The organism is Parapedobacter pyrenivorans (assembly GCF_014636865.1).
In the GTDB taxonomy this organism is placed as follows: Bacteria; Bacteroidota; Bacteroidia; order Sphingobacteriales; family Sphingobacteriaceae; genus Parapedobacter; species Parapedobacter pyrenivorans.
In genome coordinates this window covers 171,062-286,404 of record NZ_BMER01000006.1, presented here as the reverse complement: position 1 = coordinate 286,404, position 115,343 = coordinate 171,062, and the positions used below count along the sequence as shown (strand labels likewise).

The window sequence follows — 115,343 nt, the reverse complement described above, 5'->3', positions numbered from 1 at the left end:
ACCGAACAGGGCGGAGCAGTGAGCAGGCTCAATCCGGAAACGGGAAAAATCACATGCCTATTGAACCTGGAGGGCGTGCTGCGCGACCGGACATCCGGCTTGTTGGGAATGGCTGTGCATCCGGATCTGTCAAACCAACCTTATGTTTTTCTGAATTACAGCGGCGAAAGGGCGGATAAGTCGCGTTTTTCACGGGTGGTTCGCTATACCTATCAGGCGGATACGTTGGTCGATTCATTGGTTATCTTGGAATACCCCGGCTGGAACGGGCATTTTGGGGCCCGTGTAATTATTGCGCCAGATGGAAAATTAATGGTCGCAACAGGCGATGGTGCACAGTTCGAAAATGCGCAAAGTGTCATTTCGCTTAATGGGAAAGTATTGCGATATAACATCGATGGGAGCATCCCGGATGATAACCCGTTTCCAGGTAGTGCGGTGTGGGCATGGGGATTGCGTAACCCCCAAGGTTTGGTGTATGTGGATGGAAAGCTCTATAATTCAGACCACGGAGATGCGGTGGAAGATGAAGTCAACCTCATCCACAAAGGCGGAAACTATGGCTGGCCACACGTAGCGGGTTTTGTGAATACGGAAATGGAAGAACAGTTTGTGCACGATTCGGCAGTGGTCTCGCCGTTGCGTTCGTGGACACCCACGATTGCACCAGCTGGATTAACTTATTATTCGTCTGATAAACTACCTGAGTTGAAAGGGAAATTGTTATTAACCACATTGAAAGGTAATAGTATCCATGCGCTTGAATTGAATGCTTCGGGGGATAGCATTATTAAAGACGTAAATTATTTTCAGCAGGTATTCGGGCGCCTGCGTTCGATTTGTGTGTCGCCTGATGGCGATGTCTATGTCGCTACCAGTAACCGCGACTGGAATCCCAACGGCTTTGCAGATGAAAAAGACGATCGGATTTTGAGAATATATGCGCTGGATAGAAAATATGTGGATAAGCAGGCTAAAAATGCTGTCGTGAAACGTGCTGTTGGGGATGTAGTAAGCCGGGGCGAAGAATTGTATGTCAATTATTGTGCTTCCTGCCATAAGACCAACGGTAGGGGAGTGGCGGGAACATTTCCTGCATTGAACAGGTCGCCCTTGGTAAGCGGCAATCCGGATTCCTTGATTCGTCTTATTTTAAGCGGGAAAAACGAAATGCCACAATTTTCGTTTATCGGAGACCGGGATCTGGCCGTGATATTGACCTATATTCGCAAACGGTTTGGCCCCCAATCCAGCCCTGTAACAATCGCGGCAATACAGGCGCAACGAACAGAGCTGTAAAAAAGGGCTGAAAAAATTTGCGGTTAAAATACTTTTATCTATCTTCGTGTACGTACACGAAATGTAATAGGTGTATTTTCTTAAACGAGGTTTACAACTTATTTAACTAAATTATGGAAAGTAAGATGAATTCGAGAAGGGATTTTATCAAGAAAACCACAATAGGTGCGGCAGCGTTATCATTTGGCGGGATTTTACCCGGCCTCAGCGCTCGCGGTTATGCTAATATTGTAGGGGCTAATGAACGTATCCGTGTGGCGATGATGGGCGTCAATGCACGGGGCCTTGCACTTGCCAACAACTTTGCATCGCAGCCGAACTGCGAAATTGTGTATATCTGTGATGTGGATAGTCGCGCTGCTGAGAAATGTATGGGGCAAGTGGCTGGCAAACAAAATAGTCGACCTAAGGCCGAGCCTGATATCCGCAGGCTGCTCGAGAAGCAGGACTTTGATGCATTGGTAGTCGCAACCCCGGATCATTGGCACGCACCAGCAGCGATTATGGCGTCTCAAGCTGGAAAGCACGTTTATCTGGAGAAGCCAGCGAGCCATAATCCGCACGAAGGGGAATTGCTGATTGCTGCCCAAAAGAAGCACGGAAACGTGATTCAGATGGGTAACCAGCGGCGGTCCTGGCCAAACGTAGCGCAAGCTATCGGTGAGCTTCACGGGGGAGTCATCGGTAAGCCTTATTTCGCAAAGACCTGGTATACCAATAATCGAGCATCAATCGGGGTGGGCAAGGAAATGACGGTGCCTGAATGGCTGGATTATGAACTGTGGCAGGGACCTGCCCCACGCCGTGCCCTTAAAGATAATCTCATTCATTATAACTGGCATTGGTTTTGGCATTGGGGTACTGGTGAAGCGTTAAATAATGGTACCCATATGGTCGACCTAGCCCGTTGGGGTCTACAGGTGGATTATCCCACTAAGGTCACTTCTGCAGGTGGGCGCTACCGTTACCAAGACGACTGGCAAACACCCGATACCCAAACAATAAATTTGGAGTTTGCGGATAAAAGTATGATTACCTGGGAGGGTAGAAGCTGTAACGGCACGCCAATAGAAGGATCTACTGTCGGGGTTATCTTTTATGGAGAAGAAGGCGCATTGCAAATCGATGGCGGCAATGCGTACAATGTGTATGACCTCAAAGGTAAATTGGTGAAAGAAGTCAAGAATGACCTGACCATCGATGCCCGAAACCTCACCAATCCGTCTCAAGCATTGGACGCTATCCACATTCAGAATTTTTTCGATGGGATTAAAAGTGGTCAAAAGCTCGCTTCCGATATCGAAAGCGGCCATATCAGCACGCTGCTTGTCCAATTGGGTAATATCGCTCAGCGCACTGGTGGATTCCTGGAGACCGATCCATCCAATGGGCATATCCTGAATAACCGCGAAGCGCGGAAGTTGTGGAGCCGAGAATACGAAAAGGGTTGGGAGCCCAAAGTTTAACCGGAAAGGATAGATCATATGGCTACTCCTAATACAGCGGTAAGCGTTTCCTCGCTTTCCCGCCGGGATACTACGGTTTCCATCGTCATCATCGCCGGAATGTTTTTCATCTTCGGCTTCCTTTCTTGGATCAATGCAATCCTGATTCCCTATTTTAAGATTGCGTGCGAACTCACCCACTTCCAATCTTACCTGGTGGCTTTCGCGTTTTACATTGCATATTTTGTCATGTCGGTGCCCTCGTCTTATTTGTTGAAAGCGGTTGGGTTCAAAAAAGGAATGATGTTGGGCTTTTTCGCGCTGAGCCTCGGAGCGTTTATCTTCGTGCCGGCAGCAATGACCCGAACCTACGGCGTATTTCTGCTTGGCCTGTTTACGATAGGTGTTGGACTGGCAATCCTACAAACTGCCGCCAATCCTTACATTACGATCTTAGGACCGAAGGAACGCGCCGCACAGCGCATCAGCATCATGGGGATATGCAACAAGTTTGCAGGAATTTTGGCCCCGCTGCTTTTCGCTGCGGCGGTATTACGACCTACGGACCAGGCGCTGTTCGATAGCCTGGCATCCATGTCGGATAGTGCACGTTCTGCTGCGCTAGACGAATTGATTGCACGGGTCATTATACCTTATTCGATTGTCGGTGCAGCGTTGTTGTTGATTGGCATCGGGGTACGTTACTCGCCATTACCCGAAATCAATACGGAAGAAGAGTCAGCAGAAGTCTCCGCCTCAAACCTTGGTAAAACCACTATTTTTCAGTTTCCGCATCTGATTTTGGGCGCGGTAGCGATTTTCATTCACGTAGGCGCACAAGTCATTTCGATCGATACCATCATCAATTATGCGGGTTCAATGGGCGTGTCATTGATCGAGGCGAAGGTATTCCCATCATATACGCTGGGGACGGCCATTGTGGGATATTTCCTGGGTATCTCAGTTATCCCACGTTGGATAAGCCAGAAGAATATGCTGCGACTTGTAACCCTTATGGGAGCCGTACTTTCCTTGCTGATTGTTTTTGCACGCGGGGAAGTTAACTTGTTTGGCCATCAAACCGATATATCCATTTGGTTTGTCGTATTATTGGGTATACCCAACTCACTTACATGGGCCGGCATTTGGCCATTGGCAATTGACGGACTCGGCCGCTTTACAAAGGTAGGAGCCTCGCTGTTGATCATGGGATTATGCGGCAATGCGATATTGCCGGTAGTATATGGTTATTTTGCGGACAGTGTGGGGCTGCGTGAGGCCTATTGGGTGCTATTACCATGTTACCTGTATTTAATTTACTACGCCATGTGGGGACATAAACTCCGAACATGGTAAATATGAGACTGTCAACCAACTATTTTAAGAACTATCCATGTCAAAAAGTGCTATAAGGATTGTAAACGGTAACATCATCACCCCCTACCGTATGATTAAAAATGGGGAGCTGTTGATACAGCATGGAAAAATAGAAGCTGTATGTGAAGGAAAGATTGATGTAGAAGCCGCAACGGTTATCGATGCAAAAGGGCAATATATAGCACCCGGTTTTATTGAAATGCACGTACATGGTGGTGGTGGCGCAGATTTCATGGATGGTACGGTTGACGCGTTTTTGACCGTAGCCGAAACACACGCTCGCTATGGAACGACGGCACTCCAACCCACCATACTGACCAGCACCAAGGAACAGATCATCCAATCGCTGGCATTGTACGACCAAGCGGCCTCCAGTTCGATCCGTGGCTCGCGGTTTTTGGGTGTGCATATCGAGGGGCCTTATTTTTCGATGAGACAGCGAGGTGCGCAGGATCCGCGCTATATCCGCGACCCAGACCCGGCAGAATACATGGAAATTCTAGCGAGCTCGCAGTCCATCAAACGTTGGAGCATTGCACCTGAGCGGGCTGGCGCAATAGCCTTTGGCCGCTTGTTGAGCGATCGCGGTATCCTGCCTTCCATTGCGCATACCGACGCATTGCATGCCGATGTGATGGAAGCATTCGACAATGGTTACACATTGGTTACCCACCTCTACTCGGCCATGTCTGGTGTGACCCGGCGTAACGCCTACCGTCACGGTGGAGTAATAGAGGCTGCTTTCCTGCTCGACGGGTTAGACGTAGAGATTATCGCAGACGGGAAGCATCTGCCGGCAGAGTTGCTCCAATTGATCTACAAAATAAAGGGAGCGGATCGCACGGCGCTGATTACGGACGCGATGCGTGCAGCAGCGATGCCAGAGGGGCCAAGTATATTGGGCAATATCGCTGATGGTATGGAAGTCTTGGTAGAGGATGGAGTGGCCAAACTGCCGGACCGCAAGGCATTCGCTGGCAGCACGGCTACTGCGGATCGATTGGTCCGCACCATGGTGAAAGAAGCGGGCATATCGCTTATCGATGCGGTAAGAATGATGACCGCAACGCCGGCACGTATACTCGGTGTCGACGCTTCCATGGGCACATTAGTGGCGGGAAACGATGCAGATGTCGTTATTTTTGATGATAATATTACGATAGAGATGACGATGGTTAAAGGGGAAATCGTCTATCACAGCAGCGGTAGCGCCTTATCGGATGTGAGCAACTAACAGATCACGATTTAACAAAATGATAAGTAAACATATAGATTCACTGTCGGTAAATCAGTTTGCCGATCGGGCCTCCATGGGAGAAGCGGCAGCACAGGCTGTACTTGAAATGATAAAAAGGCTTCTAGCACAACGAGAAAGCGTAAATATGGTTTTCGCTGCAGCCCCTTCCCAAAATGAGTTTTTAGCAGCGCTGGTCCGTAGCGAAGAGGTGGATTGGGGGCATGTCAATGCTTTCCACATGGATGAATATGTCGGATTGCCGGCAGACGCTCCCCAGCGATTTGGTAATTTTCTCAAGCAACGGTTGTTCGACAAACTGCCGTTTCGGACCGTTAATTACCTGAATGGGAATGCGCCTTCCCTTCACGAGGAATGTCAGCGCTATACAGATCTCCTACTACAAAACCCGATAGACATGGTATGTATGGGAATCGGTGAGAATTGCCATATCGCTTTTAATGATCCGCATGTAGCGGACTTTGCGGATGAGGCGTTTGTGAAAATCGTGGATCTGGATGCGGCATGCCGCCAGCAGCAGGTGAATGACAGGTGTTTCGATTTATTAGCCGAAGTGCCTACGCACGCGTTGACCTTAACGATTCCTGCATTGATGGCAGCAGACTACGTATTTTGCATAGTGCCGGGATTCAATAAGGCTAATGCCGTGGCGCATACATTAGGCGACGATATTTCGCCGTTATATCCATCCACGGTACTGAGAAAGCACCGTAACGCTACCTTGTTCATTGACAGTGACAGCGCCTCAAAATTAAAATCGTTTTTTTAAGATTTCACTGTTAAGATTTCAATAATTGTAATTAATTTAGAACCATCATATCCCATTTTTAAAAAATGGGATTTTTTTTGACCAATTTTCAAAATCTAACATGCAAGAAACTATCCCTGTTGACGAAACTACCCGCAAAAAGACCTTATGGAAAGTCATTGGTGCTTCATCCCTGGGCACCCTGATCGAATGGTACGATTTTTACATCTTCGGCAGCTTAGCCATCATCATCTCAACAAAGTTTTTTCCACCGGATAACCCCACGGCGGCTTTCCTGTCCACGTTAGCCACATTTGCTGCGGGATTTGTGGTGAGACCTTTCGGTGCATTGTTTTTTGGCCGTCTTGGAGATATCATTGGTCGCAAGTATACCTTTATGGTCACGTTGCTGGTGATGGGGCTGGCTACCTGTGCGATCGGGCTGGTACCGGGCTACGAGACCATCGGTTTTGCAGCGCCGATTATCGTGCTGGTGCTGCGGCTTTTGCAGGGTTTGGCGCTTGGAGGTGAGTACGGGGGGGCAGCTACGTATGTGGCTGAATATTCTGAACCTGGAAAACGGGGCTATCGCACGTCATGGATCCAAACCACTGCAACATTCGGGTTGTTTATATCCCTGGCAGTGATCATGCTGACAAAAAACAGCATGTCTGCTGAAGCGTTCGACGAATGGGGATGGCGGTTACCGTTTCTGATTTCTTCCGTCATGGTGGTGGTATCCTATTTCATCCGCCGCAACATGGACGAATCACCATTGTTCAAAAAGGCGAAGAGCGAGGGGAATACTTCCGCCAATCCACTGCGGGAGTCATTCGGCAAAAAGTATAATTTTAAGTTCGTCCTGCTTGCCCTTTTTGGTGCTACAATGGGGCAGGGGGTGATCTGGTATACCGGCCAGTTTTATGCCCTGTCGTTCCTTCAGAATGTATGCAAAGTGGATTTCGATCAAACGAACTACATCATCGGTGCAGCACTGTTAGCCGGTACGGGCTTCTTCGTGTTCTTCGGCTGGTTGTCTGATAAAGTGGGCCGTAAGCCGATTATGCTGGCTGGCATGTTGTTGGCGATCCTGACTTACCGCCCAATTTTCGACCGCATCTATCAATTAACGGATACCGGAAATAAAACGGAACTGGTTGATCAGTATACCAGTCGCCAACATGTGGAAATGGATGGAGACACGGGAGATTCATTGCGGGTAACGACCATGGAACGTTTCTATGCAGATGGGTCTGTACATACCGCCGTAGAAACGGAAACTAAGGCCGTAGGCCAATCGCAATTCTCAGCACCTATCGCTACCGGACATATCCACGTGGGCTCGGGTGCTTTCGCATCACTCGTGTTGCTCGTATTTGTATTGGTACTCTATGTCACCATGGTATATGGGCCCATTGCCGCGTTTCTGGTGGAAATGTTTCCTGTGCGGATTCGATATACTTCCATGTCGTTGCCCTATCATATCGGCAATGGTATTTTTGGGGGACTACTTCCGGCGGTGGCCACCTATTTGGTTGCCAAAGCCCAATTTACCAATTCCCTCGAAAAACCTTACCTTGAGGGGCTCTGGTACCCCATTATCATTGCGGGTGTTAGTTTTGTCATTGGACTGCTCTATCTTAGAAACAAGAATCAAAACGTACAATAATCATGAATACGATAAAGCGAATTTTAGGTGTTGTTTGGATCGCCCTTGGCGTGGCTGCCGGTTATTATTTGATTGTAAGCCAAGCCATTCCGCAGTTTTCCAGCGGCAGGTCAGAAGATTTGGTTCCGGCTATTATTTATACGTTCATTTTGATGCCCATCATTACCGGAGGGCTGTGCATATTTGGATGGTATGCGTTGCAGGGAGAATACGACGAGGTTGCTTAATTTGATTTGCAACCCTCCGTATGATTCCGTATGTTTAACGTGAGGAAGCTGTATTTAGATATCCATTAATTCAACACGTATGAACATCGACGTCAGAAAGCTGTCATTGAAAGATTATAATGATTTGATCGATTCCATGACTCAGGCATACGGAGGCGTAGGTGGTCTTTGGACGCGCACCAATATCAAGGATTTGATCGGTATATTTCCCGATGGACAACTTTGTGTCTCGGTAGACGGCCGGGTGGTCGCTTGTGCGCTCGCAATTATTATCGACACACAAAAGACGGATATTTCCTATCCTTATCGAGAGATTATTGCAGAAGGCACCTTTTCCACCCATGATCCGGAGGGGAATGTTTTGTATGGGATTGAAATTTTCGTACACCCAGAATATCGGGATTTGCGATTGGGCAGGAGGTTATACGATTCGCGTAAAGAACTGTGTGAACACTGGAACCTGAAGGGTATACTACTTGGGGGGAGGCTTCCCAGGTACCACGAGCATGCCGATGAATTGTCACCTAGGCAATATATCGATAAGGTTCGGCAGAAAGAGATTTATGATCCGGCACTGACGTTTCAATTAGCCAATGATTTCCATGTCAAAAAAGTACTGAAGAATTATCTGCCCGGTGATGCCGAATCTATGGAGTACGCGACATTGTTGGAGTGGAATAATATCTACTATGAACCGAAGACTAGATCAGCGTCACCGACAAAGCAGACCATCCGGTTGGGGTTGGTCCAGTGGCAGATGCGTTCATTTCGAGATATCGAAGCATTTTACGAACAGGTTGAATTTTTTGTCGATGTTGTTAGCGGTTACGGAGCGGACTTCGCCTTGTTTCCGGAGTTTTTTAATACGCCGTTGATGGGACCATACAACGATATGCCCACCACAGAAGCCATGCGGCAGTTGGCTACGCTTACTGAGCAGACCAAGCTTAAGATCCAATCGCTAGCATTGTCTTATAATGTAAACATCATTGCAGGCTCGATGCCGGTCGTTGACGGGGATAATAAGTTGTACAATGTCGCATACCTATGCCACCGCAACGGGAAGACCGATGAATACCGAAAAGTACACATCACGCCGAACGAAACGAAATACTATGGCATGTATGGCGGAGACGAAGTTCGGGTGTTTGACACCGATTGTGGAAAGATTGGCATCCTGATTTGCTATGACGTGGAGTTTCCGGAGTTGGGAAGGATACTCGCCGATCAGGGAATGCAGATTTTATTCGTACCGTTTCTCACCGATACCCAAAATGGATATATCCGTGTCCGGAACTGTGCCCAAGCGCGGGCAATCGAAAACGAATGTTACGTCGCGATTGCCGGTTCAGTAGGCAATTTACCCAAGGTTAACAATATGGATATCCAATATGCCCAATCGGCCGTATTCACGCCATCCGACTTTGCCTTTCCGAACAATGCCATCAAGGCAGAAGCGACCCCCAATACAGAAATGGTGCTGATGGCGGATGTAGATCTGAATCTATTAAAAGAACTCAACCAATACGGTACGGTAAAGAACTTGCTCGATCGCCGAAGAGACTTGTATCAAATCTCGCTGAATAAATAGTCAGTAGTCCCTCAATTTTTAGTTTAGATACAGGACACCGCAGGATAGTTTTTTGTGTCATTTTAGATAGCATTGTGTGGCAGATGAATGTATGGAATATTTCCTGTACGCTGCCTAACCGTAGGAAGCAAACCAGCATCGCGGTTTATCCAGCTTGTTAGAAAGCTGCATGAATATCAGTAATGCAGCTGTAAAATGGGGCTTTGATATAAACTTAATTTTGAGAAAATGTTATCCAACAAACGGGGATTATCGCCATATGCCTTTAATGAAATATTTGAACGGTACTATCGATCCATTTGTTACTTTGTGTTTCAGCTGACTAAAAATGAGGAGCAAGCTGAGGATATCGCCTCTGAATGTTTCCAAAAAGTGTGGGCCAACCGAACAAACTTTGATGAACTACCCGCTGTGAAGGCTTTTCTGTATAAAGCAGCCAAAAATGCAGCCCTTAACTATTTGAAATCGCTAAAAGTGCGGTCAACAGCACACGATGAAATCCTATATTTATCCGAACATACCGAAGATTTTATCTTGGCCAAAATCATGAAGACCCAACTTCTTAATTATATCTACGACAAAGTGGAGAAGATGCCGCAAAAGACGAAGGTTATCTTCAACTTGATTTATCACGAGGGGCTTTCCACGAAGGAAATTTCGGAGAAGCTAAATACATCCGAACAAAATGTTCGTAACGTCAAAACCCGGGCACTCAATTTAATCAAGAAATCCTTGACACACAGAAGTTTGGTGTAGTCAGCTAAAACGTTTTTTTTATTTCTTTGAAAAAAAGTTCAATTCGGTGAGTTGAAATTTCCTGTCAGTTGTTATAGAATATGATACAGGCCAAATATGAACCCCGAATCAGAACGAATAGAAGAATTATTCCGGTTGTTTATCGACGGTAGTTTAACCGAGTTACAACGCATCGAATTGCAAGGATATTTAACGAAATATCCGGAGTTGAATACGTTGTATACCGAGCTTGCCGACGACGACTCTTTTTTACTTCGCGAGTGGACTGATTTCGCTGGGTTCAAAGACACAAAACCTACAGCAATTTCAGTCCGAAAGCCTTATTTTTCTTTTTCGTCAACACGGTTGGTTGCAGGTTTGGCGCTGTTCTTTGCTGTGTTTGCTGCCGTTTGGCTTTACAGAAATCAGACGGGTAAAATAGAGTCGCTGGCCCGAAATGAGCGATACAAAAACGACATCGATGCAGGCTCAAATAAGGCGATAGCCACTTTTGCGGACGGGAATTTATTGGTTCTCGGTGACACATCCGAGGGACTCCAATCAACCGGAACCTCGGGGGTTGAATTTTCGGAAGGTCAAATCACCTATTTACCGGTGAAAAGCGAAAAAAGCGGAGGCTTTAACACCGTGAGGACGCCGGAGGGTGGGCAGTATCGCGTTATTTTACCCGACGGTAGTTCGGCGAAGCTCAATGCCGCATCGAGCATCCGCTTTCCTGCATTTTTTGGTCAAACTCAGCGAGTAGTAGAAATACAGGGTGAGGTCTATTTTGACATTGTTTCAGACAAAGCGCGGCCCTTTATCGTGAACTTACCTAATCGCGCGCAAATCGAAGTGCTGGGGACCTCCTTTAACGTGAAGGCATATCCCGATGACACCGTCATAAAAACAACACTGGAGAAAGGCAGGGTGAAGTTTAAGGCGGGTGAAGATAAGCTACTAATGAAAACAGGAGAACAAATACAACTGACTACACAGACATCGAATCCCGTTTTATTGAAACAAAAAGTAGCCTTAGACGCGGAAACCTCTTGGAAAGACGGTTACTTCAACTTTGAGAATGCGGAGTTAAAGACGATCATGAAAGAAGTCGCCCGGTGGTACGATGTAGATGTCGAATACAAAACACAGATTACAGAGCAATTCAGCATACTGATGCTCCCCCGGAGCTTCTCTATTTCCAGGCTGCTGGAGTTGCTGGAATTGACTGGTCACGTCAAATTTATAATCGATGGGAGGAGGATTACCGTTATGACATAAGGCATACTATCAATTTATATACCTGGAGAAGCCACACCGGAGGCAACCGGTGTGGCTGATTCGTCCAGTTCAGTAACACCTATAAAGCTTTGCGATCACTTTTAGGTTATGTGTTATATAGCTAAACGAAATCAAAATTATGCAATTTTTTTCTTTTATGGGGAGAAATATATACGTATCCCCTATCACTAGCTTTTTATTGTATTTGAAAATCACCGCGTTTTTTATCGTATTCGCTTCCCTTCAAATCCATGCAAAGGGGGTGGCGCAAACTGTTCGCCTGGATATGGCCAATGGTAGTGTAACGGCATTGATTAAAGATATACAGCGGCAAACCGGATATGCATTTCTGTATAATCTCAACGATATCAAAGCGCTCGATGCAATCAGTATTTCCATCGAATCCGACAATATCAGCGAGGTGCTTGCCAAAAGCTTGAAGGACCTCCCGCTCGACTTTCTGGTAAAGGAAGAGGAGAAGGTGGTTATTCTAAAAAGAAGCGCAAAAAAAATAAACCGAGAGCGGCTTCTTGCAAACTTGCGGAAACAATCCACCGTTCAGGGAATTGTGGTTGACACGTCCGGAACCCCGCTCCCCGGGGTAACCGTGTCAGTAAAAGACCAGACAACCCGGGTAACAAGTACCGACCTCAATGGGCGGTATGTGTTGGAGGTGCCAGAAAAGGCCGTTCTGGTCTATACAATGGTGGGCTATCATACCCAAGAAGTGGAGGTAGGCAGCCAACGGGAAATCGATATCGTACTTGAAATATCGGCCTCGATGCTTGATGACGTGGTCGTGGTGGGCTTCGGTACACAGAAGAAGAGGGAAGTGGTCGGCTCGGTCACGTCCGTCAGCCCTGGCGACTTGAGGGTACCGTCCAGTAACCTAACCACCGCACTGGCGGGGCAGGCGGCGGGTGTTATCGCGTATCAGCGAAGCGGCGAACCCGGGCAAGACAACGCCGACTTCTTTGTCCGGGGAATAACGACTTTTGGAACAAACACCAATCCCCTGATACTGATCGACGGGATACAACTCACGCCAAACGATCTTGCCCGCCTTCGGCCGGACGATATTCAGAGTTTCTCCATATTGAAGGACGCGACCGCAACCGCTTTATACGGTTCCCGGGGAGCAAACGGGGTGATTCTGGTCACTACGAAACAAGGTAAAGAAGGTCCGGCAAAATTTTCGTTCCGCTTCGAAAATTCGATATCGGCGCCAACGCAGACGGTTGACGTTGCCGACCCCGTAACGTACATGAAAATGCATAACGAGGCAATCCTTACCCGAGATCCCCTGGGCACCATTCTGTATTCGCAGGAAAAGATTGAAATGACGGAGCAAGGGAGGTATCCGCTTATCTATCCTGCAAACGACTGGGAGAAGATGTTGTTTAAGGAGTTCACGATGAATCAACGCAGCAATGTGAATGTCAGCGGCGGTGGCGGTGTTGCACGTTACTACGTTGCCGGTTCATTCAATCGCGACAATGGCATCCTCAACGTAGACAAGCGCAATAATTTCAACAATAACATTACCATCAATAACTACGATTTGCGTTCGAATGTCAATATTGATTTGACCAATACTACCGAATTGATCGTGCGTCTGAGTGCCAATTTCGAAGAATACAGGGGGCCATTGCGTGGAGGGGCCGACATGTACAATTTGATGGTACATTCCAATCCGGTGCTGTTCCCGGCTTATTACCCGGCCGATGAAGATTTCCAATATGCGCAGCATATTCTGTTCGGCAACTTCAACAACAGTAAAATCAATCCCTACGCGGAGATGGTTCGCGGTTACAAAGAAAAGTCGCGCTCGCAGATATTGGCCCAGGTCGAATTGAAGCAGGATCTGAATTTCCTTACAGCAGGATTGTCCGGCAGAGGGATGCTAAATATCAGCCGCTTATCACAATTTGCGGTCAACAGGTCTTATAATCCGTTTTATCATGAAATAGGCAGGTATAATCGGTTGACAGGAGATTACAAGTTAATAGAAACCGATATTGGTACCGAGTATTTAGGCTACGGCGAATTGCCCGGGGAAAGGGAACAGTATTCTTCGTTTTATTTTGAGGGCGCCTTAAACTATGTCCGTGATTTCGGGAAAAACAACCTCAGCAGTATGTTGGTGTTTCAGGCACGGGAAACGCTGACGGCAAATGCAGGGTCGTTGCAATTGTCACTCCCTTCCCGGAATGTCGGTTTGTCGGGGCGGGCAACGTATTCGTATGACTCCCGGTATTTTGCCGAGTTTAACTTTGGTTACAACGGAAGCGAACGTTTTGATATCAACAACCGCTTCGGATTTTTCCCATCGGCCGGCGCGGCATGGCTGATCTCCAACGAACCATTTTGGGAAGATATAAAACCTGTGGTCAGCAACCTGAAACTGCGTTACACCTATGGTTTAATCGGGAATGACCAGATTGGTGGAGCCGAAGACCGATTTTTTTACCTTTCCGAAGTGAATATGAATAATGAAGGAAGACGAGCCATTTTCGGATCGGAATATAATACCGTTTATAACGGAATCACCATCAGTAGGTACGCCAACCCCTACATCTCCTGGGAAAAGGCCTATAAGCAGAATTTTGCGCTTGAATTAGGTTTGTGGAATGAGCTGAATATCGTTACGGAATACTTTACCGAAAAAAGAGACAATATCCTGATGACGCGGGCAAGTATCCCCAATACCATGGGATTGACGGCAACACCGCGCGCCAATGTCGGCGAAGCGTCGGGTAAAGGTGTGGATATGATGCTGGAATACCAGAAAAGCTGGAATCCAGATTTTTGGTCTTCGGCGCGTGCAAATTTCACGTATGCAACCAGCCAATTCGACGTGTATGAAGAGCCGGAATATAACGAGCCCTGGCGCTCGAGAGTGGGCATGTCGTTAAATCAGGCAACCGGGTATATTGCCGAGCGGCTTTTTGTAGACGATGCAGAAGCAGCCAGTTCGCCTCCGCAAAATGTAGGTACTTCGGAATATGGCGGCGGAGATATCAAGTACTTGGATGTAAACCGGGATGGTCAGATTACCGAAGCAGATAGGGTTCCCTTAGGTTATCCTACAGTTCCTGAAATCGTTTATGGATTTGGGGTTTCAATGGGATACAAAGGATTTGATTTTTCGGTGTTTCTACAGGGTGCTGCCCGGCAGTCGTTTTGGATCAACGCACACAGTACGGCTCCCTTTCTTGGTGACGCCCAGATTCTTCAAGCCTATGCCGACAGTTACTGGTCTGAAGAAAATCAAAATTTATATGCTACCTGGCCCCGATTGGATATCGCGGTCAACACCAACAATGTTCCGGGAGCCTATGTTGATGGAAATGGCTTACAGTGGCCTTCAGACCAACGCAACACCTGGTTTATGCGCAATGGTAATTTCCTGCGCGTTAAGCAGGCGGAGTTGGGCTATACCGTACCCAATCGATTAACCGAACGGATCAAAATGAATAATCTGCGGATTTATCTCAGTGGCACCAACCTGCTGGTCTTCAGTAAATTTAAAATGTGGGATGTGGAAATGGCCGGTAATGGCTTAGGGTATCCCAATCAGCGGGTATTTAATGTGGGGATAAATTTTGCTTTCAACTAGTTAAGTATGAGCGACATGAAAAAATTAAAATTTATAATGGTTGCCGCGATAATGAGCTTAACCGCCTGCGGCGATTGGCTGGACGTGGTACCCGATGGTATCGCAACCTTAGATATGGCCTTCAATTCGAGAACACAGGCCCGTAAATATCTGGCGACCTGTTATTCCTATATGCCAAAAAATGGCGGGTCGGGTGATCCTACTACATTGGGAGGCGACGACATCTGGACCAGGAGAACCACCCATTTTTCCAACCGGTTTTCACTCGCCGGTTTGAATATCAGCGAAGGATTGCAAAATGCAACCAGTCCGGTGCTTCCGAGATGGCAGGGTATGTATGAGGCGTTACGGGTGTGCAACACCTTTCTGGAAAATGTCGATTTGGTACCTGACTTACCCGCTTGGGAGCGGGAACAATGGGCCGCTGAGGCAAAAGTGTTAAAGGCTTACTATCATTTCAGTCTGGTGCAGATGTACGGGCCGGTACCCCTGATCCGGGAAAATATGCCGGTGGATGCGGATGTGTATGCCGTAAAGGTGGAACGGGCTCCGGTAGACGAATGTTTCAATTACATCGTGCAGTTGCTGGACGAAGCAAGCGAAGGCGACATGCTGCCGACGATTATATTGGACCCGGCGAGCGATTATGGGCGCATTACCAAGCCCATCGCACTTGCGCTTAAGGCGAAGGTGCTCGTTACGGCAGCAAGTCCGCTATTCAACGGCAACAACGATCAGGCAACGCTACAAAACCACGACGGTACGCTCCTGTTCGATGCAACCTTCAGACCCGAAAAATGGGAGTCTGCGGTGGCTGCCTGTAAAGAAGCGATTGATATTTGCCATGAAGCGGGTATGCTGTTATATACGTTTGACGATGCGGCTAACCGGTATACCGATACAACCCGTTTAAATATAACCCTCCGGAATGCGTTTAATTTACGTTCAAACAGTGAAATTATCTGGGCAAACACGCAGATGATTTCAATTCCCGGAAGCGGCGGGATGATTCATGCGTCTATGCCCAAGCTAAATCCAGATTACGTAAACAGCAACGATATTAGTCAATGGCTGGGTATGCCGATCAAGATCGCCGAAATGTTTTATACCGAAAACGGTGTGCCGCTTAGTGAGGACAAAACAAGAAACGTCGGCGATCTGTACAACCTGCGAACTGCGCAGGCAGCGGATAAACTGTATATCCGGCAGGGAAGAACCACGATTGATATGCATTTCGACCGTGAACCCCGTTTTTATGCCTGGGTGGGCTTCGATGGCGGCGTATGGTTCGGAGCAGGGCAATATAATGATAAAGATGCATTGTCGCTAAGGTACCTTGGCTTTAAAGTCGGCGAAACAGATGGCTCGCAAGGGCAGGGCAACTGGACCGGCTATCTCCCTAAAAAGTTTATTCCTTATGAGGCCCAGCTTAATGCCATCAACAGCATATCTTCACCCAGTTATGCCTGGCCCGTTATGCGGTTGAGCGATCTTTATCTGTTGTATGCAGAAGCGATAAACGAGGCGGATGGACCTAACGGATCCAATAGCGCCGAACTGTTTCAGTACATCGATCAGGTTCGTGCCCGTGCCGGTCTGAAGGGCGTGAAGGAATCCTGGGATACCTATACCAATAATCAGAAATACAACACCCAAACTGGTTTGCGTGCAATTATCCAGAAGGAGCGCTTGATCGAACTTTCGTTCGAAGGGCAACGCTTTTGGGATATACGGCGATGGAAAACAGCACCGACTGAATACCATACCCCACTGCAAGGGTGGAACATGATGGTGTCTACAATTGATGGTACGGAAGAAGAAGTTAACCGGTTGATGTATCAGCCACAGCTTTTGTTAGAACAAAAATTTGGCATTCGCGACTATTTCTGGCCGATCAGAACCAGTGATATTGAAGTGAACCCAAACTTGGTACAAAATATTGGCTGGTAACGATTAAAACATCACATCATGAAACCATCATGATTTTTCAGACCACACAGTGGAATGAATAAATCTGATAAGCTTCATCACCGTTAAAAAACAAATTATACACGATGAAAAATAGAATTATAGCGATCACAAGCTTACTCATGTCGATGCTATGGATCAGTTGCAAGGAGGAGGGACGTATTGATTTTATCGACGATACCGCTGCGGCCCCAAGCCAGGTGACAAATGTAATGGTAGAGAACAAGCCGGGCGGAGCGGTATTAAAGTATAAACTGCCAGTGGATAGGAACTTGAATTACATCCGTGCCGAATATGAAATCAAACCCGGGGTGATACGCGAAACCAAATCGTCGTATTTCAAAGACTCCCTGGTGCTTGAAGGGTTCGGTACCCCAACCACCTACGATGTTAAACTGTATTCCGTAGGGAAGAATGAAAAGGAATCGGAACCCTATATCGTACAAATCAATCCAACAACGGCCCCCGTACAACTGGCAATCAAAAAGTTCAGGGATACGTTTGGAGGGGTGGCAATCGATTTCGAGAACCCCGAGGAAGCAAATTTGGCCATCGTATTAATGGCGGATACGGCGAATTTAGGGTACATGAGCGAGGTAATCACGTATTATACCGCTACGCCAAAAGGATCGTTTACGTATCGCGGAGTTGACGGTTTAGATCCAGAAGAGCAGGAATTTGCGATGTATATCCGCGATCGGTGGGGCAATTTTTCCGATACCCTGACCGCTACGGTGACACCGTGGTTTGAAGAGTTTATTCCCAAATCCACGTGGAACGATTATACGTTGCCCGGTGATATCCCGCCGGTTAACGCAAGCTACCCAATAACCAGAATCTGGGATGAGAATTACGATCAGGATGGATTTCATGGCCTGGAAACCCAAATGCTTCCCCACAACCTCACCTGGGATTTGGGAAGGACCGTCAAGCTAAGTCGCTTAAAATACTGGCCCCGCAAGCATGCCGATGACAGGTGGGCTAGGGGGCATGCAAAAGTATTTGAAATATGGGGCTCGGTCTCGCCCAACCCTACCGGGGAGCTCGACGACAGTTGGATACCGCTCGGACGATTTGAGAGTTTAAAGCCATCCGGTCCAGGAGCACAAATTACCCAGGAAGATATTGCTTTTGCCGATGAAGGCATCGACTTTGAATTTGCCGTGAGTGATTTCGCCCCGGATCCGTTCACCCCAATCCGGTACGTTCGGTTCAGGACCGTATCCACGTATGCCAATGCATCGTTTTCAAATGTCCATGTTTTGGAATTGAGTTTTTGGGGCGAATTAATCAATTAAAGTTAAACCATTAACAATTATTTGTGATGAAGAATGCAATAGTTGTCATCTGTATGGGGATCGTATTGGGATGCGCTTCATGCGATAGCGAGACGGAGATTTACGAGGGGTACGTGGTTCCAAACGGATTGATCTATCCGGGGCCGGCGCAACAGCCCGCTGCCCATCCCGGAAATAACCGCATCAAACTATCGTGGCTGCGTGGTACCGATCCGAGGGTGCAGAAAGCAAGGATATTCTGGAACAATTCCACCGATTCGGTGGAATTGCCCGTAACCGCAGATATGGATACGGTCAGTTATATTATCGACCCGATTAGCGAGAATACCTATTCCTTTATGATCCATACCTATGACGATGAAGGGAATGAGTCTATTCCTATTGAAATACTGGGTACGGTATATGGCGACGGCTACCAGGGCCTGCTGACCAATCGTTTGTTGAAAAGCACGTTTTACGACGGGCGAGACGTTACACTGAATTGGGGCACCGTCGAAGGAACAGAAGTAGGCATCCGGTTAAACTGGACCGACATAAACGGAAACAGCCAGACCACGGGTGTCGATACCACGGAAACCGAAACGCTGCTTCCCGGCTTTGACATCGATAGGCCTTTATCCTACAGTACGACACATAAGCCCGACTCGCTGGCAATCGATTTATTCCAGGCGCCAACGGTCGAAACGATGATCGATCCGGTGGTGCTGATTCCAAAGACCACCTGGATTGAAAACCTTATGCCCGGCGATGTAGAAATCAATGGCGGTTATCCCTTAGGAAATTTTTGGGACGGCAACACCACCAATTTCATGCACTCTGCAGATCCAGCCGCCATACCCAGTACATTTACGTGGGATTTAGGGGTCAAAGCGAAACTGGATAGGATGAAGCTATGGCCGCGTAACAGCGACGACGATCGTTGGAACAGGGGCCACCCACGGGTATTTGAAGTATATGGGTCATTAGCCCCCAATCCGGATGGCAGTCTGGACGATAGCTGGACGCTTTTGGGTCGATTTGAATGTGTTCAACCGTCAGGCAATGGAATGGCCGATCCCTGGCAGGCTCCTACAAGTGAAGATATTGCACTTTCCGACAATGGGTTAGATTTTGAATTTGTACCGGGTGCTTCGGTCGATCCCGATGCCACGGTAAGGTACATCAGGTTCAGAAGCTTGGAACATTTCAATCCTACTCAGCCCCCGCGTATTTTACTTGCTGAAATCAGTTTTTGGGGAACATTAGTAAAATAAACCGGAGTGGAAAGTCCAAAAGGAACCTCGTGGCGTGAACGAAGTGAGCGTGACAATTCCTTTTGGACTTTCTAATCTACCTATTATTGCAGCATCAACCTCAAATTAAACCCAAAATTCGTATAAGCCGTAGCGAATGTCTGCGAAGTGTACGGCCGTACGGAATTGCTGTCGAAGAAAAGGCGGATATTGAACCGTTGATTGATGACGTAATCTACCGAAGGGCGATAGGAAATACTCTTATTCCCTGCTGATACTTCCGACTCGTTGATGTCTGAACGATAGACAAGCGTTTTCAGGTCATTTAGTGAGATATCCAAGCGGAAGTTGAGGTCATTATTCATCCTGAAATTGCTGAACCAGCCGAATGGCATTTGGAAACCTGTAGCGCGATAGCCCGCACCGAATACGAACGACTGATCACTGAGCATGGCCAACTGGCTGTTTTGCAGACTGAGGTTCAGCGTACGTGCACGGCGGTATTCCGCATTGGCGGTGAGGTTATTTTTAAACCGCGCATCAAACCCCAATAGTGGGGTGAATTGTTCAAAAATGGAAACCTGCTGGAACTGGAATTCGGGCAGGAAATTTTCGTTGATATCCCGTTCGGAAGGAAAACCGCCAGTTTCGTTATATCGGATAAGCGAATTGTACCCATTGATGGAATAGCGGGTGTTATAGCCATGGCGAAGCGTAAGTGACGTCAGGAATTCGCTGAACAGCGGGATTTTGCTCAGTCCACTGTACGTTACATTCCAATTGGGAATCGGGATTTCGGGGAAACTTCCGAGGTTGAGTCGCCCAGGGTCTTTCCCCCGGTAGGCTGCTAGGAAGGCATTTACGACCACATCTTGTGCGGTGCGGTCATAACCGTCCGAGTAGCCGTCGGTTTGCCCGGATGAGTTGGGGTTCAATTGACCGAGCCGTTGGGAGATGGCTTGGCGGTTTTGCTCAAACTTCCGGAAGAGCGATTCATGATTCTCGAATGCCGTCCCGATTGCCAGATAGGAAATGCTGTAATTACCCGTCGTAACGGGAGTGAGGCTTTGGAAATCGCTTTCAGCCGCTGAATACTGAAACGAAGTCGTATAATTCCGGTTGTTCAATTTCACGGCGGTAAGCTCGATATTCAAATCACGTATGGGCTCGAGGATGGCACGTATGGAAAGGTCTTCCGTTAGGGAAGTCATATACAGTTGCGTCTGCAGGGTATCGGTTGTGATCCATCCATTTTCAGCAGCTCGTTTGCGGATATCACGCTGGCTGCCGAAAAGAAATCCCCAGCCCGGCGCATTTTGGTCAAAGTCATAACCCAACACATTCGTCTGAGGCGTATACCCGGGCAGGAACGTGTTTTGTACGCGCGTATAAGCGGCATTGACATTTTTGATGCTGGTCAGCAGGCCGGTAAAAAAGGCGGTTGCACCACTGGCATCCAAGCCCGTGTTGTTACGGATGAATCCGAACTTGTTGTAAAGCCCCGCCATATTGAGCGTCGGGTTTAGTTGGATGGTGCGTGAATTCTGGATGCTGTTGCCCATATTGATTTCCTGGCTGAGCATCGATAGCAGGGGCTCGGTCTGCCAGCTGAACTGTGTACCGTAGCGTGCATCTACGTTTACCCAATCGAGGCCGGGTAATTTATGGATGGGCAGGGTATAGGTAATGTTCATCATGTGGTTATAGTCCGTGGTACGGCCTAATCGCCAAAAATTATCCCAAAGGGTGTCGCGCTTAAGCCCGTTCAGACGCCCGTCCGGTTCGTCTACGATGGCGTAGTTGGTGGCATTGAAATCGAGTTTCAGCGATTTGGAAAGATTCCAGCTGATACCGTAGAGACGGTTCATGGAAAAGTTCTTGTTATATAGGGTACCCATAGCGGGCAGGAAATTATCCGCCGAATTGTTTATCCGCAGGGTATTTTCGTTATATACCCGGTTAACGTCAATACGGAAATTCAACAGCGAGGGCATCAGGTTGAAGTTGAAGTCGCTAAGGATGCCCAAGTGCTTATTCTTGATGAACTTCTTAAGCGGTTCGAATGTCAAGTCATCGCTGCTGGCAAAGGTATAGTCCAATGCTGCTCGGTAGTTCTTCTGTAAGGCGATCTCGGTGAGGTAATCGCGGTGATAATGCTGGGAATAGGCATAAGTGGCGCTCAAATTTTCAATGTCCCACGGCCGTACGGGCTTATCAATGTTCGTGCGTATTTTGCGTACGTTGGTGAAGTTGAGGCTTCTGCGGGTGGTAAAATCCTGTGTCGCGCGCAGGAGCGAGTCCCGCTCGTTGCGTGACAGATTTGCCAATGCGCTGTTGAGCTCGATATCCGGCATCAGGGGGTTGTATTCAGGGGTGCCCACCTGCCGGGTATAGCTGAAGAATAGCGGTATGCGCAAGCCGTAATCGGCGGGGAAAAACTTGCCCAACTCCGCGTTCGTAACCAGGTCGAAGTACATGTCATCGCTGCGGCTGCGTTCGCCGATACGCTGCTCGATGGAGCCAAAGCCGATGGTGCTTTTACTTCCTGAAACGGTGACATTGGCAAAGTCCGCCAATTGGGCATTCATCCGGGCGGTCACTGCCCATCCACCTTTATCGTCAAAATCGGTGAGTCGAAGCTCGTTGAACCAAAACAACCCTGATCTGTCCAACCCGTCATCACCGGGCGGGGCGACCTCGCTGCCGCGCAATGGGTTCATTACGCCAAGCATATAAAAACGTACTTTGCTGATATCGGGTTGCCCTAAGATGGTTACCCGGTTCTCGCCATCAAAAAAGGTAAACGGCATATTAATGGGCCACGGTTGCCCGTTGAGCATGGCTTTGTTGCGGGCTTCTTTGGCTTCCTGGAAAATGGCGATCCGGATGTTCATCCGGTTTTCCTGTGGCCAGATCAGCTCTGCATCGCGTGTGCCGGCCTGCGTGATTTTCAGTGGGATATCGTATTGGTAATAGTTAAATTGGTCATCCGTACCTACCCGCACGAAGGCCCTGAAATCGCCATCTTGCAGGTATTGCCCTTCCGCATGGATAAATAGCTCCAGGCGGCCGTACGCCCGGAAGTCATTCGTTGCGGTGCGGTAGGCCGCACGGCCATATCCATCCCTTAGGTCTTTCACATCGAGGGAGAGCGACTGTTCGTTGAGCTGTACATTATTGTTGAGGTTCCCCCAGTCCAGTTGGCGTTCAACGCCGGGAGGAACCACATAGGGGATGGGTTGGCGGTTGCCATTCTGCTCGATGTTTACGGCAGCCACCTCGATGGTCGAGTTGTCAAGCGGTACATTGCCCATGCTGGGGTCGGCAATGACTTTGGCGTTGTTGTTTTCCGAGTTATACCTCCGCCATTCACCCCGTACGAGCTGCACTTGTGCCAGCCTCACCACCGCGGTATCGGCAAAGTCGGTCATAAACATCCGTACAAAACGGATGGATTTGAAATCGCGGATATCGCCCACGCGTTCCTGGTACTGTGATAAGGGGATTCGGAATTGATACCATTTCACCTGCTCTTTCCGACCGTTGCGCAGTTCCACTTCGGCAGTATGCATGTCCGAAATGTAATTCTGTCCGACCTGCATATCCTGTGGCCTCAGTGAGATTCGGTATTGGTAGTACTCCTCCGCCTCGTTCATATTGTTGTCGCGGTTGATATCTTCGCCATCGGGGAGGAGGGTGGAAGCCGATGTTTCCACACCGACCGATTGCTCCGGGGTTTTGGAATTGCCTTCCGGACCGTTGAATCGTTCGTACCGCTTCAGAATGCCCGCATTTTGGTTGTCCAGCTCCGGCCCGCGGAAATACTGGAAATTGTCGCCCGACGGGTCGCTGGTTAATTCCTGGGCCGCTTCCGACATAAGCAATCCCTGCATCTGACCAAGGAAATCGCCGTGGAAGCCACGTTCGTCGACATCACTGAGCCCATCCAAGCCGATATCCTGACGGGCCCGCGCCACGGGATCATTGTCGAACGCCTGGATAACCGGCTGGTTGCGGGGTACCCGGCCCCAATTCGTCTCATCGATTTGGGAAAGATCGCCCGACGGCGACATCCCGTTTTCCATAGCTTTTCGTCCGTCCTTCAGGATGTCCTCCGAAATATTGCCGAGGTTGAAATATAAATCACCACCTTGGGACGACGGATTGGTCAAGAACGGATCCATCATCCACACTTCAATGAACTCAATGTTCTGGGCTTCGAAATCGGGTGCGTCGATTTTGCGGAACATACCACCCCACCGGCTGCGGGGGTTGGCCAGTGTACCGTCTGGATTGACGCTATTAGCCGTGTAGTTGTAGGGTCCGCGTATCGTGGGATAAAAGGCCAAATCCAACGTGGATAGGAACATCGGTAGCCCGGTGGTTGATTCGCGGTAGGGGAATACTTCCTGTTCAAGTACTTCGCGTACGCGATGTTTGGACAATTCAGTACTGCCGATGTTGCTGGGTGTGAGGTTGATACTGCGGTAGAATATCGGATCGATATTATAGAAGGCAAACCGTGCCCGGTTGAATCCATACTGGAGATCATCCATCAATTGCGATTCCGGAAAGAGTTGCGGGGTTCCCGAAAGTTGCCAGTTGAACGCACCCTTGATATCGATGAATGAACGGCTGTTTTCAAAGTCATCGACGTACGTGATACCGCTCCGGGTACCGGCGAAATTGAGTGCCCGTGGATGCCCGGGTATCAATTGCGCAAATTCGCCGTAAAACGATATGGACGACGGCTCTTTCGTATCCAGGAAGGGTATTTTGTCGACCATCCGGGTAAGCCAGCGCGACGGTGAGTTGTAGGAGAGGTCCAGCCCCCACATCGTGTTAGAGATGGGTTCTTCCCCGATATTTACCTTCTGGGTCAGCGGACGTTCGGTCAGGTTCATGATCGTACCACCCAATTGAAGCTTTTCGTTTACCATGTAGTCGAGCCGTCCGCCGAGCATTGTGCGCTGTTGCAGTCCGAATAATTGGTTGTTTTCCATCTTGATGCGGATGGGTTGACCAGATTGCAACAAAGCTTGGTTGAGGATACGCACACGGCCGATATCATAATCGACCATGAAATCCACGCCTTCCTGGAGGGGGGCCGGACCGGCAAACACCTGCACCGATCCCCGCGGTACATTGATTGCGCCCAACTGGAATTCGGTACCCACTTCAGATTCGTACGATCCTTTAATGAGGTATCGGTTTTGATTGGGGAAATATTGCTGGGCGATGACTTTGGTGGAGTCATACAACGCCTGATAGGTGTACTTATCAATCAATGCTTGTTCCGCACCGGGCAAGAATTGGCCAGCAAGGTCGCTACCGAAGGGTTCAACCAGTGGGAACATGATTCGACCCCTTTCCGGATCGATGGTGATATCCGGAAGGAAATCGAAAAAGCCATCCGGTTGTTGGGCATTTTGCGGATTGAGCCGATCTAGCCCGGTCAGCTGTATCCAGAGTTTGTTTTGCGTATTCTGCCCTTCATACATGGCTGGGCGCTCTACACCACTTTCATCCTCGATACGGAAGATGTTGAACCGGAAATTGTTTTGCCCAACACCGTAGGCACCGATGGAATAGATGTTTTTCATCATCAAATCCCATATCGGCAGATTGGTCTTGAGGATCTCATTTTTCAATAGCTTGGCCACCAACATCTGTGGTTGGGAGGGCGTGACCGGCACATCCGTTGAAAACTCGCCCACCTGGTATTCGCGCCCTCCCGCTGTATAGCGGTAGGCCACCGCCAAAATCTGGTCGTTGTTGAGCGGCATATTGAGGGAGATAAAACCCAATCGCCGGTCTACCGTATATTCCGTGCCTTCGCGGAGCTTCCGCGCATAGGTAAGTTTAGCATAGTTATCATTGGCACCAAAACCTTGAAAAAATGCCTGAGCACCGTTGGATTGGGTAAGCCGAGCATCGTCCGGCAGGATTTCCAGTAGCCTGTTGGAATACAGTTGTACAGGTTCACCGGGGATGCCGGTTGATGGGTATCGGGTATTCCCGCCAGCGGGTATACGTGCCGTGTTATAGGGGTTGTACTCCCCCAAATCCATCAGCGCCAGAACATCCCTGGAATCATCCACGGAATTGCTTCGGTTGCTGACCCAGACTTCGATTTGGGTAATGTTTACGTCGGTGGTGAGAATAGGGGCCAGGGCCATGGCCCGATTGAAATTCTCTCTGAAATACTGGGCTAGGAAGTAGTGTTGGTTGTCTTCGTACTCATCGGCTTTCAATGCAAATTCACTTTCCTGCGCGCCGTTCTTAATCGTGATCTCTCGCTGTTGCGAGCGTTGCTGAGAAAAGATACCGGTCACATTTAGCTTGCCAAATTGCAACTGTGTTTTAAGACCGAATAATGCTTGGGTACCGCTGATGAGTGTGGTATTGAGTGGCATGCTGACATTGCCCAACTCGATTCGCTTGATGATGTCGTCGTCCTTTCCGGTATAATCCAGCCGGATTTGATTTTCGAAATCAAACTGTGCTTCCGTGTTGTAATTGGTGGTCAGCTTCAGGCGATCGCCGATTTGCCCGGTTAGATTCATCTGGATGCGCTGGTCGAAGTCAAATCCCCATTGCCGGCGCTGCCGTTCGTTGAACATGGGATTCGCATTCTTATTGTGCTGTGCCATGATGCTGATATCAGCACTTCCACGCGGAATGATATCAATGGTATTCCCACCAAAAATTTTCTCGAACGCCTCGCTTTGCACGTAGATAGTAGGGATCAGGCGATCCTGTCGATAGTCGGTCAGCTGTTGGTCCGAAAGCTCCCGCCAATAGTTGCGCTTCAACAAATTTCCCTCATATTCCTGATACTCGTCTATCGTCAGGTATTGGGGTGGTCTGTATAGGCGGCTTCCTAATTTTTCGCGGACAATGTATTGCCGGGTCAGTGGGTCAAATATAACCTCACGGCTGATGTTGGATGGCAGACCAATATCAAGTGCATTTTTTTTTTGGTATAGGTTGAGAAAGGGAAGGTCCTTGAGTGGATACTTAAGCTTTAGGCTATCATTGCCAGTTGAATCTACGGAGGTCTGCGCCACGGCAATGCCTGTGATGGCGAGTAGAAACGGTAGAAATAGCGAAAAACAGCGAAATAGTATCGTTCTTTCCAAGTAGATGTTTTTTTAAATAGCTGATATAGCGGTCTTTTTCGTTGCGAATTTATATAAAAATCCTTAAAGTTTTTTCAATGCTTCTTTGATAAGCGCCTCTACGGTCAGCTGAGGGTTCCCTAACCGGATACTCGTTAGTACTTTTTCGGCTTGCGTACGTACAAATCCGAGCATTACCAATGCGCTAAGCGCCTCTTCCGGTATGCTTTGCTGGCGATGTACAGCTATCAAAGCGTCCGGCCCCTGCTTTTTGAGTTTATCCTGCAATTCGAGCACCATGCGCTGAGCGGTTTTTGGGCCGATCCCTTTAATACGTTGGATGAGCGGTACGTTTCCATTGATGATAGCCGATTGAATTTCCTCCGGTGTGATGGACGATAGGATCATCCGGCCTGTATTGGGGCCGATGCCCGATACGGATATCAGGTGCTCAAACAGACGGCGCTCGCCTTCTTCCGCGAATCCAAATAGCGTATGTGCATCTTCTCGCACCTGAAAACTGATGTACAGCTTGCATTGCTCATTGTCTTTTATCTGCGAAAAGGTATGCAGGGAAATATGAATATGGTAACCCACTCCTCCTACGTCGAGTACCACGTGTGTCGGTGCTTTATAGGCTAATTTGCCGTTCAGGTATTCATACATGACGTTTGCCTTACTTCTTTTTAGGTGTAATGGACTCTCTTGATTGCACGTCGACGACCGCGATGGTAACCATGTTGACAATTTCGCGCACCGAACTATCGAGCTGTAAAATATGCATGGGTTTGTTCATGCCGAGCAGGATTGGCCCCACGGCTTCGGCGCCGCCAATTTCCTGAAGCAGTTTGTAGGCGATATTGCCCGATTCCAAATTCGGAAATACCAAGGTATTGGCCGGGCTTCCATTGAGTGAACTGAATGGGAAATTGGATGCGAGCAGGTCGCTATTCATCGCGAAGTTAGCCTGCATTTCACCATCAACCAGTATCTCGGGGTATTTTTCATGGAGCAGCTGCACAGCCTTACGTACTTTATTGGGTACATCGCCGTCATTTGAGCCGAAGTTTGAAAAGGATAAGAGGGCGATACGAGGCGATATATTCATCTTTTTGACCGCATCGTGAAGCAGGAGGGTGATGTCAACCAACTCTTCAGCGGTGGGATTGGCATTGACGGTTGTATCACCGAAAAACACTGGCCCCTTAGCTGTAAGCATCATGTACATGCCTGCTAACTTACTGCCGGGCTGTGTGCCTATGACCCGCAAAGCCGGCCTAATGGCCGTCGCATAATTTTTGGTAAGCCCGGAAATGAGCGTATCTGCTTCACCGAACTGTACCATGCTCGCGCCGAAATAGTTCCTGTCGAGCATGAGTTTCTGGGCATCTAAATAGGATATCCCCCGCCGCTGCCGCTTGGCATAGAGGAAATCGACGTATTTCTGAAAGCGCGGTTCGCCCTTTTCCTCCAAGGAGTCGATAATCGGTACATCTCGAAGTTCCAACAGGTTTTCATCGATAAGCTGGTGGATTTTCTTTTTATTGCCTAATAAAATGGGCAGGGCAATACCCTCTTCTTTTACAATCTGTGCCGCACGGAGTGTTTTGTAGTTATCTGCTTCTGCAAAAACTACCCGTTTGGGGTTAAGTTTTGCTGCCTCGCTTAGGTTGCGCATGATCCGATCATCCTGGCCCAACCGCTGCCGTAGCTCTTCTGCATATTTATCCCAATCGGTTATCGCTTTACGCGATACGCCGGAATCCATGGCGGCTTTGGCTACGGCGGGTGCGACTTCGATAATGAGCCGGGGATCGGTCGGCTTTGGAATGATATATTCAGGTCCAAACTTGAGATTTTGAGTATTGTAAGCTTGGTTTACAGCCTCGGGCACAGACTGCTTGGCCAATTCGGCAATCGCTTTTACCGCCGCAATTTTCATTTCCTCGTTGATGGCGGTGGCTCGTACGTCCAAAGCGCCACGGAATATATAGGGAAAGCCAAGCACATTGTTTACCTGATTAGGGTAGTCAGAACGGCCGGTGGCCATGATCACGTCCTTGCGGGTTTTCACCGCCAATGGGTACGCAATCTCCGGGTCGGGATTGGCCATGGCAAACACGATTGGGTTCTTGGCCATGGATTTGAGCATGTCGGCGGTTACAACGTCTCCTTTGGAAAGTCCGATAAACACATCAGCGCCCTTTAGTGCTTCGGCCAGCGAGTCGATCGTCTGGGTGGTTGCAAATTCGGCTTTTGTCGCCTCCAAGTTGGGGCGGTCCTGGCGGATACATCCTTTGCTATCGAGCATCACGATGTTTTCCCTGCGGGCACCCAGCGAGATATACATGCGTGTGCATGAGATCGCAGCCGCACCGGCACCGTTCACCACGATCTTTACTTTTTCTAGTTTTTTCTTCTGTAACGTACAAGCGTTGATTAATGCTGCTCCAGAGATGATGGCCGTGCCGTGTTGATCATCGTGCATGACCGGAATTTTTAACTCCGCTTTAAGCCTGCGTTCGATTTCAAAACACTCGGGTGCTTTGATATCCTCTAGGTTTACACCGCCAAATGTAGGTTCCAGGCATTTGACGATGCGGACAAATTCATCGACATCTTTGGTATCTAATTCAATATCGAATACATCGATATCGGCAAATATTTTAAACAACAACCCTTTGCCCTCCATAACCGGTTTGCCAGCTTCGGGGCCGATGTCGCCAAGGCCGAGGACAGCCGTTCCGTTGCTGATAACAGCGACCAGGTTGCCCTTGGCTGTATATTTATAAACATCTTCGTTGTTCTCGGCAATCCGCAAGCAGGGTTCCGCAACGCCGGGAGAGTAAGCTAATGAAAGATCTCGTTGTGAATGGGTGGGTTTCGTTGGTACAACAGCAATTTTGCCGGGCCTCCCTTTGGAATGGTAGTCCAAAGCATCTTGCTTACGATTAGTCTTATTCATGTTTTTTATTGGTTTTTGCAGCAGCAATCCGATGCAAATGTAGGATTATTTGATTTGAAAACAGGACAATTTGAAAATTTGAAAGTACGCCCCTATTCAGCATCGCTCCAAAATGTCAATCGCCAAATCATTTAAGCACATCCAACAACCGGAACATCCGCTGCCGCATCGGTGAGGCCGGTCCCTGGTAATTATTCACCAACAAAGCGAATACCAGCGGCGTACCATCCTTGGCAGTTTGGTATCCCGTGTATCCCAACACGCCACCGATTGTGCCGCTTTTCATTTTCATTCCATTATATACGGGTAGGCTTTCAAAGAAACTGGCAAACCAGGGCTCTTTCTTCACCGACATCAAGATACGCGCAAGCGCATTGGTCGTTACCCGGTTTTCCGGAGAAAGCCCGCTACCATCCATGATTTTCAGCTCACCTTCAGGGATGTCTAGCTTACTCGCCCAAAATTCTTGCAGTATTTCCGCAGCATCGCGCGTATCGGTTTTGTTCTCCTGCCGGTTGGCCATGGCAATCAATAGGGCCTCTCCATATAAGTTGATGCTTTTTTGGTTGAACCAATAAACGAGTTCACCAAGGGCGGGAGAACGGTGTGCATGAAGCTTCGTACCACCATTGGGTAAGCTACTGCCCGCCAGCGATAGCAGATGGGAAGTGGTGGGCATATTCGACTGTTCAATGCCGGCTTTATCCAATGAACGGTGTAATTGGTAAGCGGCATCGTAAGCCCCATCAGGAAGGGATAAGTAAATTGTTTTTTTGAGGTCTATGCCGTAGGTGCCGCGCAGGTATGTGCGAGAAGAATAGGGTGCGGAGAAAGCATATACGCGGTCACCCGTACCGCGGTTTCCCGTCATGGTTTCATTAACCAGCTGAAGGTAGCTGATATCGTTGGTCGTATTGGCGATTCGGGTCGACGCCCCAGGTGTGGTACCTGGAATAAAATTAACGCCCACGGCGTTCTCCCGCCAATTGAGCGCTGATACACCAGCCCCATAGTAGTTGCCCATATCCTGCCATGTCCAACCCCGCGGAGCGGTTTGTCCATGGTATAGCCGGTCATCGGCAACGATGCCGCCTTCGATTTTGCGTATACCGGCAGCTTTTATGGCTTGAATCCAAGTGGAGAGCAATAGCGTATCCGTCGCCCGTGGGAAACGGTCACTACCCAATGATGGATCTCCGGAGCCCAAGATAACAATATCCCCCTTCAAGGTGCCCGAAGCATCGACTTGCCCGGTATAGGATAAGGTCGTCTCAAAGGTATACCCCGCACCCAGCACATGATATGCCGCAGCTGAGGTAACGGTCTTGAGGGTAGACGCCGGGGCCATGCCCAATTTTTCATGCTTAGCAAATACCACGCTGCCTGTTTTGGCATTGATAACCGTGAGTGAGGCTACTCCATTGGCCAGGCTTTCGTGCAATTCAAATGTTCGGAAAGCTGTTTCAATTTTCTGAGACAGGGTTTGGCTAAGCGCCTGAGTTAACAGGAAAAATGTTAATCCTGTACATATAATTCGTTGCATCGTTAGACTGTTTTTCGAAGGCTAAGTTAGCTAATACCCGGGTGACTTTCCTCAGGCAGTTCGACTTCTGCCCCGTGAGCCTTTTCTTCAGCGGGAAACGCTGTTTCTCTTTCGTACTCAGCTTCACGTTCCAGATCGGCCATCAGTTTTTCGATGTAACTGGGAGAGGGGTATAGCGCCTGGATTTTATCTTTATAAGCCTGCGGCAGTTCTGCATGGTCCAGGACAAACGATTTCTTTGCCGTCAGGTAAGCACCCATTCCATTGTTTACGGCGAACGAATCCGCTATGCGTTCGGCCTTTCGTACATAATTTTTGGACAACCAATAGGAAATGCCCATCCCCATGATTTTCCAGGTGCTTTTACGTTCATAGTCCATAATGTGGCCCAGCTCATGCCCAATCCAGCCAATCATGACACTATCCGGAATCTGCCGGATTGACTCGATCTGGTAATCCAGCTTGAAAGCCGGGTTGATCAGCACGTTATACGTTCGGTTTTGTGGTCTTTTAAATAAGGAGCCTGCGGTCGGCCTCGCGACCATAATGGATTTTTTTAGCTTATCGGTGAATAGGAAGCGGATGTTTGTCTCTTTCAGGTCTGGATAATGGGACAAGGCTGTCAATACCTGATTTTCAATAATAGCAGGAATCTCCTTGTTACGCTTATTCGTAACCGTTTCTTGGGCGATTGCCACATAAATGGTTGCCAATAGTGTTAAACCTAAACCAGTTAATCGTAGTCGATACATGATTGAGCTGTTGGTGATGGGCCAAGTTAACCAAAAGTTGGGGAAAGTCCAACTCCTTGCATTGCTACCGTAGGCGGTTTCCAAAAAGCGCCCAAGAGTGCGCTGACCTCTTTCCAAAAAAAAGCCAGGTTAAAAGCAATATAAAACTTATACTTTATTTAGTTTTCATCGTCTATTTATCGTCTTTTAATAGTCTTTTCATCGTCTTTTTGACGATGAAAAGACTATGAATTGTATATGTATTATATTTATTTTATAATAAATACCTAAAATTTGAATAAAATTTAAATCAATTTTATCTCCAGTACTTTTCTGAACATGATCAGCTCGCTTTTGGAAACGAAGGGTTTCTTCCCAGTCGTGGTAGCCAAGCTTATGCCCTAAAGACGATTTGCGATTATAAAGATTTCGTAACTTGCGAACCGTTAAGAACAAGCAAAAGCACGCAATGACCCATGCAGAAAAACTGGCCGCTATCCGGGGCCTGATGAAACAGCAAGATATCGACGCTTATATTATTCCTTCGTCCGATCCCCATATCAGTGAATACCTGCCCGATCACTACAAGTGCATCGCTTGGGCATCGGGTTTCACGGGCTCTGCAGGCACGTTGGCCATTACCCAATCGTTTGCGGGTCTGTGGACAGACTCCCGTTATTTCGTGCAAGCACGCGAACAATTGGCAGGTACTGGGTATGAGCTGGTGAAACTGACCGTGCAAACTGCTCCTGAATATGCCAACTGGCTGGCGGAGAACTTGCCGAGTGAGGCCGTAGTGGCTTTCGACGATCGATTGGTGTCCGAGTCGTTGGCAAAGGCAATAAGAAACCCATTGCTGTCCGCAGGTATGGATGTATGGGAAGGTATCGACTTTTTGACATCGATATGGTTCGACCGCCCTGCATTGCCGAAGAGGCCCGTCTATTTTCTTGAAGAGACATTGACAGGTGAAGCCACGGAATCCAAGCTTAATCGCTTGCGTGCGGAAATGGTGAAAAGCCGGGCGATGGCTCATCTCATCTCTTCGTTGGATGACGTGGCCTGGCTATTGAATATGCGAGGAAGCGACGTGTTGTGCAATCCGGTAGCTTTGGCATTCGTCCTTGTTACAGCCGATCGTGCGGTATTGTTCATTGATCGAGAAAAACTGTCCAGCCAAGATCGTACTTCACTGGAGGCCTCGGGTGTTCAGGTATCGGATTATGGTCGGGTCGAAGACACCCTAAATCAGTTGCCCGCCACCAGTTTTCTGTTGGATTCCCGTCGCACGTGCAGCCGGTTATATAAGTTGATGGCCGGCAAAGAAATCGTTGAAAAAACCAATCCCACTACACACTTCAAGGCGGTGAAAAATGAGGTGGAAATCGCTCATACACGTAATACCATGTTGAAGGACGGTGTGGCACTTACCAAGTTTTTTAAATGGTTAACGGAAACAGTCGGCAAAGAAACCATTAGCGAAGTATCGCTTGCAGAGCGATTGCGCCAATTTCGGGCTGAGCAGGATGGCTTTGTAGGCGAGAGTTTTGATACTATTGCAGGGTACAGGGCTCATGGTGCCCTGCCGCATTACAAGGCTACGACAGCCAGTAATGATACATTGCAACCCAACGGGTTGCTCTTAGTCGATTCGGGTGGCCAATACCGCACGGGCACCACAGACATTACCCGCGTGGTGTCGTTGGGGAATGCCACGGATGCGGAACGGATAGACTATACACTGGTACTCCGGGGGATGATTGAGGGCTGCGCGGCAGTTTTTCCAAAAGGTACGCGTGGCTACCAAATCGATGCCATCACTCGCAAGCCGCTGTGGGATGAACTGCGTAATTATGGTCATGGTACGGGGCACGGGGTCGGCTTTTTCCTCAATGTACATGAGGGCCCCCATACGTTCAATGCCGCCGCTGTGGACGTACCTATCGAACCGGGAATGATCACCTCCATCGAGCCGGGACTTTACCGGGAGGGCAAATACGGCATCCGCATCGAAAATCTCGTATTGAGCATGCTTCACACAGACACCTTGTTTGGTCAATTTATCGCGTTTGAGACATTGACCCTCTGCTATATCGATACGCTATTGATTGATAAATCGTTGCTCGATTCCAAACACATTGATTGGCTGAACGCTTACCATGCAACGGTTTATGTTAAGCTGGCACCCTATTTGGATGAGGGAGAAAAACACTGGTTGGCAAAAAAAACAGCAGCAGTTTAATGTTGATTGAAAACGGAAGAGCCGATTACCGGGCGGCAATCGGCGTCTTCCTACCTATTAAAACAAACCAAAATCATTGTCAGTCTATGCGACCCTACAGCGACATGATGTGCTGATTTTCAATTGTATGTTGTTCGTAATCAATACTGTCGGTGGTGTCTGTTCTTCCCGGTTTTGATGAGGATTTATCAGATCCTGAGGGAAAATCGCCTCTCAGCGGTTGATTACTGTTGCAAACATAAAATTAAAAACTAATTATTCATAGTTAAAAAGTGTTAAAATTTATGCTATATTTTATATCTTTAGCCTGTTAGCCGGTTAGAGTACTGATGAAAGCGACCTCTTTTTTTACCCCACTTACGCTGAATTATTCATAATATTTTGATAATGAACCTGTTTTTGCATGCTGCTTCGTTGCATTTACCTAAGCCTACCTTTTTGGCCAGTACTCATGCGACAACGGAATGAACCTGGCCGATAGGTCGGGGTCTTCCATATCCTTGTCGAGCGGGAACATCGGCCGTTGAATACGTTTATAAGGTAGTGTTGATAGGTTGGGGTCTACGCCGCCAACCGTCAACGCCATCACCCAATCTCCCCGGATGTCGTACAGTTCAGGTACGAGGTAGCCGATTTTCACCATCAGGATATCCGCTTCCCGCGGGCTGAGTTTGAGGTCAGTAAAATCCTTTTCGTTATGGTAAGGTTTACGCTTTTTTGTGACGATGATGTAGTTGTTGTTGGTTTTTACAACCACTTCGACTTCTGCGTCCCGGTCGCCTTCCCTGATGGCGTGCACGGTGCCACTAAGCTTAAGGGGAGGGGCGAACCGGCTATCCACCAATGCACCGGCGAAGCCTTCCACCGGGTTTCCTATCCCTGCCTTCAACGCTTTTTCCACCAGATCGGGGCCTGGCAAAGAAGCGTAGATGAACATGGGGCCATTCGGGGAAGCGAAAGCTGGCTTGGCAAGCACGTCCGTAAGCGTCTTGGTTACGTCGCCGGCACCTCCAGCGGTGGGATTGTCGCCCATATCGCTAATGATAAACGGTTTTTTCGCACTGATCAATGCCTTGGCCAACGCGCTATCCAATGTGGTTGTCGGCGCCACGAAGTCAAATTCACGGCGGACGTCCCAAAATTTCCTGGCCAACGCCTCGGCGGCCGCTTTTACCGCTGCCTTGTCGTCGCCTACCACCATCACATTCGCATGGTTGCGAGGTTCATCGGCCCATGGGTATCCCATCCAGATGCCGGCATCCACAATCCCCTTCTGGGCGGCCGTTGGCTCAACAGCGGCGTAGAGACTTTTGCCCGGCTCTATCCGTGTGCTCGTCTGTTCACCAGCCAAAAGGATGGGTACCGGGATCAACGCCTTATACGCGGGCTTGCCCGTTCCAGCTACCAGCCTATCCACCAAATTGCGTACGGCACGTTCTTTGGATTCCATCGCATCTTCGTGAGGAGCTAGCCGGTAGCAGGTGATGAGGTCTGAGTAGCCGGCAAGCGGTTCGGTAACACAGCCGTGCAGGTCCATGCTAGTGGAAATGACCGTTTTGTTACCAACCACCTCACGGACACGTGTAATCAGGTCGCCCTCGGCATCGTCCAATCCTACGACGCTCATCGCTCCGTGGATGTCAAAAAATAGACCATCATATGGGAGGTTGTTTGCCAATGAATCCAGCAACTCTCCCACAAGTGCTTCATAAGCTTCTCGTGTAACTGCGCCGCCGGGGATGGATTTGCCGGTCAACGTAGGTACCCACTCCGCGGCCTCTCGCAGCTCCGATCCCTGAGCAAAGAAGGGGTAATTGGTAAAGATTTCTTCACCTCTTTTTGGATGGAAAGCAGCGGTATCTGTGGTGGCTGGAGAAAATGTGCTCGATTCGATGGCTAGGCCAGCAATAGCAATGCGAGGTTTCGATCCCTGTTTCGTGGTTGTCTGATTGCATGCTTGTAAAACAAGTAGGGCTGCGAGGATAGGGAGGTAGCTGATCTTTTTCATTTCGTAACACATTAGTTAATGTCGTAATCGGATATAGTACTGGCAAGTTTTGTTGCCGGTGATGAAGCGGTGCTGATGGTTTGCCAATCGCCTAATTGTTGGGATTGATTGTATCCAGCAAACCGTCCCGTTCCTTGTCCAGCGTAAGCTCCCAGAACATGATGCCGCCAAGCCCGTTGTCATGCGCATACCGGGTTTTGGCTTGTACCGAACGGCTATCGTCACCAGTAGCATATAACTTTTCCCTGGCGTTATACCAGTAAGGCGCCTGCGCTTTTTCGTCGTAATGGTATTGCCAGCCTTTTTCTGGCGTTAGCTGGGTCTCAAACTGCTTGAATGGATACCCCCGGGTATGTTCACCCGCCTGATACCGTCCGTCGTCTTTTGCCGCTACATTTTTCCAGATACGGGTGTAAAATGCCGCGCCGATGACCAGCTTTTTTGCCGGTACCCCCAAGTTTAGCAGGTATTGTACAGCCCGGTCTGTCGATTCTTCACCCGGTCGCACACTGTATAGCGGCGTGTGGTGGCCCGTCACGGTGGCATAGCCGTTAACCAAGTCATAACTCATGATATTAACCCGGTCCAGCAGTGGCATGATTTTCTGCCAGTCTACCGATTCGTCCAGAAAATGCTGGAATCCGCCAGCGGCGAAACTCAACTCCTGTTGATCGCCCAGCACGCGGCGTAGCTCTACGACCAGTGCCGTGAAATTCGGCCGATCTTCAGGTTTATAGGGATGGCCGGGGTGACCTTCAATAGCCGGGTACTCCCAGTCTAAATCGAGACCATCGGTGCCGAAATAGTCATTCGCGGCTTTGAAGGATTGGGCAAACTGCGCACGCCCTTCGACCGTTGAAAAAACATCCGAGCAGAGCTCACAACCGCCCCATCCGCCCAGCGAGAGCATGATTTTGAGCCGGGGATGCTGTTTTTTTAGTGAAACAAGGTGTTTGATAGTAGCCGTATCCCGTGCATTATCGATGTGGAAGCGGCCTTCTTTTAAGTGACCAAAGCTGAAAATGATATGCGTGAGTTTGCTGACCTCATAGCGGTCAATGGTTTCGCTGTCGCCCGTATAGTAGGCAATGACTGAAAAGTCGGAGCGGGTCTGGGCTAATCCGATAAGGGAGACTAGGACAAGCAAAGTCGTAAGTAACAGGAGTTTTTTTTGCATTAATTCCCACCTCCAAACGTTGGGGCATTTTTATCATACCATACCCGTTCCTCACTCAGTGTCTGCGCATCAACTGCACGCAATGTAAAGCCTTGCTCCTGATAAGCACTTTCCCAATTTGCACGATTAACCTCACCGGGATCGTTGATCCCGAAGCGTCGGGGAATTGGTTCGGTGAAGGATTCCATGGGATAATATGCCGATCCTGCAATGGGATAGCCTGTTCTTCTGCACAGTACGTAGGCTTCATTGGGCAGGCGGAAAAACGCAAGGTACTGCTGGATATAAATGCGCTCCAAGTCATTGGAAGATCCCAATGCGACTTGTGGATGTTGTTGGTAGGCTTGGATTTCTGCCGTCCCGTCGCCCGTGAATGCCATCGTTGAGCCGGCTTCCCGCGCAACTTCGTTCATTGTACGGATCGAGGAGGCAATGCCTTTGTTGTACCAGTCGGATACGGAACCTTTGGTATCGATACCTGCGCCATAGCCTTTTTGGATACCTTCTGCGATATAAAAGCAGGTTTCCGCGTAGGATACCAGTACATGTAAAGCATTACCGGTAGCCCCGTTTAGTTTGGGGGATAAAAAAAGTCTGTTGACCGGTGAAATCAGGAAATAGCGGCTGTATTGGCTTACCTGAAAAGGATTACTCATCCATTGGGTGATACTTTGGTCGGTCGTCCAATCTGCAGGCCCGCCCTGATACATAACGAATGGGTCATCCGGATCGATAAATGACGGCAGTTGAACATTATATTTGGCAAGTGTATCTCGGAACGAACCTGTCAAATCATTTTGATCGAAGTATATCCGGATACGCGGATCATCGGATTTTTTCATGAAACGGACCATTTGCCTGCTCGCATAGCGGCGGCTTCGATAATCCACATCTGCACCCAGAAAAGCGTCCGTGGGATTCAGGTATTGCAGCTGCATCTCGTCTCCGTCAATGGGGCCGGTGGCGTCCTGCATCACTTGTTGGAAGATCCGGCGCGTTGCTTCGCTATCTTGGTTTTCAAGACGTGCGGCAATCCGCAGCTTGAGCGTATTGGCCAACTTTATCCATTTTACCCAATCGCTTTGGTAAAAGATATCGGCATCACCATAACTCTCTTGATTGAGCAAGCTAGCGTCGGATAGCACTTGAATGGCGTTATCCAATTCGCCCAGCCACTGCGTAAACAGGGTTTGTTGGGTATCGAATAGCGGATCGAATTTATCTTCGTACCGGGCCAAAATGGCCTCCGAATAGGGGATGGATCCATTCATGTCGGTTACCCGAATTCCATAATATACACCTAATATATACGTAACTGCCCCCATTTTCTGATACCGGTCTTTATCTTGCTCTTGGTCGATTTGGTGCCGAATCTCTACCAGGTTGGGAAGAATGTCGGCATAATAGGTACGATAGCGTGTATTTATACTGCCCGATAGTTCATAAGGACTTGCGCTCACCTGCTGGGTATAACGCATTAGTTGCTCCAGGCTTTCCCAAATCCATTCCGTACCCGAGGGACGCAGTTTATCTGCAGTAAAGGTAAATAGGAATTTCATGTTGGGTTTCGTTACCAAGTTGGGATCGGTATTCATATCACCGAAGTTCTTCGTACAGGCATTTAGCAAGAGTACGGTGGAGACCAGACAGATACCGAATTTATAAGAATTGATGAATGTCTTCATAATTGTAAACTGTTTAGAATCCTACCTTTAATGTAAATGCCCACGATCGCGTCATTGGTAAAAAGCCCTCTTCACCATAAAAAGCCGTATTGTTCGAGTTGTTCGAAGCAGGGTTGTAATTGTAGGGGAGGCTGTTGTAAAGATACAGCAGATCGCGTCCGATTACGGCAAGACTCAATGCATTAAGTTTTAGCTTTCGGCAAAAAGCCTGTGGAAATGTATAACTTAGTGCCACTTGGCGAAGGGAGACCCAGGAATTTTCGAATATCCAATAGTCGGACACACCGGTAGAAGAAGACCCATAACGGTAATAGTAGTGTGGCGCATGCGTAGGCTCCACGAGTCCTTGCTCATAGGCTTCCTGGTAGGTCATACCACCCACATTGGCTTGTCCGCCACCGGGCTGTGGTGCCTGGAAGCCTTGCGGGAATACGCCATCTGGGATGATGCCATCGTCGTATTCTTGATCATCCCATGCGCTGACCCACGTGATGCCGCCGTATTCCGGATCCCGGCCAACCAGCGTGTTGGGTAACACGCCGGTATGCGTGCCGTAGCGGTAGGTGGCCATTACGAAGTCTCCCCCGATTTTGGCATCCACCAGTACATTCAGACTGAGGTTTTTATAACGAAAGGTGTTATCCCAGCCGCCACGAAATTTCGCGTTGATGTCGCCAATATCCTGGATTGTATTGCTGCGCGCCGGGAATGCGGCGCGTGCATCCGTACGGTATTCCAGCACGTTCTTACCATTGTTCGGATGATCTATCGGGTTCCCCGATGCATCGGTGGCTTGAAATTTACGGGCCTGTATGGTACTCCGGAGGGTTCCGTATGATTTTCCGACGATGGCCCAACTGCTTATCTCCGCAATGTTTGCCCCTAAATTGAATTCCTTTCTGCCTTCGTATAATTCAACAATTAAATTGCGATTCCGTGAATAGTTGATAGCAGTAGACCACGAGAAGTTATCGCTGCGCAACGGTACAGCATCGATAGCTAGCTCAATACCTTTGTTTTGAATGTTTCCGGCGTTAATTAGAATGGCATCTACGCCCGATTCAAACGGTGTTGTAATATCTACAATTTGATTATATGTGTTGTCTTGGTACCAACTGAAGTCAACCCCCAGGCGGCTGTTGAGAAAGCGCGCTTCAAGTCCGATTTCTTTGGCAATTTTCCGTTCGGGTTTCAGGTTTTCTGCGCGGACTTTTCGGTCACCAAAAGTCGATATCGGCAGCGTCAGTCCATTACCGGTGCGGGTATAGTCACTGATTTCAAAACCTGGATTAATGACAAAAACATCCGCATCACTACCCAGTGCAGCTAGATTGGTGCGCAGTTTGCCATAAGATAACCATTCAGGCAGCTGGAAGGTTTCCGTAAATAGCCAGGATAAGCTTGCAGCGGGGTAACTGTAGAAATTATTGCCTGTACCATTCGAATAAGTCAATGCCGACGCCCAGTCGCCCCGCCATGTTCCCTGTAGAAAGAGTTGATTTTTGTATGCGAAGTCGGCGCTGGCATACAGCGAATTGAACCCCCTGCGAAACGTGACTCCACCTTCCGTTTTGGGCTGATTGACTGAATTTTCCAGAAAATAGTTGCCGGGATAACTCAACCCTCCATCCGTAAAACCTTTTGTAAATGAATTTTCGGCGCGTTGGATTTCACCGCCGATGTAACCGCTCAGCTCCAGATCGGGTGCGAGGGTGCGATCTACGGTCAACATTCCTTTCAGAAAATAGCTTTCTTTGACTTCATTGCTTAGCGAGTAAAGTCCGCCGGTAAAATCTTGTCCCTGACCAAGTTCTTTTTCTTCTGTTTTTGTATAGATGTTGTTGAAATTCCCTTCCAGGATTAATTTCGACCAGTCAGTTAGGGAAGCGGTTACCGCTAGGCGCCCCCGGATCATTTGCTCGCGTTGCAGGTATTGATTTTCAAAAAGATTGAACCAGAAGCGGCTTTCGGGTGCTTGATTGATCTCGTCGGGATTGCCCCGGTCTGGTGCGCCACCGAGGGTACTGGTGTAGTGTTCGCGTTGCATCCAATACCGTGTGTCATAATTGCGGGGCAACATCCAGGAGAATAGCTTTCCGTAGTTGTAGGAAGCATACGAATCGAGTCCACCCAATCGTGGCGGGTTGAGCCCGCGGAAACTGGTATAATCGGCACTGCCATCGAGGCTGATGCGATTGTTCAGCTTATGCGTTGCCCGTAAGCTGAATGCATGTTTTTCGAGGTTGTTATTATAAACGATGCCCTTACTTTCATTGCGATTGTAGGAGAACCGTAAGGTAGAACGATCCGATCCGCCACTCACAGCGACGTTAGTATTATATCCGACACCCTTGCGGAATGCATCGAGAAAATTAGTGGGTTGGGGTAGGTAGCGCGTAGGTGTGCCGTCATAATTCAACACTTCCTGCCCCTCCATCCGCGGTCCCCAATTTTCCAATTCGCGGTTTCGGCCTGCATCGATATAGGGCTTACCCGTTGCCGGATCTGTGGGAAATACCTTGGTATAGTACGCCTTATCGGGATCGTAATTAGGGTCGCGGAAGTCTGTGAAAAACGGACCGTTGGTGCCTCCCCCAAACACATTTTGGAAATCCGGTCCGGCATATGGGTCGAAAATATTGACCGTCTGGTTGAATTCCACACCCAATCCGGATCGTGCCTGCCCTTTCTTTGTCGTGATCAACACTACGCCGTTGATCGCCCGTGAGCCATATAATGCCGCAGCTGATGAACCTTTTAAAATAGACACACTTTCAAAGTCCTCCATATTGAGGTTTTTCAGGTCATTGCCGAAATCGCGGCCATTCCCACCAAAAACGTCATTGTCCATAATGACGCCGTCGATTACAAAAATAGGCTGGTTGTTGTTGCTTAGGGTAGAGTTTCCGCGGATTAAAATCTTGGAGTTGCCGAACAATCCTCCGGCTCCCTGGTCGATTTGCACACCAGCTACCCGACCCTGCAGGGCGTTGATGGGATTTACTTCGTTGGTGACGGACAGATCGCCACCTTTAATATCTGTTACGGAATAGCCCAGGCTTTTCTTTTCTTTCGTGATTCCCAATGCCGTAACAACGACCTCACCTAGCTGCGCTTGATCAGCCTGTAACCGGATGGTCAATAGCTTTTGCCCGTCTACAGGTATTTCCTGAGAAAGGTAGCCCAAAAAAGAAAACGCTAATACCGCATCGCCGGCTGCCGTGATGGCAAAACTTCCTGAAGCATCGGTGTTTGTGCCGGTATTGGTGCCTTTAACCAAGACTGACACGCCGGTCAGTGGGCTATTGTCGGCCGCATCGAATACCCGACCACTGATTTGGATGTTTTGGGCGAAAAGATCGATACCCAAACTTAATCCTAAGATCAGTAATAGGATTTTTTTGGTGAATGCCGGAGGCTTCTGTAGTAGGTACTTTTTCATTTATAACTAGTTATGGACTGACGACCAGTCGGCGGTTTTTAGTGATAAACTATTGATTAGCATATTGCTAATACAAACTTAATAAAATGAGAACTATATATGAAACAACTTTTTAAAATATGCCTATAAGATATTGTAAATATTTGATTTATAGTGATAAAAAAATATGTTTTTAAGGTTAGGGTTCGCCAGGTGTTACTTGCGTTATTTTACCCTTGTCATAGCGAAGTTGGCCAATGGCTACTCTCCCTTCATCCAATAGTTTGGCTGTTTCGTTAGTCAACTGCTGATCGCGCCTGATCTTCCCTTTAAAAAGCTGCTTTCCTTCAAAAAGTACCTTGATGGGTTTGTTTAAATTAATCAGCCCGTCATTTAAGTAAATGTAAAACGTGTCGTAGTCGTTGTGCTCGATTGTGATGGTCTGTTTGTTGACCAAAGCGACCAGTTTTTTTCCGGTGGCGGCCTGGTCCACTGGTACGCCCAGCCAATAGAACCGGTCGTGCAATCGGTCATCCTGTACCCAGATCACTTTATCCGGATTGGGTTTGCGATTGTAGCCTGCCATCCAGTCGATGGCAATGGTGTCTTTGCGTTGCATCCAGTGACCGTCTTCGGGGTAAATCTTAACCAGATGGAGGTAGCCCCCCGGATCGTTTTGTTGCAGGCTATCCAATTTCTTTTCCCATTCGGCGGCCAATCCGTTGCGGTTATAGGCGGCATCCTGTCCGCCCATGAATATGGCAAACGGCAGGTTACGTAAGTTGAGGATAGGGGCATCGCCAGGGTGCCCGGCCATCATCGAAGCCGCGGCCCAGCGATCGGCCATCCGTGGCGCGAGCTGAAAGGTGCCGTCACCCCCGGCAGAGTATCCCAACAGGTACACTTTGTTGGGGTTGACATCCTCCATGACAATGGCTGTTTTGATCAGCTCATCAAACAGGTTGTCGATGTGATTTTCGTGCCACAGCATCCATGTATTGGTGGGAGCACGTGGTGCTACGTATACGCCTTCTTTGGGTGCGTACAGCGACTGTTGGTTGCTCCATTGTTTATCGTTGACTTCGGGTCGCGTATTACCACCGCCATGCATGCTGATATAGAGGCTACGCCCATCGGCCGGCTTCTCGCCGAAGATTTTATATTCGAAGCGGAGAATGGCAGAGTCTTCGGGATAGATGATTTGTTTATGAGCCCATTGTTGTTCGGCTACTGGCCGATATACTGCCTTGGCTTGACGGAGTGCCTCCTGTGGGGTCTGGGCAGTTGCGCCGGTTATCAAACTCAGGCACGCTGCGGCATAAATAGTTAACGGGTAGTGATTCATGACCGTTGTTAGTTCTTGCTGATTTGCCAATTGTTGTCATAAAAGCCAGCACCTAAAATGCCTTCAGGACCTTTGGTGAGCATATCGATGCTGAAAAATAAATAATCCGGAAATCCACTAGCGCCGGCAAAATATTGGTTGGCTGTGGCAGCCTGCATACCTTTTAAACCGGTTCCGGTGATGACGCCGACGGTACGCGTATTACTTCCCGGTATTTTCCAGGTAAAATAGCCCCCCAGGTCGGTTCCGGAGACGTGCTGTTTACCAATTATCAAGTTGCCGGAACTCACTTGAATGGGGCAATCGGCTAGCAATGTGTTCCAAACGCTATTGGTATTAGCATTGCCGATAAGAATAATGTTCCGGTCGGCATAGTCTTCCGGTTTAAACGCGTGATCCGGTATGATATCAAAAGCGCCGTTGCCCCGGTAATACCAGGATTCGGCATCGTAACGTACCTTTTCCAGCGCCCATTGGTTCTCCAGGGCGTTTCCTTTGGTGCCGTAGACGTAAACCATGCGGTGGTTGAAGGCCTCCTTGAACGTCCCGTTACGGTGCGGCCCCTTTTCGTCAAGACCGGGCTGATCGATGCGTTGCCAGCTATTGTCCGATTTTTTCAGGAATAGGGATGTTTCGCCCGACGACCGAACAATCTCGACCGGGGGGAGGCTGTCCAGCCGGATGGTGAGCGACTGGCCTGCAGCAAATGCGCTGACGTCAAGCTGGAGCAAATCGGCGTTTTCCGTGGTTCCTGTTATCTCGCCCGTCTGCAGGTTGCGATCCAAAATAATCCGTGCGTATTCGAGTGGGGTCTGCTGTTGGTAGATTGTTGCCCAGTAGTATGAAGCGGAAATACCGGGGTTGGACGTAATGAAGTCGATGTGATGCACCGCCGTATCGACCTTACGTTTGTGCCAGCTGAAGTAGTCAAATAGGGGTTTCCAGTCGACGCTTTCGTTGCTGTACCAATGCGAGCCGCCGGGATATTCGTAGTAGCTGAAGTTAGGGTGAAACCTGCCAAGCGTGTCGCGCATTTGGCGCGCATAGGAGACCGGTACGGTGCGATCGGCATCCCCATGCAACACATACACACCAAGCGGTCTGTAGTTGGTCGCATAAGCAGGGACATTGCTTTGGTTACTGGAACGGAGCAATAGGTTTTCCAGGGTGTTGTGCCCTTGTTCGGGTATTAGCCCGTCGGCAGAGCCGTAGCCCATCAGGGTTGGATAACCAGCACAAGGGGCAATGGCAGCCCATTTGTCCGGGTAGGTTGCTCCCAAAAACCAGGTGCCGTGACCACCCATGGAGTGTCCGGTCAGGTAAATGCGCTGGGTATCCGGTTTGAGGGCTTCTTTGGCCAGCGCCAGCACTTCGAGCGCATCGAGACGCCCCCAATCCTCCCAATTGAATCCACGAGGTCGGCGGTTGGTGGGTGCCACCAATGTACCCCAATCTTTGGATTGGTAGGCTTGCGCCTGACCGATCGCCTCCACGCCCGCGCCATGAACCGAAAGGAACAGCGCATCGCCGGGTTTTTCGCCCCCTGTTGCAGGGTTTACCGCATAATATTGAATGGTGCCATCGATTTCGCTGACGAAAGTAACCCGGTAAGGTACGGTCGGTTCCACACTGCGTAAGGACAATTCCCGTTGGTCAAGGGCCTTTCCTTTTTGGCTGAGTGTGATCTGGCTTTGTACATCGCCGGTTTCCGTCACCATAGATGCGTTGATCGGCACGGCGATCTTGCGTGTGCTGTAAGGGGGGATAGCCGGTACGTCTGCTCCGGCCTTCTGCCCTTGTGTAGTGCTGCCGATGGTCAAACCAACCAAGTTTTTTGATGAAGCGTTGATGATCACCACGCCCGCTAGCAAACTGCTTTTATCTTTTCCCTGTACAATGTCGGGCAGGGTAAGATCGTCGGTATCCAGGTAGGTCGGTTTGGCAGGGAAATCGAGCGTTGCGGCAACAAACAAACCGCGCACATAAAACTCGTTCAATCCCTTTTTCAACTGCAGGGGTATGTGCATCCATCCCATGCGGTAGGGATCGCCCGCGTGTAGTTCGCCGTTGATCAGAACCGCACTGTTTCCACGGATGTTGAGTACCGCGGATTGTGCTTTGGCCGACTGATAGGTGAGATACAGGTAAGCCGGGCCCCATCTTCGCCGTTGCGGGGCAGGTTGTCGCGCAGAAGTTGTCTGGCGGTCTATCCGTCCGGGGCCTGCGGGGTTATTGGGACTATTGAGATTTCCTCCTACGCCGGCTTGGGGTCGGAAGAACCCCGATGTGTCGGCGGCCACTGGTGTCCATACTAAAGGTTCCTCGGTGTCGGATTCACCGATAGATTGTCCCGGTTTAGGTGTGCTGATGTCACCCTGGTAATAATGCCATAGCAGTACGTCGGTATAAACTGCCTCGCGGCCATAGTTGGCCGGTGCCTGTACGGAGAGGCCCTCCGTAAACCGGTGGGTCGTCTGCGCGTATAGTGCAGCGAAAGCTAGGGATACTGTGATAACTGAGCAACCGATTCGCAATAAAAGGGGACGAATTGACATGATTGGATGTTTGATGTGTTCAATGACTTAATTTGATGACCGCGGCATAGTGCAAATCCGCATGGGTACGAACACTATCGGGAACGGTGATTTCCAATGTATTCTCCTTAATTTTAAATTTTACCTTACCCAATCCGAGAATTTCTACCCGTTTGACCGGGGTGCCGTTCGGCAGAGCCAGTTGGATGGTGGATGGGAGTTGGATTGCATCACTGTCGCTTCCGGATAGTAAAAAGGCGTAGCTGGTTTGGCCATTTTTGTGTTGGGTATAATAGATGTTGTCTTGGGCATAAGGCTCTATTGTCCGCGTACTGTAAATTCCCTCGCCGTTGATGGCCATCCATTCGCCCACGGCTTTCAGCCGGTCATACGCATCCGGATCCCAATCGCCTTCGGGGCTCGGACCAATATTCAATAGGTAGTTTCCGCCTCTGGAGACGATCTTGACGAGGGTATGTATAATTTGGCGGGCGGGCTTATAGGTATCATTGGGTACATAGCTCCACGAGTTGCCCATAGTGAGGCAACTTTCCCAGGGGATGTCGAGTGGTTCGGAGGGTACTTGCTGCTCGGGTGTCACGTAGTTTTCAAATTCGCCGGGCACGGTGCGATCTACCACGAGCAAGCCCGGCTGATGGCCACGCGCCATCTTTGCGATGCGCGCCATGTCGATATCTTGTTCGACTTTGATGGTGCGCTGCCATTCCACGGTCGTATCGATGGTCGCAAAGGGGCGCACCCAACCACCGTCTAGCCAAAGGATATCCATTTTGCCGTAACTGGTCATCAGCTCTTCGATCTGATTGTAAGTAAAATTCTTAAAGTTTTCCCAACGTTCCGGATAGTTAACCGGATCATAGTTGACATTGCGGTCTTTGGGCGGAAAATAAGGCCACCAGTAGTCGTCAGCGTGCCAGTCGGGTTTCGAAAAGTAAGCACCGATCTTAAAGCCATCGGTGCGAAAAGCACTGAAAACCTCTTTGGCCACATTGGCTTTTGGATGCTTAGAAAAAGGCGTTTTCGGGTCGGTGATTTTATAGTCGCTGTACTTGGTGTCAAACATCGCAAAGCCATCGTGGTGTTTGGTGGTGAAAACCACGTATTTCATACCCGCCTGTTTGGCTGCTTCGGCCCATTTTTCAGGATTGAATAGGACGGGATTGAACGTTGTCTGCAGGTTTTCATAGGCCTTGACGTAATCAAAGTAGTTTTCGGCATGAGGCCCACGCCTCACGGTCCATCCTTCGTCTTCCGGGCAAAGACTCCAGCTTTCCACGATGCCCCATTGGCTGTACGTGCCCCAATGCATGAAGAGTCCGAATTTAAGGTCCTGCCACTCGGCGAGATTTTGCTGCACCAAGGGGTCGGAAGGGGGGACGTAACCTGCCGAGACGTTGTGGTGCTGGGCTGTCGACAACAGAGGAAGACAGCAGAGCATTAGAAAGCCTATGGCGGAGGAGCAATAGCATTTGGTTATTCGCATGATTAATGAGGATTATCGGTAGTTAAAAATTCATCGTTCTCTCGGTAGGGAATATATAACAACAAGAGTGTCATCATTTCCTGATCAGACTTCATATTGGAATAGGAAAATATGGGCTGTGGTGGGCTGAACGGATTAAAAGGATTTTCTGCCGTATTATCGTAGGCGCATTCCATATGGATGGTGGACCCTTTTGGGATTTTCATAAACGTTTTATAGCGATACATCTCCTGCCATCGGTAGTCCCAGTTGGGGATGTTTACTAAAGGAACGGTATCCTGTGCCGCTGTTGTAAAATAGGCTTTGAACGATTTGCCGATATAGTGCATGTGCGGCCAGATATAAAGCAAAGACAAATCCTCTTTTGGGTTGGTGAATTTAAGTGAATACTCGGTGACCTTGTCGGCAGGGATCATGAAGAAAAGCGGGCGGATATCATTTTCACCCAATCCACCAGATCCGAAGCTAACGACGGTTACCTCGCGTTCAATCGGTCTATCTGTAAAGAAAAGATTGATGCCGTTGATGGAAATTTCATCTACCGGTGTTGGTGAAAAGTGGACAGTCATAAGAATCACGCCGCGTTTGGGCAATACCCATCCTACATTCGCCGGATACGTTTCGAATGAAGCGCCAGGTATCCATCCCCCGTAATAGGCCAAATCCTTCTTGAAAATTCCGTAAGGGTCGTTGTATAATTTTCCGCCATCGGTATAATTGGCGAAAGACGGTGCTTGATGAATATCGATGGTAGTGTCAGCAATTACCTGTACGGCATAATTGACATGATGAATAAGGCGTTTGTTGTTGCTGTAAAATTCAATCGCTTCAACATTGAATGGTTTGTCTAATTCGAAGGGTATTTTAAATTCGACGAAACGTTCGGTGTTGTTTCCTTTGACGATAAACGTATCGAGGGCAGTGAATGTAAGGTCTGGTGAACGGCCATAGCCGGTTACATTGTACACGTCTTGTGATTGGATGTTTTTTGTTTTTTTTCCTTCTCTCGCCCCTTTATCAATCCATTTAACAATCGTTTCGATTTCTTCGGAAGTTAGTGATCTATCATTGGCAAAGTGCACATAGCCGTTGTCGGCTTGCCACGGAGGCATGTACCGTGTTTCGACTACTTTTTTGATGAAATTGGTGCGTTTGGCCACGTCTTCGAAAGAGGTCAACGTAAACGGAGCAGCTTCGCCGGGCCGATGACAGGGTGAGCACTTGGAGGTGATGATCGGTTCCACATCCTGATAATAGGTCTGTGCTTGGATGTGGTTCGCAAGTAGTAGGAAGCAAAATAACCAAACAAAAAGCATGTCAATACATATTAAGTACACAACCGATTGGCTCGGTACGGGCTACGGTAACGATTTGATGCGATAGACTTTGATCGATCGCATCGGCAAGATACCGCTCAGTGATCAGGGTGCGTTTTTTTCCAACATCGGATGCCCAATTATCTATTGCTCCAAAGTATAGGAGTCTACTGTGTTTAACGAATACGGCGGTCGGTGTAATGGTTACATCCAATGCCTTCGTAGCCGAGAAATCGGGGTCCGAAAAAATGGGTATTTGCAATTGGTATTTGGACGCAAAAGCTAAAATTTCTTCGCGGGAATAGGAATTTCCGGGGAAAATGCCGATAAACCGGATTTGACTTTGGTATTTCGCAGATAGTTCATTGAGGGTTTTGGTATATAGCTGACATAGTGGGCACTCCGGCGATAGGAACACAAAAGCCGTCGCCGAATCAGCGCCGGTTGAAACGACCCAAGAACTGCCCGTTCGAATGTCGGTAAGCGTGAGCCCGGCGATTGGTACGGGTTGCGATCTTGCAGTTCCTGACATGGTCATCCATAATAGCAAGCAAGCTAGGGCCGGAAAAATAAACGGGGGATAATTTTTTAAAATCACCATTTGAATGTTTCCTCCGTCATTTTATGCATAAAGATAAAAAATTTAATCTGCCCGCGTCACGCGGGCAGATTAAATTGGTATTAGCAGCCAACTATCATTACTCCGATTGATCCCACCAGACTCGCCCAAGGATGCTGGTTGGTTCACCAAAATCTGGATCCTGTCGCATTTCTTCCACCGCGTCGAACCGGTTTTGATAATTATAGTCACCGGCCAACGGATAATTAATGACAAATCGCCGGGGCATCTGAATTGGCTGGTTGTCAACAAACCAAGGCTCAAAGGCAATAGCCGTATTGGCATTAGGCATCCCCGTTCTTTTGACGATGGCCCAAGCTTCGTTATAATTTCTGAAAAAATTTAGGTACGCCTGCATGATAATTTGTTCTAAGCCTCTTGCTGGATCAAACTCGATAGCTGGCTGACTTTTGAAATTAGCAATTTCTTCATCGGTTAACGGTGAGTAGTCATATACCATGGCTCGGTCGGCTGCGTCATCGTAAAACCGTAGCGATGCTTCTATGCCTTTGTAATACCATTCTTCGGCGTTTTCGCCAGTCATTCCGCGTTGTGCAAACTCAGCCCGCATGAAGCATACGTCTGCATAGGTGATTACAGGCATGGTGCCCATTCCGGTACCTCCATTATTTTCCGGCTGGAAGAGGCGATCTTGAATACGAGATACCGTATCCAGCGTGATTTCTTCTTCACCGTTTTCTATTTGTAATGGGCTGAAAAAGCGAATTTTGGCAGGATCTTCGGGAGAAGCAGGGCTGGAGTACTGGCCGTAATATCTTCTGGTATCAAATGTCGCATTTGCCGGTATGACGCCTTGTTGTTTGGCGATTTCGAAATTTTCTTCACTCCACATGTTTTTAACGAAGAAAAATCGGAGGCGCGGGTCTTGATTATTCCACATGTAGTCAACTACGTCATGATCACCTACGAAGGCCCTGCCGTTTCCGGTAATGTTCCAGTTGCCACCTCCGGTAAATCCCGCGCCGGGATAAAATACCCATGCTTCTTCCGCGCTGTTGATTACACCCCCGTCATCAGCGAGCACCTCCTGCACGATGCTCGCCATGCGTTGCGGATCCCGTTTAGACAGGCGCAATGCAATTGCCAGTCGGAGTGAATTTGCTGCTTTCACCCATTTGCCGATATCGCCTTGGAAATAGAGGTCGCTGTTTTCATAGCTGAATTGCTCAACCGGTTGGGTTGTTTTAAGGATGTTGACAGCTTCTTTTAATTCTTGATCAAAAATAGTATACAATTCGCTTTGGGCTTCATATGTCGGTGTAAGCGTACCCCCATAACGCGCTCCGAATGCTTCTGTGTATGCTAAGCTGCCGTTTACATCGGAAACATACCACGCGTAATACACTTTAAGAATGGTAGGAATGGTACGCATGTAAATGTAACGCGCTTTTTCTTCTTCAGGCATTTTATCGACAAGTTGTTGGATATCTACCAACAATGGCCCGACACCACCGTAGAACCGTCCATACCGGTTATTGGTATTTGCCGCTGATTCAGAAACCGTGATGCCATTGCCTGTTCGCTGGAGAAACGCTCTGGACCATCTTGGAATGAAGTTGTAATTATCATAGAACGCTTCGAAGTCGTTATCATGCGCATAGGTTACCGCCCGCGCAAACAGTGGTTGTAGCGTGATATCGACCACGGCATCCGGATCGGTATTATATTCTGCAAAATCTTTCTTGCTACACGCTGCACTAAAAAGTAAAGTGAAAAAGAGCAGATAAGTGGTATATTTTAAAGATCGTTTCATGGTTGTTAAACTTTAACGGTTAAAAATTCGTGTTTACCGTGATTGCAAAATTTCGGATGAGCGGCGTACCGCCACCGAGGAATGCCGCGGTAGCGCCGGTTGTACGAAGGTCCTCCGGATTAATATTATTGGGCAGGTTGTTATATAGGTAACCTAAATTCCTTCCGGTTAATGTCAGCCGCAGATTGTTTAGTTTTATTCTGGCTGCCGTTTCCCGTGGCAGGTCATAACTCACCGAAACATCTCGCACCATTACCCAAGATGACTCGAATGCAGCCCGCTCACGGATTCCATTTGCCCAGTTAAATGAATTGTTATAAAATGCCCAGGTGGGCATCGGGTTTTTCAATCCCATATCGATCGTTTCTTGATAAGTTAATCCACTAACGTCTTGTCCATTGATTAGTGTTCCCTGCGCAAAAACTCCATCAGGAATAAGACCCCACGCCTCATCTCCATTAGCATCGGTATAACTTACGCCCCCTTCTTCACCCTTTCTACCCCACAACGTGCTTGCTATTTGGCCGGTTTGAGAGCCATAGTGATGGGTTGGAGACCAAACATATCCGCCAAATTTGGCATCAAGCATAACGCTTAATGAGAAGTTTTTGTAATTAAAGGTGTTAACTAGGCTCCCCAGGAATTTAGGCATGGTTGATCCGATTTTAACTTCACGTTCTAAGCCCTGAGCATAGTTTTGAGATCGGAGGTAATAGGCGCCTGTTGCGGTGGGTGACATAACAAACTTGCCATTGCTCGGGTGGTCAATGGGATTTCCTTCTGCGTCACGTGCTTGAAACCTTGCATGCCCGTAGGGCGCTACCATGATGCCATACTCGCCTCCGATCTCTGCTATGGCACGAATACCATCGTCCCCTTCCAAACCAGCTACCGTGACCCCTGGCGCCAAATCAATAATCTTGCTTCGATTACGCGTATAGTTTAACGCGACATTCCAGGAAAAGTAATTCTTCTCTATCGGAGTAGCATAGATGCGGGCTTCGATACCTTGATTTCGGATATGCCCGCTGTTGATCAAAGCGTTGCTGACACCGGATTCTTGTGCGACTGGTAAATTGATAATCTGGTCCTTTGTATTCTTTTGATAGAATGTGAAATCCAGACCCAGGCGGTTACGCAGTAATTTCATTTCGGTGCCCGCTTCCCAGGTTGAGCTTCTTTCAGGAACCAGATTCCTGTTTCCCAGGTTGTTTGAATCAAATCCGTAACGTGTGATTTCTCCGTGTTCAGCACTGATATAATTGCCTTGAGGTAGGTAATAGCCAGTCATTGCGCGATAGGGATCGGTTCCTTTTCCTACTTGATTATATGAAAAACGTAGTTTTGCGAAATCGAACACGTTTGAAGGTAGGCGAAGGGCTTCATGGAAAGTCCAGGCAAGGTCCATGCCCGGATAGAAATACTGATAGGTTCCGCTTTCATCTGGATATAATAAGGTTGAATCCCAATCATTACGGCCGTAAAGGTTGAGCGTGAGCCAATTCTTATAGGTTAATGCGCCCTGAAAGAAAAGAGAGAAGCTTTGAGCAATCGCAGGCTTTCTTTCCGAGAAGCCAATGGCATTCGTTGAGTTTGATAGCCTAAAGATATCGGGGATACGCATGCCATTTGTCCAGGCATTAAGTCCCTTTGCTTCTGAGCGATTTAATTCCGCACCGCCTTGAATCAATACCTCGTAATCCCCATATTTTTTGGTTAGGTTTAGATTGCTTCTATATCGGCTTTGCAATACGCGGAATTGATTTGTACTATAGCTTCCTCCATTAAATCCATCGTTCTGCCCCCGGGTTTTTTGCTCATTTCCCACCGACAGCAAATTAACGCTGAAGTTATTTTCGAGCTGAATCCAATCTGTAAAGTTGATTCGCGCATTGATATTGCCCCTAAAATTCTCCTCTTTTTGCCTTTGTTGCTGCTCATATAGGGTAAAGAAGACCCCCTGTGAAGCTGTTGGATCGAGATCACTTGTCCCCCCGTTTACCGGATCAAGGTACTGATCCTTCCAATACAATAGGTCATATTCGCGGGGCATGCCCCAAGTCAGCCCATACATCAGGTTGTTGCCACCGCCCGAGCGATTTGGATTAAAACTGTTGCTGCCCACATAAGTTGCACCCGCGTCAAGAATTACTGCATTACGGATCCGGTGCGTTGCGCGCAGCGCAATACTATTTCTGTCAAATCGATTTTTAGGGACGACACCTTTGGAATAGGAATTCGAATACGAAATCCGGAAGGTAGTTTGCTCGTTTCCGCCTGAAAGCGCAAGGTTGGAATTAACGTAACGGCCGGTTTCGTAAAGATCCAGGATGTCATTGTTTGGTTGGAATAGCATTTCATGACCTGCAGGGTCCTTTATCCTTCGGCTGTCGAAAGCAGGCCCAAAACTCCAGCCAAAAAGATTGCTGGGCAGTATTTCAATGCCATCATTATCAGCTTGATAAGTTTGGTTTGGAAGTTGGCCCGTTCCGTATTTGTCTTGAAAGTCAACCGTCGCATAGGGATCGTCGAATCCTTGGGTATGCGTAAACGATACGCCAATTCCCCTTTGCGAATATCCTTTCTTGGTGGTGATTAGTATGACGCCGTTACTCGCGCGGCTCCCGTATAACGCAGTTACTGAACCGCCGTTAAGCACCGATATGGACTCAATATCATCCAAATTGAAATTTTTCAGAATATTACCAAAATCTTGTTCGCTGCCTCTGTTTGGAAGAACGACATCGTCATCCATTATGATTCCATCTACTACAATGAGGGGCGTGTTTCCATACGGATCCAATGAACCAGCCCCCCTGATGAGAAATCGGGGAGTAGCCTGAGGCCCGCCGGTACCGACGTTAACCTGCATTCCCGGAACCATACCTTGCAAAGCTGCGATTGGGTTAATGGCATTTGTCTTGGCAATGTCTTCGCCTGAAATTTGTGTCATCGAATATCCAAGCTGCCGTCGTTCCCTAGACTCGCCAAGCCCGGTGACAACTACCTCTTCGAGACTCCCTGTAGTTAATTCCAAAATGACGTCGATGTTTCGTTGAGAAACGATCTCGATCTCTTTTGAAGTATAACCAATCATGCTAAACAGGATAATTTCGCCAGTCGCAGCGCTTATCGTGAATTCACCTTCTCCGTTGGTCGCTGTTCCGCGGTTAGTGCCTTTTACCGTGACACTGACGCCAGGGAGTGGTTGGGTGCCGTCTGTGACGGTACCTGTTATGGCTCCCTGAGCAAAAGATGCGATGGCAATGCACCATGCAATCAATGTTGTGATGCATTGTTTTTGTAAACGTTTAATTTCCATACTTTTTGTTTTTAATGAGATTATCGGGTGTTTAATGTTGCACTTGTCATTACATCAGTTGGGCAGTTCGCAGTGTCATGTTTGCCGCTTCATAAACTACTTTTTACGTTAAATCACCTACCACTCAAATTTAATGGGAGGGTTTCAAATTGGTTAACGATCAAGGCTAAGCGCCTTGAATAATATTTATTAGTACAAACTTAATAAAAATACGTGTTTTTTGTAATAACTTTTTAAAAAAAATTATTAAGATAATGTAATTGTCTGATTTACAGTATTAAATTATATATTTGTATCGGATGTATCGCTCATAACAGTCCTTGATCCCACTTGAGGCAGGATAAGGGGTTCTTTCTTTTATTCTTGAAAGATAGCAAGCCTATTGTGTGCGGCGAGTTGATCTATCTCACGCTGGGGGCTAGTTTCGCGTAAAGTAATGCTTAAAGGCAAGGGTGTCAAAAACGCTTCCATCGGGCGCAGCCAGTACTACAGCCGCTTCTACCAACCATCGGTTTTTATCGACCAGTTTCCCTTTTAGTTTGCCGCCAACCGGTTTTAGCGGGATGGTATTGCAAAATGGACACATCGTTATGTGTACCGCCTTTTCACTGGCAATCGTATTTTCATCAAAATCGAAAAAAGACTGACCTTCGTGAACTTCAAAGAATAAGCCGGTGTAGGGCGCTCCTGTGGAACGATCTGATGACCAGTAATTTTTGTACTGGAATACCATGGCGTTGCCATGTTCGACCCGCGCTCCTTCTAAGCGTACCGATTCCCTGAATTGGGTCTCGCAGGTAGGACATTCGGTGAGGTTATCGGGGGTCAGGTTTGTTAATTTCTCTTTTTTGCAAGATACGATGAGCACTGTGCTAATGAATAAGATCAATATCGGTGCGCATAAATTCTTTTTCAATTTCATAATCAGTTGGTTGTTTTTTTGTTAGACGATAAGATGCTGGAACATGCTACAGTAACATAGAAACACTGTGATGATTAACTGGTTAACCTAAGCAAAGACGGCGGCAATTTTGCCGCCATCTTTGCTTGTTTTAAAAGGTATGGATCCTGCGATTAGTTGTTAATCGCAGACCGTTAATTACGGCATAAACCAAGGTTTTTTCGCTTGGTCGTCAGTTCCTCCCGTTGCGGCTACCCAATTGTCATGATTGGACGTGTTTTCAGCCGTTGGATAGGTCAGGCGGTTTAAATCGGCCGTTTCATCAGTACCAGCCAATGGTACATTCGGTGTGGCATTGCCGGTTCTGCGTTTCAACGTCCACGCATCGAATGGCTGATGGAACAGTGCGATCCATTCTTGCTTGTAGATTTGAGCTAACGCATCAGCTGGGTTGGCACTATAGGCAACGGCCGGGTTTGAAAGCATGGCTTCCAAGTCGGAAGCGGAAGGTTCTGCGGCTGGTTTGCCGACCGCCCAAATTCCGGAGCCATTGGCCAGTTTATGCCAGAATTTGACCGAAGACGTAATGCCGTCCTCGTAAAACTGTTGCGCTGTTGCTGCATTTGCGGTTACGCCTCCGATACCTCTATTATACACTTCTGCTTTCAGAAAACTGACTTCAGATCCTGTAATGAGCAGATCAGGGAATGTCCTGTCGTTGACATAATAGACATTCAGCGGCGAATACAGGTATTGTCCTGTAGGCTCCCACGTGGTTAACCTAGCTTCCGCATAAGGGTCATTTCCCCCCGTACCGTTGTCGGTCTCTGCCGCTGTACCGTTTGGAGGGTTTTGAGGGAATGGTTTCCATTGGCCATCGCTGTTTGGCTCAAAGAAGATTTTTGCACGTAAATCAAAAATTCCAGATCCATCCACCGCATTGTTGCTGGACATAGCACCCCACATGGTGGAACCGAGGCGCACATAGGCATTTCCCCGGAAAGAGGGACCTCTGTTTAACTCCATGCCGAGTAGCGTTGGATCAATTCCCATGTATTCATCGGGTTCGAGCATGGGCTGGTTGATTACTTCTGAAATAACGGCATTGGCGGCCGTCGGATTTTTTTCATACATGACCAACGCATACCTCAATCGCAACGAGTTCGCTAGTTTGGTCCATTGCGAAAGATCGCCGTGTAGCAGGGTTTCGTAAGCACCTAGCGAAACTTGATCAGCGGCATCGCTAAAATTATCAACTGCCCATTTCAAATCGGCCAAAGCCGCAGAAAAAATGGCTTCTTGGCCATCATACAACGGTGTGTAGTACTCGGCTCCCAAATAAGCCTTGCCGGCCTCGGAGTAGGGTATATCCCCAAACCACGTCGTGGCCCGTAGTGTTTTAAAAGCCATCAACGTGGTGAGCATTGCCCGGACGTTGGTATACGATTGGGCGTCGGGCGTTTCATCGATCAAGTCAAGGGCCTTTCTGAAATCGGTAAGGGCGAAATAGTAATTTTCCCAAATACCTCCAACCGTGTTGTCGAGCCGGTAACCCGAAGAGGCATAGTTGGCTGCCAACTGGGTGTTTTGATAAAGGAACGATGAGAATAATCCCCGGCCGCCTTCCTGCATGGAAGAAGCAATGCCATTATACAATTCCGGTATCTTGGCGGCATATACCCGGTTGTCCCAAGGTTCGTTGATATCCCCGAAATCCCGTTCGCAGGAAGACATCGCTAATGAACAGGCCAACGCTATCGGGAGCCCTATTCTTTTGATATATATTGATTTCATGTTTAATCTAATTAATAAGTTAGAATTGCGCTTTCAAACCAAAACCAAGTGAACGGATGCTAGGCATGCCGGACCATTGTAAGCCTTGTCCATTCCCTGTCCCATTGATGGCTTCGGGATTCAAGTGGTCGGGTAGGCTTGAGTAAAAGTAAAATAGGTTTCGGCCGATGAAGGAAACTTGCAGACCCTGGAAGACGCCCGAACGTTGTATCAATTTTTGAGGGAGGTTATAAGACAGCGCAATTTCCCGCATTTTTACCCAGGTGTTTTCGAATACCGACAGGCTCCTGGGCCGGTTTATATGCGTCCAGCCAGTGTAGGAACCAGCATACTCATAAATCGGATGGACAACGCGGTCATTCATTTTATCATCATCGTCATTATATCCTTCCATAATGACACCAACATTTGCGGTTGTCCCGTCGGGGAAGGTATAGGGTAGTCCGCCACCGTTCCTTTCCACTAGCGTGGCGGGGGAGATGCCACTACCCATGGCGGTAGAGTGATCGAACGAATAGATATCGCCACCGATTTTGAAATCGACCATTCCGTATAAGCTGAAATTCTTATAGCGCAACGTGTTGCCCAAACCACCTGTTAGCTTAGGAGCGGCATTGCCGATGGCTACGGGATCGTTAGTAATCTCATATCGGGTACCCCGTACAACTCCGTCTGCATCGACGACATTCCGAATGATTTTGTTGCCGTCTGCATCGCGTACGAAGTCAGTTCCAAAAATGGTTCCGTAAGAATCTCCAGGCGTGACCCGCATAAATACACCGAGATTTCCGAATACGTCCGCTATCCGTAATTCCCGTATCCCCGGTGCCAAGGCAACTACTTTGTTCTCGTTTCTTGCACCATTCAACGAAAGGCTCCAACTAAAGTTGGGGCTTTGTACCACCGCAGCATTGACGATAAACTCGATACCTTTGTTTGTCAACTCACCGGAATTGAAGGTGATTCCTTTGGCACCGGATGAAGGTGCAATGTCAGCAGATAGAATTTGATTTTGTGAACGGATACTGTAATACGTGAAGTCAAGGTTGATCCGATCATTGAGAAACCCTAAACTGGCACCGACTTCAATGGATTGTGATGTCTGGAATCCCAGTTCCTCCGGACTTAGTGTCTCAGGGATGGAATTGGTCGGTACGCCGCCAAAAGAACTGACATCATAAGTAAAACCCAACTTGTAGGGATCCGTTGCATTGGCACTTTCACCATAGGCTAAACGGAGTTTGCCGTAAGAGAATGCCTTGCTGCTCATATTAAACGCATCGGTAAATACAAAACTAAGACTAGCTGCCGGATAAAATGTCGAATTCTTACGCTTGGTCAATGTTGAATTGATGTCATTCCTGCCCGTTAGATCCAGAAATAGGTAGTCGTTGTAGCTCAAATTCAGAATTCCCAAGAGTGATTGTGATTCTACATGATACCTTCTTTCAGTCACGGAATAAAGATCAGGGTTCGTACGGTCTGTTGCCAGTATATTTCCTAACGAATATACACCTGGTACGATAAATGTACCGTCATTTACGCCGATCATCCCGCTTGAATTATTGGAATACAAATTGAACATCCCGGAAGCGCTCGCATTGAATCCATCGGTAAACAGGTTTTCTTTGTGAGCTGTTACCATGATGTCGGTATTGAGCAATTTATCCTTGTCGAGTTGCTTTTCATACCGGCCATCGGATACTTTGTCGGGATTGGGAACATTGTTGACAACCTCAAATTTAGAAGATATCAAATTGGCAGAAGTTCTTACGAATGCATTCAGCCAAGGCGTGATTTCGGCATTGAGTTTAACAGTTGAAATCAATTCATCCCGATTCAGTGTGCTGTTTTTTTCATAAAAATGCCAGTATAGATCGCGGCTGTATTCCTGCTGGGGATAAGCGGATCCGAAATCGAACTTCGATCCATCGGGGTTTTTGTAATACTGGTACTCGAGTGGTCGATACTCCCTAGACATTCCGTAGACGGAAAACTTTCCCCAGGAGTTATTCGTGCCTATTTCAGGGGTGTTTAGCCGGTTACTTTGATTATAAGCCACATTGATTTCGGCACTGAGGGCTTTGGATATTTTTAAATTTGATCCTAGTGCGATATTGGAGTTGTTATTATTGGTATTGGGGACCACGGCGGTGCCGTCTGTTCGGGAAGCAGACAGCCGTACCGTTCCATAGTCGCCACCTGCCGAAAAGGATACATTATGGGTGGTTTCGTTGCCCTGCCTATAATATGCCATCCGGTTGTCGGGTTGCGGTGAATATGGCCTCAATTCGCCATCCCACCAACGAACCATCTGTCCATCGAGTCTTGGGCCCCAAGAGGCACTCGCGCCAAACCAACTAAAGATATCCCAGGTGTTGAAACCTCCCGGTATCGTGCCGTGATAGCCACCGATGCCGGTGCCGCCATTACCATAGCTAGAACCGCCATATAGCGTAGGGAGGTAGAATTCTCCCGAAGCAGTTTTAGGCAATTCGGGATTTGCCGTCCACAAACCTGCAGCAAAACCACCACCATACTCATTTTGTATGTCCTGGAAACGGAACACATTCGTGAAATTACTCGTTACATTATAGCTCAATCCCAGCCCTTCCTGTTTCATGCCCTTTTTGCTGGTAATCAGGATGACGCCGTTCGCTCCGCGAGCACCATATAAAGCCGCAGCATTGGGACCCTTCAATACAGATACACTTTCAATGTTGTCCATGTTTAGGTAGCTCAGGTAATTTCCCCAATCCCGGATTCCATCCGTAACCTCGATGTTGGATTGCGCAACGGGCCGATTGTCGATAATGGCTCCGTCAACCACGATCAAGGGTTGGTTATTTCCGGTAACGGAATTGTTGCCCCTGATGACAATTCGGGAAGAAGCGTTGCTCAGCCCATTGCTAGTGGAAATATTGAGGCCGGCTATTTTGCCCGGAAGCCCTTGTGCGAGATCGACAGGGGCTGCAATCGTGATATCATCGGCTTTTATTTGTTGTACGGCATAGCCAATCGATTTTTTGTCTCTTTTAACACCGAGGGCGGTAACGACTACCTCGCCGATTTCGCCGCTGGCTACTTCCAGTGTGACGCTGATGATACTGGATGTGCCTACCGGGATAGATTGCGTGACATACCCCAATGCGCTAAATTGGAGGGTTTCTCCGGTAGAAGCTTCGATTGAATAATGTCCGTCGGCATCGGTCTGTGTACCGCGACTGGTGGCCTGTACCTGCACCGTTACTCCTGCGACAGGTCCGTTGGCATCCATTACGGTTCCGGTGATGGATGTCTGTGCATGAACACCCAGTGCTGCACCGAGCAGTGCAAGGGCCATGACACAGCATTTCATGTACAAATTTCTCATGTTGTAAATTGGTTAAAGTCCATAATTTGATTGATTGAATTGAAAGAAACTGTCGTTGACAGCGGTCGGATAATTAAAATGAATGTGTGTGTTTAAATGAATGTGCTGATTGGTTTTTAATTAGAAATGTGGTTAATTATCTAGTTTAGAAAAGGTTGTTCTTCCAATTGACTGTTTTCAATCACTAAGCTCGCGGCACCCAATAACTCGGCTTGATAACCCAATCCCGAGACCACTACCGATGTGTTCTCAACGAGCTTCGGGATGCAGAATTCATTAATGGCACGTTGTACCGGGGGGAGGAGTAGTTTTCCCGTCGCGGCGCCCCTGCCGCTTAGTATCACGCGTTCAGGATTCATGATATGGATGAGGGTAGCGATGCCTTTGCCCATCATAAAGGCAGCATCGGAAAGGGAGGCTACCGCCAATTGATCGCCCTTGCGCGCCGCATCAATAAGGTGGTCACCTTCGGCCTTGCTGTTGTCGGCAAAAAGTTTTTGCAGGCTCGATGTCGTGCCATTTGCTATGGCTTGTTTGGCATTTTCAACGGCTACCAGCAGCGACGCGTCTACTTCCAGGCAACCGCGCTTGCCACAGGAACAGAGTTTATTCGTGTGTGATAAGGGGATGTGACTGAATTCGCCTGCATAGCCATTGTGCCCGCGGAAAAGGCTTCCGTTCACGATCATTCCCAGCCCGATGCCCCAGCCCATATTGACGACCATGACATCTTGCATGTCTTTGGCGGCGCCGAAATGCAATTCGGCAATGGCGATGGAACTGGAATCGTTTTCAATGAATATAGGCATCCCCAATCGCTGGGCCAGCCGGTCGCGCAGGCCCATGCTATCGTTGCTTGTCAAAAACGAAGCATTGACGCCATTTTCGATGTCAATGAACCCCGGCATGCCGATGCCAACGCCCATGATATGAGCCGCTCGGATATTGGAAGCGGTGATATACCGTTCGATGGCAACGCATAATTGCTCAAAAGCCTTGGGATTATCCTGCAAAGACAGTGAAAAGGCGGTCTCTGGATATGCGACCTCATTCACTAAATTGTAGATCGCAATACGGGTGATGAACTGATCCATTGCCACGGCAACGATGTATTTCTTCATCTTTTTGTTCAGCCGGTATTTCAATGCTCGCCGGCCACCGGTGGAAGGCGCCAAACCATGCTCCACGACGTACCCTTCCTTCATCAGTCCATTCATGATGCTGGTAATATTAGGTACGCTTTTTCCCGTGTACGTGCTCATCTCGGCTAGCGATAAGGCTCCTTTGTAATAAAGCAATTTGAATACGGCTTTCTTTAATTGATCTTGACGCTGGATCTTCACAAGTTATCTTAATTGGCTATTTGTAATAAACTAATGCAAACTTAATAAATTGATATTGTATTAATCCAATACTTTTTAAAAAAAAATAGTAAGAATATGTGTATTGTTGATAATTAGATTATTATGTTTTTAAATGTTGGCGATATTGCCGTATCAACCACGAATCCAAATGATTTTTCGAACTATTTATATACTTTTACTCCGTAGTGGATAAAATCAATCAAACTGCTTATCGCTCAAAGTTTTGCTTATGCAACAAGATAGTGTGCGCCGGTTTTCTTATAGAGCAGAGAACTACGATAAGTTCCGTCCGAACTATCCGGAGGCACTGATTGATTTTCTGCAGGCATCGATTCCAATCCAGGCCAACCATGTTATCGCCGACATCGCTGCGGGTACCGGAATCTTTACGGAGCAGGTGGCTGCATGGGGCAATCTGGTTTATGTGGTGGAGCCCAACCCCTATATGCGGCAGATTGCGATCCGGCGATTGGCGGGATTTGAACGGTGCATATTCCAGGATGGTACAGCCGAATCGACGGGATTGCCCGATCATTCAGTAGATGTTATTGTTTCTGCACAAGCTTTTCACTGGTTTGATCCGGTGAAGGCGAAGGCCGAATTTAGACGTGTGGGCCGTAATGCTCCGCAGGTGGCTATCGTTTGGAACTTGAGAAATACAGACAGTCCTTTCGAGGTGGAATATGAACGGTTTATCCGCACCTATGCGGTAGATTACCTGAATGTGAGCCAACGGAAAATGAGTACGGAAGACGTGCTGTCTTTTTTCGCCCCCGTAATTCCAGTATATCGGGTTTTTGGACATGTGGATTTTCTGACCTATGAGCAGTTGCGAGGTCGTACGCTCTCTTATTCCTTCATGCCGGATGAAAGTTCGCCAATCTTGCCTGAAGTATTGGCGTCATTGACCGCCTTATTTGACGCGCATCAGGAAAGTGGCGAGGTACGGCTTTCCTATAAGACGCGATTATTTGTGGGGACAATTTAATAAGTTGAAAATGAATAAACGGTATTATTCTCTTGATGTATTTCGTGGCGCCACGGTGGCATTGATGATTTTGGTGAACAACCCCGGGAGCTGGTCGCATTTATTCTCACCGTTGGCCCATGCCGAGTGGCATGGGCTTACCCCTACAGATCTGGTGTTTCCGTTTTTTCTTTTTGCGGTGGGCAATGCCTTAGCCTTTGTGATGCCGCGGTTGCGCGAGTCGGGCGACCGGATATTCTGGCAAAAGGTGCTGAAGCGAACCGTGCTGATTTTCGGTATCGGATTGTTCCTCAATTGGTGGCCGTTCGTGCAGTGGCAAGGCGATGCCTTGGTATTCAGGCATTGGGTGAATCCCGATGATCCCGAATGGGGTATCCGTATTTTTGGAGTACTGCAGCGCATTGCGCTGGCCTACTGCTTCGCTTCCATCATGGTGTACTACCTGAAGGAAAAATCGGTTATTGCGGTTTCGGCTGTGCTGTTATTGGTATACTGGCTGCTCTGCGTGATGTTCGGTGGGAATGATCCGTACAGCTTGGCCGGCTGGTTTGGCACCGATGTCGACAAGCGGGTGCTGGGCGTTGCCCACCTATATAAAGGTGAAGGCGTGCCCTTTGATCCGGAAGGCTTGATGAGTACGCTGCCGGCTATCGTGCAGGTGGTACTGGGTTACCTGACCGGGAAATACATCCGCTTGCAAGGTAGGGTGGAATGGCTATGGCCGAAATTGGAGGTTTCCGGTGAACCCATTTATAAGATGCTGGCGGGCTTGCTTGTAACGGCGGTATTGCTTTCGTTACTGGGGTTATTCTGGGGCCTGGGTTTTCCCATCAACAAAAAGATATGGACAAGTTCATATGTGCTTTACACCAGTGGGTTGGCGCTGTCTGCGATCGGTTCGATGATCTGGTTTATCGAGGTGCTGGGTGTACGAAATTGGCTCACGCGGTTTTTTGATGTCTTTGGCAAGAATCCGTTATTTATTTTCGTGCTAAGCGGGGCGCTGCCGCGATTGTTGGGGTTGATACGCATTCCCGTAGGGATAAACGATGCGGGCGATGACCTGTATACCACGCCGCTTCGTTGGTTTTACACGGAGGTATGCGCGCAGGTGCCAGGCCCACCTGAGGTGGGGTCGTTTTGTTATGCCCTGGCATTTTTGGCCGTTTGCTGGGGCATTTGCTACGTGTTGGATAAGAAGAAGATCTATATTAAGGTGTGAGGGACAAAGATTTCCTTGGTTCTTAATAAAATTACGGTTACCTTTGCGCGCAATTAATTTTATTTAATCACGCTTTAATATTATTCAAGTAATGTATTTAAGTAAAGAGTACAAGGCGGATATCTTCGCCGAATTTGCGGGAAACGCAACCAACACCGGTTCTGCCGAAGGACAGGTGGCTTTATTTACCAAACGGATTGCCCACCTGACCGGGCATTTGAAATCGAACAGGAAAGACTTTGCTACCCAGCGTTCATTGCAGAAGCTGGTTGGTAAGCGCCGTGCTTTATTGAAATATCTTTTCCATAAGGATATTACACGGTATCGTGCTGTCATCAAGGCATTGGGCTTGCGGGATATCATCAAATAGCTTTCAGGTAAAATTTTGAATAAAGCCATCCGCCGGCTGGCGGATGGCTTTTTATTTTTTGTAAGTTTGCACGCAAAGTAAAAGTCTATTATAATAATGGTGTGTTGCGTAAAGATGAACAGCACATCGAATGTAAACAACAAATGAGTTACAACGAAATCAAAACAACGATCGATATGGGCGCAGGACGCCAAATCGAGCTTTCCACCGGAAAATTGGCTAAACAGGCTGATGGCTCGGTGGTGGTGAAGCAGGGGAACACCATGCTGCTTGCCACAGTGGTTTCCGCACAGGAACCCAAACCCGGAGCGGACTTTTTGCCGCTTTCGGTAGATTACCAGGAAAAATATGCTGCAGCCGGGCGTATCCCGGGAGGTTTTTTGCGTCGTGAGGCACGCCTGTCGGATTATGAAATCCTTATTTCGAGGTTGGTAGACCGTGCGCTGAGGCCACTGTTCCCCGAGGACTATCATGCCGATACGCAGGTAATGATATCACTGATATCCGCCGATAAAGACATCATGCCGGATGCCCTGGCGGGATTGGCTGCTTCGGCTGCCATCGCTGTGTCAGACATTCCGTTCAATGGCCCGATTTCGGAGGTCCGCGTAGCCAAGATCGATGGCCAATTGGTGGTCAACCCACTAATGAGCGAACTGGAACGCGCAACTCTGGAGTTTATCGTTGCGGGTTCTGCCAAGGATATCGTGATGGTGGAAGGGGAGGCTAAGGAAATCGCCGAGGCCGAGATGGTGGAAGCCATCGAATATGCCCACCAGTTTATCAAAAAGCAGGTGCAGGCCCAGGTGGAATTAGCCGAATTGGTCGGAAAGACGACCAAACGGGTATATAGCCACGAGCCAAGTAACCCCGAGTTGCGTGATCAGATTTTTGCCGCTACTTATGATAAGGTTTATGCGGTGGCCAAAGCTGCTTCGGCCAAGCATGAACGCAGCGAGCAGTTCAAGCAAATCGGGAGCGAATTTGTATCGGCGGCGTACGGTGAAGAAGAAATCAATGACGATACCGCATTCTTGATTAAGAAATATTACCACGATGTACAATACGAAGCGATACGCAACCTGATACTGAACGAGGGTATCCGGCTTGACGGACGGGATTCCCGTACGGTACGCCCTATATGGAGTGAAGTGGATTACCTGCCTGCAGCACATGGCTCAGCGGTATTCACCCGTGGAGAAACCCAATCCCTCACTTCGGTGACATTAGGTGCCAAAGACGACGAGCAAATGATTGATGGGGCATTTATCCATGGCTATAACAAATTCCTTCTGCATTATAATTTCCCCGCTTTTTCTGTAGGCGAAGTGCGCCCAAACAGGGGGCCTGGCCGTCGGGAAGTAGGCCATGGTAACCTGGCCATGCGCTCCTTGAAACAAGTGCTGCCTACAGGGGATGAGAATCCGTATACCATCCGCATAGTTTCAGATATCCTCGAATCAAACGGTTCGTCATCGATGGCTACCGTATGTGCGGGCGCATTGGCCCTCATGGATGCCGGGATCAAAATCAAGGCGCCTGTTTCGGGCATCGCCATGGGCTTGATTACGGATGAAAAGACCGGTAAATATGCGATATTGAGTGATATCCTGGGCGACGAGGATCACCTCGGTGACATGGATTTTAAGGTGACTGGTACTGAGAAGGGAATTGTGGGCTGCCAGATGGACCTGAAAATTAACGGGCTGAAATGGGAAGTCCTTACCCAAGCATTGGAACAGGCAAAGGAAGCCCGTTTACATATTCTGGGTGAGATGGCGAAAACCCTTACCGGGCCGCGTGCCGACTACAAACCGCATGCGCCACGCATTGTAAGCTTCACGATCGATAAGGAGTTTATCGGTGCAGTGATCGGACCCGGCGGTAAGATCATTCAGGAGATGCAACGCGAGACCGGAGCGACCATTGCGATCGAGGAAATCGATAATAAAGGCGTGGTACAGGTATTCGCAGACGACAAGGCTTCCATTGATGACGCGGTACGACGCATCAAGGCCATTGCTGCCAAACCCGAAGTAGGTGAAATCTATGAAGGTAAGGTGAAATCCATCATGCCATTCGGGGCGTTTATCGAGATTATCCCCGGTAAGGACGGCTTGCTCCACATCTCTGAAATCGATTGGAAGCGGTTTGAAACGATGGATGGCATCTTCAATGTCGGTGATATTGTCAAGGTAAAGCTGATGGATGTCGATAAACAAGGCAAATTGAAACTTTCGCGCAAGGCATTGCTACCAAAGCCGGAAAAGAAAGAGGAAGTGTAAAAACGCTCCGTTTGTCAAAACGATCTGAAGCCGGGCACATTCGTGCCCGGCTTTTTTTCTTAGTGCTCCATGCCCGGCCAGCTTTCGGCTTTCCGCCCAAAACGTTTGTTGGGCTTCGGTCCCATCCTGAAGACCAGTTCGCCTCCATTGCATAGTTCATCATGCCGGATATAGGTGTTTTCGTAAGGTTTTCCGTTCAGTGTCACGGATTGGATGTAGGGATTCCGCTCATCGTTATTGACCGTACGGATGGTGAATTCCCTACCATTGGGAAGCATAAAGTTGGTTTCATCGGCAATCGGACTTCCAAAGATATATTCGCCGCTGGCGGGATTCACGGGGTATAGGCCGGCGATACTCCATACTGCCCAGGCACTCATTTGTCCGGCGTCTTCGTTGCCCGCATACCCATCGGGCCCGTCGTGATACATGGAATCCACAATCTGGCGTACGCGCTCCTGTGTTTTCCAAGCCTCTCCGATGAAGTTATACAGATAGGCGATATGGTGGCTGGGTTCATTGCCATGTGCATATTGTCCGATGAAACCGCTCGCATCTGGAGAGATGTTTTCGCCGTGCATCTCGGAGGGGGCGGTGAACAGCTCATCAAGCTTCCTGCTGAGTCCCTCAGTGCCGCCATAGTGGGCTGCCAGTCCGTGTACGTCATGGGGAACAAAAAATGAATGCTGCCAGGCGTTACCCTCGATATACTGGCTTTTGTCGAAGTCGTGCTCCGACCAAAAAGGATCAAACGGTTCCACAAACAGGCCATCTGAATTTTTGGCGCGCATGAAGCCCGTTTGTGCATCGAATAGATTGGCATAAGATTTTGCCCGGTTCATGAAGGTGGCATGGTCCGCTGTTTTGCCGAGTTTTTTGGCAACCTGGGCGATGCACCAATCGTCAAACGCGTATTCCAGCGTAATGGTCACACTGCCACCCGCCTTATCTTGGGGCAGGTAGCCGTATTCGATGTAATCCGGCACGCCGCGTATATCCTGATAGGCGCTTTTTAACATGGCCTGGTATGCTCGTTCGGCATCCAGTCCCGGCCAGTCCTTGAGTATTGCGTCGGCGAGCACCGGAATGGCGTGGTAGCCCGTCATCGTATTGGTCTCCCAGGTGCTGAGGTCCCAGACCGGGAGCAGGCCGTTTTCATCATGGAAAGCCAGCATGCTGTTGAGCATATCCGTGTATTTTTCGGGTTGGGTGAGGGTAAACAGTGGTTTCAGTGCGCGAAAGGTATCCCAAAGTGAGAAGAGGGTGTAGCGGCTGGCCCCATCGGCCATGGACCGGATGTCACCTTTCGCATTTTGATACTCGCTATCCGCATCCGAATATAGGGTAGGGGCAATGGCCGTATGGTAAAGTGCCGTGTAGAATATGCGTTTTAATTTCTTATCAGCTGTTGTGATCTGGACTTTTTTTAATTCCATCTCCCATTGGTTTTCGGCGGCTTTACGGACGTTATCGAAATCCCACCCCTGGACTTCCCCTAGTGCTATCAGGGCCTTTTGATAGCTGGTTGTCGATAAAGCTACTTTTAGTTGGATGGTTCGATTTGCGGTGCTGTCAAATAGTAGTTGGGCGGATACGCCGCTGCCGTTGTCGTAGGTTTCGGCCATGTCGGTCATGTCCGATGCAGATTCTCCGTCATGGAGAATGGTTTTGTAGATTGGAGCAGAGGTCCGGGCCGCGAAATACACCCGCTGGGTTTCGGCCCATCCTGTTGAATACCGGTAACCAATGATCGTGCTGTCGTTCAGTACGCTGATGTGGGTTTCGGTTGGGCTGTCCCAATTCATATGAAAAGCCAGGTCGACGCGAACGGTTGGTGTACTCCCTTGGGGAAAGGTGTAACGATGGAGGCCGCACCGGCTGCTCGCGGTCAACTCGGCATGGATACCATTGTCTAATATAACCCTGTAATATCCGGGTGAAGCGGATTCATTGGCATGTTTAAAGGGTACTTTCAACGTTTTTGCCGTGTCGGCGAGTGGTTCTACCAATGGCATTACGGAAATGTCCAGCCAATCGCCGATGCCCGTGCCGCTGAGGTGCATATGGCTAAATCCAGCGATGAGGCTGTCAGTATAATGATAGCCGCTACACCAATCCCAGCCTTCGCGACCATTATCGGGACTTAACTGAACCATTCCGAAAGGTACCGTAGCGCCCGGGAATGTATGGCCGTGACCACCGGTGCCGATGAAGGGATCAACATAGGAAATCAACGAATCCTGTGCCCAAGAAAGGACACACAAGAGGGAGAGAATCCCAGAAATGCTTAAACGCTTTAGCATGTTTGTTTCAAAAAAGTGGATACCTTAATTTGTTGTAAAGCTAATTTATTATTCCAAAAAGGACCATTAATTTTATGAATTAATTTGCCAGACTTGACTGAAAAATCCATAGGTTTGCGCCATCGCTAAACATTAAGCACCTATTGCTAAAATGAAAAAAAAAATACTTATCAGTGACATCGCGAAGGATTTGGGAATATCGGTTACCACCGTGTCTTTCATTCTTAATGACAAAGCCAAGGAGAAGCGCATCAGCGAAGGATTGACTAAGCGGGTACTCGATTACGTCCAAAAGGTGGGTTACAAGCCTAATGAACTGGCGAAAAGCTTGCGTACAGGCAAAACGAAAATTATTGGTCTAGTCATCGAAGACATTTCGAACCCTTTTTTCGCCAATATTGCACGCCTGATTGAAGCTAAAGCGTATAGCAGGGGGTATCGGATTATCTATTGCAGTACGGACAACCAGCCGGATAAAGCCATCGAACTCATCCAGCTTTTTCGAGATCGCCACGTTGATGGCTATATCGTCACCCCGTCCGAAGGCGTGCGCGATACCATTGAGTCATTGCAGCATAGCCAATTGCCATTGGTTTTGTTTGACCGTTATATCCCTGGATTGGATAGTAACCACGTGATTACAGACAACGTGCGCGGTGCCTATGATGCCACTGCCCACCTTGCCCAGCAGGGATGCAGGCGTATTGCGATGATTACGCTCTATTCCGCCCAGACACAAATGCGGGATCGCATGAACGGTTACATGCGCGCAATCGATATCTATAAGCTACAGCCCTATGTGAAAAAGGTTAACCTTCATGATGATGAGCAGACCGTTATCGATGATTTTCGTGCGTTTTTGGAAGATCAGCAGCCTGATGCGGTTTTCTTTGCCACCAATTACCTGGCGATTGCAGGCCTGAAGGCAATCAAACAGTACAATCTGCCGTTTCCGGCCGTGGTATCGTATGATGATCACACACTCTTCAAGCTGTTTACGCCCACCATTACGGCGGTATCCCAACCTATCGAAGCAATTGCCAGCGAACTGATTAACATCCTGCTCAATCAGCTCGACGGTAAGGAAAAGGGGCCGAAGCAAGTGATGCTGCCTTCGGAATTAATTATCAGGGAGTCTTCGTTGGTACAAACTTCATCGACAGGGAGTTGACACAATGGCGCGTATTTTTCGCGGTAAATCGTTCACCGATAAAGACGTGCCCCAAATGCCCCCCACAGTTGGCACATAGGATTTCTGTGCGCCGGCCATCGGCGTCCGTGACGCGTTTTACAGCACCTTCGATTTCGTCGTCGAAACTTGGCCAGCCGCAGTGGGATTCGAATTTACTGTCTGAACGGTAGAGCGGCGTATCACAGCGCTTACAGACATAAAGGCCTTCTGCCTTATTGTTGAGTAATGCGCCCGTAAATGGCCTTTCGGTACCCTTATGAATGATAATGTACTCCTCTTCGGGTGTTAATTTGTTGTATTTTGCCGTATCCATTTTGTTTTCAATTGAAGCATTTTCGGAATCGCCGGGTCGGTGCCGACTATCCCGTTGTGCGGCGGTCTGTCCACATGCAATGTGTAAGGGCAGGAGCGCCAAAGTGAACCAAATATAACGCATAAGAAACAATCATTTGCCTGTAAGGACTAACCGATAAGCCCCGTATGCGAATATACATCTTTTATCGCAAAAAAGTTTGGACCAGCACGTACAAAGTTGACGGACTGCGGTCGCCACGGGGGTGTCTTCGATACACCCTATAGGATAGTAATCAAAAAAAATCAAAAAGCAAAACAATAGAAAACGATCAACTGTAGGATAGGTAATGAAGATTCCCGTAAAATATACTATACGGGCTGTAATCGCCTATTTTGATCAATTTAGAACGATTATAAATTATTAAATTCAGTCATCCGATTGTCACCGATACGGCAATAAGTTATACTTTTGTGGCATTATTAAGGGGGTGTAGTTCCATTGATTCAGATTGCCCAAATTGTTACATTCATCATAATCAGTATAAAGTGCTCAATATGAGAAATATCTCATTAGTTTTTGAAAGATTTGCCAAGCCGTTATCCGTTGCGTTGGTGTTGTTGTTTGCGGTTTCTTCGTTGCAAGCTCAGGATCCGAAGGCAGGCGAGACAATTTTCAAGGCCAATTGTTCTTCCTGCCACAAGGTGTTTGGTAAGTTCTTGGGGCCGGAATTGGCCGGGGTAAACGAAAGGCGTGAAGAAGCATGGTTGTTGAAGTGGGTTCACAATGCCCCGGCGATGATTGCCTCGGGCGATCCTATAGCATTAGAGTTGGATGCACAGTTTCCGAACGCTATGATGTCATCGTTCCCAACGCTTTCTGACGACGATATAAAAAACGTACTCGCTTATATCACGTCGGAAGAGACGAAAAAGGCAACAGCCGATGCTGGAGGGGGAGGGGCCACGGGCCCTGGTGGAGCTGCATCGGGCGCTAGCGGTGATGCGAGCAACTTTATGATTATCGGATTGGTAGCGGTTATCATTTTGGCCTTTGCGGTTATTTTGGTGCTCAATAAAGTCATCCGCACCTTGGAGCGGGTTATCGATACGAATAAAAGTCTGATTCCGGCAGCCGCAGCAACCGCCGCACCGGGCAAAGACTATCTCGGCAAGTTGAAGAAGCTGGCCAAGAATAAAAAATTGGTATTTTTTACCGTGCTGCTGGTGGTCATTTTTCTTGGTTCTGCAGGATGGAAAACCTTGTGGAACGTGGGCGTGCATGAAGGGTATCAACCCGTGCAGCCCATCAAATTTTCCCACCAGCTGCATGCTGGTGTTAACCAGATCGATTGCCAATATTGCCACGGTGGAGCTTATAAATCCAAGAACGCATCCATCCCTTCGGCCAACGTGTGTATGAACTGCCACAAGGCCATTACGGCGAGTGATAAGTACGACGGTGAGTTGTCGCCGGAGATTGCTAAGATCTACCGTGCGTTGGATTATGACCCCGAAACCATGGAATATGGTCCGAATCAACGTCCCATTGAATGGGTACGTATCCACAACCTGCCTGATTTTGCTTATTTCAACCATTCACAGCACGTTGTGGTAGCCGGCGTGGAGTGCCAGACTTGTCATGGCCCGATTGAGACGATGGCAGAAGTATATCAGTATTCGCCGCTTACCATGAAATGGTGCATTGACTGTCATAAGGAGACCGAGGTCAACCACGAGGACAATGCCTATTATGACCAGTTGATCGCGGCACACGAGCAATTGAAGAAAGGCGAAAAGGTAACCGCGGCCATGCTTGGTGGATTGGAATGTGGCAAGTGCCATTATTAATGATAAAAATACGTATACAGACTACGCAATACTTAAGATATAGCTTAAATGGATAGCAACAAGAAATATTGGAAAGGTTTGGAAGAATTGCAGCAAACGCCGGCTTTCATAAAGAACAGCAATGGCGAATTTGCCGAACCAATTCCTGTAGAAGATGTTTTGAATGAAGCCGGTTTGAGCACGAAAACGCCGCGTCGTGATTTCTTGAAGGCGTTGGGATTCGGACTGGGCGCCGTTACCTTGGCAGCATGTAATCGTACACCGGTGCACAAGGCCGTCCCATACTTGATTAAGCCGGAGGAGATAACTCCCGGCATCCCCAATTTCTATGCATCCAGCTTCAAAGGGCAGAGCGTATTGGTCAGGACTCGTGAAGGCCGCCCTATCTTGTTAGAGGCTAATCCTGCCGCGGTGGGGTTGAATTGCGGTACCGATGCAGCTGCGCAGGCATCCATATTGGACCTTTATGATCAGTCTAAGCTTAAGGGGCCTCAGTTTAACGGCGCCGATATATCATGGGATGAGCTCGATACGCATGTAGTCACTGCTTTGGGCGCCGCCAATACGGCCGGAAAGCAAGTCCGCATCATCGCCTCCACCATCAACAGCCCATCGACCATCGCCGCAATTGCCCGCTTTACTGAAAAGTATCCGACAACGAGGTTGATTGAGGTAGATGCGGTTTCTTATAGTGCGATTATTAAAGCTAATGCGCGTACTTTTGGTAAAGCTGTGGTACCCCATTACCGGTTCGATAATGCGGATGTCATTGTCAGTGTGGCTGCTGATTTTCTAGGCACGTGGTTGAGTGGTGAAGAGCATACGCAGCAATACATAGCCAATCGCGATTATAAGAGCCTTAAAAAAGGCAAGATGTCACGCCATATCCAGTTTGAAGGAGGCATGAGTCTGACGGGTACGAACGCGGACGTACGGATAGCGATTAAGCCTTCAGAAGAAGGGCCGTTGCTGATCGGACTCTATAATACAATTACAGGCAGCAACCTGCCGGGGGCGCTCAACACCAACCAAAAGGCGCAAACCGCACTGAAACTGGTTGCTCAAGAGCTACAGCAAGCGCAAGGTCGAGCCGTTGTTGTTTCTGGTTCCAATGACATTGCACTACAAACGTTGACAAATGCCATCAACGTTGCACTGCAAAGCTACGGTAGCACGATTGATCTCGATAATCCTTCTTATCACTATAAAGGCGATGATGAGGCGTTCGCAGCGTTTTTAGCTGAAGCCAATCGGGGTGATGTGGATGTGGCGTTCTTTTTGAATGCTAACCCCTTATATGAATACGCCAATGCAGGAGCGGTAACGGAGGCACTTGACAAAATCAAGTTCAAACTTTCGTTTGCTGACCGGGCGGATGAAACGGCTTCAGCGCTGGATGCCATTGCACCTAATCACAATTTCTTGGAGTCTTGGGGCGATGCACAACCACGTGGTGGTTATTATACCATCGTTCAGCCTACCATCAATCCGGTATACAACACCCGTCAGGCCGAGCAGAGCTTGTTGTTATGGGCGGGTGAAAAAACTGATTACTACACCTTTGTGAAAACTAATTGGGAGCAACAGCTTCTGGCCGGAAGCAGCAAGACGTGGAAAGACGTGTTGCAGACCGGATTTGAATACAAGGGCGACCAGCCCGCGGCGGCGTATACGTTCGATACAGCCACTTTGGGTGCCGTAGCGGACGCCATTGCAACGTACAGCAAGGCGTTGGCTAAGGACGTTGAAGTGCAACTTTACCAAAGTGTGGCGCTGAAGGACGGCAAGCAAGGGAACAACGCGTACCTACATGAGTTGCCAGATCCGGTATCGAAAGTAACATGGGATAATTACGCGGCGCTGAATCCGAAATTCGCCGAATCTTTGGGCTTAGGCGAGAATAGCTTGGTGGAAGTGGAGGGCGAGAACGGGTACAAAGTGACATTACCGGTGCTGATGCAACCCGGCCAAGCGATGGGGACGGTCTCTATAGCACTGGGTTACGGTCATACCAAAATCGGTAAAGCAGGAAACGACGTCGGCAAAAACGCATATCCTTTCGCGAGATTACAAAATGGCACCCTACAATTCAATACCACTGCGAAATTGACGAAAGCAGGTGGTACTTATGAATTAGCCCAGACGCAGACCCACCATACGATTGAAGGACGTAATGTAATCCGGGAGACAACCTTTACCAAATACCAGGAAGAACCGGGTCACAATGCTGGAAGATGGACGGATAAGCACAAGACGTATGACCTTTGGAACAAGTACGAGCAGCCCGGCCACAAGTGGGTAATGGCGATCGACCTGAATGCCTGCACCGGATGCGGCTCTTGTATTGTAGCCTGTAATATCGAGAACAACATACCGGTAGTGGGCCGCGACGAGGTGCGTCGCCGCCGCGAAATGCATTGGATTCGTATCGATCGGTATTATTCGATAGAACAAGACGGCGAAGCGTACACCAAGGAAGATGACATCCGCCGCTTGGATGATATGGAAAGCGTTTCTGTTGTCCATCAGCCGATGCTGTGCCAGCATTGTGAGCATGCGCCTTGTGAAACGGTTTGCCCGGTATTGGCTACCGTACACTCGTCAGAAGGGTTGAATCATATGGCATACAACCGGTGCTTTGGGACGCGCTATTGCGCGAACAACTGCCCATACAAAGTTCGCCGTTTCAACTGGTTTAACTATTGGAACGACTCACGCTTTGATAACTACCTGAATAATGAGTTTACCCAGTTGGTGTTGAATCCGGATGTGGTTTCACGTTCACGTGGGGTGATGGAAAAATGTTCCATGTGTATCCAGCGTATCCAAGCCGGTAAGCTTCAGGCTAAGATCGAAAAGCGGCCGTTGAAGGACGGCGATATCAAGTTGGCTTGTGCTTCGGCGTGCTCGGCCAATGCCATCATCTTTGGTGATGCCAACGACCCGGACTCGGAAGTATCCAAGGCGTTGAGGAATGAGCGTATATATTATGTGTTGGAGGAGATCAACGTGCAGCCGGGTATCGGATACATGACGAAAGTGAGAAATACGTTTGACGCTTAATCAAATTCTTTGAAATAATAGACTATGTCATCGCATAACGAATCAATATTAAGGGAACCATTAGTAACCGGTAAAGACATCACCTATGCCAAGGTGACGGACGATATCCTGCTGCCGGTGGAGAATAAGCCCAATAAGGCTTGGTGGATTGGCTTTATTATGGCGGCGTTGGGGGCTTCGCTGTGGGTGGTGAGTGTGGGGTACACATTTTGGACCGGTATCGGTGCCTGGGGGCTGAACAAGACCGTGGGTTGGGCGTGGGATATCACCGACTTTGTGTGGTGGGTAGGTATCGGTCACGCGGGTACGTTGATTTCGGCGGTACTCTTACTTTTCCGCCAGAATTGGCGTAATTCCATCAATCGTTCCGCGGAGGCCATGACGATTTTCGCCGTGATTTGCGCGGCTACCTATGTGGTAGCACACATGGGGCGCCCTTGGCTCGCTTATTGGATTTTCCCTTTGCCCAACCAATTCGGCTCACTTTGGGTTAACTTTAATTCGCCACTGGTGTGGGATGCATTTGCGATTTCGACATACTTCACGGTATCCCTTGTGTTTTGGTATTGCGGCTTATTACCGGATATTGCTTCCGTACGCGATCGTGCTGCGGGACTGAAAAGAAGGATATATTCCATCATGTCATTTGGTTGGAACGGTTCGGTAAAAACATGGCAGCGATTTGAAATCGTATCGTTGATTCTTGCGGGTATTTCTACTCCATTGGTACTTTCGGTACACACCATTGTATCCATGGACTTTGCCACATCGGTGATTCCAGGATGGCATACCACCATTTTTCCGCCGTATTTTGTCGCTGGGGCTATTTTCTCCGGTTTCGCAATGGTACAAACGTTATTATTGGTGATGCGTAAAGTGCTCAACTTTGAAAATTACATCACCATGTTCCATATCGAATCCATGAACAAGATCATCTTGGCAACGGGTTCGATTGTGGGTATCGCCTATTTAACAGAGCTATTCATTGCGTGGTATTCGGGATCGGAGTATGAGATGTATGCGTTTTCGAACCGGATTGCAGGCCCCTATTGGTGGGCTTACTGGACTATGATGACCTGCAACGTGATTTCGCCGCAGTTGTTTTGGTTTAAGCGGATTCGTACCAGTATTCCGATTTCTTGGGTGCTCTCCATTGTGGTCAACATCGGGATGTGGTTTGAGCGTTTCGTAATTATTGTTACGTCGCTGCACCGTGATTATATTCCATCCAGCTGGGCGATGTTTTATCCAACATGGGTAGACGTGGGTATCTTTGTGGGTTCCATCGGGGTGTTTTTCACATTATTCCTGTTGTTCCTTCGTTTCCTGCCGGGTATTGCTATTGCGGAGGTGAAGCTGTTGCTGAAAAGTGCGAGCTTACAACAGAAGGCTAAGTTGATAAGAGAAGGACATTTGGACGCCGAACAGGTGACGTTCTTCAAAAACTCGCTTGGTAAATACGACTCGGTGACCGAAAAGGAAATTAACGAATTAGAAACGAAATAGTGCCATGAGCAATATAAAGTATATCATTGGAAGTTTTGCCGATCCAGACGAAATGATGGATGGGATTGACAAGCTTCAAGCCAATAACGTCAGTATCTACGATTGCTTTACCCCAATGCCTATACACGGTATTGAAGCAAAGCTCGGGGTGAAGCCCTCGCGCCTACCCATAGCGGCTTTCTGCTTCGGAATTACAGGTACGTGCCTCGGATTCAGTCTGCTTTATTATACCATGACCTATGACTGGCCGATGAATATCGGTGGTAAGCCATCGCTTCCGTTGCCAGCATTTGTACCGGTTACATTTGAGGTGACGATTCTACTTTGTGCATTGGGGATGGTGGCTACTTTTTTCTTCCGTAACCATTTGTTTCCAGGGCGAGCGCCGCGTGTGATGGACCTGCGTGCTACGGACGATCGGTTTATTATTGCGATCGATGCCAACGATAATGCAGACCACGGAAAGATTGAAAGCCTGCTGAAAGAAGCTGGTGCTGTTGAAGTGAAGTACAACGAACGAAAATATGTTAGTTATGAATAAGAGGAAACTTCTTGGCGCTGTAGGTGCGGCCGTTGCAATTGCGGCAGTGGTGACTTCCTGCGGAGACGGTACAACGCGTAGCCGCGGCTGGGAATTTTCGCGAAATATGTATGATCCCATTGGCTACAACCCCGACCAACCCAATGCTAATTTTGCAGACGGGAAGACAGCGCAGATGCCCCCAGCGGGTACTACTCCTGTGGGATTTGAGCGGTTTCCTTACACCAGTAGTACAGCGGATTACGAACGTGCCGGTGTTGAATTGATTAACCCGTTAGCACGTACCGAGGCCAATCTGGCACAGGGTGAGGCCCTTTACCAGGTTTACTGTGCGGTATGCCATGGCCCGGAGGGACACGGCGATGGTTCGATTACGAAGGATCGTACACTGGAAGCTGAATCACGCCAATTGGAGAATTTTCCCCCGCCACCTTCTTATGCTCGTACCGATGGTATTAATTCTTCTAGAGGAGGGTTGATGGCTGATCTGAACGATGGTAAAATATACCATACCATTACTTACGGGTTGAACATGATGGGATCGCATGCTTCGCAATTGTCGCCGGAGGAGCGCTGGAAAGTGGTCATGTATGTTAGGGAATTACAAAAGAAATAATATCATATCAGCTATATATTAAATGGGAACTCATAGTCATCATCACGATTATAACTTTAGCGAGCAATTTACGTTTACAGGACGGGCGAAGGTAGTGAGTTTGGTCGCCCTCGCTCTCGGCATTGTGACCGTAGCTATCGGCCTGCTCTCCAGCGATCATATCACCGTGGAGCGTACGTATGCCAACTTGCTACTGATGGGATATTATTTTACCGGCGTATGTGCAGCCGGTGGATGTTTTCTGGCGTTGCAATATGTGACCCAGGCCGGCTGGTCGTCGGGATTGATCCGCATACCACAGGCGATGGCTTATATATTGCCTATCGCATCGTTGATTTTGCTGGTGATTGTTGTTGCGGGATTGTTTTCGCATAACCTCTATCACCATTGGTATGGGGAAGGGCTTACCGACCCGAATAGCCCAAATTATGATGCCCTCATCGCTGGTAAGGCATCTTATCTCAACGCACCCAGTTTTTTGGTCAGGCAGGTGGGTTTTATGGGTGCCTATAGCATCTGCGCATGGTTATTGGCTAAATATTCTTATAGCGAGGATCTTCACGGAAGTCTCAATTCCTATAAAAAGAGCTTCAAGTTATCCGCGATATTTTTGGTGATTTTTGGGTTTACCTCACCCATTTGGTCATTTGATACCATTATGTCGTTGGAAGCCCATTGGTTTTCTACCATGTTTGGTTGGTATAATTTCGCGGCAATGTTTGTAAGTAGTCTCTGCGTGATTACATTGATTGTCATTTTGCTGAAGCGATCAGGTTATATGGCGTGGGTAAACGAAAATCACCTTCATGATCTTGGAAAGTTGATTTTTGGATTTTCCATTTTCTGGACCTATGTTTGGTTCGCGCAATTTATGTTGATCTGGTATGCTAATATCCCCGAGGAGACGGTTTATTTTTATAAACGTTGGGAGCCGGAATACAAGCCTTGGTTTTGGATTAATATTGTCATCAATTTCGTTGCGCCGGTATTAATTTTGGTCAACAGGGATTTTGTCCGCAGTCGCAAGATTCTCGCGTTTGTATGTATCCTGCTGTTGCTGGGACATTGGCTGGACTACTACATCATGGTTATGCCGGGTACGGTGGAAATGCACCGAGGCTTCGGCTGGATTGAAATTGGAGCGGCGCTGGGTTTTGTGGGGCTTTTTGCTTTCCTTGTGCTCAACAAATTGAGCAAGCATGCGTTGGCACCAGTGAAGCATCCTTTTTTGGAAGAGAGTTTACACCATCAGATTTGAGGTACGGTAGCGGTACGGTGAAGGGACAGCCATACCGGACCGAGACTAAGGTATTGAAACGGATAATCGATATAATTAGAAATGAGCTTTATAAAAAATATCAAGTTTAAGACAGTCTTCGTACTGGCATTCATTGTGGCGGTAGGGCTATCTGACCGCGTATTTTCGCAGGAAGCAGATACTTCGTTACAAGCGTCGGACACGACGGTTGTGGCAGATACAGCAAGCGTTGATACGACCGCGGCTGCAGCCGACACGGCGGCTACTAGCGCGGCACCTGCCGCACGTACCGGTTCCACGCCGGAAGCAACTACGGATGATAGTGGCGTAAACCTTGATCCGCAGGTGTATATGAATTTCTTTTACGGGTTGTTACTGGTATTTTTGATTTGCGTATTGGTTGGGGTCATCGGCAAGATCATTCAAGTGTATGAACTTACACGGCGAATGAACGGCAAGGATACCACGCTTTACATGCGTAATTTCAATGCCCAAATGTTTATCGTCGCGCTGGTCTTGGGATTGTATGGCGTGTATTGGTCATACGTGCACCACGGTGCGCAATCATTTAAGGCAGCGGCAACGGAGCATGGCGCTCGTATTGACACCATGTTTATTATCACAACGATCATTTGTACAGTGGTGTTGGTGGTTATGCACATTGCGATGTTTTCCTTTGCATACATCTACCGTGAAAGACCAACGAGGAAGGCCTATTTCTATCCGCACAACAATACGCTTGAAAAAATCTGGACGATTATTCCGGCGGTGACATTGACCGTACTCGTGCTATTCGGGTTCTTTACCTGGCGTTCGATTACCAACGTGTCTGAGGAGGACCAAAAGAATGCCATCCTGATCGAAGTTGTTGGTGAGCAGTTTGCTTGGACGGTAAGGTATCCCGGTCGTGATGGGAAAATCGGCGAGCGGAATTACCGGCTGACTACTCCGCTGAATGGCTTAGGCATTGATTTCAATGATAAGAACAGTTGGGATGACCAACTGGGCAGCGAGATCGTTATCCCGGTGAACAAACCCGTTCGCTTCCAAATCGGATCGAAGGATATTCTGCATAGTTTTTATATTCCGGATTTCCGGGTGCAGATGAATGCCGTACCGGGCATGAAAACCTATTTCCAGTTTACGGCAACGATGACGACGGAAGAAATGCGTGATAAATTGGGAGATTATAATTACGATTTCGTAATGCTATGTAATAAGATTTGCGGTGGAGGTCACTGGAATATGCAAAAGAAGGTACGGGTAGTGACGGAAAAAGAGTACCAAGCATGGCTTAACGAGCAACCGTATTTCTTTACCGAGGACTTAAGGAAAGAATTCAAGCTGTCACAGACAGGCGATAACGAAGCTGATGCCAGTTTATTGGCGAATGCTAATTAGAGAAGATTAGGGAATAACGTATTTAATACACAGATATGTCAAATATAGCAAGCGCAGACACGCATAGTTTAGATCACCACGATGGACATGGGCATCACCATGAGTCATTCTGGACTAAATATGTATTTAGTCAGGATCATAAAATGATCGCTAAGCAGTTTCTGATTACTGGTATTATCATGGCGGTATTTGCCATGGTGCTATCCATATTGTTCAGGCTCCAATTGGCTTGGCCCGATAAATCGTTTCCGATTTTGGAATTGTTCCTGGGTAGTAAGTGGGCTGAGGGCGGACGAATCAATCCGGAGTTTTTTCTGGCGTTGGTGACTATACACGGCACCATCATGGTCTTCTTCGTACTTACAGCGGGACTAAGTGGTACATTCAGTAACTTGTTGATACCTTATCAATTGGGAGCGCGGGATATGGCATCGCCATTCATGAACATGCTGTCGTACTGGTTCTTCTTCGCCGCCTGCGTGGTTATGATTTCTTCGTTTTTTGTCGAAAGCGGTCCGGCGAGTGCAGGGTGGACGATTTACCCGCCGCTATCTGCAGTACCGAAGGCCATCAGCGGATCAGGCCTGGGTATGACCTTGTGGTTGACGAGTATGGTGATGTTTATCATATCACAGGTACTCGGTGGTACCAACTATATCAGTACGATATTGAACATGCGTACAAAAGGCATGGATCTTTGGAAAATGCCCTTGACGATTTGGGCGTTTTTCTTGACAGCGATCGTCGGACTATTGTCATTTCCGGTGTTGGTATCTGCGGTTGTGTTGCTGATCTTTGACCGTAGCTTCGGAACCAGTTTCTACTTGTCTGATCTGGTCATTCAAGGTCAGATTTTGCCCAATGAAGGCGGGAGCCCCATTTTGTTCCAGCATTTATTTTGGTTTTTGGGGCATCCTGAGGTTTATATCGTATTGATGCCTGCGCTTGGCTTGACCTCTGAGGTTATTTCGACCAATTCGCGTAAACCTATTTTCGGATACCACGCCATGGTCTATTCCCTAGTCGGCATTACCGTGCTTTCGTTCATCGTGTGGGGGCACCATATGTTTGTGACGGGTATGAATCCGTTTCTGGGTGGGGTGTTTATGATTACGACATTGATTATTGCGGTCCCATCGGCTGTGAAATCATTTAACTACCTCGCTACGCTGTGGCGGGGTAATATCCGGTTTACGCCAGCAATGTTGTTTGCCATCGGCATGGTGTCGTTCTTCATCTCCGGTGGATTGACCGGATTGTATGTTGGTAATTCGGCGTTGGATATTAACCTGCACGATACCTATTTCGTGGTGGCTCACTTCCATTTGGTAATGGGGTCTGCTTCGATATTCGGGATGTTATGCGGGGTGTACCATTGGTATCCGAAGATGTTTGGCCGGATGATGGACGAGAAATTGGGTTACCTGCACTTCTGGCTCACCTTTGTGGGGGCATATTTCGTGTTTTTCCCCATGCACTTCATGGGGATCGACGGGGTTCCCCGTAGGTATTATGCCTTTACGGAATTTCCGTTTATGGAGAAATGGGTGTCTGTAAATATATTTATCACGTGGTCGGCGATTATTGCCGGATTGGGCCAGCTGGCTTTCCTGTGGAACTTCTTTACTTCGATGCGGTTTGGCAAGGTAGCTCCGCAGAATCCTTGGGGATCAAATACCCTCGAATGGACGACTCCGGTGAAACACATCCATGGTAACTGGCCAGGCGAGATTCCAACGGTTTACCGATGGCCGTATGATTACAGCAAGCCGGGGCATGATGAAGATTTCATCCCGCAGACGGTTCCGTTTTCCGAAACGATGAGTTCGAATTTGCCGCATGATTTTGAGGGGAATCCCGAAGCTGAGCGCATTCAACGTGAATGGGAGCTGGCGAATAAACCATTGCCGGAGAAGGAGACGGAATAACAGGACATGCTGCCACCTGCCGAACGAAGGTTTTTATGGATCAACAAGATTTCGATTATTTCGTTGTTCATGGTGATTCTTGCTGGTGGTATCGTACGTAGTACCGGGTCTGGGATGGGGTGTCCCGACTGGCCCAAGTGTTTCGACCGATTGGTGCCACCTACGGAGGAAGCGCAGCTACCGGCGGGATATGAAGAAAAATACATTGCAGGTAGAAAGGCGAAGAACGAGCGGTTTGCATCCATGCTGGACCGATTCGGCAACAAAGAGCTCGCTGAACGCATCCGGAGTGATAAAAGCATTTTGCAGCATGAGGAGTTCAATGCTGCGAAAACATGGACGGAGTATGTCAATCGGCTGGTTGGAGCAGTAACTGGGGTCTTACTGTTGCTTTGTGCGATCTTTTCCTTTACGTTCTTTAAAACAAAGCGATCTATTTTCGTCTGGAGCGTGATCAACGTGATTGCTATCGGGTACCAGGCTTGGTTGGGATCCATCGTTGTATCCACGAACCTGATGCCTTGGATTATCACGGTACACATGTTATTGGCGCTGGTCATTCTGGGTATAAGCATTTATACCTACTTCAAGGCACGTTCTCTGCGGGATAAGGATCTGTTGATTAACCATACGTCCCGAGGGATAAAAGTACTGGCGATTTTTTCGCTGCTATTGATTGTGTTACAAGTGGCTATTGGTACGGGCGTACGGGAAGAGATCGATATGATTTCGGCTGCTGCTGATGTGCCCGATCGGAGCGAATGGTTGGGGGAAGTAGGTGAGGTGTTTGATATACACCGCAGTTTGGCATTGGTATCGGCAATCGCGATTGTGTTGCTGTTCTTTGTGGTTCGCTCGCGGTTTGCTTCCAATACGCATCAAAGCAGATTCACGAATCTGCTCTTGGTGCTGTTGATTCTGCAGCTGATTAGTGCATTGGTGCTGGGTTACTTTGACATTCCGCCCTTCGCGCAGACCGCGCATTTGGTGCTGGCGTGTCTGCTGTTTGGTACACAGTATTACCTGGTGCTGCTATTGAGTAAAATGGCAAGAAAGAAGATTTGACAATTTTGAAAGGGAGTGAATGAAGATATCGGATAATGACATGCGGGCCAAGAAACAAGGTGGGAATGTTGTTGTGCAAAAACATCAAAGGGCTGCGGTAGTTGCTGAGATTACGCAGTTTGTAGCAGATATGAAGCAATTGGTCAAGATGCGGCTTACCATGACGGTCGTATTCTCGGCGTCCATTGCGTTCCTTATTGGCAGTAAACAACAGGGTGATATCAATTGGATTAATTGGGTGATTTTGACGGTTGGTGGTTTTTTGGTTACCGGGTCTGCAAATGGTTTTAATGAGATCATTGAGCGTGATCTGGACAAGCTGATGAAACGTACCGCTGAACGGCCGATTCCTGCGGGTCGGATGACCACGGGCCAAGCACTGGTGTTAAGTTTGTTGATGGGAATTATAGGTACTTATACACTGGTAACCCTAAATTTTATGGCCGGTGTATTGTCTGTATTTTCGATTATTCTATACGCTTTTGTTTATACGCCGTTGAAGCAGAAGTCACCGATAGCCGTGTTTGTCGGTGCTTTCCCTGGTGCATTGCCGCCGCTGATCGGTTATTACGCCGCTTTCAGCCAAGATGATTTGGCTGCTTATAGTCAATCTAACGCGGCGGCGATTGTTATTATTCCGCTGGTGTTATTTGTCATCCAGTTTGTCTGGCAATTCCCGCATTTTTGGGGGATAGCATGGGTGCTTGACGATGACTATAAGCGGGCCGGATTCAGGTTGCTGCCTACCACCCGGCGCGATAAGGTGTCTGCATTCATGGTGCTTTTCTCTACGTTGCTGATGATTCCGGTGAGCTTGCTTCCCTATTATTTTGGATTTGGGGGGATAGTCGTTTCATTGGTTTCGCTGGCAGGTGCGTTGCTGTTTAGCTGGTACGGACTGAAATTGTTCCTGAAATGCGATTTGGTGTCGGCACGCAAGGTCATGTTTACCTCATTTTTTTACCTGCCACTGATTCAGTTGGTTTTGCTATTTGATTTTAACGCGTTATGATAGCCATGGTACAATATACCCAAAATAAGGAAGATCTGGCACAGCAGAAGGCGAAGAAATTCAACCTGTGGCTGGGCATGATCGGGATGTTTATGATGTTTGCGGCACTGTCAAGCGGATTTATCGTGTATACGGCCGGCGGTGTCGACAAGGGAATCAAAACCTTGTTGCCCCACGCATTTATCTACAGTACGTTATTGATTATATTGAGCAGTGTAACGATGCAATTGGCGTATATCGCGGCAAAGAAAACACAATTTGCCCGACAAAAGCTGCTGCTTGTAGCAACACTCATATTGGGGTTTGGCTTTTTTGCAATACAGGTATATGCATGGGGTGTGCTCAGCAGCAGAGGGGTCGTATTTGTGAATAACAACGCATCCCAATCGTTCATCTATGTGTTTACCGGTATGCATCTTGCTCATATCCTTGCGGGAATCATCGTATTGGTGCGCGCGTTGGTGGGGCGTATCAGCGGGGTGAACCAGGTTAGTAATGTTTTTCGGATGGACCTAGCTGCCTTGTTTTGGCATTTTCTGGGTATTTTGTGGATTTATATTTATGTTTTTTTACTTTTGAACCAATAACTGAACAATGAGTACAACTGTAACGGAATTAGATAAGGTAAAAACCGGACGATGGAACGGTGGTAGGTCGCCTTTCAATGTGGAGTATGGCAAGATCATGATGTGGTTTTTCCTTACGTCCGATGCTTTTACATTTTCGGCGTTTTTGATCTACTACGGCTCACAGCGCTTTGCCCACATGACATGGCCCGATCCGGATAAGTTATTCCAGTCTATTCCTTTTATAGCCGATACCGGTTTCCCGCTGGTATTCGTGGGGATTATGACCTTTATTCTCATCATGAGCTCGGTGACGATGGTTCTTGCCGTGGAAGCTGGACATCGCAATGCGAAGAAGGAAGTGGTGGGGTGGATGATTGCGACGATTATCGGCGGCTTGATGTTTGTCGGATGTCAGGCTCTTGAGTGGACACACCTTCATCATGCAGGTTTTTGGTGGGGAAGCATTCCGTTTCAGGAAGGTGTTTCGCCTGAAGTGACGCTTGCGCCTTATTTTACTAAGGAAATTTCGGAGGTATCGGCATTGCAGTTTGCCAACCTTTTCTTCACCATCACCGGATTTCACGGATTCCACGTATCTATCGGCATATTGCTGAATATCATTATTTTGGGGATGACGCTAGCCAACACGTTTGAGCGCCGGGGCTCTTATTTGATGGTGGAGAAAGTAGGCCTCTACTGGCACTTTGTCGATTTGGTATGGGTATTTGTATTTACGTTCTTTTATTTGGTATAATTAATTTAACGCATTATTAGACTATGGCTTCTCAACATCACGATCATACGGTAGGGCACGAAGAAGGGCAGCACCACGAGGGTATGACCAAGGGTAAGATTTGGCGGGTGTTTTTCTACCTCCTCGCGCTCACGGCATTGGAATTTTTCATTGCCTTGGTGTTGGTGCACGGTGGCATCGTACAAAAGGGTATTGGCGTAAACGTTGTTTATATCGCACTCACCCTGCTCAAGGCGTACTACATTGTCGCGTATTTCATGCACCTCAAGTTTGAGACGTTTGGATTTATTATGTCTGTTGCCGTCGTCTTCTTGTTCATCCTTTATTTCATCGCGTTGATGCTTACGGAGGGTGGATACCTGAATACACACTACCACTCGTTCCCGTCTTGGGCTAATCCTTAATGGGGACTGCTGCACAAGCCAGTGGCTTGAAGAAAATTGTAATCCTGGCGGTCATTTTGATCTTGCCAGGATTTTTATATTATTTGCTGGAGAAAAAAGGTGAAAACCGGTATCAAAAACTCCCCATTTACGGTGAGAAGGTTTTGACCGGCACATTCAGTAACCGGATGGGCAAACAGGTGCCGGATACGCTCTTTCATCAGATCGAACCCTTTTCGTTGACCGACCAGCAGGGGAGACCCGTGACGGTGCTGGCCAACGATACCGGCATAGCCGTGGTTAATTTTTTCTATACACGCTGCGCTACCTTTTGTGCGCACATGAATGATGAGATGAATCGGGTAGCCGATCGGTTTTCCGCTAATGGAATGGTAAATTTTTATACCATCACGGTGGATACGGTCTACGATACGCCAGATGTGTTGAGGAAATATGCGGAAGCCTACCAACCTGCCACCAAGAAATGGCATTTCCTGACTACAGGAAAGGACGATGTCTATGATATTGCGCGCAACGGGTTTTTGGTGGATGCCGTTCAAGATACCACACGGCCAGCGAGCTTCATCCATAGTTCTTCCCTGATATTGGTGGATTCCCATCGGCGCATACGCGGGTACTATGATGTCAATCACAAAAAGGAAATTGATCGGTTGATCGATGAGTTGAAACTATTGCTGGTACAGGAAATCCGCGAAGCAAGCCCATATTAAATAGACTAGCATAATGAATGTAACGAATAATTCGATGGAGCGAAAATACCAAAGATGGATCATCGTCCTTTCGGTATCCATCCCATTGGTGGTAGCTATCCTGTTTGGCGTCAATTTACGGGATTTGGGTTACGACGTGACGCCATTGACCTTTTTGCCCCCAATCTATGCGGCCATCAATGGCTTAACTGCTATTCTGTTGATATCAGCCGTGGTGGCGGTCCGAAATGGGAAACGTAAATTACATGAGCGACTTGTGAAGGTATGTATCGGATGTTCGGCAGCATTTTTACTGATGTATGTAGCCTACCACATGACTGCTGAATCCACCCCATTTGGCGGTGAGGGAGTTGTCCGCTACCTATATTTCTTCATCCTGATTTCCCATATTTTGCTTTCCATCATTGTCATTCCTTTTGTACTGATTACATTCGTACGTGGTTTCTCAGGCGATTTTGTACGACATCGAAGGCTGGCCAGGTATACGTTCCCTCTTTGGTTATATGTGGCGGTTTCCGGTGTGGTGGTGTACCTGATGATTTCACCTTATTACACCTAAATTCGTACCTTTGCCTTATTATGCAACGTATTTGGATTTATCAGGCCGATCGGCAAATGACGGCTACCGACAAGGCAAAGGCACAGGACAAATTAGCACGCTTCACGGCCGAGTGGAAAGCACATGGTAGGTCCTTAGCTGCAACGGCCGAGATCCGTTATGATCGCTTTGTTATCCTGATGGTGGATGATGCCATTGCCCCGCCGACAGGATGCTCGATTGACAAATCGGTGTACCTGCTTAAAGAAATCGAAAGGGAAACCGGTCTTAACCTTTTCGACCGCCTACAGCTGGCTTACCGGAAGGGAGACCAGATACTCGTTGCCCCACGCCATGAGTTTGAGCAACTAATCGCTACCGGTGAAGTGACCGATGATACCATCGTCTTCAACAACCTGATTACTTCTTATCCCGAACTGGAAACTCATTGGGAAGTACCGCTAAAAGAAAGCTGGCATGCGCAGGTTTTTTTGTAAGGTTATGGAATTTTGCTGTATTCCATATACCGTACAATCGTATTCGCCTTGCGGTTGATGAATGCCGTTGGTTTTGCCGGCGACCAACGTCGCGGATTCGGGAGTACGGCAATCAGGAGCGCTGCTTGGCGCTTGGTAAGGCTTTGGGCTGATTTCCCATGATAATGCTGTGCAGCGGCTTCGGCTCCGTATAATCCATCGCCGGTTTCAATGACGTTGAGGTAAACTTCAAGAATCCGTTTTTTGCCCCAAAAGAATTCAATCAATAACGTAAAATAGGTTTCAAACCCTTTCCTTATCCACGAGCGTCTTGGCCAAAGAAATACATTCTTGGCGGTTTGCTGGCTGATGGTACTACCGCCGCGCAACCTGCCCCCATCCTTGTTGCGTTGATAGGCATTAGCAATGGCAGCACGATCGAGCCCCCAATGTTCCATGAATCGGGCATCTTCGCCCGCAATTGCGGCGCGCTTCAGATTATCTGAAAGGTCTTCGTAACGTACCCACTTTTTTGTGATTTTCCACGCTTTGCCGTCGCTTTGACGCTCAAACCCGCGTTGTATCATTAACCAAGTGATGGGCGGATTGATGAAGCGTAAGACAATCACCCAACCCACGGTAATCGCAACAAAATACAGGATTATCCGTAAGGTCCACCGCAGGTATACATTCCTGATAGCAGGTATGAACTGGATTTTTCTCCGGGTCTTTTTTTTTAGTTTTCGCTTGATGGTCATCGTTTCTGTAATGCGAATATACAAATTGAAACTTGTCAAAGCGCCCCAATAATCCTATTTTTACGGCCACGCAAAAAAAACCGACGTTGGCAAAGGCAGCAAAGAAAGAAACCCCATTGATGCAACAATACAACAGCATCAAGGTGAAATACCCTGGAGCACTATTGCTCTTTCGTGTGGGTGATTTTTATGAGACGTTTGGCGAGGATGCGGTGAAGGCAGCAGGTATCCTTGGCATTGTGCTGACCAAGCGGGGCAATGGTAGCGAATCGGAAACAGCATTGGCAGGTTTTCCGCACCACTCCCTCGAAACATACCTTCCCAAATTGGTGCGTGCTGGGCAGCGCGTGGCAATATGCGACCAGTTGGAAGACCCCAAGATGACCAAGACCATCGTCAAAAGGGGAGTCACCGAATTGGTAACGCCAGGCGTGTCTTACGGCGACAATATCGTCCAGCAAAAGTCTAATAATTACCTCGCTTCTGTTTTTTTCGATAAACAGGCTGTCGGCGTTGCGTTTCTTGATATTTCCACCGGTGAGTTTCTGGTGGCGCAGGGTTCGCCCGCCTATGCCGATAAATTGCTCCAAGGATTCAAGCCAACCGAAGTTATCATGGGTAAACGCCAGTACAAGGCGTTTGTGGAGGAGTTTGGGTCTCATTTCTATACGTACACCCTCGATGAATGGCCGTATACGGGCGACTATGCCATTGAAGCGCTACTCAAGCACTTTGAAGTCAAGTCGTTGAAAGGCTTCGGGATCGACCGCCTACCGTTGGGTATCGTTGCTGCGGGGGTGGCATTGCATTACCTCAATGAGACCGAACACCGCAACCTGCAGCATATCGCTAATATTTCGCGCATTGAGGAAGAAACCTACATGTGGCTGGACCGCTTTACCATCCGTAATCTCGAATTGGTGACATCAGCTAATGAACAGGCAGTGACATTAGCCGATGTGCTTGACCAAACGGCCACACCAATGGGTGCTCGGTTGCTTAAGCGATGGATGGTTATGCCGTTGAAACATGAAAGCGCGATAACGGAGCGGCATGACGTGGTTGATTACCTATATAGCCACAAAGATCTCCGGACGGAGTTGATGCAGGAAATCAAACAAATTGGTGATCTGGAGCGGCTCATCAGCAAGGTTGGACTTCAAAAAGCCAATCCGAGGGAAGTGATCCAGCTCAAACGCGCGTTATTTGCGGTTGATCGGTTGAAAGCGCTTATCGGTGGTGCCACTGTAGCCGCACTGAAAATCATTGCCGACCAATTAAATTCCTGTACACTTATCCGTGAACGTATCGATGCGCAGTTGAATGCGGAACCACCCGTATTGATAACCAAGGGTAATGTAATCGCCGCCGGTGTAAACGCCGATTTGGATAAGCTGAGAAAGGTGGCCTTTGGAGGCAAGGATTACCTTCTGGAGATCCAAAAGCGCGAAGCCGATGCTACGGGTATTCCGTCATTGAAGATTGCATTCAACAACGTCTTTGGGTATTACTTGGAAGTCACCAATGCCCACAAGGATAAGGTACCCGCCGAATGGGTGCGGAAACAGACATTAGTGAATGCCGAGCGATACATTACCGAGGAACTCAAGGAATATGAGGAACAGATACTTGGTGCCGAAGAGAAAATCCATGTGCTGGAAGCCCGGCTTTATGGAGAACTGGTTGCTGCTGTCGCCGAATATATTAAGCCTATCCAGCACAATGCACAGCTGGTGGCCAAGCTCGATGTATTGCTTAATTTTGCGTTGATTGCTGAAAAGAACCACTATGTGAGGCCCGAAATCAACCAAAGCAATGCTCTTGATATCAAAGGTGGCCGCCATCCGGTCATCGAGCAAAACTTGCCCATAGGCGAAGATTATATTACCAACGATGTCTTCCTGGATAGTGAAACCCAGCAGATCATCATCATTACGGGACCGAACATGGCCGGCAAGTCTGCCCTATTGCGCCAAACCGGATTGATTGTGCTCATGGCGCAGATGGGAAGCTTTGTGCCAGCGAAAGAAGCGCGGATTGGATTGGTGGATAAGATATTCACCCGTGTCGGCGCTTCAGACAACCTGTCGTCGGGCGAGTCGACATTCATGGTGGAGATGAATGAGACGGCGAGCATCATGAACAACCTTTCCGAAAGGAGTCTCATCCTACTCGATGAAATTGGTCGGGGTACCAGCACCTACGATGGTATATCCATTGCCTGGGCGATTGCGGAATACCTTCATGGCCATCCCGTGGCGAGGGCAAAGACGCTTTTTGCCACACACTACCATGAATTGAATGAACTGGCAACGTCCTTTCCACGGATTAAGAACTACAACGTTTCAGTGAAAGAGGTTGCCAACAAAGTGATATTTCTGCGTAAACTGGTACCGGGTGGCAGTGAGCATAGTTTTGGTATCCACGTAGCCAAACTAGCAGGAATGCCACCTAAGCTACTGCAACGGGCGAACGAAATCCTCAAACGGCTGGAGCAGGAGCGTACGGGGGGTGAACGTATCAAGGATAGTATCAAGAAAATCCAAAAGCAAGCATACCAATTGCAAATGTTCTCCATAGATGATCCCGTCCTTGTTAAAATCCGGGATATGCTCAATAACCTGGATGTGAATACACTTACGCCGGTAGAAGCATTGATGAAACTCGATGAGATTCAGCGGTTGCTGAAGAATTGAGTAGGGATTTCCAACCGTGTTTAAACCTTGGCACTACTTCTGCTGTCCTAGAGGTAATAGTTTGTATGTTTTACGTAAAGATTGACGCCATGAAAAAATTAGTGATCGGAATTGCTGCCTTAGCGTTTATCTTGGGCACGGGCTTGGAAGCCAATGCCCAGCGACGGGGTGAAGGCCATCAAGGGAAGCACAAGAAGGAGTATGCCAAGCAGTATCGCAAGCAAGACAAAGCGTTTCATAAGCACGATAGGTATGATCGGTCTTCTCAGAAGTATTATGAAAAGCGCGATCGAGCATATCACAAGTATTACGAGAAACGCGATCGAGAATACCGCAAGTATGCGAAGCAGAAAAGGCACCATTATCGCGACCACGACGCTTGGTACTATGGTAAGCGGTTTCACCACCGTTCGGAATACGTTTATTTCCCAGCATACTGTACATACTATGACCCCTACCGGCGGGGATATGTGTATCGAAGCCACAATGCGTGGGTATTTGCCCCGACCATGCCCTCTTTTATGGTTGGACTGAATGTCGGAGCACTAAACGTGCAATTTATGGCCAACCTACCTTTATAGGGTATAATAATAAAATCAAAAGTCAATTGAAAGGTGCCGAGATTTTGTCTTGGTACCCTTTGCTTTTCATGACGGGTTTAGCTAAGTTTGTGTATGTCAAGCTCATCATGAAGATTGTCCAATATGTAATCCTTGCCCCCTTAGCATTGCTGCTTTTATCCTGTATTGAACAGAACGAGCGGGCAAATGCCACAGCCGACCTTGATCCGATGACCTACGCCATTTTGGTGGATTCATCCAGTTTTTATTATGTCGATGTTAAGCATTATGATGCATCAGATCCAACCTTGCCTATCGGTATCTTCGATTCAGGTACCGGTGGGCTCACTGTGATGGATGCGCTGGTGCGGTATGATGCACACAGCAACCAAAGTCAGCTCGACAGTGCGGATGGTGTATCCGATTTCAGCAGGGAACGATTCATTTACCTCGCCGATCAGGCAAACATGCCGTATGGCAATTACTACAGTGAAAGCAAATCTGAATTACTCGTTGAGCACGTCTTGAAAGACGTCCAATTTCTGCTATCCAACAACTATTATCCCCAAGCGTCCTCCACTGGTTTTCTGACCGACAAGAAGCCGGTAAAAGCCATCGTTATTGCCTGTAATACAGCTACAGCCTATGCAAAGGACCACGTCCAAAAGCTTATCGATCGATCGGGTTTGGATATTCCGGTGATTGGCGTAATCGACGCTGGCTCGAGGGGGGTACTTGAAGTATTCGACAAAGCCGAGAGCGGCACGATCGGCGTCTTCGCTACGGTGGGCACGATTGCCTCCAAGGGCTATGAGAATACCATACTAGCGCTCAAACAACAGCTGGGCTACCGCGGTGAAATCCAGGTCTATAACCAAGGTGGGTATGGCGTTGCAGAAGCCGTGGATCAGGAGCCCGGTTTTATCGATTACGATGCGGATCAGCCACGGGAAGATTACCTTGGCCCTTCCTTGAGCCATCTGCAACATCCGATTGATAAATCACTGATGGATAGTTATCGCTTTGATTTTACGGCAAACAAGATGCTGTGTGATGCTGCCGACCGCGATGATTGCGATGTGCTCCAGATCAATTCGACCGATAACTACGTGCGTTACCATTTAGTTTCATTGTTGGAACAGTTGCGGAAGGCACCGGATGCGCAACCATTAAAGGCTTTGGTATTGGGTTGTACCCATTACCCTTACCTTATCAAGGCAATCCGCAGTAAATTGGATGAGTTGTACAATTACCAACGAAATGGGGCATATGTATACCGGCACGTGATGCGGCGAGAAATACATATCATCGATCCGGCAGAAAATGTAGCTGCCGAACTGTATGGATACCTTGCTGATGCGTCGCGCTTTAACCCGCAGGGTAGCATGGATAGCAGTGAGTTTTATATTACCGTGCCTAATAAACACAATAACCGGATAAAAACAGATGAACAGGGGCGCTTTACGTATGCTTATAAATATGGAAGGAATGTCGGTGAAATTCAGGAATATGTCAAAGTAGTTCCATTCAGTAGGTCAACTATCCCCGGGGAAACGATTGACCGGATGGGTGAAACGATACCGGAAACTTTTCGATTGATCCAGGCATTCAGCGATAACCACGTCAAAATACACCCAGTGCCGGTAAAAGACCGGATTCAGTAGGAAGTGGAGCCATCGTATGTTGCCCTATTTATGTATCTTTGCTAAAAAGCCATAAGCATGCCGATAACCCTTATTAAAGCCGCTACTATTGTTAACGAAGGAAGAACGATCAGTGCCGATGTATTGATTTCCGACGGGAGGATTGAAAAGATAGCCCCCGAAATCTCGACATCGGCCGATACCGAAGTCAATGCCGAAGGCTTACACCTATTTCCTGGTTTGATCGATGATCAAGTGCATTTCCGTGAACCAGGGCTAACCCATAAAGCTGATATCTGGCATGAGAGCCGCGCGGCGGTGGCCGGCGGCACCACATCCTTTATGGAAATGCCCAATACGGTACCCAACGCGCTTACACAACAACTCCTTCAAGATAAATATGACATCGCTGCGGATCGGTCTTTGGCCAATTATTCCTTTTATATGGGGGCCGCCAATGACAACCTAGACGAAGTATTACGAACGTCTCCACGCGATGTGTGCGGTATCAAGGTCTTTATGGGTTCTTCTACGGGTAATATGTTGGTGGACGACGAGCATACTTTGGAAGGTATTTTCGCCAATTCCCCTGTATTGGTTGCTACTCATTGTGAGGATGAGCGAACCATTAGGCAAAATACAGCGATGTATAAAGCTACACACGGGGATAACCTCTCCGTTGATATGCATCCGCTTATCCGATCGGCAGAGGCTTGTTATATCTCCTCTTCCCGTGCGGTAGAGCTGGCTAAGAAGCACGGCTCGCGCTTGCATGTCTTGCATATTTCGACCGCCAAGGAGGCCGACCTGTTTGAAAAGGATGTGCCGTTGGCCAAGAAGCGAATTACTGCGGAAGCGTGTGTGCATCACCTGTGGTTCAGCGATGCTGACTATGCAAAAAAGGGTAATTTCATCAAATGGAATCCAGCGGTAAAAACGGCCGCCGACCGCGAAGGGATATTGCAGGCTGTGCTGGATGGCCGGATAGACGTGATTGCCACTGACCATGCTCCCCATACACTGGCTGAAAAATCCCAGGCCTATTTACAGGCACCATCGGGCGGTCCATTGGTGCAGCACGCCTTGCAGGCGTTATTGGATATGCACCATGATGGCAAGCTGACACTCGAGCAGCTGGTGCAAAAGACTGCTCATGATGTGGCTACATGTTTTCAGGTCGACCAGCGTGGGTTTATCCGCGAAGGTTATTGGGCGGATATCGTATTGGTTGACTTGAATAAACCCTACACGGTTAGCAAGGGGAATATCCTATCCAAATGTGGCTGGTCACCTTTTGAAGGACACACGTTTAAATCGACCATTACCCATACTTGGGTGTCTGGTAATCTCGTATACGAACAGGGCGTTCTCTTGGAAAGAGGCAGTGGGCAACGATTATTGTTTGACCGATAGGATCTTTTGTAAAGGGAATATGGATAAACGAACATTCATCAAAACATTGGGTTTGGGCATGGCATCCCTACCCATCTCCTCAGGCGGTCGCGTTGTTGGCAATCATCATTTGCCGGTTATACATCCTCCGGTGATTAGCCGGGGGGATACTGTGGGCATCATCACCCCATCGTCGGCGTTGGTTGACGATGAGGGATATGCCATCGCTGAGAATAACATAAAGATATTGGGTCTTCGTCTTCAGTGGGGGAAACACGTAGGTAAAAAATACGGCTATCTAGCGGGAAAAGATGAGGAGCGGTTAGCGGACCTCCATGGGATGTTCAGCAATCCGGAAATAAAGGCTATTGTGTGTCTCCGGGGAGGCTCGGGAGCTGCTAGGTTGCTGGATAAACTAGACTACGGACTCATCGCGCGCAATTCCAAGATTTTTCTCGGTTATAGTGACATAACGGCTTTTCATCAAGCCATCTTTACACAAACCGGCTTGGTCACATTCCATGGTGCCGTGGCGAACAGCCGTTGGACACCCATGGTGGTCAATCAGTTTGAACAGTTGTTCTTTAGCGGTAAGCCACCGGTATATGCGGCAGCGCAAAATCGGATTCGGACGCTTACGCCGGGAACGGCCGATGGCAAGCTCCTGGGCGGCAATCTCACGGTGTTGACGGGTATGGCGGGGTCTAGGTACTACCCTGACTTTAACAATAGTATCCTGTTTCTCGAGGACATTGGCGAAGAACCCTATCGAATAGACCGGATGTTCAGCCAATTGGCTCTATCTGGAGCGCTTCAAAAAATCAAGGGATTTGTTTTTGGACGATGCTCAGATTGTGAAGCGAAAAATCCGGGTAATTCGTTGACATTGGAACAGATATTGGACGACTACATTAAACCGTTGGGTATCCCCGCTTACCAGGGTGCGCTGATCGGTCATATGGATGAGCAGTTTATCTTGCCGGTGGGAGCAAAGGTCCGTATGGATGCAAGTCAGGGAACGATCACGGTATTGGAGCATATTTTTTCGACATGAGGTACACCATCTATCTGTTTACGGTGATATTAATGACGACTGCCTGCCAAGGCATCGGTCAGAGCCGGATTACTTATGTGCCGGATACGGCCATGCTCGCGAATGCATTTGAAACCTATCGTGAACAGTCGATTACGAACCGTCGATTCAAACATGCGGATATCGAACCATTGATTCTCGGGCGGCGAGGTAGCGCTGTCTTTGATGTGACTCAGTTGGGTATTTCGGTGCTTAAGAAGCCGATTTACCAATTGCAATATGGTACAGGCCCAAAGCGGGTGATGCTTTGGTCACAAATGCATGGCAATGAGCCTACAGCAACCATGGCCTTGATGGATCTTTTCAATTTCTTGGAAGCAACGGGTGACGGCCTGGATAGTATACGTAATTTGCTGAAAACACAAACCAGCCTCTATTTTATCCCGATGCTTAATCCAGATGGAGCAGATGTGTACACTCGCCGCAATGCAATGGATGTAGACCTGAACCGTGATGCGCGCTCAGGTGCTACGGTAGAGGGGCGGATATTGATTGATGTTGCCAAGACCGTTCAGCCCAGTTACGCATTCAATCTCCACGACATGAATATTTACTATAATGTGCCGGGTACGCCGAATCCGGTTACCATCGCGCTCTTGGCCCCCGCCTATAATGCGGAGCGCGACATCAATGATGTGCGTGGCAGTGCCATGCAGATTGCAGTGAGTATGAATCGGATATTGCAGGGGTACGTACCGGGTGGCGTAGCGAAATATGATGATACGTATTCGCCAAGGGCCTTTGGAGATAATTTCCAAAGCTGGGGTGCGAGCACGGTACTTATTGAATCGGGGGGGTACAAAGGGGACCCTGAGAAACAGTTTATCCGTAAACTCAATTTCATTATTATCCTCAATGCATTGGTCGAAATTGCCCAAAATAGCTTTGCCCAGTATGACATCAATGAATATGAAACCATTCCCTTCAGCGATTCGAAACTTTCAGACGTACTCTTGCGCCATGTGGGCGCTTCCAGGGATTCGATTGGTTATAAAATAGACCTATCCATCAATCGGGATGAACAGACTGATGGACACGATTACTATGTACGGTCACGTATCACGGATGTGGGTGATTTGGCAGAAAACTATGGTTATACCGAACTGGATGCCGAAGGATATCATTTCCTGCCCGGTAAAATCTATCCAACAGTGTTTAACAGCATCGACGATGTTTCGTTGGAACAGGCTATGGGATTTTTACGTCAAGGATATTGTGCCATCCAACTGGCGGACATGCCGGATGAGCGGCATCATGGTTTGCCGTTGGTGGTTTTCAATCAGCAGGCGCCCAGTCCTGCCAGTCCCAACCTGGGCCGTGCGGCGAATTTTTTTCTGGCAAGAAATGGGGTGCCAGCCTATGCTGTTGTCAACGGATACCTAATCGATCTTTCTGCAACACCAGTTGAAGTGTTTAAGAATTACGTGCAGTAATTGACAGTCGGTGTGCCAATTACCGCCAGTCACTGCTAAAAGTTGAGCAGGCAGCCTAGCCTCCATGTATCCCAGCCATCATTTTAGTATACCGGTTGAATAGCGCTTAAATGACCATATATGTATGAATGGGGCGCGAGTTGCCCATTAATTTTCCGTTATCAACCGGATTTTGATAACTTTATTGCTGAAATACGTTATAAATCTATCATTGCTCATGTTGAAGACCATTGTGACGACCTTTTTGCTATGTGCTGGCTCCGCATATGTGATGGGACAGGTATCCAATCAAGGTAAATCCTATTCAGTGGATAAAGGCGCGGATGAACTGGTATTGAAAAACCCGGAAGGAAAGCCATTGCTTAGTTATCGCTACACCGTGAAAGCGCCCCCAAAAGGAGTGGATGCGTCATATGGCCGTGCCGGTTATATCCATCCCCTGCAGACCCTGTCGGGCAAAGTTCTTACCACCATACAGCCCGCTGATCATTACCACCATTATGGCCTGTGGAACCCGTGGACGCACGTGGAGTACAAGGGCAAGTTATACGACCTGTGGAACATCGGTGATAAAAAAGGCACGGTGCGATTCGTGGAATTTAAAGATGTCTTCCAGAATAAGAAAGAGGCGGGATTTGAAGCGATACACGACCATGTTATCTTCGATGGCGATACCGAAACCGTAATTATGAGAGAAAACTGGCGGATTGTGGTCACTCAATTGGATGGAAATAGGTACCTATGTGATATCCGCTCTACGCTGACGCCGGTAACTGATACGGATGTCATATTGAAGGAATACCGGTATGCCGGATTGGGATTCAGGGCTACGCCGGAATGGACCAATATGAATAGTAGTGTGCTGACATCCAGTGGTAAAAGCCGTAAAGAGGCAGATGGATCCTTGGAACGCTGGGCCATTATGTCGGGTCAACTTGGAGATGCTGAAGGCGGTGTGCTCTTTCTTTCGCATCCTGAGAATTACAATTTCCCGGAGCCGATACGGGTATGGCCCGAGGATGCCAATGGCGGTAGGGGAGACCAGTTTTTTAATTTTTCGCCTACAAAAAATATGGACTGGTTATTGGAAACTGGCCATACCTATACCTTACAATACCGGCTCGTTATTTTTGATGGCGTGTTGTCGGCCAATGAAGCAGAGCAGATTTGGCAATCTTTCGCCAAATAGGACCGATAGTGTTTAACCGATAATTTTTATGATCACCATGAGATTAAGATCAATTCCGCGAATAATGAGCATAGTTCTGTTTTTCTTGGGACTATTACTATCCAATATGCTCGTTGCGCAATCAACAAACTGGAAAAAAATCAAGATATTGGTATATACCAAAAATGGCGTAGGGTTTGTGCATGACAACATCGAAAACTCCGTGATTGCTTTAAAAGCCTTGGGCCAACAACACGGATTTGCTGTTGATGCGACCGACGATCCCGCGGTGTTTACCGACGAAAATCTGCAGCAATATGACGCATTGGTATTCTCGAATACGAATAATGACGTTTTTGATACCGATGCACAACGGGTGGCATTGATGCGTTATATTCAAGCAGGGGGTGGTTTTGTCGGTATTCATTCGGCCTCGGGTACCGAGCGGAAGTGGAAGTGGTTTAAGCAACTGCTGGGCGCTACATTTTATTGGCACGACAAATTCCAACCATTTACGGTAAATGTGATCGACGCCAAACACCCATCGGTAGCCCATGTGCCGAGGAAATGGGTGCGGGTGAAGGGTGACGAGTTCTACTATCTCAAGCAAATGAATGTCAACCTGCATGTTGTGGCGGTAAATGATGCTACAACATTGGATGGTGAAGATACCCGTCGATTGGATACGTTTGGCGACGTTTTCCCGTCTGTTTGGTGCCACGAATTTGACGGTGGCCGGTCGTGGTATACCTCGCTGGGCCATGGCAAGGAGGATTATATGGACGAGGAGTTTAGGCAGCATATCCTTGGCGGTATCGAATGGGTTATCAAGGGCGCGAAGAAGCGGAATTACGTAAGGGCATATGCTACCAGCCCGCAGGACGAAGTAAGGGAGCATTGAGCTAATTTTAAACCATAATAAATCACGGTATCATGGATAAACAACAGAAGCAATTAAATAGAAGGACGTTCATCAAGCAAACTGCAGGTGGATCAGCTTTGTTAGTAGCAGCGTCGGTTTTTCCGACTATAGTGCCGGCATCGGTGTTTGGAAAGAACGCACCGAGCAATCGTATCAATATTGGCCAGATTGGTTTTGGCCGGATTGGGAAATCACACGATCTACCTGAGGTCATGAAACATGATTATGTGCGGATTGTGGCCGTGGCAGACGTTGACCGCAACCGATTGGCAGCAGGTAAGGAATGGATTGAACAACAGTATGCGAATAAAAATGGCGGGAAGTCGCCAGTGGACGTTAAGACGTATGGTGACTACCGTGACCTCGTTGCGAGTAAAGATGTTGACGCGGTGATCATCAGTACGCCCGATCACTGGCATGCGCAGCCCGCCATGGAAGCGGCCATAGCGGGTAAGCACATTTATATGCAGAAGCCTACATCGCTTACCATTAGCGAGGGGCGTATGATGGCCGATGTGGTGTCGCGCAAAGGCGTTATCTTCCAGCTGGGTAGCCAGCAGCGATCGGTAAACCCTTGGCCCCAATTCAAGCGGACATGCGAATTGGTACGAAATGGCCGTATCGGTACCATCAAACGGGTGGTCGTAGGGCTGCCGGGAGATCCAGCGGGTGGCAACCCGGTAGAGATGCCTGTGCCTGAAAACCTCGATTATGATCGTTGGCTGGGCTCTACGCCTATGGTACCCTATACGTTGGACCGTGTGCATTCCCAAACGGATATCTATGATCGGCCGGGTTGGCTGCGTTGCGAACAATTTGGTGCTGGCATGATTACGGGCTGGGGGTCTCACCACATTGATATCGCTCATTGGGGGCTGGATGTCGAATTGAGCGGCCCACTGGAAGCGGAAGGTAGGGCAACCTTCCCCACTTCCGGCCTGTGGAATGTGCACGGCGACTTTGAGGTGAAGATGCTGTATCCGGGAAATGTGGTAATGGAGATCAGCGGAGCTAACCCTAACGGAGTGCGTTTTGAAGGGTCGGAAGGATGGATCTTCGTTTCGCGCGGCAACGTAGGAGTGACGGCCAGTGACCCCGGCGCAGCTGATGGAAAGGTAAACGAAGCCTTCAATGCCAGTGACAGTAAGATACTGCAATCGGTTATCGGCGAACAGGAAACCAAGCTGTACGAAAGCCCGGAACAGCATCAAAATTGGTTGGAATGCATACGAAATGGTAAGCAAACCATCAGTCATGTAGAAGTAGCCCATCGTTCGGGGTCGGCGTGCCTTATCGCCCACGCGGCGATGAAACTTGGTCGCAAGCTCCGATGGGATGCCGCTAAGGAACGGTTTATCGGTGACGATGAAGCGAATGCGCTATTGTCGCGCCCGCAACGTTTCCCATATGGAACAGGAAACGTGAAGGGGTGAGTTATTTTCGCTTTTGCTTGGAAAAATACAATGAACAAAACATAATGAATAGACAAACAGGACTGATTACTTTAGTGGCCATTGCTTGCCTTTCGGCATGTAATACTGCACGAGATGATATGCAGCGAAAAGACATCCAATTGATCACTGTTGCGCCGGGGCACTTCCATGCGGCATTGGTGCAGAAGAGTATGTACCCGGAAGTGGATAGTGTGGTAAACGTTTATGCGCCGGATGGCCCTGAACTGAATTCATACCTGGCGTTGATAAACCAATACAATACACGGGCAGACCAGCCGACTCGATGGGATGAGGTTGTTTACAAAGGAGCCGATTTCTTGGAGAAAATGCTGGAAGAACGTAAAGGCAATGTAGTCGTACTGGCCGGCAATAACCAGCACAAGATCGATTATATCACGAGGTCTATCGATGCCGGGCTGAACGTATTGGCAGATAAGCCGATGGTCATTAATGCCGAAGGTTTTTCGAAATTGGAAGGCACATTTGCCAAAGCGGCAGAAAAGGACGTGCTGCTTTACGATATCATGACGGAGCGGTATGAAATCAATACCATGTTACAGAAAGCACTATCACAAGTGCCGGATTTCTTTGGCAAACTCGAAACGGGTAGCGCGGCCAATCCGGCGATTACCAAGGAAAGTGTGCATCATTTTTTCAAGGAGGTATCTGGCAAACCGTTGGTTCGGCCTGCTTGGTTTTATGATACTCAGCAGCAGGGCGAGGGATTGGTGGATGTAACCACACATTTGGTGGATTTGGTGCAATGGGAGAGTTTTCCGGATCAGATTATCAATCACAAACAGGACATCCAGCTTGTCTCGGCGAAACGGTGGGCTACGGCAGTTAGTCCAGCACAATTCGAGCGTTCAACCGGATTGAAAGCGGTTCCCGCATTCCTGTCTGGTTCGGTGGATGACAACGGCGATCTCGCCGTCTTTGCCAATGGTGAAATCAACTATACGTTGAAAGGTATTCATGCTAAGGTATCGGTAATCTGGAATTTTGAGGCCCCGCAAGGGACAGGTGATACGCATTATTCTATCATGCGGGGGCAGTACGCCAATCTGATCATCAGGCAGGGTGAAGAGGAGCAATATAAACCCGTATTGTATGTGGAGTCTACCGGCGCCCGCGATGCGCAAACATTCGATGCCGCGCTGGCCAAGGCGATTGATCAGCTTAGTGGTTCTTACAAGGGATTGAAATTTGAACCGACTACAGACGGCCGTTACCGGATTAGTGTTGACCCTTCTTTGGTAACCTCGCATGAGGAACACTTTGCGCAGGTAACTGGAAAATACCTCGAATTCCTGCAATCGGGAATGATGCCCGACTGGGAGGTGCCTAATATGATTGCCAAATACTACTTGACCACGAAGGCGTTGGAAGAGGCCGAAACTGTAGTCTCCCCATAGGAAGATTGTGCGTTGTCGCCCTGTGTCGGCAACGCACAGTCTCTTATCGACGTATAATCGTATTATTGGTTTGATATTATGCCGATGCCGGGCCTAGCTGGCAATGCCACCTTGCCGTTTACAACCTCCATGCCTCGATATATGTCGTTAGTCGTCAATAGCGCGCCATCCAAGTCCGCCCAGTCGGCAATGGGTGATAGCTGTGCGGCGGCGGAAATTGCACATGACGTTTCCGTCATGCAGCCCAACATGACCTTCATGCCCAGTGCGCGGGCCAATACCGCCATTTGATTGGCCTCGCGCATGCCGGTGCATTTCATAAGTTTGATATTGATGCCATGATATACGCCAAATGCCTTCCGCACGTCATCCAATCGCTGTACGGCTTCGTCGCCGATGGTAGGAATTGGACTGCGTTCTGTTAGCCATGCGTTATCATCCGGTTGGTCTTTGGACATAGGCTGTTCGAGGAATAAGACGCCGCGGTCCGCTAGCCAATGGGCCATCTCCAGCGCTTCTCCACGCCTTTTCCAGCCTTGGTTTACGTCGACACAAAGGGGCTTGTCGGTCACTTCACGGATGGTATCGATCATCATTTTGTCTGTGTCTAACCCCAGCTTTACTTTCAATAATTTATAGGGTTCGGCTTCCCGTACTTTTTGTCGCACCACATCGGGGGTATCGATCCCAATCGTAAAAGAAGTATTCGGTGTATCTGCTGGATTGTACCCCCATATGCGGTGCCAGGGCTGATGCATGATTTTACCTAGTAGATCATGCAATGCAATGTCCAAAGCGGCCTTGGCTGCTGTGTTTTTTTGGGCAATAGTATCAATATATTCCAGGATATCGGCAGTAAGAAACGGATCAGCGAAACCCGACAGGTCTACGTGATCCAAGAAGGCCAATACACTCTCATGAGATTCGCCCAGATACGGAGGCATGGACGCTTCTCCGTAGCCCGTTACGCCCTCAAATTCGAGTTCGGTAAGTACGATTGGTGTGGTACTGCGCGAGCCCGATGCAATAGTAAATGTATGCTTGAGTTCCAGCGTATAGGGCCGGTAGCGTAGGGTGAATTTTCCCGATTTGCGCGAAGTTGTTTGCGTGGTCATTTGTGATGCTTTTCAAGTGTATAGAATTGATGCTGCGAAATAGGTTGTAACGCTGGGTCGGTTTGTGCGATATATCGTCTTGCAGCTACTAGCGTACGGGTTTGGAAATCACCATAGTTGGCTGCTCCACTAAGCATACTATTGATACGTACGGTGCCGGCTGAGTGGATAAATTCCCCGTCACCCAGGTATAGCGCCACATGGGTAATCCGCGCATCGGGTTTGCGATTATCACCGGAAGCAAAGAAAAGCAGGTCGGCTGGTTTCAGGTTGCGCAGCGCTTTTTCGGTATCCAGGGTATCCGCGGACAGGATATCAACAAATTGACCGGCTAGCACCTGTTGCGATGCGTCGCGGGGAATGATGATTCCATTCATGTAATAGGCCGTTTTGGTAAAGCCACTGCAATCGACACCCTTTACCGACGTGCCGCCCCATAGGTAAGGGACACCCATCATGGTCTTGGCGGCGTCCAATATGTTGTCCGCTATTGGGTTAAGAGTGTCTAGCCATTCGTCAAACGGGGAAACCAAATCGCTCTTGACGTAAGCAATTCGTCCATCCGGGTAACGTACGCGTATAAGCCCACTCGATTTACCCATTTCTACCAATATGTTGCCCATCACGAGGTCTGAAACTCGTAATGATTGTTCGTCTGGCGCAGAATAGGAATGGCCATAGTCAGCGATGAAAATCACCTTCCTGGCTACTTTCCATTGTCTTAAATCCAATTGGGTCTTTGCTGTGATTGAGGATGTGCTTACCCATGCAATGTACCCTTCCGGTGTGCGCACACGATAATAACCATCCCGCTTTTGAAGGAGGTCAACCGGTGTGCCCAGCAACACCTGAGAAGCCAGTTCTGCCTGATTGCGGGGCGCTACCCTGAGATTGGCTACCGACAGGTTGACAATTCCCGAAGCATTACCGTTCACGCTGGTATCTGGCAAGAGATTTATCGTTACCTTTGTGTCGGCGATGTGATTATCGACCAGCAGTTGTTGGAAGCGCTCCCAAGCTCTTGGTATGGTGGTAGTTATTTGATAGCGGTTGGGGTCGTCGGCAGCCCGTTGCAGTTCAAAAATTGCCGTACGTTTATCCGGAGCATACTGTTTGGCTATTTCTTCTGTTATGTGCGCGATTTTATGATATTCAGCAGAATCCGGCAACTGTGTTTGAGCATGATTTTTTAAACCGATTATACAGCAAAACATCAATATCATGGTCTTTCGGGAGGTTTTCATGACGAAAAGTTTCGGTCCAAGTTAAGTGATAATTTGTTGTTGTGCAATTTTTTATCGTAAATTCGAGATCCGATGACCCGCATAGCTATGCATGATGTCATGTGCCTGGAAATGACAGGTAGCCATTAACTAACGACAATTGTATGATTAACAGAAGGAAATTTATCAAAGCCGGAGCGATGGGAGCTTCTATGGTTTCGACAGGCGGTTTTTTAACCGCGTATGCCGGCAGCAATCATAGTGGGCAAGTGGCAGCGGGTAGACCTGTTGTGATCTCCACGTGGGATTTTGGTGTGGCGGCCAACCGAGCGGCGTGGACCATATTGGAGGCTGGTGGTCGGGCGTTAGATGCTGTAGAAGCCGGGGTTCGTGTGCCCGAAGCCGATTTAGCTAACGTGACCGTTGGTAAAGGTGGGTATCCCGATCGAGATGGACATGTCACATTGGACGCTTGCATTATGGATGAGCATGGGAATTGTGGATCGGTTGCGGCGTTGGAACACGTTACACACCCGATTTCTGTGGCGCGTTTGGTGATGGAAAAAACACCTCATGTGATGCTTGTTGGGGCGGGCGCACTGCAGTTTGCCCTTGAAAATGGTTTCGAACGGGAAAATCTACTTACACCCGAAGGCGAAGCTGCTTGGAAAACGTGGCTCAAAGAACGGAAGTATGAACCCGTTATTAACATCGAGAACAGGTCGTTCAACGTTGAAAAAATACCGGGAAACCGATATAACCACGATACGATTGGGATGTTGGCATTGGGCCGGAACGGAGATCTTTCTGGTGCGTGTACAACCAGTGGCATGGCGTTTAAGATGCATGGGCGTGTAGGAGACAGCCCAATTATCGGAGCGGGCCTATACGTAGATAACGAAGTGGGTGGGGCAACGGCCACCGGCGTAGGCGAAGAGGTGATCCGTACGGTCGGTAGTTTCCTGGTAGTCGAATTGATGAGGCAAGGGCTTTCACCCCGAAATGCGTGCCGTGAGGCTGTCAAACGTATCATCAAAAAGAAGCCCGAAGCGGCTAAAAAAATACAAGTAGGGTTTCTAGCCCTGAATAAAAATGGAGAATACGGAGCCTTTTCTTTGCAGAAGGGGTTTTCATTCGCGGTATGTGACAGGTATCAGCAGGATTTGCTGCTGGATGGCGAAAGTATGTATTGAAAGATAACAGTCGCACCTAAGCTAAAAAAATAGCTGATGATCTCCTGGAGTAACAGGTGGTCGATACTGCGAACAAAATGAATAGACTATTTTGGAAATACTACCCCAAATGGGTAGTATGGTCAAACCCAAAATAAGTTACCTTTATACACATCTTTGAAGAACATTATTCCTAAACATATCGGGATTAATTTTACACTACTTTATGAAAAGGGACAAATTTAGTTTGGTTATCATTGAGGATAATCAAGTTGTACTAAAGGCATTAACAGGGTATTTCAATAGATCTTCCAAATTTGAATTGCTGTTTTCCGCCAATTCCACCGAGGCGTTTATCAATACATGGAAAGACCAACACATTGATATGCTGTTATGCGATATCGGTCTTCCGGGTAAGTCGGGGATCGAAGCAACGCAATATCTCAAACATAAGTCACCTCGCACCCAAGTTGTCATGTTTACGGTTTTTGAAGACAAGGAGACTGTTTTTCAAGCACTGTGTGTAGGAGCCTCCGGTTACCTCCTTAAAAATACTCCCTTGGCCAAGATCGAAGAGCACCTGTTGGAAGTAATGGATGGCGGGTCGGTAATGAGTCCTCAAATTGCCCGTATGGTAATTGGTTATTTTAATCCTTTGTTTGCTAAGCAAGAAACGAAAGAAGCTGATCTACTTACCCAAAGAGAAATCGAAATCATTTCCATGCTGCAACACGGCACTCCTTATAAAACAGTGGCCGAAAGACTTTTTATTAGTGTGGATACCGTTAAGTTCCACATCCGTAATATCTATGGCAAACTACAAATCAATTCGCGATCGGAGCTTGTCAATAAATACTGACATAGCGATAGCCAGATGAACTTATGCAGACGGACGCACACCAGTTTCCCTATTTCGCGGTGGTAGAACACGACTGCTACGTCTTGCGTTGAGATCGATGTGACAGTAGTCGCTGCGTCCGTCGATATGCCCAACGTTCTTTGAAGTCGAGCCATTTCTGGCCCTGTATGCCTCGCATAGTATTATCTATGAGGCGCATCACAAATACATTGTACAGCATTTGGGCCGCGCGCTCCGGTGTACGGGGTAACGCACGTAATGTCATCGAGAAGCCACCATCGAGGTAGGTAATGTAGTGCCACCAACCACCAGGCATGTAGAGCGCATCGCCGTGTTTCATATATACTTCATATCCCCGAGCGTACTTCAAGGCGGGGTATCGGTCAAAATCGGGGTTCTCCATGTCTATTTTGTCGATATTGTGGATGGAAAAAGGGACCTTATATAAGTATTTGCTTTGATCAGGACCAAATAGCACGACTCGTTTGCTTCCTTCAAAGTGTATATGTAGGTTGTCGGGCAGGTCAATGTCATAGTGGGCGAAGACTTTGGATAATCCGCCACCGAAAAATAGGGCGGGTAGTCGCTTGAAAAACTTCAAGCCGATATCAGGATATTCAAAATCTTCAAGCAATTGAGGGCAATGGTCTTTCAATGTATAGAAAAAAATTCGCAGGTCGGTCGGTTGCGTTTTTAGCAGGTCGATGTACTCACTAAACCGCATGGAGGTTACGGGTTCGTATACGCTTTCTTTCCCTTGCGCAGGTTTATTGTCGTAGAGTGGTACCGTTTGTTCACCTACCAATGATTTAACATGATCAAATGTCCACTTATCGTTCCAGGCGTTCGTCAGGTTTTCGATGAGCACGGGTCGTTGCGGACGATGGTAATTTTTGATAAACTCAGCCTTTGGAATAGGCTGTATGCGTTCCAATGGTTCCAGATTAAATATTCCCATAAGCATCGATGGTTTGCGGTTCGATTTGATTTGTGCGATTGATTTTACCCAATAGGTAATCCTTACCCAAAAGCTCCGCGCAGGTCAACACCGCACTGATGGTTACACCCAGGATTCCATGCATATTGACGCTTTGGCCGGTAAGCAGCAGGTTTTTGATTTTCGTACGGGGTGGAAGATAGTTTTTAAGCGGCTGGCCAGCGTCTTTGACAAAGCCGTACATTCCTCCCGTTTCGCTACCGATGTAGTCGCGGTAGGTCAACGGGGTGGATACGTAGGTTGCGTGGATATGTTGCCGTAGGTTTGGAAATTTCTTTTCCAATTCGTCGAGCATGATCTCACTTTTCTGTCGTTTGAATTGCTCGTAACCATCGCCACGGTAACCGGTCGTTGCGACCGTATTGTGGGTTGTTGACCATTCCTCGACCTCATCAAAACGCATATAAGTAAATACGGTCATTCCTTCTGCCCATTGATCGTTTTCGCTTTTGGCATTCATGGATACCATATAGCCGGCAGGCCAGTCTGCTGCACGGTAGTGGATGTTGCTCCATACACTAGCCTCGTCCTTAAAATGGTAGTAATTTTTGTTGATGTAGGGCAGTCTACCCGGTTTCAGTACGATATAGAGGCTGAATGAAGAAATGGTGTTTTCTGCCTGTCTGATATGGTTAGCATAGGATTTACGTATCGGGTAATTGCCAATTAAGCGGAGCGTCTGCTTCGGGTCGATATTTGAGATGAACGTGGCTGCATGATAGGTGTTTCCGTCGGTGGTTGATACGGCGCGGAGCAAGCCATTTTCGATATGAAATTGTGACACCTCTTTGTATTTCAGCGACTTTCCACCATGTTTGTGTAGCTCCTTGATTAGTAGCTTGGCGATTTGGCCACCACCGTTTACACATCGCCATGCGCTTTCAATGTAAGAGTTAATGGCCAACGCGTGTACGTAAAACGGCGTCTTGTCGGCAATTCCGGCATATAGCAAGTTTGCGCCCGCAAGAACCGCGCGTAGTTTGGGGTTGACCGTGCAGCTGTTTACTACATCGCTCACTTTCATCCCCAAAATTTCTTCGTCCCATTCGTATGCCTCTTCTGCATTGAGGTGATATAGCGGGAAGCTTTGGCAAACTTCCTTCATCTTGTTGTAAAACAGCTCAATACCGCGGCGTTCATCGGGAAAATACCGGCTAAGTTGGGCGACGAAGTTGTCACCACCTTGTGCATACGGATATTCAATGGGATCGTTGTCAAAAGTAATCTTATCGAATCCATCGTTGTCCATGCGTTTGAGACGAAGTTTTTCGGCGATGCCCAAGTAATGGAAATACTGATAGAGATTTTGCCCTTTTTCTAGACCACCGATATAATGGACTCCCGTATCGAAGATACAACGGTTGCGTGCGAACGTCTGTAGATTACCGCCATATTGTTTGTTTTTCTCTAATACCAATACATTGAGTCCTTCTTTAGCGAGAATAGTGGCACATACGAGCCCACCCAACCCGCTACCAATAACGACAATATCAAACGGTCTATGCATTTTGTGGTAAAGATAACGATTTGTCGAAATAACGCCACTACGACCGGAATCCATCAACATAAATTGAGCTGTGCGATTATACTCAATTCCAAGCAACAAAATCGATCTTGCATTGTTTTCTACAAAAAATCGGTTAATATATGAGAGCAATATGGACAGGGGCGATTGGATTCGGATTAGTCAATATACCTGTAAAACTATTCAGTGCCACGGTGGATAGTCGACCCGACTTTGATATGCTTGATCGGAAAGACCGATCCCGCATACGGTATAAGCGCGTCAATGAACAAACAGGGAAGGAAGTTAATTGGGATAATATTGTGAAGGGTTTTCTATTGAAGGACAATTACATTGTACTGGAGGATGCCGATTTTGAAGAAGCCAGTCCGGAGAAAACCAAAATGATAAACTTACAGTTGTTCGTGAAAGAGGCTGATATTGAAAGCGTCTATTTTGAGACACCTTACTATCTCCAGCCGCAAAAAGGCGGGGAAAGGGTTTACCTTCTGTTGCTCAAAGCACTAGAACGGACAAAAATGGCCGGTCTGTCTACTTTCGTGATGCGAAATACGGAAAATCTTGCCATCATTAGGCCATATGAAGGAGTATTGATGCTCAACAAACTCAGGTTTCATGAGCAGGTGAGGAATACAGATGAATTGAACATTCCTTCGGGAATGAAAATTGCGAAACAAGAGATGGATATGGCCGTTCAATTAATCAAGCAGCATACCGGTGAGTTCAACATCGCGCAATACAAAGATGAGTATGGCAAAGAGTTGATGAAGATAATCCGTGCGAAAGCGAAAGGAAAACGCCCTACCTTAAGGAAGCTGAAAGTGAAAGCCACAACATCGACCGACTTGCTGGAGCAGTTGAAAGCAAGTTTGGCATAAAACGGGCATCAGTGACGAAGCATTTGATGGGCTTTGAACCATGTGATGGCTTTGCAGATACCGTTTTCGATGGGCTGAAAGGTGATGTCTAATTCTTGTTGCGCTTTTTGATTGGAGTAAAAATTCTTCACGCAGAGTATTTTCATGTTGGTAGACGAAAGGGGTGTTTTTAGGCCGAGCGCACGGAAAAAATCACCGATATAACCCGCAGCTAACAAAACCAGTGCTGGTATAGGGATGAGTATGGTGCGTTGGCTTGTTTGTTCGTTTAGTTTTTCGAAAAACTGACGGTAAGTGAGGTTGTCACCAGCCAAGAGGTAAGCCTCGCCATTTTTGCCTTTCTCCAGGGCATTCGTCACCCCATTCGCAGCGTCTTCCACGTTTACAAAATTTTTACCGCCGGGAGGGTAAAATACTAACTTTTTGGCATAACCCATGCGGATGATGGTGCCCGAGCTGGGTTTTCCGTCATATGGACCGATCATGAATGTGGGACTTACTATGGTAACCGCTATCTTATCTGCCATGGCCAAAGCCCGGTATTGTCCTTCTAGCTTACTTTTAGCATACCACGCTTTGGTAAACGGGGGTTTCGCCGGTAGGCTTTCATTACCCGGTGCTGGCAATGTGCCATAGCCAAAGGTATTGGCAGTACCCACATACACAATCTTTTTAACCTGATGTTTCAACGCAGCTTGGATGATGTTTTCGGTGCCTGTTACATTGATGCGATGATAGTCATCGTAGTGCAGTAGGTTTTGATCGGTGGTAGCCGCGCAATGGATGATGTAATCGCAGTCTGCTAAGGCTCGATCCAGCGATTTCGCATCGGTAATGTCTCCGACGACCAATTCAAGGCTGTTTTGTTGTGGTAAGAGGAATTTTTTAGTGTCGCGGATGAGCCCTTTTACCTGGTAGCCGCGGGACAGGAGCGCGACGATTGTGTTCGTGGCCAAGAGGCCATTTGCGCCGGTGACCAATACCTTCATGCGCGCTTAATCTCCTTTTTTATGGCGTTGGTCAGCAGTGGAAGTCGGATATATACCGGAAGGAATTTCATAACTATCCAAGTTAGCTTGTTTACCCAATTGAGCATGATGAGCGTGTCCCGCCTGAAGAGCTGCCGGATGGATATTGCCGCAACCTGCTCGGGGGTAAGCAGTCCCATTGTGGCAAAGAACCCCTGTTGCTGTAAACGCGCCGAAGAATCGGCATTGGTCATCATCGGTCCAGGATTGACCACACTGAAGAATATGTTACTGTCCGCGAATTCTTGGTACAGCCCCCGTGTGAAGCTGTGCACATATGCTTTGGAAGCTGGGTAGGCTGTTTTGTATCCAATGGGACTGTAAGCAGCCACGCTACCCACATTGAGCACATACGCTTTATCGCGTTTTATCAGATTGGGCAGTAACTGATGGGTGAGCAATGAAGTGGCTTTAACATTGAGCTGGATGATGCGATCAAGATAATCCAGACTGACATCCTGAAAAGGCTGCGTACCCCCGCATCCGGCATTGTTGATCAAAATGCTTAGCGGAAAATGCAGGTTGACCCAGGCAGACAATGCTACAATATTCTCCTTTTGGGTAAGATCTGTTTCATAGCAATGTGCTTCCTGCCCCAATGCTTCCACTTGAGATGCCACGACATCTAGGCCTTCCCCGGGCAGACTGATCAGGATGGTACTTATTTGCCTCTTGGCTAATTCTAGAGCAAAGGCTTTACCTAGGCCCTGGCTAGCCCCCGTTATTAATGCATACGTTCTGCTCATCGTCGGTAAAAATACGACAATTTCCTTGTAATCATCTTCACAAATCCGTTGACACAGGTGAGTTATCGCCCTCCCGGTTTCTTTTTCTTGCCAGTTCCGCACAGAAGAGCGCTGCGGAAACAGCGACGTTGAGCGATTCAGCTCTACCTACACGGGGAATTGTAACGCGATGTTTGAGGTGAGGTAATATGGCTGCATTGATGCCACTACCCTCATTGCCCAATATGATTAGCCCTTCATGACCAAAATCAGTCTCATAAATGGGCATGCCCTCAAGAACGGCTCCAAAAACCGGCAAAGGTGTATGTGCGATCAGTTCGGCTATATCGGTATAATGGATCTCCATCCGGGCGAGGGATCCCATGCTTGCTTGCACAACTTTGGGATTGTAAGTATCCACTGTTCCTGCCGAGCACACGACGCGCTTGAACCCGAACCATTCTGCAGTGCGAATGATGGTGCCGAGGTTGCCCGGATCCTGTATGTCATCGAGGACTAACGTGAAATCTCCGCTCAATGCATTACTTCTAAGTGCCGGATAGGAGGGGATAGATACCAGCGCCAGAACACCTTGTGGTGCTTTCAGGGAACTGATACGTATCAGTTCCTGTTCGCTGATTTCATCCGATTTTATATTTTGAGGTATTTTGACGAATTTTGCGGCCGCTTGGGCGGTATAAAAGACATGTTGTACAATATAGTCGGAATGAACGAATTCCATAACGGATTTAATGCCTTCTACAATAAACAATCCATGTTCTCTACGGAATTTTTTATGATGGAGCGACGTGATCGTACGGATTTGCAGTTTTGAAAGCATTGTCAATGGTTAAACGGAACTGTGTTTTTGCCTATGCAAGTATAATGCTTTTGTTGGTATTATTCTCATCCTGTCGTTCTACCCGCTTATTGGAAGATGGACAGGCTTTGGTGGCCAAAGTGGAAATTAGCGGGATTGATCCTCAATTTGCCGAACAAGCAAAAGCTTACATTCCACCGGATATCCGCCCTAATTCGCGCATTAATCTATTTATCTATAACCTGGCCAACGCGCGTAAGGGGCGTTACCGCACCCAGAATATCCGTAACGTGGGCGAACCACCACATCTTTTGGATAGCACATTGGTTGATTTTTCCACCCAGCAAATCAGTCGCTACCTGATATCCAAGGGCTATTTCAACACAACGGTAAACCACGAGATTACCCTGAAGCAGCGGCGGGCGCATATTTATTTCCATGTAGTGCCGGGAGAACCGTTTACCTTGCGTAAAGTGGATGTGGATATAGCCGATCCGCAGTTGGAACAGCTGTACAATGAGGAGCGGAGCCGTTTCACTAAAATCAAACCCGGTGCGCGTTATGACGCGGATTCATTGGTGGCCGAACGTGAACGTGTGTATCACCTCATGCGTCAACAGGGGTATTACGAGTATTTGCGGCAATATATGCGGGTGGACGTCGATTCAAGCCTTCGCAGCAACCAAGCGGATATCCGGCTTTTTGTCGATAATCCCGAAGGTCAGACCGTGCATACCAAGTTTACGATAGACAGCAGTTTCGTGACCATCCGGCATGATCGGCCCGACCTTAATCGGCCGGTGCCGAAGGAAACCCGGTTGACCGATGGTTTGTATTTCCAAGATTACACAGGGCGTTTCCGTGCGGCACCCATTGCTCGTTACCTTTTCCATCGCCAGGGAGATCGCTATAATGTCGATATGGAAAATCTTACCTATGATCGGCTCTATGAACTAAATGGTTTCCGCAGCGTAAAAATAAGCTACGATAAGCCGGATTCTAACCGGCTAAAAGTACATTATGAATTGGTGACACGACCCTATATGGGCAATCAGATCGAAGGCGAATACACCTTCAATGCAGGGATGAGCGGCTTCAATATTGGAAATACCTTTACCCATCGCGACCTTTTCGGTGGTCTGGAACAATTGGAAGTGAAGCTGCGTTATGGGGTGTTGTTTGACTCACGTTTACCGGGTAACCTGCTAGATCGGGTATTCAACAATGATTTCCAAGTGGGTATTAACATCACCGTGCCGAGACTGATTACGCCATTCGCGGTTCCGCCTGTCGGCAGAAGCGGTTTGCCCCGAACGGTTTTTTCGGCCAATTTACAGGCATTCGATCAGTTTCAAACTTACTCTAACCGATATTTTAGTGGCACGCTGTCATACAATTGGTTTGACACGCGCTATAAACAGCATAATCTTACCCCGATCGTTTTGGAATACCGGTACGGAAGGTTGAACAGCGAATTTGCACAACGGCTGGTCGACCAAGGATTTCTGCTTTATGTACGCAGCAACAACAGGGCTTATTTTGGGCTGGGCTCCCAATATGCTTATACCGTGAATGCCGTTAGGTTATCCCGGCTGGAGGACTTTTTGTATTTTAGAGGTGCATTGGATTTGAGCGGCAACC

At 48.1% G+C, this 115,343-nt stretch carries 80 protein-coding genes (2 of these 80 running past the window's edge); 50 read left to right on the top strand and 30 right to left on the bottom strand.

Translation table 11 applies throughout. The features are described from left to right. The 14 genes from IEV98_RS22435 to IEV98_RS22370 form a co-directional block, all read left to right on the top strand. Positions 1-1,299, top strand: partial view of a PQQ-dependent sugar dehydrogenase gene (locus tag IEV98_RS22435; RefSeq protein ID WP_188508288.1) — the 3' portion only. Its footprint begins 153 nt before the window's first position; 1,299 of the gene's 1,452 nt are visible here — the last part of the coding sequence; the start codon falls outside the window, past its left edge; it ends in the stop codon at positions 1,297-1,299. Positions 1,300-1,424: 125 nt separating this feature from the next. After that, a complete protein-coding gene (locus IEV98_RS22430) occupies positions 1,425-2,765 on the top strand; it encodes a Gfo/Idh/MocA family oxidoreductase (RefSeq protein ID WP_229738912.1) in 1,341 nt (446 codons plus the stop codon). Positions 2,766-2,783: 18 nt separating this feature from the next. Next, complete coding sequence (locus IEV98_RS22425; protein WP_188508286.1) at positions 2,784-4,100, top strand: sugar MFS transporter; 1,317 nt, start codon at positions 2,784-2,786, stop codon at positions 4,098-4,100. 37 nt (positions 4,101-4,137) lie between these two features. Beyond that, on the top strand, positions 4,138-5,355 hold the full coding sequence (gene nagA / locus IEV98_RS22420; RefSeq protein WP_188508285.1) for an N-acetylglucosamine-6-phosphate deacetylase: 1,218 nt from the start codon (positions 4,138-4,140) through the stop codon (positions 5,353-5,355). Positions 5,356-5,374: 19 nt separating this feature from the next. Beyond that, the gene (locus IEV98_RS22415) at positions 5,375-6,145 is read left to right on the top strand and encodes a glucosamine-6-phosphate deaminase (RefSeq protein ID WP_188508284.1); all 771 of its coding nucleotides are present in this window, start codon (positions 5,375-5,377) and stop codon (positions 6,143-6,145) included. Between the two features lie 100 nt (positions 6,146-6,245). Further along, complete coding sequence (locus IEV98_RS22410) at positions 6,246-7,793, top strand: MFS transporter (protein ID WP_188508283.1); 1,548 nt, start codon at positions 6,246-6,248, stop codon at positions 7,791-7,793. Positions 7,794-7,795: 2 nt separating this feature from the next. Further along, the gene (locus IEV98_RS22405; protein ID WP_188508282.1) at positions 7,796-8,020 is read left to right on the top strand and encodes a DUF6814 family protein; all 225 of its coding nucleotides are present in this window, start codon (positions 7,796-7,798) and stop codon (positions 8,018-8,020) included. 79 nt (positions 8,021-8,099) lie between these two features. Next, positions 8,100-9,611: a bifunctional GNAT family N-acetyltransferase/carbon-nitrogen hydrolase family protein gene (locus tag IEV98_RS22400; RefSeq protein WP_188508281.1), complete on the top strand. Its 1,512-nt coding sequence runs from the start codon at positions 8,100-8,102 to the stop codon at positions 9,609-9,611. A gap of 228 nt (positions 9,612-9,839) precedes the next feature. After that, positions 9,840-10,367: an RNA polymerase sigma-70 factor gene (locus tag IEV98_RS22395; RefSeq protein WP_188508280.1), complete on the top strand. Its 528-nt coding sequence runs from the start codon at positions 9,840-9,842 to the stop codon at positions 10,365-10,367. 96 nt (positions 10,368-10,463) lie between these two features. Next, positions 10,464-11,627 (top strand): FecR family protein, encoded by a 1,164-nt coding sequence (locus IEV98_RS22390; protein WP_188508279.1) that lies wholly within the window; start codon positions 10,464-10,466, stop codon positions 11,625-11,627. A 157-nt stretch (positions 11,628-11,784) separates the two neighbouring features. Further along, positions 11,785-15,246: a SusC/RagA family TonB-linked outer membrane protein gene (locus tag IEV98_RS22385; RefSeq protein ID WP_229738911.1), complete on the top strand. Its 3,462-nt coding sequence runs from the start codon at positions 11,785-11,787 to the stop codon at positions 15,244-15,246. A 15-nt stretch (positions 15,247-15,261) separates the two neighbouring features. Next, on the top strand, positions 15,262-17,196 hold the full coding sequence (locus IEV98_RS22380) for a RagB/SusD family nutrient uptake outer membrane protein (RefSeq protein WP_229738910.1): 1,935 nt from the start codon (positions 15,262-15,264) through the stop codon (positions 17,194-17,196). A gap of 104 nt (positions 17,197-17,300) precedes the next feature. Then, entirely contained in the window at positions 17,301-18,512 is a 1,212-nt protein-coding gene (locus IEV98_RS22375) for a DUF4959 domain-containing protein (protein WP_188508276.1), read from the top strand. Between the two features lie 26 nt (positions 18,513-18,538). Further along, on the top strand, positions 18,539-19,765 hold the full coding sequence (locus tag IEV98_RS22370) for a DUF4998 domain-containing protein (RefSeq protein ID WP_188508275.1): 1,227 nt from the start codon (positions 18,539-18,541) through the stop codon (positions 19,763-19,765). 83 nt (positions 19,766-19,848) lie between these two features. Here IEV98_RS22370 and sov read toward each other — a convergent pair whose 3' ends face one another. From sov to IEV98_RS22345, 5 genes are all read right to left on the bottom strand, one after another. Beyond that, positions 19,849-26,886, bottom strand: a complete 7,038-nt coding sequence (gene sov / locus IEV98_RS22365) for a T9SS outer membrane translocon Sov/SprA (RefSeq protein WP_188508274.1) — start codon at positions 26,884-26,886, stop codon at positions 19,849-19,851. Between the two features lie 63 nt (positions 26,887-26,949). After that, the gene (gene ruvA / locus IEV98_RS22360) at positions 26,950-27,531 is read right to left on the bottom strand and encodes a Holliday junction branch migration protein RuvA (protein ID WP_188508273.1); all 582 of its coding nucleotides are present in this window, start codon (positions 27,529-27,531) and stop codon (positions 26,950-26,952) included. 10 nt (positions 27,532-27,541) lie between these two features. Further along, positions 27,542-29,830 (bottom strand): NADP-dependent malic enzyme, encoded by a 2,289-nt coding sequence (locus IEV98_RS22355; protein ID WP_188508272.1) that lies wholly within the window; start codon positions 29,828-29,830, stop codon positions 27,542-27,544. A gap of 127 nt (positions 29,831-29,957) precedes the next feature. After that, entirely contained in the window at positions 29,958-31,373 is a 1,416-nt protein-coding gene (gene dacB / locus IEV98_RS22350) for a D-alanyl-D-alanine carboxypeptidase/D-alanyl-D-alanine endopeptidase (RefSeq protein ID WP_188508271.1), read from the bottom strand. A gap of 26 nt (positions 31,374-31,399) precedes the next feature. Then, positions 31,400-32,125 (bottom strand): hypothetical protein, encoded by a 726-nt coding sequence (locus tag IEV98_RS22345; RefSeq protein ID WP_229738909.1) that lies wholly within the window; start codon positions 32,123-32,125, stop codon positions 31,400-31,402. Positions 32,126-32,573: 448 nt separating this feature from the next. On the opposite strand from IEV98_RS22345, the gene IEV98_RS22340 reads away from it, so the two are divergent. After that, positions 32,574-34,346, top strand: coding sequence for an aminopeptidase P family protein (locus IEV98_RS22340; RefSeq protein WP_188508269.1), 1,773 nt, complete (start codon positions 32,574-32,576; stop codon positions 34,344-34,346). A 430-nt stretch (positions 34,347-34,776) separates the two neighbouring features. On the opposite strand, the gene IEV98_RS22335 is transcribed toward IEV98_RS22340, so the two are convergent. The 15 genes from IEV98_RS22335 to IEV98_RS22265 all read right to left on the bottom strand — a co-directional run bounded on the left by IEV98_RS22335 (position 34,777) and on the right by IEV98_RS22265 (position 62,462). After that, a complete protein-coding gene (locus tag IEV98_RS22335; RefSeq protein ID WP_188508268.1) occupies positions 34,777-36,354 on the bottom strand; it encodes a M81 family metallopeptidase in 1,578 nt (525 codons plus the stop codon). 91 nt (positions 36,355-36,445) lie between these two features. Beyond that, a complete protein-coding gene (locus IEV98_RS22330) occupies positions 36,446-37,531 on the bottom strand; it encodes a glycoside hydrolase family 18 protein (RefSeq protein ID WP_188508267.1) in 1,086 nt (361 codons plus the stop codon). Continuing rightward, positions 37,531-39,216, bottom strand: coding sequence for a SusD/RagB family nutrient-binding outer membrane lipoprotein (locus IEV98_RS22325; RefSeq protein WP_188508266.1), 1,686 nt, complete (start codon positions 39,214-39,216; stop codon positions 37,531-37,533). Before IEV98_RS22325 ends, IEV98_RS22330 begins: the two co-directional genes overlap by 1 nt. A 13-nt stretch (positions 39,217-39,229) precedes the next feature. Continuing rightward, positions 39,230-42,658, bottom strand: a complete 3,429-nt coding sequence (locus tag IEV98_RS22320) for a SusC/RagA family TonB-linked outer membrane protein (RefSeq protein WP_188508265.1) — start codon at positions 42,656-42,658, stop codon at positions 39,230-39,232. Positions 42,659-42,836: 178 nt separating this feature from the next. Next, a complete protein-coding gene (locus IEV98_RS22315) occupies positions 42,837-43,982 on the bottom strand; it encodes an alpha/beta hydrolase (RefSeq protein ID WP_188508264.1) in 1,146 nt (381 codons plus the stop codon). 8 nt (positions 43,983-43,990) lie between these two features. Then, the gene (locus IEV98_RS22310) at positions 43,991-46,537 is read right to left on the bottom strand and encodes a carboxylesterase family protein (protein WP_188508263.1); all 2,547 of its coding nucleotides are present in this window, start codon (positions 46,535-46,537) and stop codon (positions 43,991-43,993) included. A gap of 19 nt (positions 46,538-46,556) precedes the next feature. Beyond that, a complete protein-coding gene (locus IEV98_RS22305; protein WP_229738908.1) occupies positions 46,557-48,020 on the bottom strand; it encodes an alpha-L-fucosidase in 1,464 nt (487 codons plus the stop codon). A gap of 2 nt (positions 48,021-48,022) precedes the next feature. Then, positions 48,023-49,336 (bottom strand): c-type cytochrome, encoded by a 1,314-nt coding sequence (locus tag IEV98_RS22300; RefSeq protein WP_188508262.1) that lies wholly within the window; start codon positions 49,334-49,336, stop codon positions 48,023-48,025. A gap of 1 nt (position 49,337) precedes the next feature. Further along, positions 49,338-49,868 (bottom strand): redoxin domain-containing protein, encoded by a 531-nt coding sequence (locus IEV98_RS22295; protein WP_188508261.1) that lies wholly within the window; start codon positions 49,866-49,868, stop codon positions 49,338-49,340. Between the two features lie 166 nt (positions 49,869-50,034). Then, positions 50,035-51,729 carry a SusD/RagB family nutrient-binding outer membrane lipoprotein gene (locus tag IEV98_RS22290; RefSeq protein WP_188508260.1) on the bottom strand — a complete coding sequence of 565 codons (1,695 nt, stop codon included), beginning with the start codon at positions 51,727-51,729 and terminating at the stop codon, positions 50,035-50,037. A gap of 19 nt (positions 51,730-51,748) precedes the next feature. Next, the gene (locus IEV98_RS22285; RefSeq protein WP_188508259.1) at positions 51,749-55,051 is read right to left on the bottom strand and encodes a SusC/RagA family TonB-linked outer membrane protein; all 3,303 of its coding nucleotides are present in this window, start codon (positions 55,049-55,051) and stop codon (positions 51,749-51,751) included. A gap of 418 nt (positions 55,052-55,469) precedes the next feature. Then, positions 55,470-55,973, bottom strand: a complete 504-nt coding sequence (locus IEV98_RS22280) for a hypothetical protein (protein ID WP_188508258.1) — start codon at positions 55,971-55,973, stop codon at positions 55,470-55,472. Between the two features lie 177 nt (positions 55,974-56,150). Further along, positions 56,151-57,746 carry a SusD/RagB family nutrient-binding outer membrane lipoprotein gene (locus tag IEV98_RS22275; protein ID WP_188508257.1) on the bottom strand — a complete coding sequence of 532 codons (1,596 nt, stop codon included), beginning with the start codon at positions 57,744-57,746 and terminating at the stop codon, positions 56,151-56,153. A 19-nt stretch (positions 57,747-57,765) separates the two neighbouring features. Further along, positions 57,766-61,119, bottom strand: coding sequence for a SusC/RagA family TonB-linked outer membrane protein (locus IEV98_RS22270; RefSeq protein WP_188508256.1), 3,354 nt, complete (start codon positions 61,117-61,119; stop codon positions 57,766-57,768). Positions 61,120-61,259: 140 nt separating this feature from the next. Beyond that, entirely contained in the window at positions 61,260-62,462 is a 1,203-nt protein-coding gene (locus IEV98_RS22265; RefSeq protein ID WP_229738907.1) for an ROK family protein, read from the bottom strand. 250 nt (positions 62,463-62,712) lie between these two features. Here IEV98_RS22265 and IEV98_RS22260 point away from each other — a divergent pair, with 250 nt between their 5' ends. From IEV98_RS22260 to pnp, 4 genes are all read left to right on the top strand, one after another. After that, on the top strand, positions 62,713-63,471 hold the full coding sequence (locus IEV98_RS22260) for a class I SAM-dependent methyltransferase (RefSeq protein ID WP_188508255.1): 759 nt from the start codon (positions 62,713-62,715) through the stop codon (positions 63,469-63,471). Between the two features lie 10 nt (positions 63,472-63,481). Next, entirely contained in the window at positions 63,482-64,693 is a 1,212-nt protein-coding gene (locus IEV98_RS22255) for an acyltransferase family protein (protein WP_188508254.1), read from the top strand. A gap of 91 nt (positions 64,694-64,784) precedes the next feature. Further along, on the top strand, positions 64,785-65,063 hold the full coding sequence (gene rpsO / locus IEV98_RS22250; RefSeq protein WP_188508253.1) for a 30S ribosomal protein S15: 279 nt from the start codon (positions 64,785-64,787) through the stop codon (positions 65,061-65,063). 143 nt (positions 65,064-65,206) lie between these two features. Beyond that, a complete protein-coding gene (gene pnp, locus IEV98_RS22245; RefSeq protein WP_188508252.1) occupies positions 65,207-67,348 on the top strand; it encodes a polyribonucleotide nucleotidyltransferase in 2,142 nt (713 codons plus the stop codon). 59 nt (positions 67,349-67,407) lie between these two features. Here pnp and IEV98_RS22240 read toward each other — a convergent pair whose 3' ends face one another. Further along, positions 67,408-69,651, bottom strand: a complete 2,244-nt coding sequence (locus IEV98_RS22240; RefSeq protein ID WP_188508251.1) for a GH92 family glycosyl hydrolase — start codon at positions 69,649-69,651, stop codon at positions 67,408-67,410. A gap of 151 nt (positions 69,652-69,802) precedes the next feature. Between IEV98_RS22240 and IEV98_RS22235 the strand changes: the two genes are divergently transcribed. Continuing rightward, positions 69,803-70,822, top strand: coding sequence for a LacI family DNA-binding transcriptional regulator (locus tag IEV98_RS22235; protein WP_188508250.1), 1,020 nt, complete (start codon positions 69,803-69,805; stop codon positions 70,820-70,822). On the opposite strand, the gene IEV98_RS22230 is transcribed toward IEV98_RS22235, so the two are convergent. Then, a complete protein-coding gene (locus IEV98_RS22230; protein ID WP_188508249.1) occupies positions 70,779-71,279 on the bottom strand; it encodes a methionine-R-sulfoxide reductase in 501 nt (166 codons plus the stop codon). The two genes, IEV98_RS22235 and IEV98_RS22230, sit on opposite strands and share 44 nt — an antisense overlap. A gap of 413 nt (positions 71,280-71,692) precedes the next feature. On the opposite strand from IEV98_RS22230, the gene IEV98_RS22225 reads away from it, so the two are divergent. The 16 genes from IEV98_RS22225 to IEV98_RS22150 all read left to right on the top strand — a co-directional run bounded on the left by IEV98_RS22225 (position 71,693) and on the right by IEV98_RS22150 (position 88,847). Further along, a complete protein-coding gene (locus IEV98_RS22225; RefSeq protein WP_188508248.1) occupies positions 71,693-72,985 on the top strand; it encodes a cytochrome c3 family protein in 1,293 nt (430 codons plus the stop codon). A 48-nt stretch (positions 72,986-73,033) separates the two neighbouring features. Next, positions 73,034-76,048, top strand: a complete 3,015-nt coding sequence (locus IEV98_RS22220) for a TAT-variant-translocated molybdopterin oxidoreductase (RefSeq protein WP_188508247.1) — start codon at positions 73,034-73,036, stop codon at positions 76,046-76,048. A gap of 24 nt (positions 76,049-76,072) precedes the next feature. Next, complete coding sequence (nrfD, locus tag IEV98_RS22215) at positions 76,073-77,554, top strand: NrfD/PsrC family molybdoenzyme membrane anchor subunit (RefSeq protein ID WP_188508246.1); 1,482 nt, start codon at positions 76,073-76,075, stop codon at positions 77,552-77,554. Positions 77,555-77,558: 4 nt separating this feature from the next. After that, positions 77,559-78,095: a DUF3341 domain-containing protein gene (locus tag IEV98_RS22210; RefSeq protein ID WP_188508245.1), complete on the top strand. Its 537-nt coding sequence runs from the start codon at positions 77,559-77,561 to the stop codon at positions 78,093-78,095. Then, positions 78,088-78,711, top strand: a complete 624-nt coding sequence (locus IEV98_RS22205; protein WP_307726874.1) for a c-type cytochrome — start codon at positions 78,088-78,090, stop codon at positions 78,709-78,711. The genes IEV98_RS22210 and IEV98_RS22205 overlap by 8 nt, the downstream gene beginning before the upstream one ends. Positions 78,712-78,733: 22 nt before the next feature. Next, the gene (locus tag IEV98_RS22200) at positions 78,734-79,969 is read left to right on the top strand and encodes a quinol:cytochrome C oxidoreductase (protein WP_188508243.1); all 1,236 of its coding nucleotides are present in this window, start codon (positions 78,734-78,736) and stop codon (positions 79,967-79,969) included. Between the two features lie 81 nt (positions 79,970-80,050). Continuing rightward, positions 80,051-81,370 carry a cytochrome c oxidase subunit II gene (locus IEV98_RS22195; RefSeq protein ID WP_188508242.1) on the top strand — a complete coding sequence of 440 codons (1,320 nt, stop codon included), beginning with the start codon at positions 80,051-80,053 and terminating at the stop codon, positions 81,368-81,370. A gap of 35 nt (positions 81,371-81,405) precedes the next feature. Further along, positions 81,406-83,298 (top strand): cytochrome c oxidase subunit I, encoded by a 1,893-nt coding sequence (locus IEV98_RS22190; RefSeq protein ID WP_188508241.1) that lies wholly within the window; start codon positions 81,406-81,408, stop codon positions 83,296-83,298. A 6-nt stretch (positions 83,299-83,304) separates the two neighbouring features. Further along, entirely contained in the window at positions 83,305-84,363 is a 1,059-nt protein-coding gene (locus IEV98_RS22185; protein WP_188508240.1) for a COX15/CtaA family protein, read from the top strand. A gap of 109 nt (positions 84,364-84,472) precedes the next feature. After that, on the top strand, positions 84,473-85,375 hold the full coding sequence (gene cyoE / locus IEV98_RS22180; RefSeq protein ID WP_188508390.1) for a heme o synthase: 903 nt from the start codon (positions 84,473-84,475) through the stop codon (positions 85,373-85,375). After that, positions 85,372-85,962, top strand: a complete 591-nt coding sequence (locus IEV98_RS22175) for a cytochrome c oxidase subunit 3 (protein ID WP_188508239.1) — start codon at positions 85,372-85,374, stop codon at positions 85,960-85,962. Before cyoE ends, IEV98_RS22175 begins: the two co-directional genes overlap by 4 nt. Before the next feature lie 7 nt (positions 85,963-85,969). Next, positions 85,970-86,698 (top strand): cytochrome c oxidase subunit 3, encoded by a 729-nt coding sequence (locus IEV98_RS22170; protein WP_188508238.1) that lies wholly within the window; start codon positions 85,970-85,972, stop codon positions 86,696-86,698. Between the two features lie 23 nt (positions 86,699-86,721). Further along, complete coding sequence (locus IEV98_RS22165) at positions 86,722-87,102, top strand: cytochrome C oxidase subunit IV family protein (protein ID WP_188508237.1); 381 nt, start codon at positions 86,722-86,724, stop codon at positions 87,100-87,102. Between the two features lie 26 nt (positions 87,103-87,128). Further along, positions 87,129-87,812: an SCO family protein gene (locus tag IEV98_RS22160; protein ID WP_188508236.1), complete on the top strand. Its 684-nt coding sequence runs from the start codon at positions 87,129-87,131 to the stop codon at positions 87,810-87,812. A 13-nt stretch (positions 87,813-87,825) separates the two neighbouring features. Then, positions 87,826-88,371 (top strand): DUF420 domain-containing protein, encoded by a 546-nt coding sequence (locus tag IEV98_RS22155; RefSeq protein WP_188508235.1) that lies wholly within the window; start codon positions 87,826-87,828, stop codon positions 88,369-88,371. 20 nt (positions 88,372-88,391) lie between these two features. Then, positions 88,392-88,847, top strand: a complete 456-nt coding sequence (locus IEV98_RS22150) for an ABC transporter ATPase (protein WP_188508234.1) — start codon at positions 88,392-88,394, stop codon at positions 88,845-88,847. 2 nt (positions 88,848-88,849) lie between these two features. Here IEV98_RS22150 and mtgA read toward each other — a convergent pair whose 3' ends face one another. Beyond that, entirely contained in the window at positions 88,850-89,584 is a 735-nt protein-coding gene (gene mtgA / locus IEV98_RS22145; protein ID WP_188508233.1) for a monofunctional biosynthetic peptidoglycan transglycosylase, read from the bottom strand. A gap of 86 nt (positions 89,585-89,670) precedes the next feature. On the opposite strand from mtgA, the gene mutS reads away from it, so the two are divergent. The 10 genes from mutS to IEV98_RS22095 all read left to right on the top strand — a co-directional run bounded on the left by mutS (position 89,671) and on the right by IEV98_RS22095 (position 103,360). After that, complete coding sequence (gene mutS, locus IEV98_RS22140) at positions 89,671-92,280, top strand: DNA mismatch repair protein MutS (protein WP_229738906.1); 2,610 nt, start codon at positions 89,671-89,673, stop codon at positions 92,278-92,280. Positions 92,281-92,369: 89 nt separating this feature from the next. Then, positions 92,370-92,861 (top strand): hypothetical protein, encoded by a 492-nt coding sequence (locus tag IEV98_RS22135; protein ID WP_188508232.1) that lies wholly within the window; start codon positions 92,370-92,372, stop codon positions 92,859-92,861. Between the two features lie 107 nt (positions 92,862-92,968). Continuing rightward, a complete protein-coding gene (locus IEV98_RS22130; RefSeq protein WP_188508231.1) occupies positions 92,969-94,504 on the top strand; it encodes a glutamate racemase in 1,536 nt (511 codons plus the stop codon). A gap of 57 nt (positions 94,505-94,561) precedes the next feature. Next, positions 94,562-95,896, top strand: a complete 1,335-nt coding sequence (locus tag IEV98_RS22125; protein ID WP_188508230.1) for a dihydroorotase — start codon at positions 94,562-94,564, stop codon at positions 95,894-95,896. A gap of 19 nt (positions 95,897-95,915) precedes the next feature. Next, on the top strand, positions 95,916-96,929 hold the full coding sequence (locus IEV98_RS22120) for a S66 peptidase family protein (RefSeq protein WP_188508229.1): 1,014 nt from the start codon (positions 95,916-95,918) through the stop codon (positions 96,927-96,929). Next, on the top strand, positions 96,926-98,401 hold the full coding sequence (locus IEV98_RS22115; RefSeq protein ID WP_188508228.1) for a M14 family zinc carboxypeptidase: 1,476 nt from the start codon (positions 96,926-96,928) through the stop codon (positions 98,399-98,401). The genes IEV98_RS22120 and IEV98_RS22115 overlap by 4 nt, the downstream gene beginning before the upstream one ends. A 217-nt stretch (positions 98,402-98,618) precedes the next feature. Beyond that, on the top strand, positions 98,619-99,590 hold the full coding sequence (locus IEV98_RS22110) for a DUF6807 domain-containing protein (protein WP_188508227.1): 972 nt from the start codon (positions 98,619-98,621) through the stop codon (positions 99,588-99,590). 64 nt (positions 99,591-99,654) lie between these two features. Beyond that, on the top strand, positions 99,655-100,470 hold the full coding sequence (locus IEV98_RS22105) for a ThuA domain-containing protein (protein WP_229738905.1): 816 nt from the start codon (positions 99,655-99,657) through the stop codon (positions 100,468-100,470). A gap of 32 nt (positions 100,471-100,502) precedes the next feature. Continuing rightward, a complete protein-coding gene (locus IEV98_RS22100) occupies positions 100,503-101,924 on the top strand; it encodes a Gfo/Idh/MocA family protein (protein WP_188508225.1) in 1,422 nt (473 codons plus the stop codon). Between the two features lie 44 nt (positions 101,925-101,968). Then, complete coding sequence (locus tag IEV98_RS22095) at positions 101,969-103,360, top strand: putative oxidoreductase C-terminal domain-containing protein (protein WP_188508224.1); 1,392 nt, start codon at positions 101,969-101,971, stop codon at positions 103,358-103,360. A gap of 62 nt (positions 103,361-103,422) precedes the next feature. Here the strand turns inward: IEV98_RS22095 and IEV98_RS22090 are convergent, their stop codons facing one another. After that, positions 103,423-104,475: a dipeptide epimerase gene (locus IEV98_RS22090; RefSeq protein WP_188508223.1), complete on the bottom strand. Its 1,053-nt coding sequence runs from the start codon at positions 104,473-104,475 to the stop codon at positions 103,423-103,425. Beyond that, positions 104,472-105,719: a C40 family peptidase gene (locus tag IEV98_RS22085; protein ID WP_188508222.1), complete on the bottom strand. Its 1,248-nt coding sequence runs from the start codon at positions 105,717-105,719 to the stop codon at positions 104,472-104,474. The genes IEV98_RS22090 and IEV98_RS22085 overlap by 4 nt, the downstream gene beginning before the upstream one ends. A gap of 143 nt (positions 105,720-105,862) precedes the next feature. Between IEV98_RS22085 and IEV98_RS22080 the strand changes: the two genes are divergently transcribed. Both IEV98_RS22080 and IEV98_RS22075 read left to right on the top strand, forming a co-directional pair. Next, positions 105,863-106,891: a glycosylasparaginase gene (locus IEV98_RS22080; protein ID WP_188508221.1), complete on the top strand. Its 1,029-nt coding sequence runs from the start codon at positions 105,863-105,865 to the stop codon at positions 106,889-106,891. Between the two features lie 205 nt (positions 106,892-107,096). Continuing rightward, a complete protein-coding gene (locus tag IEV98_RS22075) occupies positions 107,097-107,729 on the top strand; it encodes a response regulator (protein ID WP_188508220.1) in 633 nt (210 codons plus the stop codon). Between the two features lie 76 nt (positions 107,730-107,805). Here the strand turns inward: IEV98_RS22075 and IEV98_RS22070 are convergent, their stop codons facing one another. Together IEV98_RS22070 and IEV98_RS22065 are read right to left on the bottom strand one after the other, a co-directional pair. Next, entirely contained in the window at positions 107,806-108,687 is an 882-nt protein-coding gene (locus IEV98_RS22070) for a cupin-like domain-containing protein (protein ID WP_188508219.1), read from the bottom strand. Beyond that, positions 108,674-110,233 (bottom strand): phytoene desaturase family protein, encoded by a 1,560-nt coding sequence (locus IEV98_RS22065; protein WP_188508218.1) that lies wholly within the window; start codon positions 110,231-110,233, stop codon positions 108,674-108,676. Before IEV98_RS22065 ends, IEV98_RS22070 begins: the two co-directional genes overlap by 14 nt. Before the next feature lie 140 nt (positions 110,234-110,373). Between IEV98_RS22065 and ku the strand changes: the two genes are divergently transcribed. Continuing rightward, positions 110,374-111,129, top strand: a complete 756-nt coding sequence (gene ku, locus IEV98_RS22060) for a non-homologous end joining protein Ku (protein WP_188508217.1) — start codon at positions 110,374-110,376, stop codon at positions 111,127-111,129. Positions 111,130-111,137: 8 nt separating this feature from the next. On the opposite strand, the gene IEV98_RS22055 is transcribed toward ku, so the two are convergent. Genes IEV98_RS22055 through IEV98_RS22045 form a run of 3 tightly spaced genes read right to left on the bottom strand, consistent with a single transcriptional unit; the run spans position 111,138 to position 113,723 of the window. Next, positions 111,138-112,118, bottom strand: coding sequence for an NAD-dependent epimerase/dehydratase family protein (locus tag IEV98_RS22055; RefSeq protein ID WP_188508216.1), 981 nt, complete (start codon positions 112,116-112,118; stop codon positions 111,138-111,140). After that, a complete protein-coding gene (locus IEV98_RS22050) occupies positions 112,115-112,903 on the bottom strand; it encodes an SDR family NAD(P)-dependent oxidoreductase (RefSeq protein ID WP_188508215.1) in 789 nt (262 codons plus the stop codon). The genes IEV98_RS22055 and IEV98_RS22050 overlap by 4 nt, the downstream gene beginning before the upstream one ends. 37 nt (positions 112,904-112,940) lie before the next feature. Beyond that, the gene (locus tag IEV98_RS22045; RefSeq protein WP_188508214.1) at positions 112,941-113,723 is read right to left on the bottom strand and encodes a TrmH family RNA methyltransferase; all 783 of its coding nucleotides are present in this window, start codon (positions 113,721-113,723) and stop codon (positions 112,941-112,943) included. 44 nt (positions 113,724-113,767) lie between these two features. On the opposite strand from IEV98_RS22045, the gene tamL reads away from it, so the two are divergent. Beyond that, positions 113,768-115,343, top strand: partial view of a translocation and assembly module lipoprotein TamL gene (gene tamL, locus IEV98_RS22040; protein ID WP_229738904.1) — the 5' portion only. Its footprint extends 734 nt past the window's final position; only the first 1,576 of its 2,310 coding nucleotides appear in the window; the start codon lies at positions 113,768-113,770; its stop codon lies off the right edge, out of view.

Excerpts from the sequence above, each read along its gene's own strand:
- IEV98_RS22385 (WP_229738911.1), top strand. The coding sequence starts at position 11,785 with ATGGGGAGAAATATATACGTATCCCCTATCACTAGCTTTTTATTGTAT.
- IEV98_RS22355 (WP_188508272.1), bottom strand. The coding sequence starts at position 29,830 with ATGAATAAGACTAATCGTAAGCAAGATGCTTTGGACTACCATTCCAAA.
- IEV98_RS22430 (WP_229738912.1), top strand. The coding sequence starts at position 1,425 with ATGAATTCGAGAAGGGATTTTATCAAGAAAACCACAATAGGTGCGGCA.
- IEV98_RS22100 (WP_188508225.1), top strand. The coding sequence starts at position 100,503 with ATGGATAAACAACAGAAGCAATTAAATAGAAGGACGTTCATCAAGCAA.
- IEV98_RS22340 (WP_188508269.1), top strand. The coding sequence starts at position 32,574 with ATGACCCATGCAGAAAAACTGGCCGCTATCCGGGGCCTGATGAAACAG.
- IEV98_RS22190 (WP_188508241.1), top strand. The coding sequence starts at position 81,406 with ATGTCAAATATAGCAAGCGCAGACACGCATAGTTTAGATCACCACGAT.
- IEV98_RS22330 (WP_188508267.1), bottom strand. The coding sequence starts at position 37,531 with ATGCAAAAAAAACTCCTGTTACTTACGACTTTGCTTGTCCTAGTCTCC.
- IEV98_RS22295 (WP_188508261.1), bottom strand. The coding sequence starts at position 49,868 with ATGTCAGGAACTGCAAGATCGCAACCCGTACCAATCGCCGGGCTCACG.
- IEV98_RS22300 (WP_188508262.1), bottom strand. The coding sequence starts at position 49,336 with ATGCTTTTTGTTTGGTTATTTTGCTTCCTACTACTTGCGAACCACATC.
- IEV98_RS22425 (WP_188508286.1), top strand. The coding sequence starts at position 2,784 with ATGGCTACTCCTAATACAGCGGTAAGCGTTTCCTCGCTTTCCCGCCGG.
- IEV98_RS22165 (WP_188508237.1), top strand. The coding sequence starts at position 86,722 with ATGGCTTCTCAACATCACGATCATACGGTAGGGCACGAAGAAGGGCAG.
- IEV98_RS22195 (WP_188508242.1), top strand. The coding sequence starts at position 80,051 with ATGAGCTTTATAAAAAATATCAAGTTTAAGACAGTCTTCGTACTGGCA.
- IEV98_RS22310 (WP_188508263.1), bottom strand. The coding sequence starts at position 46,537 with ATGTCAATTCGTCCCCTTTTATTGCGAATCGGTTGCTCAGTTATCACA.
- IEV98_RS22080 (WP_188508221.1), top strand. The coding sequence starts at position 105,863 with ATGATTAACAGAAGGAAATTTATCAAAGCCGGAGCGATGGGAGCTTCT.
- IEV98_RS22280 (WP_188508258.1), bottom strand. The coding sequence starts at position 55,973 with ATGAAATTGAAAAAGAATTTATGCGCACCGATATTGATCTTATTCATT.
- IEV98_RS22110 (WP_188508227.1), top strand. The coding sequence starts at position 98,619 with ATGTTGAAGACCATTGTGACGACCTTTTTGCTATGTGCTGGCTCCGCA.
- ku (WP_188508217.1), top strand. The coding sequence starts at position 110,374 with ATGAGAGCAATATGGACAGGGGCGATTGGATTCGGATTAGTCAATATA.
- IEV98_RS22090 (WP_188508223.1), bottom strand. The coding sequence starts at position 104,475 with ATGACCACGCAAACAACTTCGCGCAAATCGGGAAAATTCACCCTACGC.
- IEV98_RS22130 (WP_188508231.1), top strand. The coding sequence starts at position 92,969 with ATGAAGATTGTCCAATATGTAATCCTTGCCCCCTTAGCATTGCTGCTT.
- IEV98_RS22170 (WP_188508238.1), top strand. The coding sequence starts at position 85,970 with ATGAGTACAACTGTAACGGAATTAGATAAGGTAAAAACCGGACGATGG.
- IEV98_RS22415 (WP_188508284.1), top strand. The coding sequence starts at position 5,375 with ATGATAAGTAAACATATAGATTCACTGTCGGTAAATCAGTTTGCCGAT.
- IEV98_RS22410 (WP_188508283.1), top strand. The coding sequence starts at position 6,246 with ATGCAAGAAACTATCCCTGTTGACGAAACTACCCGCAAAAAGACCTTA.
- IEV98_RS22325 (WP_188508266.1), bottom strand. The coding sequence starts at position 39,216 with ATGAAGACATTCATCAATTCTTATAAATTCGGTATCTGTCTGGTCTCC.
- IEV98_RS22070 (WP_188508219.1), bottom strand. The coding sequence starts at position 108,687 with ATGGGAATATTTAATCTGGAACCATTGGAACGCATACAGCCTATTCCA.
- IEV98_RS22055 (WP_188508216.1), bottom strand. The coding sequence starts at position 112,118 with ATGAAGGTATTGGTCACCGGCGCAAATGGCCTCTTGGCCACGAACACA.
- IEV98_RS22345 (WP_229738909.1), bottom strand. The coding sequence starts at position 32,125 with ATGTATCGACTACGATTAACTGGTTTAGGTTTAACACTATTGGCAACC.
- IEV98_RS22390 (WP_188508279.1), top strand. The coding sequence starts at position 10,464 with ATGAACCCCGAATCAGAACGAATAGAAGAATTATTCCGGTTGTTTATC.
- IEV98_RS22155 (WP_188508235.1), top strand. The coding sequence starts at position 87,826 with ATGAATGTAACGAATAATTCGATGGAGCGAAAATACCAAAGATGGATC.
- IEV98_RS22240 (WP_188508251.1), bottom strand. The coding sequence starts at position 69,651 with ATGCTAAAGCGTTTAAGCATTTCTGGGATTCTCTCCCTCTTGTGTGTC.
- nagA (WP_188508285.1), top strand. The coding sequence starts at position 4,138 with ATGTCAAAAAGTGCTATAAGGATTGTAAACGGTAACATCATCACCCCC.
- IEV98_RS22255 (WP_188508254.1), top strand. The coding sequence starts at position 63,482 with ATGAATAAACGGTATTATTCTCTTGATGTATTTCGTGGCGCCACGGTG.
- IEV98_RS22395 (WP_188508280.1), top strand. The coding sequence starts at position 9,840 with ATGTTATCCAACAAACGGGGATTATCGCCATATGCCTTTAATGAAATA.
- IEV98_RS22230 (WP_188508249.1), bottom strand. The coding sequence starts at position 71,279 with ATGCGTTATATTTGGTTCACTTTGGCGCTCCTGCCCTTACACATTGCA.
- IEV98_RS22335 (WP_188508268.1), bottom strand. The coding sequence starts at position 36,354 with ATGAAAAAGATCAGCTACCTCCCTATCCTCGCAGCCCTACTTGTTTTA.
- mtgA (WP_188508233.1), bottom strand. The coding sequence starts at position 89,584 with ATGACCATCAAGCGAAAACTAAAAAAAAAGACCCGGAGAAAAATCCAG.
- IEV98_RS22150 (WP_188508234.1), top strand. The coding sequence starts at position 88,392 with ATGCAACGTATTTGGATTTATCAGGCCGATCGGCAAATGACGGCTACC.
- IEV98_RS22050 (WP_188508215.1), bottom strand. The coding sequence starts at position 112,903 with ATGAGCAGAACGTATGCATTAATAACGGGGGCTAGCCAGGGCCTAGGT.
- IEV98_RS22400 (WP_188508281.1), top strand. The coding sequence starts at position 8,100 with ATGAACATCGACGTCAGAAAGCTGTCATTGAAAGATTATAATGATTTG.
- IEV98_RS22315 (WP_188508264.1), bottom strand. The coding sequence starts at position 43,982 with ATGAATCACTACCCGTTAACTATTTATGCCGCAGCGTGCCTGAGTTTG.
- IEV98_RS22235 (WP_188508250.1), top strand. The coding sequence starts at position 69,803 with ATGAAAAAAAAAATACTTATCAGTGACATCGCGAAGGATTTGGGAATA.
- IEV98_RS22115 (WP_188508228.1), top strand. The coding sequence starts at position 96,926 with ATGAGGTACACCATCTATCTGTTTACGGTGATATTAATGACGACTGCC.
- IEV98_RS22205 (WP_307726874.1), top strand. The coding sequence starts at position 78,088 with ATGAATAAGAGGAAACTTCTTGGCGCTGTAGGTGCGGCCGTTGCAATT.
- IEV98_RS22135 (WP_188508232.1), top strand. The coding sequence starts at position 92,370 with ATGAAAAAATTAGTGATCGGAATTGCTGCCTTAGCGTTTATCTTGGGC.
- IEV98_RS22185 (WP_188508240.1), top strand. The coding sequence starts at position 83,305 with ATGCTGCCACCTGCCGAACGAAGGTTTTTATGGATCAACAAGATTTCG.
- IEV98_RS22225 (WP_188508248.1), top strand. The coding sequence starts at position 71,693 with ATGAGAAATATCTCATTAGTTTTTGAAAGATTTGCCAAGCCGTTATCC.
- rpsO (WP_188508253.1), top strand. The coding sequence starts at position 64,785 with ATGTATTTAAGTAAAGAGTACAAGGCGGATATCTTCGCCGAATTTGCG.
- IEV98_RS22405 (WP_188508282.1), top strand. The coding sequence starts at position 7,796 with ATGAATACGATAAAGCGAATTTTAGGTGTTGTTTGGATCGCCCTTGGC.
- IEV98_RS22105 (WP_229738905.1), top strand. The coding sequence starts at position 99,655 with ATGAGCATAGTTCTGTTTTTCTTGGGACTATTACTATCCAATATGCTC.
- IEV98_RS22200 (WP_188508243.1), top strand. The coding sequence starts at position 78,734 with ATGGGAACTCATAGTCATCATCACGATTATAACTTTAGCGAGCAATTT.
- IEV98_RS22095 (WP_188508224.1), top strand. The coding sequence starts at position 101,969 with ATGAATAGACAAACAGGACTGATTACTTTAGTGGCCATTGCTTGCCTT.
- IEV98_RS22380 (WP_229738910.1), top strand. The coding sequence starts at position 15,262 with ATGAAAAAATTAAAATTTATAATGGTTGCCGCGATAATGAGCTTAACC.
- IEV98_RS22045 (WP_188508214.1), bottom strand. The coding sequence starts at position 113,723 with ATGCTTTCAAAACTGCAAATCCGTACGATCACGTCGCTCCATCATAAA.
- IEV98_RS22085 (WP_188508222.1), bottom strand. The coding sequence starts at position 105,719 with ATGAAAACCTCCCGAAAGACCATGATATTGATGTTTTGCTGTATAATC.
- IEV98_RS22120 (WP_188508229.1), top strand. The coding sequence starts at position 95,916 with ATGGATAAACGAACATTCATCAAAACATTGGGTTTGGGCATGGCATCC.
- IEV98_RS22275 (WP_188508257.1), bottom strand. The coding sequence starts at position 57,746 with ATGAAATCAATATATATCAAAAGAATAGGGCTCCCGATAGCGTTGGCC.
- IEV98_RS22220 (WP_188508247.1), top strand. The coding sequence starts at position 73,034 with ATGGATAGCAACAAGAAATATTGGAAAGGTTTGGAAGAATTGCAGCAA.
- IEV98_RS22175 (WP_188508239.1), top strand. The coding sequence starts at position 85,372 with ATGATAGCCATGGTACAATATACCCAAAATAAGGAAGATCTGGCACAG.
- ruvA (WP_188508273.1), bottom strand. The coding sequence starts at position 27,531 with ATGTATGAATACCTGAACGGCAAATTAGCCTATAAAGCACCGACACAC.
- IEV98_RS22210 (WP_188508245.1), top strand. The coding sequence starts at position 77,559 with ATGAGCAATATAAAGTATATCATTGGAAGTTTTGCCGATCCAGACGAA.
- IEV98_RS22305 (WP_229738908.1), bottom strand. The coding sequence starts at position 48,020 with ATGCGAATAACCAAATGCTATTGCTCCTCCGCCATAGGCTTTCTAATG.
- IEV98_RS22320 (WP_188508265.1), bottom strand. The coding sequence starts at position 42,658 with ATGAAAAAGTACCTACTACAGAAGCCTCCGGCATTCACCAAAAAAATC.
- IEV98_RS22375 (WP_188508276.1), top strand. The coding sequence starts at position 17,301 with ATGAAAAATAGAATTATAGCGATCACAAGCTTACTCATGTCGATGCTA.
- IEV98_RS22075 (WP_188508220.1), top strand. The coding sequence starts at position 107,097 with ATGAAAAGGGACAAATTTAGTTTGGTTATCATTGAGGATAATCAAGTT.
- pnp (WP_188508252.1), top strand. The coding sequence starts at position 65,207 with ATGAGTTACAACGAAATCAAAACAACGATCGATATGGGCGCAGGACGC.
- IEV98_RS22285 (WP_188508259.1), bottom strand. The coding sequence starts at position 55,051 with ATGGAAATTAAACGTTTACAAAAACAATGCATCACAACATTGATTGCA.
- IEV98_RS22270 (WP_188508256.1), bottom strand. The coding sequence starts at position 61,119 with ATGAGAAATTTGTACATGAAATGCTGTGTCATGGCCCTTGCACTGCTC.
- IEV98_RS22290 (WP_188508260.1), bottom strand. The coding sequence starts at position 51,729 with ATGAAACGATCTTTAAAATATACCACTTATCTGCTCTTTTTCACTTTA.
- dacB (WP_188508271.1), bottom strand. The coding sequence starts at position 31,373 with ATGCAACGAATTATATGTACAGGATTAACATTTTTCCTGTTAACTCAG.
- IEV98_RS22260 (WP_188508255.1), top strand. The coding sequence starts at position 62,713 with ATGCAACAAGATAGTGTGCGCCGGTTTTCTTATAGAGCAGAGAACTAC.
- IEV98_RS22370 (WP_188508275.1), top strand. The coding sequence starts at position 18,539 with ATGAAGAATGCAATAGTTGTCATCTGTATGGGGATCGTATTGGGATGC.
- IEV98_RS22125 (WP_188508230.1), top strand. The coding sequence starts at position 94,562 with ATGCCGATAACCCTTATTAAAGCCGCTACTATTGTTAACGAAGGAAGA.
- nrfD (WP_188508246.1), top strand. The coding sequence starts at position 76,073 with ATGTCATCGCATAACGAATCAATATTAAGGGAACCATTAGTAACCGGT.
- IEV98_RS22065 (WP_188508218.1), bottom strand. The coding sequence starts at position 110,233 with ATGCATAGACCGTTTGATATTGTCGTTATTGGTAGCGGGTTGGGTGGG.